Source organism: Acinetobacter legionensis (genome assembly GCF_057165765.1).
In genome coordinates, this window is the sequence record NZ_CM169896.1 from 2,422,202 (window position 1) to 2,537,544 (window position 115,343).

Here is a 115,343-nt window from a genome sequence, read left to right on the forward strand (position 1 = left end):
CCATTTAAGTTGTTAATATTCAACTGATTGGTTAAATCGGTATGCGCTAAAGCAGTATATTGACCTTGCGGAATATTTTTACCACTGATATCAGTATTGATATCTAGGTTTAGGCCTTTAACATCACCATGGAATTTTGCCAAACCATTTTTAGAAAGTAATTCTTGTTCCTGTAACAGCGGCCAGTGATAATCTTTAAACACCAAAGCACCATTCATTGGAACATCGTGACGCATTGGGTGAATTACTGCCCAACCTGTTAAAAGATCGGGAGTTTTGGTTGCAACGCCAGCTTTAATAGTGTCGAGTGAGCCGCGCGCATGTACATAAATATCTTCAACATTTAAACTTTTTAAACTTGGGATTTTTAAAATAGCTTTAGCATTAAGCGGATAATCTCCTTGTTTAAAGTCCATATTACCTGTTGCGTCTTTTACAGATAGATAGCCCATGTCCATTTTAGAGTTTTCAAATTTAAGCTCTGTACCAGACCACAATGCGTTTTCTAAATGAATATCCTTAAAATCAATTTTTGTAGATGATGTTTGAAACTGCATGTGATCTACATTTGCCTCATCTAAACGTAAAACAAAAGGTAGTTTGATTTCGCTAAATTTAAATGGCTCATCACTTGGAGGGGTTTTACTGATAATTCTTAAATTATTGACATCGGCATGGCTGAGATGAATTTCTTTGTCTAATATTGCTCTCCAACCTAATGAAATATCTGCACGATCAATTTTGACATCAACCGAACTCAAGGTAACCAAAACATTTTTTAGAATAATCCCTTGAAGTAGATTTCCACTTTCATATTGATAATCAATAATTTTCTGACTTGAAGCTACCCGATCCAATAAAAACTTACTGCCTTTATCGGTACTAAACATCACAGCCAATGCAGCAATCAATAAAATAATGACCAAAAGCAATGACATCAGAATATTACGTAATATATTACGCTTCTTCGGAGCTTGCTCTTGCTTTAGTTGATCATTTTGCTGTTCATTTTGAACATCTTGATGTTCTTCATCAGCCATAATATTTCCAGTATTTCTCTTATATTTTTAGTTAATTAAAGTTGTGAACCAATAAAGAAGTGCAGTCGAATTGGATGTGCAGGATCTGAAACACCTGATGCAACATCAATACGAATCGGACCAATTGGTGACTTCCAACGTATTCCTAAGCCTAAGCTATATTGGGTATCGTTACTAAATGATTTATCGTAAGCATTACCAAAATCGCTGAATATAGCTCCACGCCAACCCTCTTTAAATTGGTAATTGTATTCCAATGACCCAACAGCCAAACCTTGACCACCCACTTTATAGCCATATTCTGTTGGGGAGAGGCTCTTATAGTCAAAACCTCGTAAACTTTGATCGCCACCAGCAAAGTATCTTAAATTATAAGGAACTTTTTCAAAATCCTTAGCAAAAATATAACCAACATTTAAGCCACCTACAAACTGATGATTATCATTTTCACCGAACGAATATAAGCCTTTCCAATCCGCGCTCGTAATTGCCATATCAGTATCTGAAAGTAAGGATTGACTTCCAAGCTGAATTTTATAACTTTGTTTATATCCTCGTGTTGGATTGATACGATTATCACTGGTTGTTTTGGTTGCTTCATAACCCAATAACAATGACTGTTGTTCTTGATTAGAGCCAGGAATTAAAAAAGCGTCAGGAATATTGGCAATATCTACAGGGCCATTTTGAGTGACACGGTCTAAACGGTAACGCACACCTAGAATATGTTGCCACTCTTTTCTTGAACCTTTAATAATACGGTCAACCCCAGCAACAGCAGACTCGATGACCAAGTCCATGTCATTACCAATACCATCACGAGTTTCGCGTTCATAACCTGCAACTAGACTAAAGTAATCATTTAATGGATGTTTATAAGGAATGTTATAACGAGCATCAATAGCTTGGCGGATTTCTGACAATTCCATATTGGCATCAAAAGAATGTCCCAGATGATTGACAATCGCACGTCTATATTGACCACGTAAACGGACGCCCGTATCCGTCCCATAACCAATACCCGTTTCTAAGCTGTTTAAGCGGTCCGCATTTAAGGTCACGATCACTGGGATCTTTTTATTCTCACGAGCCTGATCTTTGAGTAGATCTTCATCTGATTCTTTTTCTTTCTGTTGCGCTTGAAGCTGCTTTAAGTTTGGATTGACTTCTTCCCCTTGCGTCCCCGCAAACTGATTTTCATTGACCACATTTTGAGTCACTTCTTTATCTGACAAATGTGCTTTATCTGCATTGGTTTGAGCAGACAATGTAGTTTCAGTAATTTTCTGCTGGTCCACTAAGGCTTGCAGGTCTGCGGGAAGTTCAAGTGGTTTTACAATTGCATCCGGCTTAACCGCATCAACCAAGGTATAGTTAAAATAACGCGAGTTGGTTAAGTTGTTGGCCAAACCATTGACACGCCATGCGGTATAATCCGCTCCATCTTCCCATGGTGCTAAGGTTTTTAGTATTTTTAAATCAATCGGGAGTGGCTTAGAAGGATCACTCATTCTAAACTCCACATCTTGCAATTTATAACGATCACCCGTTTCGTATTTTAAATCAATTTTGGCTTTGTTTTGCGGTTGCTCAACTTTGACATCATGTAAACGCCAATAACCATCAAAAAACCCGTTATTTGAGGCTGCATCCACAATTCGGCTTTTTGTAGATTCATAGGCGCCGTGATTGAGAATATCACCTTCTTCTAAATCAGGAAGTACGCCAATAACTTGGAACTGTGCCAGTTTAGAACCTGCCCCAGTAAACTCAATATTTTGTTCAGCCACTTTGACTGGATCATGTGGCGTGACTTTAACGCCTAAATGAGTATCATCAATTTTGCTAAATTTGAATTCCGCATTGTAATAGCCCACCGCTTGGGCAGCCTGTACAGCGAGTGTTCTCAACTGTGGTACTGAACCGTTAAAATCAGAATATGCTTCTTGGGTAAAGGTGCCTAACTTTGCTTTTAAATTAGTTGCAAGAACCGCAGGCGCACCCGTCACTGAGACACCGATTTTTGGAATTGGTACACCGTTGTCTTGTGGTCCACGAATTTTATTGACTAAACTTTTAAAGAAGCCAGGTTTAGCCTTTTCTTCATCAGTATTACTCTGTGTATTATCAACCAAAGTTTTACCCGATTGATTTTCTTCTACAGAAATTTTGTTGTCTGCACGAATAGTTTGTATAAGTTCATCAACATTGACCGGCGCTTGCGTAATTTCATTCAATTCTTGTTGGGTCGCATTAGCCACTTCAATTTGAGGTTCTTTGATCACACCATTACGAAAATTCTGTGCATCTGTTTTCGCTTCTTCTGCAACTTTATAAATTTCATTTGCCAACGATTGATCCACCGCGACAGCAGGTAGCTCTTCAAGATCTTCAAATTGGATCGGCTTAAAATCCTCTTGCACCCCCATATTTTTTTCTTGTTGTTCAAGCATTTTAACACTATCAACTTGATCAGTTTGTTGAGCTTGTTGAATTTTTTGATCTAACTGGTCGATCTTTTCGTTTGATACACCTTGCTGAATGGCCGCCAATTCTAATTGTTCTTGAGTATTGCTGATTTTTTCAGAATTTGTGCTGATAGTTTCAGAACTTGATGTCAAATTCTGATTGCTTTGTATTTGATCGGCATAACTGACAGGGATTGCAAAAACACTTAAAAAAACACTTGAACATATCAGTTTATTGATATGATAACGGTCAAAGTGTAAATGTACACTATGTGAAAGCACAGATTTTTTAAAATTAATTTTTGCTGGCATACCAAGCTCGAATGACCTAAATTTATTTGTAGAAAGATCAATTATTAAAAATCTTTCAAATACCCAAACCAATTGGTTTTACACATGATTTAAGTTAAAAACATGATACATGATTTTGAGAGATAGTTACCATTTCAACACATTTCTTATATATAACTAAATGAAGTCGTCTACAATGGAAAAAAATGAGCATATTTTAGGGACACGACGTTTTTTACCGATGTTCCTTACCCAGTTTTTTGGCGCCCTGAATGATAATGTTTATAAACAATCATTATTACTCGTCATCACCTATGGTTGGATTCATCATCAGTCTGCCAATATCAGCACACTCAACAATCTCGCTGCATTACTGTTTATTCTACCCTATTTCATCTTCTCTGCGACCGCAGGTCAAATTGCAGATAAATACGAACGCTCATTTTTAGTCCGAAGTATTAAAATTTTAGAAATCATTATCATGCTGATTGCCTCAGCGGGTTTTTTATTGGGCAATCTTTGGATTTTACTCTTCGCTTTATTTTTAATGGGTACGCATAGTACTTTTTTTGGACCAATCAAATATGCGATTTTGCCTGAAATCTTAAAACCGAATGAACTGATGTCTGGTAATGCCTTGTTTCAGTCAGGCACATCCATTGCGATTCTAATTGGGATGATTTTAGGAGGTGCAGTCATTTCGCTATCACAAGGCAATATGATCTGGATTTGCTTAACCATCGTATCTATTGCAGTGGTGGGTTATTTATCCAGTCGTTTTATCCTTACACAATCTATGTCAAATGAAGACTTTGAAATCGATTGGAATTTCTTTCGAACCAGTTTCCAAACCATTCGTTATGCTAAAAGTTTACCGTTAATTTTTATCGTACTTTTAGGTAATTCTTGGTACTGGTTTTATGGTGCAACATACCTCACACAAATTCCTCAGTTAACACAGCAAAATCTGCATGCCAATGAAAATGTCGTCAGTTTATTGCTTACATTTTTTTCTGTCGGAATTGGTGTAGGTTCATTGTTGTGTCGTAAAATTGGTGGTGCAGAAGTAAATATCAAAATGGTACCGCTTGGTGCAATTGGCTTAACGGTATTTGCGCTTTATTTGGCAGGTAGTTTGGCCTTTGTTCCAGAACGAACTGGTGATCTGATTGCGATTTCTGATATGTTTAACTCAGGGGCAATTTATTATCATGTGATGTTTGCAGTCACTTTATTGGGTATAAGTGGAGGTTTTTATATCGTTCCACTTTATGCGATGATGCAAGCCTATGCCCCTAAATCACACCGTGCACGTGTGGTTGCGGCAAATAATATCTTTAATGCAATATTTATGGTTTCATCTGCAATTTTTTCTATTCTCATCTTAAGTATTTTGAAAATAGACATTAAAATATTATTCTGTATCACAGCTGTGCTGAGTGCTATTTTTAGTACTTGGTTATTAATTCGTTTAAAACCATTAATAGCGACAACTCAGGTTTCTTTGGAGGACTAATTATGCGTCAATTTACTGGCATCGATAAATTGATCAATTCTTTTGACCAAGCTTTAAGAAGTTTAGTACCTGGTGCAACTTCAGCACAAAGAAGCAATCCATCCAATGCAGTCGAAACCAAACTAGCTGTCAGCGAAGCACGTCATGTTGCAGGTTTAATGCGCGTTAACCATAGTGGTGAAGTTTGTGCACAAGCACTTTATCATGGGCAAGCATTAACAGCCAAACTTCCAAATGTACGTCGTGAAATGGAATTTGCAGCGATTGAAGAACAAGATCATTTGGCTTGGTGTGAAGATCGCCTAAAAGAACTCGACAGTCATACCAGTTTGCTTAACCCTGTATGGTATGGTCTTTCTTTTGGTATGGGTGCACTTGCGGGCATTGCAGGTGATAAATATAGTTTAGGATTTGTGGCTGAAACTGAACGCCAAGTCAGTTTACATTTACAACACCATATCAGTCAGCTTCCAGCTCAAGACGAGCGCTCACGTAAAATATTGGTGCAGATGAATGAAGATGAACTGCATCATCGTGATACAGCATTAACTGCTGGTGGTGTCGAGCTGCCTATTCCAGTGAAGATCACCATGACTGCAATTTCCAAACTGATGACCAAGACCAGTTATTTTATCTAACAACATGATTTAACTGATTTAAAAGTCTAGTTTCTGGGCTTTTTTAGCATTTTTATTCGCATCACTTTTACAGCAAAGAAGTCAAAATAATTTTAATGCAAGGATTCCGTGTAACCCACATTTTGATATAAAGATGTGGGTTACACATAAAAAATTAGTCAGCAACACCCAAAAGAAATTTAGCTGTATTGGGTGCTAACTTTACTGTAGCGACTGGCAATAAAGATGGATTTAACGGATATTGAGTTCCATCAAACTTCAACATAACTTGCCCATGCTTTCGGCTATAGACCAGTAATTGCTTCCATCCATTATGTATATATGTTGTAGAGTAAACTGGCGTATTCACCAAGGTTGTCTTATTTAAAAAGTCAAACTGCTGATTAGGTTTGCCTTGAAAGATCAGCATTGTACAACCACCAGACCCACACCAATCTAACCCTTTTAAAAGCACGATGGCTTCATCTTGCCCATCTTGATTGAGATCATCAAAAGCCACATCAAATAAAGTTTGATCTTGTGTAAAGGCATGTACTTTTTGCTTCAGGTTGTTATCCCGCTGCTGCAAGGTTTGCACTTCACTTACAGCTTGTGCTGGTGTAACGGATTGTTTAGGTAAATGGCGACATGCACTGAATAAAAGCACACAACTGAATAATGCCAAGGGCTTAAAATACATTGTTTTTAACCTAGTTATTTTAAAAACTATAAAATGATAACTGGAAATTGATCTGTGGAATGTGTGAATAATGCATCTTCCCAAAGATCAGACATCGGTACTTTAACATCTAACGCCAATGGTAGTTTCTTTGGATTAAATTGCATTGCAGTTAAATGAGATCCCCATGCAATGAGATCAATATCCAAGGAAATTTGATGTGATGGACGTACACGACCTGAGTCTGCTTCCATCTTTTTTAATAGAGACAGCATTTCATCTACAGACAGCTGACTTTGAACCAAACATGCAGCATTCCAATAATCTGCACCAATTCCATCACGGCATGGAATTAAATAGATTGGAGAAAATGACACCATTCCCAAATGGGCAATCTGAGCAAATGCTTTTTGAAAATTTTGTTGTGGATCGCGATTACTCGCTAGAGCTAGGGCGAATATCATTTCGGTGTCGTTCAAGACGAATTCCTACAGAATTTGCTTGCGGGATAATGGCAGGCTTACGGATCGTAATCATAATCGATTCAATAGGCAGAAAGGTAGAGAAAAGCGTATTCAACACCAATTTGGCCGCATGTTCGATCAATTTTGGTGCAGCATCCTGAATCACTTTGGCAGAAATTTCACAAATTTCAGCATAGTTCAACGTATCGACTAATTCATCTGAGTTAGAAGCTTGTTCTAAACTGGTTTGAATATGGAGATCCAACATTAAAGGTTGGATAATTTGCCGTTCCCAATTGAAGCAGCCAATCACAGTCTCAACTTTTAACCCTTCAATGATAATTGCATCCATGACGTTTATAAATTCTCAATTTAAATAAAAAATACCCTTTTAAAAAAAGGGCCAAGCAAGATTATACAATCAGACCTAGCCACTTTTCCACAAGGAGAAAACATCTATATCAATGTTTTAACAGTGACACAGGATCAATATTTTGCACCATCTGTAAACGTTGATCAGCATAAATATCGGTATATGGCGCAAGAACACGCATAAAACGATCAAAATATAGCATTTGCTTAAATAATAACGCGAAGTCTCGTGGGAAACGAATACCATGACGCTCGCCTACACCCACCATATCCATCATGATGTCATTTAAATCTGATGGATTAGACGTCATAATTTTTTGTGGATCTGCAAGTAGTACCCCACTAAATAGACGCTCTAAATCTTCTGCCAAAACCTGAGTATCGACTTGAGTACTGGTCATACCCATACCCAACATATTTTCAGCCATCAACGTGTAATCTGTCTTTTGCAAAGCATCCATAAATGCCATACATGCTTGCCAAACTTCAGGTTTTAACTGTCCTACGATACCAAAATCAATAAAACCAATACGGCCATCTTCAAGTAACATAAGATTACCCGCATGCAAATCGGCATGGAAAGACTGGCATAACATTAAACTACCAAACCAAGTATTCATGGCGGTAATCAGCACTTGAGATGGATCTTTCGCGACTTTTCTGACTACATCAAAATCAGTCAGTGGCACACCATACAAGCGTTGCATGGTGAGTACACGGCGTGTTGAAAATTGATGATAGACCTTTGGAGCTGTTGCTGCCGTGTTTTGAGATACATTGAGATAATTCACAAAATCATCCAAATTTTGTGCTTCTTCAATGAAATCAACTTCACGCACCATACGTGTTTTAATTTCATCAACAATATCTGCCAATGAAGCAAATTTTACTTTTGGAATCGCTTTTTCCAAAACCTTGGTTGCCCAGTGCAATACATTTAAATCGGTATAAAGAATAGTTTCTACACCAGGTTTTTGCACTTTAATTACAACATCTTCACCAGTCACCAATTTGGCAGCATGAACCTGGGCAATAGATGCTGAAGCAAGAGGCTTTTCATCGATAGATGCAAAGATTTCACTTAAATTACGCCCAGCAAATTCTTGTTCCAACACGCCCTGAACATAGCTAAAAGGTAAATAAGGCGTTTGGTCTAAACAGCCTTGAAACTCTTCAACATATTCACGAGGAAATAAAGATGGCGTACTGGCAATAAATTGACCCAATTTAATATAAGTTGAGCCTAATGATTCAAAGGTTTCACGCATCAGTTTGGCATTACTTGGTTTTTCAGTGGCATATTTAATACCTGCTTTGGCCGCGATAACAGCAGTTTCCCCAACTCGGGCAACTGAACGTAGACCATCTAAAAAGATATTATTTTTCATAATGTCAACATTAAATTGAATTTGTATAAGTGTAGCAAATTAATCAGCATTTGCAGTATGGCTTGCCTGACAGTTTGTACAATCTCTATCTTTTTCAAAGGCTAAAATTCGTTGTTTCATTGTTAACCCATCCCATAGCAACAGTTTTTGCTTCAATGGGGTTTTCGCTAAACCTAAAAATAGAAGAGCATGATGTGCCTGTAAACTTGCCATGACATTGGGTGTGGTGGCTAATACACCTGAGTCAGCACAGCGAAGACTTTCATTATGCTGTTGCGCTTTGGGAAATAAGCATTCATAACAAGCTGAGCCACCTTCAACCATAAAAAGCTGACCTTGAAAACCAATCGCAGAAGCGCTAATCAATGGAACATGCAGCTGGGTACAAATGTGGTTCACCAGATAACGGGTGGTAAAGTTATCACAACCATCTAAAACTAAATCCTGCTGAGCAATCAAAGCTTGCGCATTATTTTCATCCAATTTACTGATATAACTTTCTACTTGGATAAAAGGATTAATTGTTTGCAATCTCTTGGCCAATATCTCTGCTTTATAAAATCCTACATCTTGCTCAACATAAGCAATTTGTCTTTGTAAATTACTCATTTCAATTGTATCAGCATCAATCAGACTAATTTTCCCAATACCTGCACGTGCCAACAATTCGGCAGTGGTACACCCTATTCCACCGCAACCAACAATCAGTACATTGGCGAGTTTTAATTTTTCCTGTGCCTCAATATCCCAACCATCAAGTAAAATTTGACGAGAATAGAGATGCATTTCAGATTCGGTAAGTTCTAGATCATGTTCAAGCATTGGTGGATAAACTTTTCAATTTTAAACAGTATAAAGTAAAAACTTTATAGATGAGAAATAACTAAAAATAAGCTTCAATCCTTGTGATTAAGCTTTATCAATTAGCTCAATGTTTTCAACAGCCCATTCGCAAGTGCATTAGGATATGGACCAACCCAGAATACTTTCAGAATTAAACTGATTCATTTTCTATAAATTATATTTTTATGATATTTATTCTCAAAATTCATTCAAATATTGAAAAAATATAAAAATCAATCTACATTAATACAGAAAATTTTTTCAAGCTGGATAAAAATATGGAATTGGATCGTTACGACAAACAAATTTTAGAAATTTTAACTCATGAAGACATCAATCTAAATGAATTGTCAGAACGTATTAACCTATCTGTAAGTTCTGTTCATCGTCGTATCAAACACTTGATCGAAACCGATATCATGACCAATCTAAAGCGTGATATTAATTTTGAAAAGTTAGGCTTTAAATTACATGTCATTTTACAAATTTCCCTAAGTAAACATGACACAGATACCTTTGCTAAATTTTTAGAAGAACTCGAAAACATCCCTGAAGTGATTAACGCCTTTTTAGTGACTGGGCAAACCGCCGATTTCCTTGTCGAAGTGATCGCAAAAGATATGGAGAATTACAGTGAAATTTTACTCAAGCGAATTGGTAAAATTGAGCATGTGGTTGCACTACATTCAAGCTTCGTGATTAAAGAATATAAACATGTGTTTAATTGTACTGGCCTACTCAATCGAATTTAAATTTTGTATTGAACCAGTTTAGCTTTTGCATGGTGCATCCAACCAAATTAAAACCAATAAAGTAAAGCTACTCTCATTGGTCTTAAACATTTATTTTATGATGTTTTAGAAAGGTAGAATTTAGAATCAAAGATATCACATTGTATTTGAATGGATCTTTTTATGAGATTTTATTTAGCTGAAGAATATCAACCCCAATGTAATGCACGGTTTGCGTATTATAAAACTCAAATCAATGCACTTTTAATCAATGCAAAAATTGAGCACATTGGTGCCTCTTCGATTCCCAATGCAATCTCTAAAGGAGATTTAGACATTTATATTGCAGTGGATCAATCTGAATTTAATGATGCAATTCAAAAACTTTATCGATTAAATTTTCAAGAGAAATTAGAAACACTGAGAACAGATCAATTGTGTATGTTGGAATCGCTCAATGGTGATGATGTCGCCTTTCAACTTGTTGTTAATGGTTCTGAATTTGAGTCATTTATTAAATTTAGAGATACACTCAGGCAGTCCTCTAAACTGGTGCAAACTTACAATGATCTAAAAAAGCGTTGTGAAAATTTAGATATGATCGATTACCGGATTGAAAAAAATAAATTTATTTCCTCTGTTTTAAATCAGCAATAAATTTTCTCTCAATAAAAACGCACCCCAAGGTGCGTTTTATCTACTTAAATCAGACTTAACTGTCTAATTCAGCCAATACTTCATCTGTGAATTCAACGTTGGTATATACGTTTTGAACATCATCAAGATCTTCAAACATATCAATCATTTTAACAATGAGTTTTGCTTGATCCACATCAGCGATCAATGCTTTTGTAGATGGACTCATAACCACTTCTGCATTATCTGATTTTAACCCAGCAGCAGTTAATGCATCTTGTACATCACCAAAACTTTCAGGTGTAGTGATTACTAAGATTTCATCTTCGTTCACTTCGATATCTTCAGCTCCAGCTTCCAAAGCCACATCCATGATTTTGTCTTCTAAAGAAACATCTTCAAAAGTAATCTCACCACGTTTGGTAAACAAATATGCCACTGAGCCTGCTGTACCTAAGTTACCATTGGTTTTAGAAAAACAATGACGAACATCAGGCACAGTACGATTAAGGTTATCTGTCATGGTTTCTACAATCACCGCAACACCACCAACACCATAACCTTCATAAGTGACTTCTTTTAAGTCATCGTTGTCTTCACCACCAGCACCACGTTGAATAGCACGGTTGATCGTGTCGCGTGTCATATTCACTGAAAGTGCTTTTTCGACAACAGCACGTAGACGAGGGTTACTTCCCACATCAGGACCGCCAAGTCTTGCTGCTGTGGTTAATTCACGAATATATTTGGTAAAAACTTTACCACGACTTGCATCTTGTTTTGCTTTGCGATGCTTAATATTGGCCCACTTGGAATGACCCGCCATGCGAAATATGCTCCTGTAGATTGGCTTTATGCCATATCAAATTGCGACAATTCTACCATAAGCACTTTTTTATGAGAAAGTGCTTATTTTTTAGATTTAATGCAAATTAAGAATTTTTTGCCTCAGGAATCATAATATCGAGTCCTGTATGTTCTTTATATAGACGTTTAATTTCTGCTAAGTCTTGATCTAGATCTGTTGGGTAAATCTTTCCAAAGATTCCACCTTGTTTTGTTTTTGAGTTTGCATACATCAAAACAATAGGAACACCAGCTGCTTTTGCGATATGCCAAAAACCAGTCCGAATCGGTTTACGAGCTTGCCCACGTTCTGCACGAGTCGCTTCTGGCGCAATCACCAAATTAAATTCGTCATTACTCTGAAATAGATCAACCATTTGTGAAACGACGTCTTTGTTTGACTTACGATCTACAGGAATGCCACCAATTTTTTCTAAAAATGGTTTCAATGGACCTTTAAATAATTCTTTTTTAATTAAAGTATGGATTTTAAGGTCATGAATTTGAAAAATTGCCAATGACAATACTGCATCCATCATGGAGGTATGTTCAAAACCGATGATCACTTGTTTTTTTTCTAATACACTTTGATTAACTTCATAGGACCAACCTGAGAGCTTAAAAGTAAGTTCTCCCAACAACTTTTTCATAACTACCTAACATAATAAAATCAGAATTTGCGAATTGTCCAAGTAAAAGCTTAAAAAGACAATCTCTATTGTGCTTATTTTTTACATTTATATATTTATTTTTGTCATTTTAAACACTTGTTTTGCACACAAAAATAGTCAGTTAAAAATGTAAAATTGTTAAACGCCTTACAGTACATTTAACTCAATTCAAATTCTAAATTAACAATAAAAAATAAATAAATTTAATTTGTATAAAAATTTAATTGATTTTTTCTATCTTGATTAAATCATTTCAACTCCTCTAATCCTAATTACACCCCCAGACGGAAGAGTTTTCAGGTAAAATAATTGCAAAATTTTTATGCTCCTTTTTCGCATAATTGCCTTATTTTTTATTTTGATTTACAGGTGAAAAGCATTTAAATTTATTTAGAAAAGCGATAAAAATAACTCCTTATTAATCATGCTCGATATTCACAAATTTAAATGTATCATCTTATACCGCAATCATCTAAGCAATATTGATGAAGATGGGAATCTTAAACCACGTAAAAATATTTTACTCTAAAAGAATTACAAGTCACCTTAAATAGATATACTTATTTAAATACATCTTAAGCATACCAATAAATGAGTACCTATGAATAATTTACTGCATATCTATGCATTTTGTGTAATCTTACTTTTTCTTAAAATGCTTGCAATCTCTTGTTATCAAGGATTTCACCGTATTAAGAATAAAGCGTTTAAAAATACCGAAGACGCTAATTTTGTCAGTGTAAAAGTTAGGCCAGAAGACTTGCCGCTGGTAGTTAGAGCGAGTCAAGCTTGGGCAAATGATTTAGAAAATATTCCCGTGTTTTGGGTGCTTGGAGCGCTTTGTATTGCATTAAACCTAAACAGTGATTTTATTGTCTGGGTATTTTGTATTTTTACGATTGCAAGATTCACACATACAGTCACCTATCTCAGTGCAATTCAACCATGGCGCAGTATTTCTTATGCTGTTGGAATAATCTGCCTCATTCTTTTGGCAATTAAAATCGTGATGAGATGTATTGGATTTTAAATAAATGCAAATCAATAGGCATTTATTTATCATTTTCTATTTTAGTTTAAGTTGTATTTTAGATCTTGAAAAATAATAAAATTTATATCGACAATTAATTAAAAAGATTTCATGAATAATAATTAAATTTAGATTTTCTAATTTATCCTGTAATTTTTTTAATATAATTAAGAGTAAAGTAAATTTATCAAAAAGTAAAACTATGTCACTATTTTGTAATACTTTATTTATATAAAAAATATACCTACAAATAAATTGTTTTTAAACAACTCTATGATTTTATGTTTTTTATAATACTTTTCAACCATTATTTATTAGCTTTTAAGTCTTAATGCTATTTCTAAATTAGAGTTTTTACTCTACTTATTGATTGTTTTATGTAATTTTAATAGTCTCATTTGTCAAGAAGACAGTGATTGTATTTAAAAAGGATGAATTCAAGTGAAAACAAAAAAGATCTTTCAAAAAGTCATAGTTACAACCTCACTATTTTGTATTGCGGGAATCAGCCAAGCTGAAGATTTTAAACGCTTCTCGGTTTCTTCAGGTTGGTTGCATATGTCATCAATGGGGAAAGCACAACCTTTTAGAATCAATACTTCTGTAGGTGATGGTACTAAAGCTTCCGTAGGTGTAATTTCAGGGAAAACCATTTTAGATAATGTTGATCAATCTCGCATTGATGCGATGGACCCCAACCTAATTAGCTTACTCAATGCACCCAGTAATGAAGAAGGACGCTATTTATTTGATGACCTGCTAGATGTAATCATGGCAGAAGATCCAACCTTAATAGACCAATTAACAGGAATTGCTGAAATCGATGGAATTGCCCACTGGTCTGCAGATGCTGGTTTGGAAGTTGAAGATGTAGACACGCTAGGTATGATGTTTACTTATAATGTCACAGACAATGTTGCCGTTCAATTGATTGCTGGGATTCCCCCAAAAGTTGACTTAAAAGGTAAAGGAACTGTCTATGCACCTTTTTCAGCGACTTCACAACCACTTCAGGGCCTAGTGGGCGATTTATATTTAAAAAACAATCTTTTAATTACAGACTTGGATAGTTATGACACTGCCGCATCTGCTAGAGCTTGGACGCCTGCAATACAAGCACAGTACTATTTTGGTAAATCTGGTGTCAATAAGTTTAGACCATTTGTAGGTGCTGGTTTAATGTATGCCTACTTCAACGATATCGAAATCAATTCAGGAATTGAAAATGATTTGATACGTGCTGGACATATGATTCAAAATATTCATGATGGTAAAGCTGGGGCTTCTTTGGAGGGAAAACCATCGAGCGGCAATATGAAAGTTAAAGTAGATGCTACTGATACCATTGCGCCCATTGTTACAGCTGGTTTTACCTATGACTTTAAACAAAACTGGTTTGCAACTGCCTCTATTTCTTATGCGAAGTTAGACAATACGGCAACCATTACTGTCCTTAATACCAATAACAATGCCAAGCTTATTCAGGCTAAAACTAAAATTGAGATCGATCCACTGATCACTTACCTTGGTGTAGGTTATCGTTTCTAAGCCTATCTGTTAGAACTTGAAGCCATTACAGCAACTTAAAATATGTAATGGCTTCATTTATAATTAATTTCAAAAATTACCATGTATAAAATTTAATTCATTAAGTAATTATTTTGACTGTCTTGTAGCCTTTTCATTTCAGACCAAGACTCACCCAAATATTTCATATAAGGTAAATATTCAAATCACATTTCAATAGGAAAGTATCAAATGACTTCTATCAATGTTGAAAGTATTAAGAATCATGCCGATGTTATTGCGTCTTGTGGAACCAAAGTTGGTGAGGTAGATCACCTTGTTGGTGCAGAGCAAATCAAGCTAACCAAACATGGAGATGGACATCATCATCTTATACCAACATCTTGGGTTGGTGAGATAAAAGGCGAAAAAGTTATCTTAACTAAAGATTCTCAAGAGGTCAAAGACACTTGGCTAGAAGTATAGATTTGGCCGATTACAACTGAGTTATATTCAATTTTATATGTGTTTCATTGTACAGTAGATTGAAACTTATTTGATATAAAACGCTCAATGAATTTCATCGAGCGTTTTATATTTGATTAAACCTTATTTTAAGACTTTCGTGTCCTCATCCAATCTCAATTGGCGCTGTCTTTCATCTTCATTGATAAGGTCAAGCCGGTTCTCCAAGTATTGAATTTCCTATTGATATTTTGCAAAAATGCAAAAAACATAAAGTTTAGAGCTGAACCTAAAACAATTTTATCTACTTGACCTGTGAATTTCTGATAGATCGCCATGCCGAGCGCACAAAAGGTTAAAACCATAAACATAGAGAAGCTAAATTTTAAAAAATTATCGAAGCTTTTTCCTTTAAACATAATCAAGAATACATATCATTATCATTTTTTAGCTTGTTATAGGAGATAGAAACTAATTTTCAAGTGATCCGTATTAATTTTAAACTAATAACAAGCAGCTATATTTCTGACTTAGAATCTTCTTCAATCATTGTATTTAGATCCGCATGCAGGTCTAAGTATTTACTTTTACATCTGTCTAAGTCAATTATACTTAATATTTGCCCTGTTTACATTTTGATATATTTTCCATTTTAGAAATTATGAGTAGCAATTGATAATGACTAACGGCTTAATATTTAAAAAAAATACCCATAAATAATCCTATATAAGTTTTAAAAAACATCTTTATAACTCTATTATTTAATTTTTCAAAGTTAGCAGTTTATCTAACAAATAAAAAAATCCACCGAAGTGGATTTAAGCAGTTAAGAGTGGCGGGATTTTCTCCCACCTCCATCCTGCTTATTTACGGTCGCCCAAGCAATACGTTCCGCATCTTCATCCGAACGACCTTGTTTTTTTTCACTTTCATAAATATGTTGGGCTTGTCTTTTCTGCTTTGCAGTATATGCAGATTTATCTCCTACAGGCATAATCACTTCTCCATATAACGATAAATAATAGATATAAACATAGTTTTTATAGCATGGATTATTTTATTCGCTGTTTAGTGTTGTAAGTACTTGTGAATTTAAGTCGTGCTTATTTATTTTTAATCAATATAGAATATCAATTAACACTATGTTTTTTATTTTTAAAATAACTAGCCCTTATTTTAAAGTATCATTTCATTCAATACTTAAAATTTCATTCAATCCACACTGCTCACTTTTTAACAACATTTATTCACACAGTAGTACTGAGATTAGTCCACCATATAAATTAATCACTTGATAAATCTTAGAGGTTAATATGCAACATGATAACAACCCATCAACCGCTCAAGAAAGGTCAGAAAAAGCACAAGAAAAGCGTAGGATCCCTAAATATATTTTACTCTTGGTGGGTCTATTTTTGCTTGCGATTGCGATCTATATGCTTGCGAGTTGGCAAGGCTAAGTTAGCGTAATTTTTAGCTATTTTTATAAGCTTAGCATTTTAGAAGTGCTTAAATTAAACTAAGAAAAGCAAGGTGTTTCCTTGCTTTTCTAATAGTGAATTAATTGAAATACTATTAAAATAAAAAATCTTTAATTAAGATGCTAATCACAATTTCAATACCACACTTTTTAAAACGTTCTATTTTTGAATGTATAACCCATGATTGATTTTGATTTAAGAAACTTTAAATTGGAGTAATTTATAAAAGCTTCGTTTGCTGTAGCAACTGTAGACTTTTCCTCTCGATATTTATAAGTTTTATAGTTGGTATTCACACCTACAACAAAGTCAATCAACTCATTGACTCGATAAATCGTATAACTAGGCTCCGATTGATCAATAAATGTCTTTGTCAGCTTTACTCTTGGTGTTGACCTATATAGAATCACTAGCTGTCGCAATGCTAAATACTATATCAAGCTATTCTCTACAGTCTAATTGTAAAAAAAACTTGATAAACTCTAAAATCTTAGATAGTATTGCTGACGTTCCAAGTAGTTGATAATTAATCAATTCACTTGATAAAGGGCCTGTAGCTCAGTTGGTTAGAGCAGCGGACTCATAATCCGTTGGTCCCCAGTTCAAGTCTGGGCGGGCCCACCAAATAAGACAACCACTTAGGTGCATTAATCCTAAGTGGTTTTTTAATATATAAACTAACCTTACTACTACATAAAACAATTTGTTAGATTTTATCAATGAGAATGTGATGGTTAAGCTAAGTGGTCAGTTGATCTGTGTTTCTGAACAAGAATTAAATATTATAATTAAGTTTCTTCCAGAACATATCAAATTAACCAGACAAGAAGAAGGTTGCGTTTCTTTTGAGGTCAAACAAACTCCAAATCCCTTAATTTGGGATGTTCATGAAGTTTTTGAGAATCGACAAAGTTTTGAAAAACATCAACGTAGAATATCAGGTTCTGTGTGGGGAATTAAAACCCAAAATATTCAAAGATTATATGAAATAACCCTCGATTAAAGGGCTATCTCAAAAGTTTAAACTTTGCTTAGCCTGCTCTATTCACTTATTCCAACTCTTTTAATATCGCCTCATTAAAGGCAGGAATATCATCTGGACTACGCGATGTAATGAGTACCCATCCACCAGTATTACAACGATGAACTTCTTCATCTATCCAGTTTGCACCTGCATTCTCTAGATCGATACGAATACTTTTATATGAAGTCAAATTTTTCTCTTTAATTCTTTCTGCATTGATTAAAGCCCATGGTCCATGACATATGGCAGCAATCGGTTTCTTATGGTCAGTAAAGGATTGAATGATTTTCTTAGCATTCTCATCAATTCTCAATTGATCGGCATTGACCGTTCCCCCTGGAATAACCAGCAAATCATAATCACTTGGATCTACTTTTTCCAAAATCGCATGCGGACTATATGACACCGATTTTTCATCATCATGAACAACGGTTCGTACATCGTTTAATTCAATTGCAGCGTGTATGCTTTCTATGCCTTTGCTCGTCAAAAAGTCCAAAGGTTTTTTAAGCTCATCATGCTCAACGCCAGAATTGGAAGTGATGAATAGTACTTTTTTAGTCATTTTCTTACTCCAACAATACGGTATATTTCAAGCTAACAAAAAATGCGATTGTACATGTACAAGTTTTAGCTTCTTATTGTTAAATGTTTTAGGATATTGTTTTAAGGCTTGTTATATATCCTTTTTATTTTTTTTAATCTATAAATAATCGAAAACCGCATTAAGCAGTCTATGTATCAAAAGATCAAATATCGCAATAACAAAAACCACAGCAAAAACCAAAAATTATTCATTCAAAAATGGCATAACTATTGCTTTTTCAAGTGACCTTTTATTTATGAATCTCCTCAATGAAGCTTATTAAACGCTCTTTATTTTTACAAGTAATGATTGCATTGGTGATTGGTTGTTTATTTGGTTACTTTTTGCCTGATATTGCGATCAATTTTCAAGTGCTTGGTAATGGCTTTGTCAAACTTGTCAAAATGCTGATTGCACCGCTTATATTCTGCGTCATTGTTTTAGGAATTTATGGTGCAGGAGACTTAAAAAAAGCTGGGAAAGTGGGAATAAAAACGCTGATTTATTTTGAAATCATGACCACTATCGCTTTAATTTTAGGATTAGCCGCAGCCTACATATTTAAACCTGGACATGGAATGCACGTGGATATTTCGACTTTAGATGCGTCCCAAATGACCAAGTACAATGAAAATATCCATGCAGTTACAGGTGTATCTGATTTCTTTTTAAATATGATTCCTCAGACTGCGGTAGGTGCATTCACAGGGAATGATATTCTGCAAGTGGTTGTCTTTTCAATTTTATTTGGCGTTGCATTATCTATGCTGTCTAAAGATGTCAGTGATCCTGTCGCCTCTTTTATTGACAAAATATCTCAAGTTATTTTTAAAATCATGTCCATCATCATCAAACTGGCCCCTATAGGCGTTTTTGGTGCAATTTCTTTTACCGTGGCAAAATTTGGAATAGAAACTTTACTTAATTTGGGCTATTTGGTCTTAATTTATTATGCAACTGTGATTTTCTTTGTGATCGTCATACTTGGTCTGGTATTAAGACTCTTAGGTTTCAATATTTTTAAGCTCATTCGCTATTTTAGAGAGGAAATCACCATTGTATGTGGCACATCATCTTCTGATTCGGTATTACCGCAAGTGATGTATAAACTAAAAAAATTAGGGATAAAAGACTCCACTGTAAGCCTAGTCATTCCGTCGGGTTACTCTTTTAACTTAGATGGCTTTTCAATTTATCTCACCCTTGCTGTTGTATTTATCGCGCAAGCGACAGGGGTTCACCTCACAATTTCAGACCTCATCATGATTCTTTTAATCACCTTATTTACCTCAAAAGGAGCACATGGCATTCCTGCATCAGCGATCGTTGTACTTGCTGCGACTTTATCCAGCTTTCCTGTTATCCCGGCGATTGGCTTGGTATTGATCCTTTCAGTGGATTGGCTGATTGGTATTTTAAGAGCAGTAAGCAACTTGATTGGTAATTGTGTCGCAACTTTAGTGATTGGTGTATGGGAAAATGATGTTGATAAGAAACGTGTACATCAAATGTTAGATGATCCGAACTGGGCAAAAAATGAATTGGGAAATTAAAACGCAATTAACACATAGTGGGGAAAAATTAGAGTTTTATTCTGTAGCAAAACCAATGCACTACATAACCAACGCACTATTAGCAACACAATACGCTTTAGATAAAATCCTTTAACGCTATCTTAAGCACACATATTTCATCATAAGCCATTTCAGCATTGAGTCACTGAAATGGTTTTTTATGAATCATGCATTTCCTTAAATTAAAGTCCTCAATCAAAGACCATTCCAGAAAACATAAGGAAATGAATCATTCGCATTATTTGGGCTGATGGTGAAAACCATAATAAAGGACTCAAGTCTGGAAGAGCTGCACTAAACCTTTTACTCCGAGGATTAGTGATTAAAGTAAATCAATAAAAATTCTGATTGCCATGCGTACAAGGATTAAATTGAAACTCGATATTCAGAATAAAGTCAGAAAACTAGGATCGATATCCCTATTGATGACTTCAATTTAAGATCGTTTTTAGCTTAAACCTATCCTGATTTTAACCATGTACCTTTTGTCTTCTATGCGATAAATTAACCCTAATTCACAATTTTCGAGGTTCTTTTGAACTGGAATAATATAGAGATTCATTTTTCTCAAGTTGTTTTAAAACCATTTACACCTTTAGATGCTGATGAGGTATTTCAGTATATTACTCCCACCTTGACACGATATATGACTTGGGATCCACCGCAAAGCCGTCAAGAGTTTGATGAGATCTGGCATAAATGGCTAGAGAATATTAAAGATGGGAATGAGTTAATTTTCGTTGTCAGACACATTGTTAATCATGAGTTTCTTGGCCTGGCAGGACTGCATCAAATACAAACGGAAACACCTGAATTAGGCATTTGGATTCGAGAAGATCGACATAAGTCAGGATTTGGTAAAGATGCGGTAACAAGCATGGTTCATTGGGCTTCTGTTAACTTGAGTTTTAAAAATTTTATTTATCCTGTAGCTGTCGAAAATTATGCCAGTCGCCATATCGCGGAATCTTTAGGTGGGATTATTTCTGAGTATAAAAAGAAACCTAAATATGATTCTGTAAGTTATGCTATTCCTCCTCATACTCAATAATACCAATGGATAGCTTGAATTGTTTATGATTTATTGATGCAGGATGCCGAGCATCTTTGCAGTTTTATAGTCAACTCTCGCGGTAATGGTGGCATTTTCAAGTAAAAGCCGATACGATAATGAGAATTATTGTTATTTATATGGAATAAATCATGGCGCTGAATGCACATCGCACTTTTATTCAAGTGAAAGAGAAAATATATCTAGGTCCAAACTATATCCGTATTATTTTTGACTGTGCAGATGTAGAGAAATTCAAACACACCTGTATTGGTGATAACAATAAAATTTTTATTCCAAGGCATGATCAAACCACAATAGAAATTCCCGATTTTGATTTTGATCAGCGTAAATGGATCGTCAATAATCCTGAGATGATGCCAGAAATTCGGACTTATACCCATCGCGATATTGATTTAGTCAATAAAACCCTAACCATCGAGTTTGCAATGCATGGTACAGATACGGTGGCTTGTCACTGGGCAGATCGTGCCCAACCAGGGGATCAAATTGGTATAACCATGTCTACTGCCGCTAAAAATTCAATCCCTACAGGACTGAATCATTATCTCATTATTACTGATGGGACTGGGCTTGCAGTCACTCAAGCGATCTTAGAGAAATTAACAGTTGATGCCAAAGTATATGTCATTGCCGAAGTGGCAACTGTAGAAGATCAAATCGAACTGCATACACAAGCTAATTTAGAGCAAATATGGCTGTTCAATCCGCAGCCGCTTCAGCAAAGTTTATTGGCTGACGAGTTGCTACGCCATCCTGAATTTATTAATCTACCAGCAAGCCGTTTTGCACATATTACCGCTGAACTACAAGCTGTTCGCGCATGTCGTAACATCTTAAGAAAGCAAAGTGATTGGGGCAAAGAAGATTGTTATGCTTGTTCTTATTGGCAGATTGGGAAAGCAGATAATGAGCGACAGTCTAAAGTGATAGATGATTAAGCTCAAAGTGAATAAATGATCAATCTCAATATATAATTGGTATTATTTCAGGTAAAACTTCTAAAACCTTATAAACTAGTATTTATAAGGTTTTTAATTCCGAAAAAACTCAATTGAAAAGAACACGAGTCTTTGAAATATAGAATAATTAGAGAATCTGGTCATGTCTCTAAAAACTAAAGAAATTTCAAATTCCTTCATGAATGTAATGGAGAAAGCCAGTAAAACATCGAGACCAAACTCGTATTATCTAGGCCACAATACAGTTCATATTGTTGATTTAAAAACATTTAAATCGTTTTCTCATTCATATAACGCCAATATCGCTTTGGTACATATTGAATATGCAGTTTAATGTTTTTCCGCGCTGAAATATTTACACTGTTAAAATAATCTTTCCAAAGCTGATCATATAGAACCTCTTGATGATCTAATTCAACACTAAACTCCTGACTAGAGCCTTGACGAATATTTTGATCAATGTCTAAGACATTCATATTGACATGGTGAACCTGTTTTAAATCATAGTAGATACCAAAATTTCGTTTTTCATCATAAATAAGCCAGCGCTGGTCTTGATATCTGGATTTAAAATGCTTTTCGATCAAAGGCAAAACATTGAAATCTGGCTTAACCAAGCTTAAAAATAATTCATCTTTACATTTTTTAAAGCGAACAAAAGCTTCCATACGGTGCTTTTCTCTTCCCACTTGTTTGGCCCACTTTGACAGTGCCAAAACATCTGGATGACCATAATCACGGTCAATCGCTTTTTGAGCGAAGAATGCATAAACACTAAAATTAAACAGATGTTGAAAAGCATCTTCCTGTTCAGATAAAAAAGTATAGTAAAAATTACGTAAACCACTTGCTGAAACTTTTAACTTTAGGCCTTGCCAAACTCTATTGGCTTGGTCGTCATTAGATTCAACAAAAATCGTTTCATCAAATAAAGCCGATTGAGTGTTGTTTTCACTTGAGACAAAGACATCAAACTCTTTGAATTGAAATGCACGAAATACACAACACAAAATCCCGGTCATGGTCCCATCAAAAATATATTTAGCCATTTAGAATAATAAATCCAACTGGGGTGAAAGTTGTTGAGTATATTTTGAATGCCCTGTTTGTAATATTTTCTGGCGAATTTGGCTGGGTAATTGATCTTTTAAAAATGGCGGGGTATCTGCACAACGAATAAAATGCATTGCCCTATTATAAGCAATACCCAATTTTTTGATTTGATCAATATGAATTTTACCAAAGCGACGTGCTTGAACAATTTTTTTAGCTGAACGCACCCCAATTCCTGGGACTCTTAAGATCATTCGATAATCAGCTTGATTGATATCGATAGGAAATTGTTCAGGATGACGTAGCGCCCAACTTAGTTTGGGGTCGATATCTAAGTCTAAATTTGGATGCTGTGCATTAACAATTTCAGTCGCTTCAAAGCCATAAAATCGCATTAACCAATCAGATTGATACAATCTATTTTCACGCAGCAATGGCGGTGCTGAACCCACCGAAGGCAATGCTTTTTCTTCATCATTAATCGGAATATAGCCCGAAAAATATACCCGTTTTAGTTTAAATTCTTTGTAGTGACGATCAGCCATTAAGATAATATCCTGATCCGTTTCATTATGTGCGCCCACCACCATTTGAGTTGTTTGCCCTGCTGGGACAAACTTCGGCACAGTTTTTATAATCTTTCTTTCATCTTTAAATTGAATCAAGCGATCGCGAATAATACCCAAATCTTTTTGCACTTCATCATGGGTTTTTTCAGGGGCAAACTTTTTAAGACCTTCAGCAGTAGGCATTTCTAAATTGATACTCATCCGATCTACATAAAGCCCAGCCTCATGGATAATCTCCTGTGAAGCACCTGGAATTGTTTTCAAATGAATATAGCCATTAAAGTTTTCTTCTAATCGTAGCTTTTTAACGACTTGTAGCATGCGCTCCATGGTATAGTCTGCTGACTTAAAAATTCCTGAACTGAGAAACAGCCCTTCGATATAATTTCTTCTATAAAAATTAATGGTTAAATCAACAACTTCTTGTACCGTAAAAGCAGCTCGTTTGACATCGTTAGAACGGCGAGAAACACAATATGAGCAATCAAAAATACACACATTGGAAAATAAGATTTTAAGCAGCGACACACATCGACCATCTTCGGTATAACTATGGCAAATTCCAGCTCCCGTATTGCCTAGCCCACTGTCTTTGTTTTTACGGTTACTGCCACTGGATGAACATGACACATCATACTTCGCAGCATCTGCTAAAATTTGCAGTTTTTCTCTAATACGCTCTGTCATCACTCACACCTAATTTTCCGAATGAACTCTAGTGATTATATAAATTATGAGCGTTCAGCAATGGCTATTTCTTTATTGTTGCGACACCAGCTGTCGTATAAATTTAAAGCGTTAAATAGAAATTATTGGGCTAGAAAAAACCTGAGTTATTTGCCCATTCAATTGAATGGCCAAATAACTTAAGCAGAAACAACTACATTTTTAAGCTTGAGCTGAAAGTGGAACACCAAATAATCGATCAAAAGACCAATTAAAAATAAAGGTATAAATTGGAATGATAACAATTAAAGCCGCATCTAATAAAAATGCATCTAGAAAACTAATATTCATCCACCATGCAATCAATGGAATAAGAAAAACCACTAAGGTTAATTGAAATCCAATCGCATGAGCTACACGGCGTTTTACTGTACGTTGACGTAAAGTTTGGCGTTTTTCCCATGCTTCAAAAATTAAGTTATAAATAAAGTTCCAGCTCACAGCAATCGTGGTAATCAGGAAAGCCAAAGGCCCCGTATGGGTTAATTGTGTACCCGAAAGTAGTGCCAGCCCTAAAGAAGAAATACCTAATCCAATGATTTCATAGGTACTTACATAAATTACTCTACGTTTAAGACCTTGCATAAACTTACCCAAACAAATTTTCAAAAAAGCTATTTTAATTTCAGTTATAATAATAGATAAAGACAATAGCTTTCAGTTTGACTGATACCAATTATGAATTTCACCAGCGAAAATATAGAATTATTTGTAAAAGTACTGGATACAGGCTCTTTTTCTGCTGCGGCTCGTGCCTTAAATCGAGTACCATCAGCCGTCAGTATGGGCATCGCAAATATCGAAGCAGAATTAGGCTTACAGCTGTTTGAAAGAACACCCCGCAAAGTGATTCCAACAGCTTCAGCACTTGCCTTAGCCCCACAAGCAAGAATCATCTCAGAACAATTAAAACAATTGAGTAAGCATGCTTATGAACTGTCCTTAGGTTTGGAGAGTACTTTAAAAATAGGTGTTGTATCGGATGTAAACAATCAGAAACTTTTACAATCTATTGATAAACTTGCATTAAAATATCCGCTGCTCAATATCGAAATTATTACTGCACCACAAGATGATATTTTGCATTTACTGTATTCAGAACAAATCACAATTTGTTTAGCGGGTTCAGGGCAACATATCAAAATGCAAGAACATTTGCAGTTGGTCAGCATGGAGGTTGTTGTTGCAACGATATCTGCAAATCATGCCTTGATGAATCAAGCAGTTCATCCTATTTATATCGAGGATTTGGTTAATGTTCGGCAAATTGTTGTCGCGAGTAGTGCGCTTGATATTGCAGATTTGAGATCGGTAATTGCTGCATCTTACTGGCGAACCAATGATCTACAAACGGCGATTGATATGGTTGAGATCGGCTTAGGATGGGGAAATTTTCCATATTCATTGGTTAAGTCACATATTGATGCTGGGCGTTTAATCCAAATTGATTTTAAAAATACCTACAATCAACTTTCTGTTCCGATTTATCTGATTTGGTTAAAAGATAAAGCACTACCTAAAGCATCGCGCGAATTAATCGAGTTAATTAGACAAAGTCTAAATGAACATAACGACTCTTTGAGTAACAGCAATACTCTCTGACTCAGCGCTCGATAGTGATTTTATTTTATCCAGTTTTCATTGTGAATTTATTAGAATTGAATGAAATTCTATAAAAAATTTGACTTGCGAAGCTCAGCACTTACAATACGCCTTTTAGATTTCTAGTATTACCTAAAACATGTCAAACGATCAAATTGAAGCACAAATTGTAGAATTAGACAATTTGCAAGAACACCGTGAAATTGTGACATTTATGCGTAGATCGTCACCGCTCAATACTTCACAACGTACTGCGCTTGAACAACATCGTGATTTAATTTTGGAATACCCTGTCGGCGATTTACGTCAACACTTTGAACATCCTGAACGCCCACTTACGGTAGAAATTGGTTTTGGTATGGGCCGCTCTTTGGTCCTGATGGCAAAAGCCAATCCTGAACGTAATTTTGTTGGAATCGAAGTGCATGTACCTGGTATTGCGCAATGTGTTTATGAAGCAGGAATGGCGGAAGTTAAAAACCTACGTGTTTTAGATGCAGATGCAATTCAAGTTTTACGAGAAATGCCTGACAATAGTATCAATACGGTTCAACTTTATTTCCCTGATCCTTGGCAGAAAAAACGACATTTTAAACGCCGTTTTGTTTCTCATGATCGTATGCCATTGGTTGAAGAAAAACTTGAAATCGGTGGTACATTCCATGCTGCAACAGACTGGGAACCGTACGCTGAATGGATGCTTGATGTTTTAGACAATCGCCCTCGTTTAGAAAACTTAGCAGGCAAAGGCAATAGCTATCCTCGTCCGGACTGGCGTCCACAAACCAAGTTTGAACGTCGTGGTATTGAGGCAGGCCATAAGATTAATGACTTTATTTTTAAGAAAATAAATTAATGATCTAAGAAAACTAGACTGAGTCTACAATTAAATATTATAGGGTTAAATATTAATTATTTAACCCTATTTTTACATCTAAATTTAGGTAATTATTCGAGTTAATTCTTGTTCTAAAAATAATTAATTCAAACAATCAAAACATAAATATAAGACCTCATACGAGCCATAGTATCTACTCAGCGCAAAATTCAGCCGGATAAGAATCAAGAGAACAAATCAGGGCTAAAGGTCAATTAAATAATGGTCATTTTTTGATATTCAAACAAATATTGATAATTGTCAGATCAAAGTCTGAACGACTACAAATTGAAACCGGTTCTAAAACAACATTCTCTACTTGCATGTAATTTTACATCAAGCTCTTTGACTAATACTTTCAGCATTCACTCAGCGTGACTATTATTTTATATGTTGTAATTTAATGACGATAGTTGGTTCATTTTAAAAGATTATTCAGTAAGGATTCTTTTTATACATATAAAGCTACCTTTGGCGCCCTGCTCTTTAACTCCATTAAAAATCGTATTTTGGTTGATTTTAAAAACAAACAAAAATAAACTACCTACCGTTAGGTAGTTTTAATTATACAAACTTGGGTGAAATTTATGCAAGGTCACTTACAGACTCACAAAATGAGTACTTCATTTATCATATTACTCTCACTATTAACTGCTTTAGATGCCTTAGCAATTGATATTTATGTGCCCGCATTTCCAGTGATAGCGACCTCATTACAGGTATCTACCAGTCAAATCCAACAAACATTATCAATTTTTTTAGTAGGTTTAGCTGTTGGCCAAGGCTTATATGGACCATTTCTTGATCGTTTTGGTCGAAGAATTCCATTATTAATTGGTTTAATTATTTTTATTTTGGGTTCTCTGCTCGCAGCAGTCGCAACTTCACTTGAACTATTATTGTTCGCACGCTTTCTTCAAGCCATTGGTGCTGCATCTGGTCTGGTCACACCTAGAGCAATTATTAGCGATATTTGTAATGAGCAAGATGCAGCTCGCCATTTTTCTGTGTTAATGCAAGTCATGATGGTCATTCCAATCATTGCCCCTTTGGTTGGAAGTCAACTTTTGAACTACGGCACATGGCATATTATTTTTTATACATTAGCCTTACTATCTTTTATGTTATTGGTGTGGAGTAGTATATCTGTTCCAGAAACATTAGCTCTTTCGAATAGACAACCCTTAAATCTAAAAAATATTTTCAAAAATTACTATCTTCTATGTAGAAATAAAAGCTATTTCAGTTTTACCCTTGCTGGAGGCTTTCTACTCGGTGGGTTCTTCTTCTACATTAGCAATTCACCCTATATTTTTATTCAACATTACTCAGTCAGCCCTGAACATTATAGTTATCTCTTTGCACTCAATGCACTGTGTTTCATCATCTTTGGTCAGCTTTCAATTTGGTTATTGAATAGAGGATGGTCTGCTTACCAAGTTTTAAAGCTAGGCTCTATTATTTTAATGTTTTTTACACTTATGCTTAGCCTAGTAACGTTACTGTATACACCAAGTTTATGGGCTTACACCCTATTACTGACTGTGGTTATTAGTTCTACAGGGCTTTTATTTGGTAATCTTACAGCACTGACCATGCAACAGGTACAACATCACTTAGCAGGAATCGCTTCAGCTTTAATTGGCTTACTTCAATATAGTTTCGGAGCAGTTATTGGTTTTATTGCCAGTCTTGCAACAGAAAATATCCTCGTCCTTCCTGTAACTTTACTTATATGTGCTTTTTGTATGATTATATTAAATACAATTGCTCATAAAAATGCTTAAAAATAGATAGTGCTAAATATCTAATATTAGATATTTAGCACCTTTTAACCGATTAACACCTCAAGTGCTTTTAAGATCGCATCTAATCTTTTTTTATATTTATCTTTACCACCATAAATGAGCTCACTTTGCAAAGCATCTACAAAACACATGCACAGTCGAGCCAAAGTTGTTGAATCAAACTTCTTGTTTTCTATATTTTCAGGGAATACGTTTTTAAAGATATTCTCCAAATCATCCATAAATATATGCATCGGATCAATCACTTGATCATAAATATGCTGTGGTGGGTTAATGAGCGCATTCATCCAAAATTGTACATCATATGAAGCATCAAATCGTTCACCTATGCTGCAGAAATACGCACAAAGTTGTTGATGAAAATTTTCTCCACCAGTTAATGTATTTTTTGCATAAGTCAGTTCATGATTAATCATAATCGGAATTAGACTCAAATATAAATCATCTTTATTTTTGAAATGTGCATAAATAGAGGGTTTTTTAATGCCAACGTCTTCGGCTATTTCATTCATTGATGTTGCAGTAAAGCCTTGTTTTGCGAATCGCTGCAATGCAATACTTTGAATTTTTTGTGCTGTCACAAATGAAACCTAACAAAAATTTTGCCTATTATATTAAAATTATCATCATTAAAGAAGAATTTAAGCTAAAGTCACCTGACTTCATTTTATAAAGCCATCACTAAAGATATATTCAATAATATATTTTTAATGGAGAGGCTAATTACTTATACATTTTTTGTGCGTAACTGATTGGCTTTAATATTCCACAATTTTGATCAAGCACATGTTCATTACCTCCTAATCTAATAATGGTTTAAAATTCATATACCTAGTTAGATAAGTTAAATGAATGTTAATCAAACCAAATTTTAGTTTGTTTGTTAATTGATCATTCTCATTTTAATCACCCTTTTTAATTAAACTTATAGGCTTGGTCCGAAAGTACTTATCAATACGAAAACCAGCATGTGTATTTTTGATATTTTTTACTTGAAGTAATCAGAATGTGATCATCAATTATTTAAATAAATGATTTTATAATCAAATTTCTACCTATGCTTTAAAAGCACATCATCTTAAAAATTTGACTACAAGGTATAATCTTTACTTTTAAAAACTATAAATATTTCTTTTTTATTCATAAAGATAACATCTATTTTATATATAACTATTCCATTTTTTCATATTTTTATTAATTTAAAATTCTCATTAAGATCGGAGAAATTTCAAAAACACTGGAAAGAAAAATGTTGAATACAACAGGTTTTCATTTTAAAAATTTGGCTTTGTCCCTCGGTATTCTCAGTTTTACACTTTTAGTTGGTTGTGGAAATAAATCGCCACAAAACAATGAACCCAAAGCTGAAGCGTCACAAACAGCAGAACAACCACAAGAGGTCCGTTTTGCTTGGGGTGGTGGTCCCCGTGTCTGGGTCCTAGGTAAAGCCGACGGAGATTTTGAAAAAGCTTTAGGCACCAAAATTAAGTGGGTTGAATTTGCATCGGGAGCAGATGTGATTAATTACTTTGCTGCCAATGAAATTGATATCGCCCGTTTTGGTTCAAGTCCTGCTGTTGCAGGGATCACTCGCGGATTACCCATTGAAGTCATTGGCTTAGAGGGTCTAATTTCAAGTGCAGAGCGTTTGATTGTTCGACCTGAAATTAAAACTCTACAAGACTTAGTGGGTAAAAAAGTTGCTTTCCCTGCAAACTCAACTGCACAATATGCATTAGAACAAGCACTTACATTAAATAAAATTGATAAATCAAAAATCAAATTATTACCACTTAAACCTGCTGAAATTGTTTCTGCATGGACTCGTGGCGATATTGATGCTGCCTATGTTTGGGGCCCATTTACACAACAATTAGAAAAACAAGGTGGCAAAGAGATTTATCGTACAACGACACTAAATGAACAAGGCATTTTGGTTTATAACAACTTCGCTGTCCGCAAAGAGTTTGCAGAAAAACACCCCGATCTTGTGATTAAGTTTTTAAAAGCATACCAAGAACAAGTTGATGAATATAAAAAAGATCCGAAATTAGCTTCTGAAAAAATTTCTAAATACTTAAACCTTCCATACGAGCAAGTTGAAACTACATTGGCAGGTATTGATTACATTCCTTTGAAAGATCAAGCATCTGAAAAGTACCTAGGTACAACATCAAACGATGAAAACTCAGGCTTGGCAAAAGCAACTCAAGATATTGCTAAATTTTTAGTCGGTATCGGCGAGCTAAAACAGTCTGATGTTCCAAAAAGTTATGCGCCCAATATCGACAGTAAATACCTTATCGAAGCAACTAAATAAGGTTATAGAATGAGTCAGTTGAACCCGTTTAAAGCAAAAGTAATTAGTGCATTATCACTAATCACTTTTGTTGTTATTTGGCAGCTTGTGTGTACCTTTAAACTTGTGTCACCCATTTTATTGCCATCCCCCTTACAAATAGTAGATACAGTTTTAGATTTATTTCAAAACGGTTATCGAGATGCTCCATTTTATCAACACATTTTAGTGAGTACGGCACGTGCATTTTTTGCATTTTTCATTGCCATTATTATTGGTGTTCCTTTGGGGTTATTAATGGGCCGTAGTCCTGTACTCAATGCCATTTTAGATCCATTCGTACAATTTTTACGCCCTATTCCTAAAATTGCTTTAATCCCATTAGTTGTTGTGTGGTTGGGGATTGGTGAGGCATCAAAATTTTTCCTAATCTTTATTGCTACTTTACTTAGTGTAATTGTTGGCGCAACTGCAGCAAGCCAAAACGTTCCACAGGGTTTAATTCAAGCTGCACAAACAATGGGACTAGGAAAAGCATCAATCTTATTTCGTGTCATTTTACCCTCTTCACTTCCTGAAATTTTCACCACGATTCGCTTATCGATTGGTATTGGTTGGACCTCATTAATTGCGGCTGAGATGGTTGCTGCAACGTCAGGTTTAGGATGGATGATCATTAACGCGGGCTCATACTTACGTACTGATGTTGTGATTGTCGGTATTATTTTACTTGGAACAATTGGCTTTATTTTAGATTGGCTCATTGTAAAAGCACAGCAAAAATGGGCACCTTGGACAGGAAAAGTATAATGACTCAAACATTTATTCAGCTAAATAATCTTCAAAAAACATTCAAGCAAAACAAATCTGAAAATACGGTTCTAAAAGACATTAACTTAGAAATTTCTGAGGGTCAGTTCGTTTGTTTACTTGGTCCATCTGGCTGCGGTAAATCAACTATTTTGAACTTACTTGCAGGTTTTGAAAAACCTAGCTCTGGTAACATTTATGTAGATGGTCAACCTATTTCAGCACCAGGCATTGATCGAGCTGTTGTATTCCAACAAGCACAATTATTCCCTTGGCTTACAGTGAAAGAAAATATTTATTTTCCCCTTAAGCAATTAAAGGGAGAGCCTAAATACATTACCGAACAAACTGAATATTACTTAGAAAAAACAGGTTTAAAAAAATTTGAAAATCATCGCGTTTGGCAAATTTCAGGGGGGATGAAACAACGTGTTGCACTTGCCCGTGCTTGGGTCATGAAACCAAAAATTTTACTCATGGATGAACCCTTTGGTGCTTTGGATGCTCAAACACGTATTTTGATGCAGGAAACATTAACTAAGCTTTGGCAAGATAACAAAACGACCGTTTTATTTGTCACTCATGATATAGACGAATCTTTACTTTTAGCAGATCGCATTATCTTAATGGCAGGACATCCTGGGCGTATTGCAGAAGATATTCAAGTCAATTTACCCCATACACGTACGATTGAAAATATTGCTCCACAGCCAGAATTCATTGAAGCCAAAAAACATATTTTAGAAATTATGCGCAAAGAAGTTAACCGCATGATTGATTACATACACTAAATCTACAGGACACTTTTATGTTATTAAGTCATTTACCCCGCGTTAAACTTGTTCATGCACCTACTCCTCTTGAGTTTTTACCTAACTTAACCAAAGCATTAAACGGTCCTGAAATTTATATCAAACGCGATGATGCAACAGGTCTTGCTACTGGTGGAAATAAAACCCGTAAATTAGAATTTCTAATAGGCGATGCAATTGCAAAAGGCGCAACACATGTGATTACTCAAGGTGCAACTCAATCTAACCATGTTCGTCAAACCATTGCTGCAGCAAATAAATTCGGCTTAAAAGCATCTGTTTTACTTGAACAACGCGTCAGTGATGCTGCAGATGAATATTACAACAATGGGAACTTATTGCTGGACGAAATTTTAGGTGCCATATCAATTGAAGTTGTTCCTGGCGGTACAGACATGGCTGCTGCTTTAGAAGCAAAAGCAAAAGAATTAGAAGCACAAGGTGAACGCCCTTATATTATTCCAGGTGGAGGCTCAAACGCTATTGGTGCTTTAGGTTATGTATCTACTGCAATTGAATTAATTAACCAACTCAACCAGATCCAACTTGCCCCAACTCATCTTGTACATGCAACAGGGAGTACTGGAACTCAAGCAGGTCTTTTAGCGGGTATTGTTGCAACAAATTCTAACTTACCTGTGTTAGGTATCAGCGTTCGTGCTGAAAAATCTAAACAAGAAGAAAACGTCTATAAACTTACTCGCTCAACTTTAGAACATCTTGGTTTGAGTGCTGATCTTATCGCACGTGAAAAAGTTGTGGCAAATAGTGACTATGTTGGCGATGGTTACGGTATCCCAACAGACAGCATGGTTGAAGCTGTTGAACTCCTTGCCAGAACTGAAGGTATTTTGCTTGACCCAGTTTACTCAGGTAAAGGTTTTGCAGGTTTAGTAGGCCTAATTCGCCAAGGTTATTTCACTAAAAACGATAAAGTGATCTTTCTGCATACTGGTGGTGCTGTAGGCTTATTTGGGTACCGTAAAGCATTCTCTCACAAAGACGCATACCGCTTGTAAAATGATTGATTTTTCAGAATTTCCTACGCTCGGAATCCTAGGTGGCATGGGGCCAGGTGCTGCAGTTGATTTTCAACAGCGCCTGCTCGATGCAAGCCCTGCAACTAAAGATCAGGAACATATTCCAACTATTGTTTGGAATCATGGTGGAATTCCTGACCGACAACTTGCACTTAAAAACTTAGGTGAAAGTCCTTTCAAAGCCATGTTACATGGTTTAAAAATTTTAGAACGTAGTGGTGTTGCTAAAGTGGCAATTCCATGTAACACCGCACATTTTTGGCATGCTGACTTACAACAACAGACCAATATTGAAATCTTAAATATGATTGAAATTACTGTACAACAGATTTTGGATCATTATAAATATGGTGATAAAGTTGGAATTTTAGCAACCAAAGGCGCCCTTTCTACCGAGTTATATCAACGTGAATTAAGTAAATATAACATCCCTTATGTAATGAATTCTGAAGAAGAAATTGAAAAAAAATTTATGCCTGCAGTTTATGCTGTAAAACGGAATGAATCAGAAAAAGCAGGTATCATTTTTCAAGAACTCAGTCAACGGCTTATAGATGTAGGTGCAGGTTCAATTATTTTAGCCTGTACAGAAATTCCCTTGGGCTTACACGCCATTCAATCTCCAATTTTAAATGTAAGCTTCGATACTACGCAACTTTTAGCAGATGCTTGTGTAAGGTGGTTTTACTAAAAATAAATCAGTCTTCATTTTCTATTTAAGAGAATACTTTGAATTATTTTCGGCTTTTTATTGCCTTATATTATATGGCATAAGCATGGATCAAGCAGTATATAAACCCATCTATAATCAATATAGATAAATACCTAGTGTTCGTAACATCAGTATGCATTGATAAAATTTAATTAACTATTCTTGATTCTAAAAGTTAAGCTTTGTCCCCAATGCCAAGACCCAAGCATTGTTGATATCATGTGTTGCACTAGGATGAACAATATATTGCAGGCTTGGACGTAACATCAGCCATTTTGTTGGATAATAACTATAATTTAATTCAATATTATATTCGGCATCAGCATTAAATTGTTTCTTATCATCTGCAAAACGATTATTGATATGAATACGATTAAGCGCAAAACCCAAATTATCCTCAGCTCGGCTGGTTATCACCCCATAATACTTTAGACCGATCTGTTGAGACTGATCCACCTTGTTGGTGGTACGGCTATGGAATGTAAAATTTGCAAAACTGTGTAAGCCCTGCTTTCCTACACCAACTGAAGTAAGTTGCTGGTCAAAATTAAACCAAGCGCCATAGGTATGATTTTGTTGCTGCCCCGTCCGTATATCCTTTTGATTTTTAGTTTCATCTGCAGTGTTATACATAGCCCCTACACGATAAGTTCCTGCTAATGCATTGATCAATGATTTCGGTCGCCAGATCATCTCTATGGGAATAGTGATACCATCAGCTTGATGGGTACTCAGATTCCAGCCATGCCGTTCTAAAGCATTTTGAGGGTTATATTCATAAACACCGATTTGTAAGGCGAGTTCTGGGTGAAATTGATATTTTAAACGAACACCCCATTGAGAAATTGGAGAGTTATACCAAATTCCGCTTTGCCATTTTCCCATTTGCGCAGCACAAAATGAATTATTTTGAAATTCACAAGACATCACATTGAAATCTGTACCCATTCCCAAACGCCCTAATTTAATACTGAGCCCCTGTTCTTTAAAGTTTTTCTCCAAAGAAAACTCGGTCAATCGACTTTTACTGTTGCCACGACCATAATTTGCTTGAACATTGGCAAGCTGTGGTGCGGATGGATCAGAAATATCTTCTGAAGATAAACTTTGTCCTTGTCTTGCTGTGATTGTTGCTCTTAATGTCATCCCTTCCCAATTTGCCAGCTTTTCTAAATCTAAAGTTGAACCAATTAAAAATTGACTGGCATATTTAGGATCACTCCCCGGATTGTAGCCACCATCAACTAAATAAGCGCTGTCTACAATCAAGTTTGCATCTAATTTAATGCCTTGCTTTAAAAGTTCAGTCCGCATCCCCTGCCAATCACCAAACAAATAAGGGCTATTTTTGTCTAAGCTGTATTGAGCAGCATGTAACTGTATACTGAGCAATGAAACAAGAGAAATTGTAAATTTTATCAAATTTGACATAGGTTTACCTTAATTTTGCAAAGTCCATAATTTAAATAAATGACAGATGCTGGTTTTGCTATTCGACAAAACATGGTTTAATTTTTGGATTTCTCAAAAATGTGAATGATGAATGCGAGTTAAATCAATCAAGGCTTGATTTAACTAAAAGACGATTGTTCCAATAAATATTTTAGGGAATTTTTAAGCACCTACGTGGTCACAATAATTATGACAAAACTCCATCAAGCATGATTACTCATTGACGTTTATTCATCATTGAGTCACTGGCTTGGTTGGACAAATCTTTGCTGGGCTGCGAGATAAGACAGATACAACACGGGTGCCACAAAGAAAGCGACACTCCAGAAATCTAGATACACATATAAAAAAGCACCTAAAAATGCGCCAATCACAAAACCCACCACAATGCTGAAACTGTGCTGTAATTTTTGCATATTGCTATGGTTCCGATCTCTTAAATAATTAGAAATATCTATACCTAACTGTGTTGTATTTCCCGTCATCATGGTGCTCGGACTAATATGTTTAATTAAGGTTTTACTTGAAGTGTTACGAATAGCTAAGGCGATCAGCCCTAAACCACCTGTAATTGCGACAGTGACACTATTGGCATCTTTAAACGGTTCAAAATATAAACCCGCAAGCATAAACCCAATTAAAAAAATTGCTTCCCCCAAAAATAAATAACTTAAGGTGGTATGTTTTTGTACACTACGATCAATCCAATATTTGGTGATGGCAACAGTCAGAATAAATAAGGGAATTGCCCCAAGCTTAATCCAAATCCCAGGCCCACCTTTGACCCAAGCAGCACCAGCTAAGACTAAGTTTCCTGTGACATGCGCAGTAAAAAAACCAAACAGTGCGATAAAGCCAATGGTATCAATTGCGCCACCCACAATTGTCAATAACAAAGGATCTCGACATGTTTTCCAAAACCCACTCGGCGGCGTCGTTTGTATATTTTCCATGTTCTACTCGTCATTCAATAATTAATTAGAATTAGGACCTGTCAAAACCTAAGCTTTTTTATAGTTATCCCGATTGATGTAAATCATCAGCAATAAAACTGGGGGAAGCAAAAATAACCACAGTAGTGCAAATTTATATACGATTGCGGCAACTGCGCATCCCAGTGCAAAACTCAACATGGTTGGAAAAATTGCAACAATACTCTGTCGAATTTGCAGTCTTTTTTCCTGAGAAGGTTTGGAAAAAAGCTCAGCAATATTTAACATCAATTGTGTTGTAGCACCCGTCATCACGGTTGTTGGTGATTCTTTCGTCCAATGGATACGGTGCATCGCGTTTTGAATCGCCATAGCCGCCACCAACAACATGCCTACAGTGAAACTCATGATGGTATCGTATTTCGGAAAAGGCAAATAAAAGTAGGAACATACGGCGACTATACTAAAAAGCAAAAACATCAGTTTTAGAAAAAACGCATATGAACTGTTTTGATGTCGGATAAACTTTTGATCCAACAATTTGACCGATAAAACTGTAATACAGAACATCGGTAGTGCTGCCAATTTAGCCCAAGCACCTGTTTGACTCTCGGAGACTAAAGCCGCGCCTAATGTTACAAAATTACCTGTCACGTGGGCAGAAAATAAGCCATGCAATGCGAGAAAGCTTGCAGTATCGACATAGCCTGCATTGAAGCTCAATAACTTACTTAGTCTGAATTGCATCATTTGCCCCTTTCTCCTGTTATTGCATCACCCTATCGTTAGGATAATAAGTTTTTAATCATTGGCATGAGTTGTTCGCCAATAACCATCCCCAATAAACCGCATAGGGCCACAAAAGGAGGGGCTGGAGATTTCACATTTAATAGGTAATACAACACGCCAACCAACAACCCAACGGCCAAAGAGATCAGATAGATTTTCATAAATTTCTCCCCCAATAAAATTCCACCTAGTTCCAGATGGAATTTTTTAGGTTGGTTTTAAAAAGCAAAACAAGAACAGCCTAATGCGCCCCAAAATGATTTTTTATCCTGATCATTGATAGGAACATCAAGCATCCATGCATGCGAATGTCCATGCATGCCACAGCTGCTAGAACATGCACACACTGCTGAATCTTTTTGTAAGGGTTGTAAGGAAGGCGCATTACGATTTTCAGAGTGGCGCCACTGCCCGCCAAATCGCTTGACTGGTGACCAATCAGGCGATGCGGGTGGAATCGGTGGATCTTGTTGCTTAAATTCGGCACCCGCATAGACCACTTTACCGTCCATCACCGTCATGACTGATTCAATAAATTGAATTTCATCGCCCTCAACAGTGAGATAGTCATCTGAGAGTACAACTAGGTCCGCATGTTCCCCTGCGACTAAAGCGCCTTTATGGTTTTGCTCGCCTGAAAACCAAGCAGATCCTTTGGTCCATAGTCTTAACGCTGTTTGACGATCAAGTAAGTCTTTCTCATCATATAAAGTAAAACCACCCACGGTTTTACCTGTGGTTAACCATGCCAAACAGACCCAAGGATTGTATGATGCAACACGCGTCGCATCTGTTCCAGCGCCCACTGGTACACCCAACTCAAGCATTTTTTTTACCGGAGGCGTGTCTTTGGCTGCATCGGCACCATAACGCTGAACAAAGATTTCGCCTTGATACGCCATACGGTGTTGAATGGCAATTCCTCCACCGAGGGCACCAATCCGTTCTATGTTTTTTTCTGAAACCGTCTCTGCATGGTCAATAATAAAACGGGTTTCAAATGGCTTTTTACCATTGACACGTTCAAAAACATTGAGCAATCGACTAATGCTTTCATCATAGGTGGCGTGAATTCGAAACGGCCATTTCTTCTCAGACAAATGTTCAACAATAGCTTCTAATTCAGTTTCCATTTTTTCTGGAAGATCTGGGCGAGGATCATAAAAATCCTCAAAATCACCAGCTGACCAAGTCAGGTTTTCACCCGCACCATTCATCATCAATAATGCATCACCATCGCCAGGAAACGTCATTTCTGTCCATCGTTGATAATCTTCTAACTCTTCACCAGCTTTTTGTGCAAAGAGGTTATAAGCAATACGAACGGTCATTTGATCTTTTTCATGCAATTGATTGATCACTGCATAATCATCTGGATAGTTTTGCCCACCCCCTCCGGCATCTATCGCAGAAGTGACACCGAGCCGATTTAACTCACGCATAAAATGTCGGGTAGAATTCACTTGATCTTCGACGGGTAATTTGGGTGCCTTGCCCAGTGTTGAATACAAAATTGCAGCAGAAGGCGTTGCCAATAATAAACCTGTTGGCTCGCCTTTTTCGTTGCGTTCTATTCTGCCCCCGGGTGGATCAGGAGTATCTTTATTAAAACCTAAGACATCTAATGCTGCTCTGTTCAGCATTGCACTTGCATATAAATGCAGAATAAAAACTGGGGTATCAGGTGCAGCTTTATTGATTTCAGCTAAAGTTGGTAAACGCTTTTCTGCGAATTGGAATTCAGTCCACCCACCGACAACACGTACCCACTGTGGTGCTGGCGTATTTTCTGCCTGCTCTTTGAGTAAGCTTAAAGCATCTTTAACAGTCGGAACCCCTTCCCAACGCAACTCCATATTATAGTTAAGCCCGCCACGGATAATATGGAGATGGCTGTCATTTAAACCGGGAATAACGCGACGACCATTTAAATCAATCACTTTTGTCGAGTCGTTGGCCAACTTCATGATACTATTTTCATCACCTGTGGCAAACATTTTTCCGTCAGCAATCGCAATTGCATCCACTTCAGGCTGTTTCGGGTCAAGCGTGGTAATTTTGCCGTTCTTAAGAATTAACTGTACATCTGTCATGATCATCTCCATGTAGATGAATATTTATATCCATAAGGTTTATTTTGCTGACACAGGTGCAATAACTTCATGTTGCGTTGTGGTTCTTTCTGGCGCTTTATGTACCATAGTATATGCATAATCTACGCCCATACCGTATGCACCCGAATGTTCACGCACAATGTCCATCACTGCATCATAAGTTTCACGATGTGCCCAATCACGTTGCCACTCAAGTAAAACTTGTTGCCAGGTTACAGGAACCACGCCTGCTTGAATCATCCGTTGCATCGCATAATCATGTGCTTCTTTTGAAGTTCCACCTGAAGCATCGGCAACCATATAAATTTCATAATCACCTTCCAGCATTGCACCAAAAGCGAATGTAATATTGCAAACTTCAGTCCATAAACCCGATACGATAATTTTTTTACGATGATTGGCTGCCAATGCATCACGAACCTTTTGGTCATCCCATGAGTTCATAGAGGTTCTTTCGAGTAAAGGGGCTTCAGGGAACACATTTAATAATTCTGGAAAAGTGTGCCCTGAAAAACTTTCTGTTTCTACTGTTGTAATGGTGGTTGGAATATTAAAAACCTGAGCGGCTTTAGCCAATCCCACCACATTATTTTTTAAAGTTTGACGATCAATTGACTGTACGCCAAAAGCCATTTGTGGTTGTTGATCAATAAAGATGATTTGACAGTTTTGAGGTGTAAGTTGTTCTAAAAATGCTTTATTCATTTTGATTCGCAACACATTTATAAAGGAATTTATATAAAAGCAAAAATACACGTAAACCACTAGACACTATTTTAAATACAAACTGTATCCTAAAAAGATACAATGATTGATCAGCATAGGATGATGCGTTACTTTAATCATTCAAGTGAAGAGTACTTTAAAATTAAATGGATAAATTAGACTGTATCAATACTTTTATTAGTGTCGTTGAATATGGAAATTTCAGCAGTGCATCACGTCACTTAAACATTACTAGAGATCAAGTTGCGAAAAGAATTTGCCATTTGGAAACTATTTTTAATACGGTCCTGTTCATCCGCAATACCCGCAAAATGGATTTAACTCATTCAGGTGAAAAATTTTATCAACACTCTAAAGTCATTATGAGTGAGTTTGAATGGGCAACCAGTGACTTTACCCACGACCAGAAATATCCCGAGGGTAAACTCAGAATCAATGCACCTCATTCATTTAGACATGCGCATCTTACCGAGATCATTTCTAAATTTATGACACAGTATCCCAACATCAAAATAGACTTGTTTCTTTCAGATAAGTTTTTAAATATCAGTGAAGATCAATATGATATTGTTCTCAGAATCAGTCAAGATATTGATCAGCGTAATGCCCACCTGTTTAGTACCTATCATCGACATTTTTATGCAACTACAGCTTATTTTGCAAAATTTGGCGTACCCAATACAATCGATGAGTTAAAACAGCACAGTCTATTGTTGTATTCACAAACCGATTCAAGTACTAAAATTGTGCTGAATAAGAATAAAAAAGAAGAAACTATTTACTGTACGCCGAAATTGACATGCAATAGTGGCGATTTCCTTTTAGATTTTTGTAAACAAGATCAAGGCATTATATTTTTACCCGATTTTTTAGCAAAAAAAGATCAAGATGCTGGAAAAATTGTTCGTTGTTTAGAAGACTATCATTCAAAGCAACTTTATTTTTATGCAATTACGCCATCTCAACAAAAGATTCCAAAAAAAGTGAAGCTCTTTTTAGATCATCTCAAAAAACACTTATCTGATCGCTAAAATATAAAGCTTTGGACCAGACTTTTACCTAAGAACTAAGTATTCACGGCTCATGTTGTATCTTTATACAATACATAAAGCACTTCAATAAAGCGTTGTGTATGCAAATACTCAGCATCTAAGCTTGCAAACTTGACACAGATTTGAATTTTGGACTAAACACATTGTTCTGTAATCGGGTCTGCATATATTCAGCATAAACCGATAGTTTTTCATAAATATGCTCAGAATAAAACATATCTTCGACTAGGTTTTGCGCTTGTACTAGATCATAAAGACCTGATAAATTTAAAATTTTAGCATTCATTTCTGAAAATTTACGACATAAAGCTACATTAAAATCATCTTTATATTTAAACAAAAGCTTCTGCATATTTAATTTATTATCATGATGATCTAATTGCAGATTTAGACCATCTTGCTCATTTTCGGGATTTACCAAGAAAATTCGAACCTTAAAAAAACATTCTATTTCAAACAAATAATCTGGATTGATCGGTTGATCTGTAATTAAAAAGATACGATAAACTTCTGCCTGAGTCAGTGCTTTGAACAACTGAAAATAAACAAATTCCTGTGCATCCCATGTTTGATCTTGTAGATCTAAAAAGAGATTTAAACTTTCTAGAACGACATCATCCTTGGTCAAGTTCATGGTTTTTTCAACCTGATAATAAGGTTTTAAAATATCTTGAACCTGTGCCGTAAAAAGTGTTGAGTAAAGCACTGTTTGATTTAAATTCGCCAAAATAAACGGTGAAAACAAATAAGCCAGACTTAAATCATTTGAAGCAATTGCAGATTGGATAATCGCTGTACTTTTCTTTTTTGAAAATTCACGTAAGACTTTGGCACGCAACAATGTTGCTTCTAAGTTTACAAATCTTTGATTGAGTTGTTCTATCACCTTTTCAGAGCAACCATGCTCAAATAAAACTTGTGTGAGCACATTCAACTGAGTCGTAACAAACATATCCCTGCCTCATTCTATACAGCATCGCGTGCGACTATTTTGAAAAGAAATCAAAAAGAAATATAGCCACAAAATTTTAGAAAAAATATATAACAGATAGAGCTGTACTGATTGCGTCTGTTATAGTTATTTTAAATACTCACTTGCATTGACCTATGTATAAATCTGAACAACTGACCCATAGCCTAAAATTATTGATTGAAAATGGGACGTGGAAAGCACATGAAAAATTACCCTCACTACGCCAACAGGTTCAACAATCAGGGTTAAGTCTAATTACGGTGATGAATGCTTATCAAGAGCTCGAAGCGCAAGGCCTGATTTATTCAAAAGAAAAGTCAGGGTATTTTGTGGTAGAACAAAGTTCAGATCATCCCACCACATTACATGTGATTAATGAAACAGTTGAAATTAACTCAATTGTTTTCAAATATTTGAAATCTACACAGTCTGAACACATTATCCCTTTAGGTTCTGCCTTTCCCAATAGCCAGTTGCTCTACTCCGCTAAACTGATACAAACGCTTGGACAACTTGCTCGACAACGGCGTAGCTATGAACAAACTCCAAGTCTCCCGCCCGGAAATTATCAACTTAGAAAAATTATTGCACAGAAATATGCGATGCAAGGCATCCCCACTGATCCATCTGATATTGTGATTACCTCTGGAGGTTTGGATGCATTAAATCTTTCATTGCAAGCACTTACGCAAGCTGGGGACTATATTTTATTACAACAGACGATTTTTTATGGTGCATGGCAAGCGGCTGAACGACTTGGATTAAAAGTAATTACTATTCCAGAGCACCCTGAACATGGCATTGATTTAGATGCATTCGAACACGCAATTTTAAAATATCCAATTAAAGTGTGTTTGATGATGTTAAATGGTCAGAATCCAATTGGCTTTACTGTGAGTGATGAAATTAAATTAAAATTGGCTAAGTTACTCAACCAATATCAGATTTATTTGATTGAAGATGATGTCTATGAAGAACTTTACTATGATCAAAAAAAACCCCTCTCGATGAAGTACTTTGATCAACAAAATTGGGTGCTACATTGTTCTTCTTTTTCAAAAACATTAGGTGCAGGTTTTCGTATCGGTTGGGTCTATGCAGGGAAATTCTCTGAACATATTCAGCACACTCAACTTATGAGTACCCTTTCAGTCAACTCATTTATCCAAAATGCCTTGGTTGAATATCTCTCTCATCGTCATTATGAAAAACATTTAAAAACTTTACGTTCCACCTTACAACGCTATAAAAAACAATATTTTAATTATTTAAAAACCCATTTACCTGAGCAATGCCATGTCAATTATTATCCTTCCGGGTACTTTTTATGGATTGAATTGCCTGAACAGGTCGATAGTAATGACATCTATCAACACATGTTAGAACACGGTGTCAGTGTCGCACCGAGCAGCTTATTTAATATTAGCAATCAACAAAATCACTTTATTCGGATGAATTGTTCATTTGAAATGAATGAAAAGATTCAAAATGCATTAAATGAATTGATTCATATTATTGGTAAATCAGTCGCAACATAAGCTGAATTTTTATAACAGATTCATCATTGCTTACTTATCTGTTATAGTTTTTTTCTAATTTTTTGTATCTACAGTGTGAATTCGTTTCTATCCATAATGAATCTATATTAAGCAGAAAGAGATTTTGCGATGAATGATGACAAAAGCCCTAAAAAACCACAATATGCTGATAGCTCGATTTCAGACAAAGCCTTTAAACGCATGATCATCTGGTTTTTTATCTACTGTAGCCTGTTTTGTATTGGTGTTATTGTCACAATCGGTGCAGATCACGCTGCTTTAAACTAAATCTCAATTGATTTCAAAAGATATGATTGATAAAACACTCACTTAATCAATTGAGTGTTTTTTCTGTATCTGTTGGCTTAAAAGTGTATAGGCATCTTTAAGATCTTCCCGTCCCATATCCTGTAACATGCGCTGATGCATATTTAAAATATTCACATCTCCACGCCTTGCAGGACCCGTCTGCATTGTTTCAGGATCATTTTGAGTGGCTTTTTTTGCTGTTTCCAAAATTAATGGATACAGTAAATTAAAATCGACCTGCTGTGCATCGACCACTTGTTTAGCCATGTCATAACAATAATTTGTAAAATTACAAGCAAATACCCCTGCCAGATGTAAGCTCAGCCGCTGCGCTGAATTATAGGGATAAACCTGATTACTTAGACTATTTGCTAACGTCGTTAAAATAGACAAATCTTCTTGCAAAACCGTTTCAATAAACAAAGGGGTATTCTGCCAATCCACTTCACGTTCAAAGCTAAAAGTCTGTAAGGGATAAAAAACCCCAGATTTTACATGGTGTTCAGTCAATATATTGAGATTGGTACTGCCAGAAGTATGAACAATCAAAACATCCGAAAGTTGCGAATGAATCGTTTGAATGACTTGAGCAATGGCTTGGTCACTCACCGCAATAATCAATAAATCAATTTTAGGTTCTATACAATGCACAACATCAATTGCCTGAGCATTCACCAGCTGGGCTAAGCGTTGTGCATTGTTTAAATCACGACTATAAATCTGAACAATATGATGTTGTTTTGACAATGCTTTTGCAAAATGTGTAGCAACACGACCTGAACCAACAATACTAATACGCATATCAACATCTAAAACTTTAAATATAGTTACAGCATGCCAATAAAAAAGGGATGAATCAATTCATCCCTCTCAGATCATTTTGATAACTACATCAATTTAATGCATTGTTTAAATAAATAATTCGCTCAGCGGTACGTTTATTAAAACACTTGGTATATTGCATCTCTTTGTTTTGCTGAGACATCGCATCATCCCAATATTGACGTTGTTGCTGATAGGTTTCAATTTCGCTATCTGGAATATCGCCAAAACTTTTCTGTGAAATGACTTTACAATCAACATCACGTTTTTCAAACCATTCTGCTTGATCTTGCTTAAACTGTTCTTTTTGTTCATCACTCAAACTATCCCAAGTCTGGTTTAAACGATCGACTTGTTTGAGTTTTTCTTCATCTAGCTCTTTTTTACGGATATCCATGGCTTTTTGTGCAAGCGCTGTTTGCTCTGCATTTTCAATTTGGTTGACCTGCTCGCGTTCACGCATATCTTTATTTTCTTTCATATAGGCTGCGTATTGCACTGCTTTTACCGTAACAAAAGTTACCCCTTGAATAACTGCATCCTGATTAAGCACATCAAGGGTTAAGCCATCTTTGTCTGTTTTCACAACATTATAATTAAACTTGCCTTTCAACTGATCATTGGCTAGTACCAATTTAGATTCACCAGCTTCGATATATTCACGTATGCTGCGATACCCATCACCTTCACATTCATCCTCACAATCTTGCCCAAATTCTGCATATGAATTTTCAGCACGCTGTTGTAAGCCTTTCGGGAATTGAACCACTAACTGACTTTCACATTCCAACTGATTGGTTTTAGAAGAGTCTTCAGTGATCGTACGAACATTCTTCACTTCAAACTTTAAAGCATTGTTAATTTTCTGAAGTAGTGCTTGGTCAGCTTCATAACCAGAATTTTTAATATTGTCTGCGACTTCACGCAAATACTCATCTTTCAAATATTTTTGAATTTGATTGATATTATCTTGATTGGTACAGCTCCACTCTGCAAGTTCAGCATTACCTTCATCTTTTTTCTTTTTGAAGTAATCACAGCCTGACAGCATCAAGGTAGTAGAAATCGCAGCAATCATAAATAATGGGTTTAATGATTTATTCATTGTTTATCCGATCATATTTTTATGTGGATCATTTAACCAAATAATTTAAGAATTTTCGAGTAAAAAATAAAAAGCTTCTGGATATTCAGAAGCTTTTTATACAATTTATGCCTGTTTTAGCACCGAACATACCACTTTAAAAGATTATGGTGTCGTTGCACCAAGTACTTCAAACTCAATACGACGGTTTTTAAATTGCCCTTCTTTGGTTGAATTATCTGCAATTGGATTGTCTTGACCATGTCCTTCAGCAGTTAACTGTGAGGTATGTACGCCCTTTTCAACCAAATATGCCACAACCGATTTTGCACGTTTTTCAGATAATTTTTTGTTTGAATCCGCATTCCCAACATTATCGGTATAGCCTTTAACCACGAGTTTTGCATCTGGTAGTTGTTTTAACAAATTCGCTGCTTTATCCAAAATCGCTTTATTGGCTTCTGGAATACCAGAAGAACCTGTCGCAAAATTAATCACCTGTAAATTCAATGCAGCGGCAATATCATTTACATTGGCTTTATCTGCCTGAATGCTTGAAAGTGCTTGGTCTGCTTGTGAATTACTTGTATCTACATTTGCAGCACTGCTTGTTGCAGCTGCATTTGCATCGGCTGTTTGCTCTACAGAAATATGTAGATTAGGAGCAATAGCTTTTAACTCATCTGCCAATTTTTGTGCTTGCGCTAAATTTGGTGTTTGAATGGTAAGTTGATCACCGATCCAAGCCAGTGAAATATTTGGAATACCTTTAATTTTAGCCAACACCTGATCTACAGCATTTTGATCTGGCAAATCAGCGGCATAAGCACTGCTGGCTGTAACTTGACAATGATCGGTTTGACCAAACACTGAGGCAATACTGGTTTTTAAGCTGTCTAATAAAGATTGACTACTCGATTGTGCCTGACAACTTGCTAATTTACCTTCAACATCTGTAGAAATTTGCAGTTCAGCAGCTTGCAAATCAGCAACAGCTTGTGAAGCTCCACTGCTTACTGGATCTCCCCCAGCAGGCGGTTTGCTACTGCATTGTTTAAATAACAATGCGGCCAATCCTGCAATCACCAACAAAGCAATAATTGGCAATAACCAATTGGATTTTTTAGGTTCATCTTGGATCGAATTTGTTGTGATTGTAGACGTATCAAGGGGTACTGGTGTTGGAGATACACTTTGTATAGGTGTGGGTGCCACAGGCTCTACAGGGGGGATAACAGCCTCAGCCACGGGAGCAGCTTGAGTAGTGCCTGCGAAACCAAGACCACCTACACTTAAGCCTAATGTTGCAAATAATCCTGTTGCCCAAGCGGGCAAAGCATCCTGAATATTGTTCCATTGTGCTTTGATAAAATCAAAAATTTCATGTTTACTATCTGAGCCTGCTTGATCTGCAAGCAATGATAAAGTTGGAGCAATAGAATGGTTTAATGTGGTTTCAATGTCTTGAGTTGGTGCATTGCCCGCAACCAAGCCTAAAAAATGCGCGACCGTTTCTGGTTGATGACTGAAAATATCGCTTAAGCGAGGATTTAGATTTTGCTGCAGTGTGTCAATGAGTTCAGGTTTTGATTTTAAAACAGAAAGGAGAATGGGGTAAAAGGCACTTAAAGCACCGATTTTTTCGTCTTGAAACTGAAGATCACCCTGTAAAACTTTTGTGGTCACCCGTTCTTTTAAAAGCTCAATAATATTCATAATTTTGGACACTCCGATTTCATTGTTGTATTTGTCACTTTAATAATCATTTTATTGATCGTTTTTTATTCTAGTGATTAAATTCTAATAGTTATAATAGCTTTTTGTAGCGCAATGTGTTCAATATCTATTTGAAAAGCCAGCTTATGCTGGCTTTTTGTTTACTTTTTTAGGCTTATGTAAAATTTACATCTTAGCCAATAAAAGTATGGAGCACTTTACCAATCATTTTTTGATCGATTAATGGCGTATTTTTTCCATGAGATAAAATACTGTCATTGTTAACAACCCATTCCAAATCTGGATCAACCAAAGCCCAACCCGATTCTTTTACCCAACGATCCGTCATATTGGCCACTTTTGCAGGAGCGAGCGTGACTTTTTCAACCCATTCTAAAGGCTCAAACAAACCTTCACGGACCAATTGAACCCCAAAAGAGACATAAGTATCAAATGCGCTAATACCGGGTAAAGTCTCGGCAAAAGGCGCTAATTTCGCAGAACCACTCAAAGGTTCATGATGCGTACAAATCGCATCAATCACACCGTCTTTGACGCCTTGGCGCAGTAATTCTTTATCTTTTTCAGCACGTAATGGTGGGCGCACATGTGCCAAAGAGTTAAAACCATCAATTAAGTGTTCTGTTAAATGCAATTGATGCATTGCAACATCTGCTGTCACTGGCAAACCTTTGTTTTTTGCAATTTTAATCAACTCTACAGATGCACCACTTGAAAGCAAACCAAAGTGCGCTTTGACGCTTGTCGCTTCAATCATCAATAGGTATTTCGCAATAGCAACTGTTTCAGCCAGTGCTGGAATCATTGGTAATCCCTGACGTGAGGCAATAAACCCCTCATGTACACAACCATCTTTTGCGATCTGGTGCTCTTCTGGATAAAACACTACAGTCATGTCTAAACCAGCCGCATATTCCAAGGTACGCAGAACCACATCATCGTCTTTAAAAGTAGCATAGGCATTTGAAACAGCAGTACACCCCCCCTTTTTTAAACCTGCCATATTTGCGGGTTGTTTACCATTTAAACCTTGGGTTTGTGCACCAATCACTTGTAAATGAATACCACCATCTAACATGGCCTTTTCTACCAGTCCATGAATCAAAGCACCATTATCTTGCACGATCGGCTTTGAATCAGGTGGGGTAAATACATGCAAAATACCATTTTCACGTGCGGCTTTACCTTCTGACTTCAAGGTACCATGCTGTTGCTGACCTGGCTCGCGTAACCGTGCACACAAATCCACCATGGTGGGTATCAACCATTTGCCTTGTCCGTCAATTGTATCTACAACATTGGCAGATGATTCGACTATTTTTCCATGTTCAACATAAACCGTTTGTACAGTGTCAGTTTTTTTTATTGGGTCTAAGACACGTACATTTTCAATTTTTACACTACTCATGACTTTATCCTTCACCTTAAACCGCAATTGCTTCTAACAAACCTTTCTCTTGCAACTGACCTTGCATTGCCAAAGCCAAAACAGCCATTCGCACTGCAATACCATTGGTCACTTGATGCAAAATTACCGACTGTGCACCATCAGCAATACTAGAATCAATCTCTACACCGCGGTTCATCGGTCCCGGATGCATAACAATACAATCGGGTTTAGCCATGGCAAGACGATCTTTATTTAAACCATACATTTTGTAAAATTCAGCTTGTGACGACAAAGCTGGTGAATCAATACGTTCATTTTGAATACGTAAAGTAATGATCACATCACAGTCTTTAATGCCTTCATCCATTTTATTGAACAAGCGAACACCTTCACCATATTCGTCAAAACCACACGGAAGCAAAGTATTTGGTGCAATTACACGGATATCTTTGCAACCTAAAGTCTGCAAAGCTGCGATATCTGAACGTGCAACACGCGAATGCTTAATATCACCAATAATCGCCAGACTAATGTCTTCAAAATTCTTTTTCGTTTCACGGCGAATGGTTAACATATCTAACATTGCTTGAGTTGGATGAGCATGACGCCCATCTCCAGCATTGATGATTGCAACATGCGGACAAACTGTTTCAGCAATAAAATGCGCTGCGCCTGATGAAGAGTGGCGTACAACAAAAATATCTGCTGCCATCGCTTCGAGGTTCCATAGCGTATCGCGCAATGTTTCCCCTTTTGAAGTACTTGATCGTGCAATATCAATGTTCAATACATTTGCAGATAACCGTTTTGCAGCCGCTTCAAAAGTAGTTCGTGTACGTGTCGAATTTTCAAAGAATAAGTTCATCACTGTACGACCTTCTAAAAGTGGTGTCGTTATCAGTTGATTTTGATCATTTATAAAGGAATGGGCTGTATCTAGAATTTTGGTGAGGGTTGCTTTAGAAAGACCTTCGATGGTGAGGAAATGCTTTAAGTTTCCGTCATTATTGAGTTGAATCTGACTCGGTGTATGCAATGCCGCCAAGTGCATGAGAGATTCCTTAGAGGTTAAGTTAACGTATTATACAGATTTTCTTTTTCTTTGGCAGTTGAAGTTTTGGACAAATAGTCATAAAAGTCAGCGATCAAATTTTAAATTTGATCTGCTTTAAGTCTGCCAGTTTGAGCGTTAAGTTCATTAATTTTTCTCGAAGTTGCTGAATTATATTGATGTAATCAATATCTGATTGATCTTTTAAAAGCTTGATATAAGCATCTATTCTCAGCAAGGATTGATTACGCCATTTAAGTAATTCTGCTATTGGATGGTAAATTTGTGGATCAAAATCATGCAATTGATATTCCAATATTTTTATATTGCTTAATGTCACATCATATTCTTTTACACGTTTTAAGCACCTTAAGGTATCTTCTAAACGAAAGCGGATCTCATGTTCACAAAGAAATTTTAAATGTGGCAAATCCTGTTGAGCAGCAAAATATTGTGCCAATGGCAGAGTAAAATCCTCATAAGGATACCAACGCCCATGCGCACAAGAGATCAATTCTTTATATTTTTTCTGTTCAATCCACAGGTTAAACACAGCAGCCTTTGCTTGATCATAGTGTCTTAATCGCAGTTCAGTTTGTTGTTCCGACTCATCAGCGGTACCCACGTAAATCATTTGGTTGTTTTTTAAATATTTGCTAATTTCTGCATTTAATTTCGTATAACTCAAGAGATTGTCTCACAGCTTATCCTCAGCTTAAAAAATACTATATATGAGTTTTAATTTTTAATCACACTGTATCAATCAAGCTCTAACCCAATAGTTAGAGCTTAATGCCCGACTTATCTCAATGCACCAATATAGTGATGTGAAACTTGTGCTTGATAAATTTCTTCTTCTGTTGCACCAGAAACATATGCTTCCTCGCTTTGTTCAACTTGCGTTGTGGTTAGCGTATTCACAGAAGAAACTGGTTGTTCCTGTTCTAATAAATGCTGTAAGCGCAAGGCATGCCGATTTAATTCTGGATCTTGAGTCGCCAATGACATATCAATCACATACTGTGCATAGCTTTTATTATCCACTAAATACATTACATCAATAACGCGCCCTGTCACACGTCTTAATCGCGTTAAGATTAATGCCCCAATGGAAAACGCATCTGCATGTGCAATAAATCTGCTGTTGTTAAGATCTTGCATAGAAATCCCCGTATTTATTAATTCATTAAAAATTCAATTAAATTTCTGAGCCAATACGATGGATAATTAAGCAAATTGTGTACCAAAATCACGCCATAAAATGAATTAATAATGCATACACATTATTCTCTATTTAAAAGTTTACCGACTAGAACTCGCCCTACACATTGCGGAGCGTCAGATAGATCTAGAAATTACTCCGTTATGAAATTTGCTCTCATCATCATAAATAAAGAATACACGTGTGCTTTATTCATAGATGATTCATCTATATAAATTGTAATACTGCATGCAAATTTTTCTTGTTCTTAAATGATTTCAGTAATAAAAGAATTTTAAATCAAATTTTAATGATAAAAATAGCGCCAACACATTTCCAATGAAATCAAAATCAATAACAATCCCATCACGATATTAAAAAGACGTGCTCGATTTCCTATATTTAAAAAGCTTGCTAACTTTTCACCAGCAATCCCCCATAGCAATAAAGATAGATAACAGACGACAAAATAAATCACTACAAAAACCAATAAAACAGCATGAATATGCCCCGTTGAAAATAGCCCTGTACCCGCCACTGCGGCAATCCATGCTTTGGGATTTAGCCATTGCATTAACGCACCTTGTATAAAGGTCGGTATTTTTGCTTCATCTTGGGATTGACTAGAGATAAATGTCCCTTTTGCACGTAGAATATTCAGTCCAATCCACAACAATAAAACTGTACCTAAAATCGTGATCACATCAAGAAGTACAGGATAAACCACAATCATTTGATATAAACCAAAACAGACCGATGCCAATAACAAGGTAAAACCAATGGTCGCCCCTGAGATAAATGCAAAAGTTGCTTTTACACCATAATTCATACTGCTGGTTAAAATAGTTAAATTCACAGGTCCTGGTGAAATCGACATAGACAGCGAAAAAATAAACATTGAAACAATAAGACTAAGCATTTTTTAAATTCTTTATTCGATCTTATCTACATATTGATATTTGAATATATTTCAAGCAAAAAAACCAAATTTTTAACTGAATTTAGTACTTTTTATAAAATTTCGGACTTAAAAGACCATTCTATAAGTTTTCGTCATTAAAATACGCTAAAATACGCGATTGCTTTTTTAATGTCTTTGGAAATATTCATGAATTCGAAACCACGTCTTTCTACATATTGGGTTACCTGTGCAGATGGACTAGAAACCTTACTGCAAGAAGAAATTCAAGGTTTAGGGATTCAAGATATTGAAAAATTTCCTGGGCGTTTAATTTTTAAAGGCAAACTCGAAGATGCATACCGTGTTTGTATGTGGTCACGTTTGGCTTCTCGTGTACTGACACCGATTCATGTTCATGAGCTTGAGTTTACCCATGATGCACGTGACGTTGCAGAAGAACTTTATGAAGGTGCGATCAATTTTGATTGGTCACTTATTTTTGCACCACAAAGTACTTTCGCGATTCGTCTTCATGTAGAACGTGATATTAAAGTCAATACACAGTTTGCGACTTTACGTGTCAAAGATGGTGTGGTTGATTCCTTCATGGAAGCTGTAGGTAAACGTCCAAGTATCGACATTAAACAGCCTGAAATTACACTATATGTACTTGCTGGAAAAACTGAACACACCTATTGTTTAGATTTATCTGGGGATTCTTTACATAAGCGTGGCTATCGTCGTTTTATGACAGATGCCCCAATAAAAGAAAACCTAGCAGCTGCTATCTTACAAAAAGCACAGCTTAAACAACGTAATCCAGAAATTATTCTCGACCCAATGTGTGGTTCAGGAACCTTTATTATTGAATCATTGATGATCCTGACTGATCGTGCACCTGGTTTAGTACGCCGTTTTGGCTTTAATGGCTGGAATGGACATGACCATGAGTTATGGATGTCGATTAAAGCTGAAGCAGCTGAACGTCATAAAGTTGCCTTAGAACAACCTTTGCCTAAATTCTATGCCTATGACGCAGATTGGGAAGCAGTAAAAGCAACCAAACAAAATATTATTGCTGCTGGATTTGAGCAACAACTGGATCAAATTCAAATTGAAGAGCGAACTTTAGCCGATTGGCCTGATTTCCAAGCAGAAGGAAAAACTTCATTTATTGTCACCAACCCACCATATGGTGAGCGTTTAGGGGAAAAGGCTTCTAACCGAGCTTTGTATCTGGGCCTATCCGCGCTTCTACAAAAGAATTTCCCCAATCAGCATGCTGCGGTTATCGCAGCTGCTGTTGAACAAGCAGATGTATTGGCGTTTAACAATCCACAAATTTTACGTTTAATGAATGGTAAATTACCAATTTACATTCGTTTTGGTGATATTAAGCCTGCTGCAGTGGTTAAACCTTTCCTTGCAGACTGGCAACCTCAACAATTTGAAAAAATTGAAGGTGCAGAAGACTTTACCAATCGCTTGCAAAAAAATATGCAAGCTTTAAAGAAATGGGCTGTAAAAGAAAATATTTACTGTTTACGTCTCTATGATGCAGATTTACCAGACTTCAATGTCGCTGTAGATTTGTATGGTGATCGTTTACATGTTCAAGAATATGCACCACCAAAAACCATTGACCCAGAAAAAGCCAAAAAACGTTTTAACCTTGCTTTGGCTTCAATACGTGCTGTAACAGGTTTAGGTCGTGATGCGATCTTTATTAAAACCCGTGCCCGTCAAGAAGGTAAAACCCAATATGCAAAACAAAGTACAGCATCTAAACGTTTTATTGTTCAAGAAGGTAAAGCCAAGATTTTAATCAATTTGACTGATTATTTGGATACTGGATTGTTCCTAGATCACCGTCAAATGCGTCTGCGCATTGCAGCTGAAGCTAAAGGAAAACATTTCCTTAACCTATATAGTTATACCTCTACAGCAAGCCTACACGCTGCTTTAGGCGGTGCTGCAAGTACCACAAGTGTTGACTTATCCAATACTTATTTAAACTGGTCTAAAGAAAACTTTGTCTTGAATGGCTTAACGGTTGATCATCCTGATGAACAGCATCAATTTTTCTCAAGCGATTGTTTTGAATGGTTAAAAGAAGGTCATGAACAATATGACATGATTTTTATTGATCCACCAACCTTCTCAAACTCAAAGAAATTCTACGGTACTTTTGACGTGCAACGTGACCATATTTCTTTACTTAAACGTGCAATGAACCGTCTAACTACAGAGGGAACTTTGTATTTCTCAAATAACTACCGTGGTTTTGAGATGGATGAAGAAATCGATGCAATGTTCGATGTACAGGAGATCACCAATGAAACGATTGGCTTAGATTTCAAACGTAATCAAAAAATTCATAGAGCCTGGAAAATTAAACACTTTCCTGTTTAATTATGTTAGACCTCGGACTTATTTATAAGTCACGGGGTCAATTTCATGTCCTATATAAAGTGTAACGCGATCTTGGGTTGTAATTCGGACATCATGGCGTTGATATGGATTATAACCAACTTCGCTTATTCTATATTTTTCAAGTGGTTTTAAATATTTATCCCCAGGTTGATTTGGATCTGGGTCTTTTTTCTGCCACTCGAAATCAGTTAAAACTGTAGAATAAATTTCATCTTTTTTAGCATCATCTGACCTTTCCTGAGCAACTTGTTTATGCAAATTATTTTGCTCTTCTACAGGTTGTTGTGCATTTTCCTTTACAGCTTTAATAATAATAGGTGACAGTTTAACCACACCTACAGATTGCTCTGCAAGATCTTGATCATCTAATTTATCTGCCAATACCTCTACCGAACTGAATGCCATCAAGAGAAAACCGAATATTTTTAAATAATCAGATTTATCCTTATCTTTGATCCTCATGATCAACGTTTCCTTTCTTATTATTCCTCACTGAAAAAACTATCAATTTTTGACCGTTTTTTCAATAAATTCATGAAAAACCCGATAATAGGTAAAACCTAAATCAATACACATAAATATTTGATGATTAAAATAATATGATGAAAAGACTAGGCTATGCCGATTAGTGGTTTAGGATGGTTTATAAATCTATGCATTCCTATAGCTCTGGATGCTTGATTGGGGGATTAAACAGGCTTTAAACCTTTGCATCAATTCTACGATGTGTAGTGTTTTCCCTATTATGCGGAAAGTCTTAATGTGGCATTCTACTGCTCAATCAACCTCATCTCCCCTTCACAAGTGCTATCCATTAAGATTACTTACCTTTTGATCCAATGCTTACACTTATGTAGAACGCTAAAAAGTCCTAAAGCTTGCAATACCATACCTTATATTCAAAGTTTAAATACCTTTGCGTAGGCTATGTCTCACTTTTCGTAAGGGTTGCCAAACCTTACACTGTAAACAAAGCAGTGCTTTGTTTTTGCTCATGGACGGGGGTACGTCCTATACCCCCGCCCAACTGTGACATCCATGTCGCCCCATGATTAAAACAACCATCTATGATTCAAAAGTACAAAAAATGAATTGTTAACCAATAATTTCTAAAAGTTCATTTAGAAACATAAGCTTCATTTATGATCAATGACTTGATGGAAACCACTTGTATGAGTAACTAGCTGGTTTGACTATATAACACGTAAAAATATAAATACTTCTCTACTAAAAAAGCCAACTACCTTGCGGTAGTTGGCTTTGGTTATACAGCTAGATAAATTAACTTAATTTTAATTTACCAAAATTAAGTTGACCATGTTCAGCACTGATTAAAATGGTATCACCTGCTGTAAATTGACCAGCAAGAATTTGCTGAGCCAATGGATTTTCAACCTGTTGTTGAATCGCACGTTTGAGTGGACGTGCACCATATACAGGATCAAAACCAGCATCAATCAGAATATCAAAGGCCTGATCATCGACTTTCAACCCAATATCTCGTTCAGATAAACGTGAACGTAAGCGATTCAATTGAATATCTGCTATGCCACGAATTTGTGATTTTTTCAACGAGTGGAATACCACCAACTCATCGATACGGTTAATAAACTCAGGACGGAAATGTTGTGATACGGCATTCATCACCGTTATACGAACATCCTCATCACTAGCACCTTCACCGAGCTCACGTACATCACTTGAACCTAAATTCGATGTCATCACAATCACGGTGTTTTTAAAATCAATCAGACGGCCTTGTGAATCAGTTAATCGTCCATCATCCAACACTTGTAATAAAATGTTGAATACATCTGGATGGGCTTTTTCAACTTCATCAAATAACACCACACTATATGGTTTACGGCGTACTGCTTCAGTTAAAACACCACCTTCTTCGTAACCAACATAACCCGGAGGTGCACCCACCAATCGACTAACCGAATGCTTTTCCATAAACTCTGACATATCGATACGAATAATTGCATCATCACTGTCAAATAAGAAATTACCTAAAGCCTTGGTTAACTCAGTTTTACCCACCCCTGTTGGTCCAAGGAATAAGAACGAACCACTTGGGCGATTTGGATCAGATAAGCCCGCACGTGAACGACGAACTGCATTTGAGACAGCAACCACAGCTTCATCCTGTCCTACCACACGGTTGTGTAAAAAATCTTCCATATGGAGTAATTTTTCACGCTCGCCTTGTAGCATTTTTGATACAGGAATACCAGTTGCAGCACTAACTACTTCTGCAATTTCATTTTCAGTCACTTTGGTACGAATCAGTTTCGGTTCTTCATTGACTTCCGCTACCTCTTCCTCACTCAAGCGTTTTTGCAATTCTGGAATCACCCCATATTGCAAACGACTTGCTTCAGCCAAATCACCCTCACGTTGCGCTTTTTCAAATGCAGTACGGGCTTTATCAAGTTCGATTTGCGCCTGATTTGTACCATCCACTAAACGCTTTTCAGCAATCCAAATTTCTTCCAAATCACTATATTCTTTTTCGACATCTGCAATTTGTTTTTCCAAATGCTCAACTTCAGCTTTGCTGACTGAATCTGCATCTTTTTTTACCGCCTCCAATTGCATTTTTAACTGGATTAAACGGCGGTCTAAACGGTCAAGTGGCTCAGGTTTAGAGTCAATCTCCATTTTAATACGTGATGCTGCTTCATCAATCAAATCAATCGCCTTATCTGGCAATTGGCGATCTGTAATATAGCGATGTGACATTTTCGCCGCTGCAATAATTGCAGAGTCGAGAATTTGCACACCATGATGTGTTGCATATTTGTCTTTGAGACCACGCAAAATTGCAATGGTATCTTCAACACTTGGCTCATCTACCAAAACTTTTTGGAAACGGCGTTCCAAAGCTGCATCTTTTTCAATGAATTGACGATACTCATCCAGTGTCGTTGCACCCACACAACGTAATTCACCACGTGCCAATGCAGGTTTTAACATATTACCTGCATCCATCGCACCATCACCCTTACCTGCACCAACAAGCGTATGTAGCTCATCAATAAAGAGAATGATTTCACCATCAAACTTCGCTAGATCCTTGAGTACTGCTTTTAAACGTTCTTCAAACTCACCACGGTATTTTGCACCAGCCAGCAACGAACCTAAGTCTAGCGATAAAACACGCTTACCTTTTAAGCCTTCAGGCACTTCACCATTGATAATACGTTGTGCCAGACCTTCAACAATCGCCGTTTTACCTACCCCAGGTTCACCAATCAATACAGGATTATTTTTAGTACGACGCGACAACACTTGAATAGTCCGACGAATTTCTTCATCACGGCCAATCACAGGATCGAGTTTACCTTCCGCAGCACGTGCTGTTAAATCTATGGTATATTTATTAAGTGAATCTCGTTGATCTTCATGGTTATTTGCCATAACTTGTTCGCCACCTCGAATATTTTCAATTGCTTTGCGTAGTTTGTCAGTCGTGACACCTACGCTTGTTAACAATGTTTTGGTAGCACCTGTTTCAGCAAGTGCCAAGATTACCCAATCAGTAGATAAAAATTCATCTCCTGCTTTTTGAGCAAAGCTATCTGCCAAATTAAGCGCACGTACAGCTTCTGGATTTAAATTAATATCTCCAGTTGGTGTTCCAATTTTGGGCGCATCTGTTAAGGCTTTTTGCAATTTTGTTTTTAACTCAGGTAGATTGGCGCCTGACTGTTGCAAAAGACTAAGATTAGATGGTTCTTCCAATAAAGCGGAAAGAATATGAATACCCTCAATTGCGGTATTATCATTACCCATTGCCTGAGATTGTGCATCAGATAAGGCTTGCTGCAGGCGGTTCGTAAATTTTTCAAATCGCATTCTTGTTATTCCTCACAACAAATTTTGTACTTGAATAATAAATGGGAACGTTTTTTTCGATTTCAATAGCAATAATGAATTAATTTATATATTTTTCAAAAACTTACCAAAATACTTAGAATGGATTTCAGTATTAATATCTGTGCTGAAACGTTATTTTTCAAGTAAGCTTATGGAAAAATATAGAGAATTAGTTTTTTAAACGTTTGTATTTTCAACGATATGCTTTAGAGTAAGGAGTATTGAGAGATTTTAGTATAATAACAATGTTGACTTTCGGTAAATCATTATCTGTATTAATTGCAGTATCTGCACTGTATGCCTGTGGCTACAAATCGCCAAATAGTGAAGAATTTCCCCACAAACATATCCAGCAATTAACACCGAATATATCAGGCATAGAATTCACATGGTTTAAAACGCCTGATGACATGAATAGAAAAGCCCTCAATGAAAATTTTATTGTTTACAATTGCCCTGAAAGTCATATAAAACAAAATCCTGTAAAGAATTTTAAATTATGTACTTACGATCTAAATCATGATCAACAGATTCAGCCTCATTTCATTGCTGCACAAACAAATCAATTGATCGATCAAATTGTCGCCTTAAATCACAATCACTTTCTCATCACTATAAAAACCTTTCAATCTGGTGTGAATAATCCAATGCAAGCTTATTTATTCAATGCACAGACACAAAATTTAACGGCCATGACTTCGTTTTCCTATGCTGCATTTTCTCAGACAATTTTAGAGCAAATGGTGCAAGAGAAAACATATCAAAAGAAAGTCTTAGAATATGACACAACAGTTTATTTTGATCCTCAATATATTTCGGCCAAAGCAGCCGCAGAAGCTCAAAAAGAACATAAACAACAGCAGCAATCTGTAATCAAAAATTTCAAAGATATTTTTAGAGACAAGCCTGAACAACCAAAACGTGATTTTTCACCAGATGATTATCCTGCTCAACCTGCCGAACCTTTTAATTTAAAACTCATTCAACAATTAAGGCTCTATCTACAACAGCACCAAGCAGAATGTTATTTAATTCTTGATCACGAAACACGGCTCTTAAAAACACCTCAAAGTTATCTCTATAGTCGCGATTTTTCCAAATTTCTGCCACAGTTGAAAGATGAGATAAGACTGCCTGAATGCAAAAAGCCAGTAGAGTTACCCACTGTAAATGCCAAATATCTAAAATATCAAAGTATTGATGATGTTCAAGGTTCAGGAAATCATTATATATTCTGGTTTACACCTATTGGCTATGACGTATTTGAAATCAAACAACATGGGCAAAATAAACAATTTAAGCTGCCCATTGACACTGCTTGGATATATCAAATTAGAAATAAACTGATCATCTCGGTTGATCAAACTTACTACATCATTCCACTTTCTTAATGAAGCATTTTAACCTCATAAAATTTTAAGCTACACAACCTATTAAGCTTTTAATGCACTTACACTTCCGACTTGGTTGCAGAACTTTGAGAAACTGCGCTATTCGCTGCGACATTTTGGGTAATCCATACATTTCCACCGATTACAGCACCCTGACCAATGGTAATACGCCCAAGAATAGTTGCACCTGCATAGATCACCACATTGTCTTCTACGATTGGGTGACGTGCATATTCTTTCTGTAAACGCCCAGAATCATCGATTTCAAAACGTTTAGCGCCAAGCGTTACGGCTTGGTAAATTCGCACATTTTTACCAATAATACAGGTTTCACCAATCACCACACCTGTACCATGATCAATAAAGAAACCTTGATCGACTTGTGCACCTGGATGTATATCAATGCCAGTTTTTGAATGTGCAATCTCAGCAATTAAACGTGCCAACAGTGACAAGTCTTTTTTATAAAACTCATGTGCAATTCGGTGGTAAATAATTGCCAAAATACCCGGATAACACAATAAAACTTCATCGACACTTCGTGCAGCTGGATCACCATCATAGGCTGCAATCACATCTGTATCTAAAATTCGGCGTAGATCTGGTAATTTTTGTGCAAATTCACTGACGATACTTTGTGCCAATACCTCAATTACGTCGGCATTTTCGTTGTGCTTTTTATATTTATAATCATAAGTTAGATTAAGTTTGACTTGCTCCAATAATGAGTGCAAAGTTTTCTCAAGTGCATGTGCAATATAAAAATTTTCACTTTGTTGGCGTAGATCAGGTGGCCCTAGTCGCATAGGGAACAAGATACCACACAGATCATTCATGATTTTCTTAATTTCATCTTTTGAAGGTAATTCCCTACCGCCAAAGTCTTTTAAGCTTTTACGTTGAGTACGCCATTCATTACGAGCTTGTTGTAGCTCATCCACAATATTGGGGATATTCCATTGGGTCATATATTTACCTACTGAAATGACTTTTCACAATCCATGCGCTTAACATGAAATTTTATTATTCACTTTGAATATGTAAATACTATTTTATTAGCAATCTTGTAGATAAACATTCTTCGTATAAAGATATCTTTAAAAATCATTTAAATCTTATTTCAAAATAAGAATAAGCAATTCAATTTTTATTAATTTATTGAATATATAAAATCATTATAGTTGTTATCAATACATCTGATACATCAAGACTTAGATGTAATTCTAAGTTTGAAGAAAGGCAACTGAAATGACGAGTTTAAATCAACAACACTTTACCGAATTAACAACGGCTCAAATTGAAAATATCTTTGAACAAGCAAAACAACGTGTTGAAGATCATTATTTAGAATTTACGGGAACAATTTTACCTCATGAAGCATGGGCATTGTTTAAAGCGGGTCATGTGGTGATTGTCGACGTACGCACCAACGAAGAACGTAAATTTGTCGGCTATGTAGAAGATACTATTCATATTCCTTGGGCGACAGGAACTGCGCTGAACCGCAATCCACGCTTTGCCAAAGAACTTGAAACTAAAATTGGAAAAGACAAGATCATTCTACTGCTTTGTCGTAGTGGCAAACGTTCCGCAGCTGCTGCAAATGTGGCTTTTAATGCGGGTTTTGAAAATATTTACAATATCGAACAAGGCTTTGAAGGTGACCTTGACGAAAATGATCATCGTGGTTCTTTCAATGGATGGCGTTTCCACAACTTACCTTGGCGTCAGGAATAAGGCTCTTGCTTTATTCCTCTTATGAATTTTTATAAGCAGTTGATAATGATTAAAAACGCTCTTAATTAGAATCAAATTAATGCAATAAATACCGGTCACAATTAAACACCAATAGCAAAATTCTTACTTTATTGGAGATGATAAAAACAGCATTTTTAAATCAGATGAGTAATCAATAAATTAATTTCCAATACCACCAAGGATTAAAACATGGCTAAGAACCAAGAAGTCACACGCCAAGCGCTAAATGATCAAGCAGCCCGTCAACTTGCCAATGCGACAAAAACAGTACCGCAACTCTCCACCATTACGCCACGTTGGCTAACACATTTATTGCAATGGACCCCTGTTGAAGCAGGTATCTATCGGGTCAATAAAGTCAGCAATACCGATGATATTCAGGTGGCTTGTACACAACGTGATGAAGCAACACTTCCACAAACTTTTGTCGACTATGAAGTTAATCCACGTGAATACTTTTTAAATGGTGTTTCCACAGTTCTGGATATTCATACTCGTGTTTCTGACTTATATAGTAGTCCTCACGATCAAATCAAAGAACAGTTACGCTTAACCATCGAAACCATTAAAGAACGTCAAGAAAGTGAATTAATCAATAATCCTGAATACGGCTTATTGGCAAGTGTTGCAGATGAGCAACGTATTTCCACTTTGACAGGTGCACCCACACCAGATGATTTTGATGATTTACTACGTAAAGTTTGGAAAGAGCCAGGCTTCTTCTTAGCACATCCCGATGCGATTGCAGCTTTTGGACGTGAATGTACCCGTCGTGGTGTTCCACCACCCACCGTAAGCCTATTTGGTTCACAGTTCATCACTTGGCGTGGTATTCCACTGATTCCTTCAAATAAAATTCCAGTTGAAGATGGCAAAACCAAAATCATCTTGTTACGCGTTGGTGAAAAGCGTCAAGGTGTTGTTGGCTTATTCCAACCAGGTCTTGCTGGTGAACAGGCACCTGGCCTATCTGTACGCTTTATGGGCATCAATCGTAATGCAATCGCCTCTTACTTAATCTCCTTATATTGTTCTCTTGCTGTGTTAACAGATGATGCACTCGCTGTGCTCGAAGATGTGGAGGTAGACAAGTACCATGACTATCCAACAACTTACAAGTAATCAACCTACTCCAGATATTTCTTCTGATCATATTGCTGATGCGCCCATCAGTGAATCTGTCATTGCACAATTGGCTGCTGAATTTTTTTCGGCTTTACCCAAGCAAAACCCACAAGGTTTTAACTTTGATATACCCGATCAACGATCTCAAGGTATTAGTCACCAACCACAGCCTAAAGACCCGATTACTGCATTGTCTGGGCGCATACCTGCCATTGTACAACAGGCAAATTTAAACCCGGATTCTACACATCACTATGTAGAACCGACCGCCGACCATCCCGAGCGTAGAATTCTATCTTCTTCGCCCATTGTTGGTGGTGCAAATACTCCTGATCCATTTGCTGTCGGACAAAAGCTAGATTTGTCTTTGAATCCTACACCAATCACACAACAGACTGCACCATCAAACCTAACAACGACTGCGCCACATCAAGCTCAATCGAGTTATTACTTTTTGGATCTGCCTCACCCTGAAGTTGCTAGCGCCCAAACAGTCAATACCAATACGGCTCAAACTGATGTGCTTAAAAATCCATATGCGTTTGATCATTATCATGTGACAGATGACCAGCAATTAAAAAGTGTATTACAAGATCGTAATGACAAACCTACAACAGCAGCGTCTGGTTATTATTTTCTTCAATCACCTACCATTGAAGCTGTTCGTCCGCATTCAGATGTGCAAATACCAGCGAATGCTCAGAACTATCAACCCATTGATATTTTGCAAATCCGTCGGGATTTTCCCATCCTACAAGAGCGTGTAAATGGTAAGCAATTGGTTTGGTTGGATAATGCAGCCACCACCCATAAACCTCAGGCGGTCATCGATCGAATTTCATATTTCTATCAACATGAAAATTCGAATATTCACCGTGCAGCACATGAACTTGCAGCACGTGCCAGTGATGCTTATGAGCATGCACGTGATGTTGTTGCTCGCTTTATTGGGGCCGCTTCAGCAAAAAATATCGTCTTTGTTCGAGGTACAACAGAAGGCATCAACTTAATCGCAAAATCGTGGGGTAAGCAGAATATTCAAGCGGGAGACGAAATTATTGTGTCCCATCTTGAGCATCATGCCAATATTGTGCCTTGGTACCAACTCAGTAAAGAAACTGGTGCAAAACTCCGTGTAATTCCTGTAGATGATACTGGTCAGATTCAGATTGAGGAATTTGTAAAATTGCTCAATCCTAGAACCAAACTGGTTTCGATTACACAGGTTTCTAATGCCTTGGGTACTGTAACGCCTACTCAAGAAATTATTGCATTGGCGCATGCAGCAGGTGTTCGAGTTTTGATTGATGGTGCTCAGTCTGTTTCGCACATGCCCACCAATGTTACTGCCTTAGATGCCGATTTCTTTGTGTTTTCTGGGCATAAAGTTTTTGGCCCAACGGGTATTGGCGCTGTTTATGCCAAGTCTGAATTACTTGATAGCATGCCTGTATGGGAAGGCGGCGGAAATATGATTCAGGATGTGACGTTTGAGAATGTGGTCTATCAACCTGCACCAAATAAATTTGAAGCAGGTACGGGGAATATTGCAGATGCTGTTGGCTTAGGTGCTGCTTTAGAATACGTAGAAAGTATTGGAATCCATAACATTGCACGTTATGAACATGACTTGCTTGAATATGGTCAACATGCACTACAAAGCGTTTCTGGACTACGCCTGATTGGTACTGCATTAAATAAAGCCAGTGTGATGTCTTTTACACTGGCAGGCTATGAAACGGAAGAGGTCGGGAAAGTACTCAATCAATATGGTATCGCCGTGCGTACTGGGCATCATTGTGCCCAACCGATCTTACGCCGTTTCGGTGTTGAACGTACTGTACGCCCTTCTCTTGCGTTTTATAATACCACTGAGGAAATTGATTTATTGGTTTCAGTATTGCATCAACTCCGCCGTGCTAAACCTTATAAATCCTAATTTTAAACTTTAGCTTTTAAAGCTTAGTTTTTAAGTTTTAGTTTTCAAAGACTTTATTGATCGATCATAATCACATGCTTAATTAATTAGGCATGTGATTTTTCGAGGTGACGATTGTATGATCTATTTTTGAATGGGGATGCGTAATTCATCCAATTAGTGAAAATATCCCCTCAATTCGATAAAACGATACACTACAACAAAAAAATTAAGCCGCTATTTAGTTTAAATCAGGTTGATTTACCATTATTTTTATCAACCTATTTTTGCAACATTTTTAAGACTATATTACTCATAACTTTAAAAGTAAATATATCGGCTGTACCTGTTAGTAAGGACAGTAATTTTTAACGGACGTATCATTCCCAAATTTTTTACTAATATGCTGAGCCCATATAGCGCGCTTTTTATCCAGCCATTGCAATGTTTCAACATCTACTAAAGAAGGCTTGGGTGCAAAGGATTTATAATCATTGATGAATTTTCCCATCCAACAATAGCCAAAGAAGTTTTCAGACATCATCTTGTCTTCGAGATTGTAAATAGGGAATAGCTCTTTCTCATAACTTTTTAAAAAATAAAGCTTGGCTAATGATGATTTATAAATTGCGTCAGCCATCGCATTTTTCTTAGTCGTGTCAGCTAATCTATAAATAGGTGTATCAATATTGATAAATACATCACTTGTTTCTACGTATTTTTGAATGTCTTTTTTTGTTATTTCATTAGCAGAACATCCTATCGATACCAGTGGTATTAATATTAGAGTTAAAAATTTAAATTTCATAATTACCCACTTCCTTTATTGTCAAACTGCTTCAAGTCTACAACAGAACCTTCCCCCTTATACGTTCCATCTCCTGTTAACTGTTTTAACATTCCCGAATGATAATCTTCATTAAATATATTTTTAAATGTGGATCTGTTTACATATAGAGGACAATGATTATTTTCAGCCAATTGCCGAAGATGTACTATGGTTTCTGGAACAGTAATATTTTTTGCAATTCCTATTACTGCCAATACATCAAAAAAACTAAATCCTGTTTTAAGTCTGATTGAAAAGGTTTGTTTTTGAAATTGAGCAACTAATTTACTGGCTTCATGCATTGAGTGTTTCCGTACATACTGTTGAAACTTTACATACATCATAGTGTTGAAGGAAAGCTTATTAATCATTCCATCACCAAATTTGTTTATGTCATATTCCATACCAAAACGTAAAGCCAGTAGAAACTCTACTTTATTTGTGCGTTCCAGCCTTTGCCAATGATCTTCGTCAAAGAAAAAATTGTAAGGCGCAGCAATGTAGTAATTACCAACTTTAAACGCTGGATTACACGTTACAGAGGGATAGTTACAAACTTCAACATCCCTAGGAAACATACCCTTATCAGTTACAATAACGTCAGCCATAATTTTTTACCCTAAGTCATCATCTAGTGGAGGCATTGGTTTAGAAAGGTCATAAATTATTAGCTCTACCTGTTCCTCTTGATCACCTGAATCAATATGAACTGTATTTCCATCTTCATCAGTTTTCCCCTCAATAACTTCACCGTTTGCACGTTTCAATTGGTATGGAAAATCAACTAACGGTTTCTGAGTAGCTTTATCTAACAATTGGTGTTGCAAACCAAAATTTGTTGAGATTACTTTATCTATAAAGCTATTTTGTAAAGGCTCTTTTGAGCTTGAAGAACTTCTATAATTCTCACCTTGGCTTGTTCCAACAACATGATCTTGTTTAGGTAAAATTTTAGCTCCACAAGTCAATAAGTCATCAACATAAGCAACAGCTTTGCCATCCATAATAATATGATCATGGCTTTTAACAATTTCAGACCAACATTTGCACTTAGGGCAAAAGTGACCATCTCCAGCACGTAGAAATAGATTTCCCATTTGAGATGTTCGTTGTTGTGTTGCTTGAATGATGCCTCCATGATTTGTCATAGAGTTATGAATTGCAAAACCTTTAGTCATGATTAAAACCATCTTGGCACAAAAAGCCTTCAGGGGCCTTATCACCGATAAAGATATTTATAGCTACAGAGTTATTAGGGCTATCGACAATCTCATCACCATTCTCTAAGTGGCTTCCTACCAATGCAGCGGACTGACCATTTATAAGACAACCCTTGCCAGCACCTGAAATGATTTTAGAAATTGTCCCATCTGCGTAAATAGCATCGTCACCAACTAAAGCAATAGGCAATCCACCTATTCGGCTTTGCAATGCAGTCGCTTTAACTAACCCACCATTTTTGGTTTTAGCCCCATTTACCGCAAGGTAATAGATCTTTTTGGGTCTGCGTCGAAAATAAAGCTGCTCTGCTTTTATTGTTTGCTTTATGTCTTCTTGAGACATCTGCTTTAACTGCTCAATTGGTAATTCATGTAAAAATTTAGGTTTCGTCATACTGAGGCCAATTATTGTTATTGAATGAAGAACATAGCAATTGAAACATAAAACCAACCATTAAGACAAATTTAATAGAATTATTAAATAATTTTAATAATTTAAATTGATCAATATCTTTACACTATTCATATTTCAATCAACTCGCTTATCAAGCCTATTGACCAATGTTCTCAATTAGATCTCTTGAATCTTTCTTAACAAATCAGATATTCAAATAATTGGGTAATATTCATTGCCCTACAGTATTTTGAATAGTCATCAAGAACACTCTACTTACAATTTAACAATCACATGCTTGAGCATCTGAATAAAAAAGCGAGATACTACAAAAAATTAAACCTTGTATGTTATTTATGCCTTCAATCAAAAAACTTTTCCTACTATCTAGCTTAATTATAGCAACACAAGCTTTTGCCTTACCTCAAGACTCACGTCGTGCAGGTGGCATAGCGGTTATTCCTGTTGCTAAAACCGTGTTAAATGTCACTTATCAAGACAAACCTGTCTTGATCGTGGATGGTGAAAATGCAGTAAACCATATTGTTTTTGGTATTCCGCTTTCAGCGCCACTGGGTACACTGCAATTACAAAGCTCTAAAGGCCCAATTAATATTGAAGTGAAGCCATTTAAATACGCTGAGCAGCGCCTCAATGTAAAAAATCAGGACTACGTCAATCCGAATCAAGAACAACTTGATCGTTATAGCCAAGAAGCGAAAGAACAAAACAGTGTTTATAGCTCTTTTAGCCCTGCACAATGGAAAGACTTTCCAACATTTATCCGTCCTACAGCAGGAAAATTTAGTAATTCATTTGGTCGTAAACGCTTTTTTAATGGTGAAGAACGTGCTCCACATTCTGGTTTAGATATCCCTGCCCCCATCGGACAAAAAGTGGTTGCGCCTGCCGCAGGAACAGTGGTTGCCACAGGCAATTATTTCTTTAATGGAAATACCGTTATGATTGATCACGGACAAGGTCTGATCAGCATGTTTTGCCACCTCAGTAAAATCAATGTAGAAAAAGGGCAAATCTTGAAACAAGGTGAATTATTGGGATTGGTGGGTAAAACAGGACGAGTAACAGGTCCACATCTACACTGGGGAATGAGCTTAAATAATGCCCGAGTTGATCCACAATTATTTTTATCACTTTAATTTTGCAAGCAAAATGCAAAGAAAACTTTGAACATTTGTTTCAAAAATGGTCCTTTTAAAGAAATACACATTTTGTAATAATTTATTTTTTAAAAAATTGTTAGCATGAGTCATGAATTTAAAAAGTTAGAGCACATAAAAAAAAGCCAATCTAAGGATTGGCTTTTTAGAATAATAATTTAATTATTCAGCTAAAATTATTTCAAAATCATGGGTGATTTCAACACCACCATCGGATAGCATTTTACTTGCTGAGCAATACTTTTCGGCTGATAATTCAACAGCTTTCGCTACTTGCTTCTCTTTTACATCATGCCCTGTTACCACAAAATGTAAATGTATCTTCGTAAATACAGCTGGAATCGTGTCTGCTCGATCCGCTTTGAGCTGACAAACAACATTTGTTACATTTTGCCTAGATTTCTTTAAAATGGTCACAATATCGAATGAAGCACACCCACCAAGTCCCATTAATATGAGTTCCATAGGACGTGGGCCACGGTTTTCACCACCATATTCAGCAGAACCATCCATCACAATTTGATGACCACTTTCTGATTTTGCTTCGAAAGCAACATTCTCTAACCAATGAACGCTAGTTTGCATTGCAACTACCTAAAAAAAGCTATAAATTTACGGGGTACCTGTACACTAGCATAAAATGAGTTGATAAGGAATTTCATCTCTACTGCTTCTACGTGACGAGTTCAATTTAGATCAACAGATCTAGTTATTATCCAATTCGGAATTTTTAAGCATGTCTTCTAATTTTGCACAACTTAGTACAGATGCTTTGTCTCCTGGTCAACTACCTGAGTCAGTCAAAGCTTTGCTCAAAAGAGCCCACATCAATCGTTTTCCAAAACGCTCAACGATTATTGATGCAGGTTCAGAGTCAAAATCACTGTATTTAATTTTAAAAGGTTCAGTTTCAATTATTTTACGTGAAGATGATGAACGTGAAATTGTTGTTGCATATTTGAACCCTGGGGACTTTTTTGGGGAAATGGGATTATTTGAGCAGAATCCACAACGTACTGCGGAAGTAAGAACCCGTGACGTATGTGAAATTGCTGAAATTTCATATGACAATTTCCACGAAATTAGTAAACAATATCCTGACTTAAGTTATGCCGTATTTGCACAACTTGTTCGTCGTTTAAAAAATACAACACGCAAAGTAACTGACCTTGCATTTATTGATGTATCTGGTCGTATTGCACGTTGTTTAATTGATCTTTCAGCACAGCCTGAAGCGATGATCTTGCCAAACGGCCGCCAAATCCGCATTACTCGCCAAGAAATTGGTCGTATTGTGGGCTGTTCCCGTGAAATGGTTGGTCGTGTTCTAAAAACACTTGAAGAACAAGGCATGATCGAAACCGACGGTAAAGCCATCCTTATATTTGATGTATCTTTAGAAGAATCTAATTTTTCTGAAGACGAACTAAGCACAGATGATGAATAAAACTTGAGAACAAATTTGAGAATTTATTTCCTTAAAGAATTATGTTGAATGGGGTAAATATCAAATATTGTCAAAAAGTTGAAATATAGTTTAAAAGCAAACTCCCGAGTTTGCTTTTTTCATGTTGCTAGAACTACACAGTGAATGGCTGTGAGCTGGTCTCATGACCATGCTATAAAACTAGACCAAGCTAAAATGAGCATTTTATAAAAGAATCAGATAACTTTATCTTATTTTGATAATTAGAAACATTTTTTCACTTAGTTATCAAATTTAAATTACGCTATTATTCTCACAAGATACTGAATATTAGTTTTGAAGGACATAAAATGAAGTCAAATCGTTTAGGGCATTCTGATCTTGTGGTCCCTGAAATTTGTTTAGGTACCATGACCTTTGGTGAACAAAATAATCAGAATGAAGCATTTGAACAACTTGCTTATGCAATCGATCAAAATATCCATTTCTGGGATACTGCTGAAATGTATCCGGTACCCCCTAAACCAGAGACACAGGGATCGACTGAAAGCATCATAGGGAATTGGATTGCTCAAAACGGTCAGCGTGACAAACTTATCATTGCCACAAAAATTGCAGGCCCCCAACAAGGTGGCAGTCAAATTCGTGATGGGCATACCAAGTTTATAGAAGCAGAGATCAGTAGTGCTATTGATAGCTCGCTCAAGCGCTTACAAACAGACTATATAGATCTTTATCAACTGCACTGGCCACAACGCCCTGTTAACTTCTTTGGCACGCTGGGTTACAGCAATCAGCTTGCGGCACGTACACAAGACATCACCCCGCTTGCTGAAACCTTAGAAGCACTCTCGAAAGAAGTTAAAAAAGGGCGTATTCGTCATATTGGCTTATCCAATGAGACACCTTGGGGTACCTTAAAGTTTTTACATTTAGCTGAACAATTGGGCTTAGAAAAAATTGTGAGTGTACAAAACCCTTATAGTTTGCTCAATCGTACTTATGAAATTGGGATGTCTGAGATCGCACAACACGAGGGCGTTGGCTTACTCGCTTACTCACCCTTAGCCTTTGGTTACTTAACTGGCAAGTATCGCCACGGCGCACGCCCTGAAAAAGGACGTATTACACTATTTTCTCGCTTTAGCCGCTATAGCAATCCACAGAGCGATTGGGCGACAGAACAATATGCACAGCTTGCAGAAAAACATGGTTTAAGCCTTACCCAATTGGCTTTAGCATTTATTAAACAACAATTTTTTGTGAGTAGTACCATTATTGGTGCGACTACGCTCGAGCAACTAAAAGAGAATATTCAGGCCTTTGATACCCAATTGTCTGAAGAAATCTTATTGGAAATAGATGCGATTCATCAGCAGCAGCCAAACCCTGCACCTTAAGCACAATTTTTGAAACGCTCATTGTTCTACGTTGTTTTCAATAAAAAAGGATGCATAAGCATCCTTTTTTATTCGATAGGTTTTATCAAAAAACTTATCTTCCGCCTCGCGCAGTATAAACTGCCATTGCAGCAGGTAAATTCTTTTTCATTGCATTGATACGATTAACATCAGATGGATGTGTTGACAGTAATGCAGAACCTTTTCCTCCACCCTGTTTCGCCATTTTTTCCCACAAGCTAATTGCTGCTTGAGGATTATAGCCAGCTTTTGCCATCATCATTAAGCCGCCCTCATCTGCACGGCTCTCTAAACTACGTGAGTATGGTAAACCCACTCCAACTTGGCTTCCCAAATCGAGAGCAGCATTACCTAATTCACCAATTTGGCTACCTGCATACGATTTACCAATTCCTACTGCAAGATTGGTCAACGCTTGCGCACCTAATTTTTGTTTAGAATGTTCTTCTAAAGCATGGGTCATTTCATGTCCCATTACTGCAGCAACTTCAGCTTCAGATAGATTGAGTCGATTTACAATCCCTGTGTAAAAAACTACTTTACCACCGGGTGCGACATAAGCATTGATTTCGTCTGACTTAAGAACAGCCAACTGCCAATCAAATCTTTGACCCGTTTGGTTCATTTGATCTGCAAAAGGTTTTAATCGGATAAATGCTGCGTTCACTTTTTTATAAGTTGCAGAAGTTGTATCTAGAGTCTTATTCAAACGTGCTTCTTGCACCGTTTTATTAAAGCCTTGTGTTGCGTTTAAATTAAGCGTTGCAGAATCAGCACCTGCCATATCCGCAATAGTTGAGCACCCTGAAATTGAAATGGCAGTCGCCGCACAAAGACTAAGCATTAATTTATTGTTCATTATAATCAACTCCATGGAGAACAATGAAAAGCACTGTGGATTATATGCAAATGTTACATAAGGTTAAATCAATAAGATCCATTAATTCATATTAATTATGTAAGTGAAATTTTACAAAAATTGAATCGCCAACCAATAGATGAGACAAATCACATTAAGCATCAAATATATGTTTTTCAATGGAATAATTTTTGTCTCTAACAATTGGTCGTTTCTTTTGATAAATAAAAATGCATTTTGGATCAAAATAACAGGAACCAGCACACATGCAACCATTACACTCAGACCTAACAATGCATTATTGATAATATTCAGATCAGTGGTTTGAGCCTGAATAATCAGCATTGCAATCGTTGGAGCACCGCCCATTGCGAAAATCAGAGAGTAAAATATTGTGCTCGATATATTCTTTTGCATCCTACAAACTCAATGTGTTATATAAAAGGACATTTTAACAAGCTAAGCTTGAAAACCTAGCCTGATTGATATCGACTTTAGTCTTTTTTAGCTTTAAATAAAAAGCCCGATTTACATCGGGCTGAACACTCTGCGATCAAATTACTTTTTAACAACAGATTGATAGATTTGCTTTGCTTCAACCATGTTTTTGTTTAAATCTGATATACGGTCGTTATTTGATGGATGTGTTGAAGTGAACTTCTGTACACCATTATTACTGCCGCCATCAATCTTGTTCATTTTTTGCCAAACACTGATTGCCGCTTCAGGATTATAGCCAGCTTTCGCCATAAGCATTAATCCACCACGGTCAGCAGATGATTCTAAACTACGTGAATATGGCAGACCTACACCATATTTACTCCCGATGTCTAAAGCTTGAGTGCCGACTGAACCCAATTTATCGCCTGCATAGGTTTTGCCCATTTTCACAGCAAAGTCAGTAATTGCCGTTGCACCAGCACCACGTTTAGAATGCTCCTCTAAGGCATGGGTCATTTCATGTCCCATAATGGCAGCAATTTCAGCATCAGTCAGTTTCAATTGATTGACAATACCTGTAAAGAATACAACCTTACCGCCAGGCATTACAAATGCATTGAGTTCATTTGATTTAAGTACACTCAATTGCCAGTCAAATTTTTGACCAGTTTGATTTGCTTGATCAGCAAAAGGTTTCATCTTTAAGAAAACAGCATTGACTCGTTTATATGTTGCAGATGTTGTATCAAGTGCTTTTTGTGCCCTTGCATCATCTACAAGAAGTTTATAATCTGCTGCTGCATTGAGGTTTAGCGTCGCAGAATCATTACCCGTTAATTCAGCAACAGTTGTACAACCTGTTAAGCCTATAGCCAACCCTAATCCAAGTAATAGTTTCTTGTTAATCATTATTTTCACCAAATTTCATAGATCTTATTGCAAGCTTCAAAACGAAGCTCAGCTCTTAGCGGCTGAATTATGTTGTATTTTACAAAAAAAATCAAAATATAATCACACTTTATTTAAAACACCTAAAAACAATAACAATAAAAAAAGCTCCCGTAGGAGCTTTTTAAAGATTGAATCAATTAAGCATCAAATGGATGACGCATCACAATTGTTTCATCACGATCTGGACCCGTTGAAATGATGTCGATAGGACATTCAATCAACTGTTCAATACGTTTTACATAATTAATTGCGTTTTGTGGCAATTGATCCAATGATTTGGCACCAAACGTAGACTCAGACCAACCAGGCATAGTTTCATAAATTGGTTTTAATGTTTCAAATGCAAGCGCATCTGTAGAACCCACACAACCTGAATCTGCAGCTTCATAACCGATACAGATTTTCACTTCTTCCAAACCATCTAAAACATCAAGTTTAGTTAAGCAAATACCTGATAATGAGTTTACATCTACAGAACGACGTAAGATTTCAGCATCAAACCAACCACAACGACGCTGACGACCAGTCGACGCACCGAATTCTGAACCCACAGTACCCAAATGTTTACCAACTGCATCACCAACATCATTGGCAGCATCATAAACAAGCTCAGTTGGGAATGGACCTGCACCTACACGAGTTGTATAGGCTTTGGTAATTCCCAAAACATAGTCAAGATGCAATGGACCAAGACCTGAACCTGAACTTACCCCACCAGCGGTAGTATTCGATGAAGTTACATATGGGTATGTACCATGATCGACATCAAGAAGTGAGCCTTGCGCACCTTCAAACATGATGTTTGCACCATCTTTACGATAGTCATGCAATGTTGTAATCACATCTAAAACTAATGGCTTAACCACTTCGCGCCATTGATCACAAAGTGCCAATACATCTTCAACTTTAACTGCTTCAACACCGAAGAATTGAGTCAATTGGAAGTTATGATATTCAAGAAGCTCTTCAAGCTGTGCTTTAAGATGTTCGCCACCACGAACTAAATCCGCAACACGGATCGCACGACGGGCTACTTTATCTTCATAAGCAGGACCAATACCACGACCCGTTGTACCGATTTTGGCATTACCACGTTTCTTCTCACGCGCTTGATCAAGTGCAATATGGTGAGGAAGAATCAACGGACAGTTTGGAGAAATACGCAGACGTTCACGAACGGGTACGCCTTCTTTCTCAAGAATATCCATCTCTTTGATCAATGCTTCAGGTGAAAGTACAACACCATTGCCAATTAAGCAAAGTACGTTTTCACGTAAAATACCTGATGGAATGAGGTGAAGAACTGTTTTCTTACCACCAACGACGAGCGTATGCCCTGCGTTATGTCCGCCTTGATAACGTACTACCGCAGCTGCTTGATCTGTGAGCAGGTCAACGATTTTACCTTTACCTTCGTCGCCCCATTGGGTACCGAGTACCACAACACTTTTGCCCATAATAGCCTCATTACATCATGCTGTTAAAATAGAAAACCAAATCGAATGACATGAACATTCAATCTGATACTTAAATTGTTTCGATTTTCCACTCACCGGCAACATTCACCATCTGGTGGGTTGCATTTGGAACTGAGTTTAAATCGTCATTACCCAATAACTGAATTACACTTAAACCTTGTTGACGTGCTACGGCAATCGCATCCAGCAAAGTGGATTCGGTACCTTTCGGTGCAACCACTTTTTCAATCTGTTGACGTTGACCCGCACTTAAGGAATACAAGTCACAAGAAAAGCCTGTTGCAGGACGCGCGCGTCCAAAGTGTTCACCAATACCATCATAACGACCACCTTGTGCCAACGGTGCAGCACGGTTTGGTGCATACACGGCATACATTAACCCAGTGTGGTAATGGTACGAACGAAGCTCTACAACATCGATACCAATATTGAGTTTTGGCCAACGTGCTTGAATTTCTGTATATGTTGTTTTAAGTACCTCAAAAGCATTTTTAAATGCTTCATCAGCAAAAATTTCTGCGCTAATATTCGCTTGCAATGCATCCAGATCACTTGCATAACGACCTAAAGCATAAAAATCAGAACCAAATTCTAAATTTTGAGTGAATTCAGCAAGTTCTGGTAGTGCTTTGCGCTGATACAAATCAGATAAATGGCTTTCTGTTGATTTGTTTAAACCCACATGTTTTACCAGACTTCTAAACAGTCCTACATGCCCTAAATCAAGATGGATACCATCAGCTAAACCCGCGGTATTAAGCAGATTGAGCATCACATCGATCATTTCAACGTCTGCGTCAATACTGTCTGAACCAAATAACTCTGCACCTAACTGAAGTGGTGCACGCGTGGTATTAAAACCTTGTGGTTTAGTATGAAGTACAGTTCCTGCATAGCAGTAACGCGCCACACCTTGTACTTGATGTACATGGGCATCAATACGAGCCACTTGTGGTGTCATATCGGCACGCACACCAAGTAAACGACCTGAAAGTTGGTCGATGACTTTAAAAGTGGCTAAGTCTAAATCTTGATTCGATTCGGAGAGAGAAGAAAGAGATTCGATGTATTCGATGAATGGCGTATACACCAGCTGATAACCTCGTGATGCGAGGAAATCTAAAGCTTTACGGCGCAATTTTTCAATTACTTGCGCTTGCTCTGGTAATACATCAGCTACACCATCAGGTAATAACCATGTCTCTGAAATGGGCATGTTGTAAACCTAAATCCTGTCAGCGCGGAAGTAATCCGCATAAAAAAATCGGGAACACACCCGATTTCTCTTATTTTAGCACGATCATCTGCGCCATGCATTAATAAAATAACTTTTGATGCCTAGATAATTTGACCACTTATGCATAATTTAGGCAAAAAACTATCTATTACACATTACCCCACTTCAATTCTTTGTATTTATTTAACTTTTCACACAAGTGTTGATTGCTATTTGCGTTGTTGAAAATATAATTTATTCGTTTAGAAAAACAGCATCTATTTAAAGCAACTGAAATACTAAAAACTGGGGAAGTATGGAACTACATAGCAACTTATATTACACGCATCCAAATACGGAAATCATGCAAAAGCTAGGCCGTTTATTTCAAGAGCATCGCGGTGAACAAGACAAATTTATTGCTGTTGCAGTTGAGCTCAATTCACAATTGGGGCAAGAACTTGCAGAAGATCTTTTAAATACAGTTGACAATATTGAGTTTGATTTGGGTCCTGAATCATTACACACTATTGCAGGCTATTCAGTTGCCCATTTTGTGCATGGTTCTTCGGGTGATGAGTTTATCGAAGCAATCCTACTTTTCTTAAAAGCATTACTCCCTGAAATTCACACTCTGGCTTGGGGTTGTGGGGATGATGACCCGTGGGAATTCTGGTTTAAATTTGAAGGCGATGAGTTGATTCGTGAAGATGATGAACCTTTCAATGATCCTGAACAAGATGACGAAATAAAATCTTCCATTTATACATGGTGGCATACAGGTTTACCTGAAAAAATCAAAGAAGGTTTCTTAAACCAAGCATAAATTTTTATTCAGATTTAAAGGGAAGTACAAAATCGAATCGCTGTACTTCCCTGTTATTTTGACTCTTTCAGCTATTTTAAATAGTCCTCGATACTGACTACTTGTGAAAACATTTGAAAGGCTGACAAACAGGCTGTTTGTACATCTTCTGCTTCAACTGTTCTGCCTGAATAGCTCAATTGATGCGTCGCTGTAGCGTCTGCAATGATCGTCGGTTGATAAGCAAATTCTGCCGCTGCACGTGACGTCGCATCAACACACATATGCGTCATCATGCCACTAATCACCAATTTATCAACATTCAGTCGCTCTAATTCTGCTTTTAAAGTGGTTTGAAAAAAGCTATTGGGATAATGTTTTTCAATCACAATTGAATCGATCTTAACACGTAAACCCGAATGTAGTGCTACACCCTGCGTTCCTGCTTCAAAAAATGTAGCATTGGGTTGATTGGCAATATGCTGAATATAAATAATCGGCTGCTCACGCTTTATAAATAGATCTTCCAATCGATTGATATGTTTTAAAGCCTGTTCCGCACAGAACAACTCCATCTTCCCTTGAGGAAAATAATCGTTTTGTACATCTATCACTAATAATGCTGTTTGACTCATGGTGTTTCCCTAACCCTTGTGTTGATGTTTTTATAAGATTAATCAAAACAACTGGCGATTTGCAGTCACTCATGAAAGAATAATCGATTAGAAACTTTCAAACTGAAAATTTGTTCAATTCACTATGTTGCCAAATGACCCAATTGACCTCAAAATTTTAAAAATACTAAAAACTGATTCTCGGTTAAGCAATAAAGAGATCGGAAAATTAGTACACCGTACAGGCCAAGCTGTAGGAAGTCGCATTGCGCGAATGCAAGATGAAGGCACAATTCAGAAATATACGATTACGCTACAGCATCAATCTACACAATTTATACGTGTGATGATGCAGACTAATGAATTTGAACAGTTTGAAGCATTTATCGCTCAATTTGAGTCAATTGAAAGTTGCTATAAAGTCTGTGGTTCCGCTTGCTATATGCTGGTTGCGCATTTTGATAGTCATGCAATCAATCTATTTATCGAGCAACTCTCTGAATGGGGACAATATTCAGTAGATAGTGTCGTAAGAGCAATTGAAACTCAGCCTTAATTTTATATCCAAACCCATATCATGTAAGAATAACAAATGAAATCTTCAGAAAAAACATTACGCGAACATAGTAAATTTCTAAGTTTAGTACTTCGACATCAACCAGAAACCATTGCAATCCAACTCGATTCTGAAGGCTGGACGGATGTACACATCCTTTTACAGCAAATGATCAAACACAGAAGACCACTTAAACTCGTAGAGTTGATTGAGGTCGTTGAAAGCAGTGATAAAAAACGCTTCCAACTTTCACCTGATCAAAACAAAATCCGCGCAGTACAAGGTCACTCTAGTGCTCAGGTTCAACGTGAGTATGTTGCTATTACGCCACCCGATACACTTTTTCATGGAACAGCAACTCGCTTTGTCGACAGTATTTTAGAAAAAGGCTTAATTTCAGGTGAACGTCATCACGTGCATTTATCTGCTGATTTAGTCACAGCCCAGAAAGTGGGACAACGACATGGCAAAGTCATCATTTTCATCCTAGACACCAAACAGATGCATCAAGATGGTTTCCAATTTTATTGTGCTGAAAATGGGGTTTGGTTGACTGAACAAGTGCCGATAAAATATTTAAAGTTATTCGAAAGCGAATCAAAAAAACTAATCCAGCGGTAAGGCTGTGGTCTGTTTAATCTTCTGTAAAGGGATTTCAGTTTTGACATTCTGGATCCCTGGAATTTTATTTAAATGATTAATTTGAAATTTACGATATGCCTCTAAATCAGAAACCACAATACGTAAGAAAAAATCACAATCTCCTGCCATAAGTTGACATTCAACAATTTCAGAAATATTCATAATGCTTTCGATAAATCGATTGACCGCTTGTTCATCCTGACTCTTTAACCAAATTCGTGCAAAGACTGTCAAACTAAGATCTACTTTGTGTGGATTGACCAATGCAACATATTGGTCAATGATCCCCTCATCCTCCAGTTGCTTTACTCGTCTTAAACAAGGTGAAGCGGATAAACCTATCTGTTCTGCCAATTCATTATTTTGTAGTTTTCCATTACGTTGTAATGCACACAGAATACGCCGATCTATCTGATCCAATTTCATAAAATTATTTCTAGTAGATAAAACCAAAAAATAACATATTCCAGCAATAATATTGCAAAAATTATTTTACAGGCAGCAATTTTAGCGAAATATAGCGAATCAACTGGCATAAAATAAAAATCATCTTGTTTTACCGACCATTGAGCGACTCATGTTAAGTTTTAAGAACGCTACGACTGAACTGACCTATTCAATTGAATTTAGAGAGTTTGTACGTGGGCTTAAAACCTCTATTCCAATGCTACTGGGTATTATCCCTTTTGCACTGGTTTTAGGAACGCAAGCAGCGCAAAAAGGATTTTCTGCCTTAGAAGTTCCATTGTTAACAGGACTCAATTTTGCTGGTGGTTCTGAGTTCGCCATTATTGAAGTCTGGACGCAGCCACCTCAATTGTTGTTTTTAATTCTGATCACTTTTCTGGTCAACAGCCGCCATATTTTAATGGGTGCAAGTTTAGCACCCTATATTCGACATTTGCCCAATCGTAAAGCCCTTCCATTATTATTTTTTATGTGTGATGAGAGTTGGGCCCTTAGCATTACGGATTCACACAAACAAAACCCTCGCAATCCCTATGCAGGATTTAGTGTGTTTTTTTATATCGGCCTTTGTTTTGCGTTATATGTTATGTGGGTGGTTTTTACCACTATGGGAGTCGGCATTGGTTCTTTCCTTGGTGATGTCACAAAGTTTGGTTTTGACATGGCATTCCCCGCAGTTTTTCTGGTGCTTTTACGCGGAATGTGGAAAGGCTTTAAACCCGCACTGCCTTGGTTGATTAGTCTGATTGCCGCTGCACTGGCCTATTATTATCTACCCAAAGGCTGGTATGTATTGATTGGTTCTATTTCAGGAATTATCGCTGCTTTTTTACTGATTGGAGATGAAGAATGATTCATATGACGACATTCATCGCCATTGTTTGTGTGGGATTAACAACCTACTTAACTCGAATTTTAGGCTATTTACTGTTAAAGAATAGACATCTCAGCAAAAGAACCACGCGAATTTTACAGGTTATCCCCGGCTGTGTTTTGATATCAGTGATTGCACCCTACTTTGTTACAGATCAACCAGCCAACTTGATTGCAATTATCATCACACTATTCGCAGCTTGTTATTTTTCATTATTACCCACTGTACTGATCAGTATCATTGCAACAGGGATTTTGAGATACTTTATGCTTTAAACGTTCTCAATAGCCTGTCACTCCTGACTTGATGCAATTCAAAACCTCAATTAAGGTTTTGAATTTTGCTGTAATATTTTAATTAATTCAGCATTTTGAAACTCAACTTGAGTCAAACGTGTTGAGGTATTGTCTAAAACTTCCTGCTGTACATGCATTTTTTTAGCCAAATCTTGCATAATTTGTAAGGTTTGTTTGAGATGTTGCTCTTGTGCATGGATCTGTTGCTCATGATTCTGCACATGCTTAAGCCATTCAAGGTTTTCTTTCTTTAACTTTCCCATTTGCCAAATCACAAACATCATGGCCAGATAAAGAATCACAATAACCAAATATATGAAAAACATCATTCCCCCCCAACAAAACATGTCAATCTTCGTCTTGATTAAACTCAAGTCATTAAAGTTATTTTTAAGTGATAAATATTAGATTAATAAAATGATTCACACAAATCTAACAAGCGATTTGCATAGCCCCATTCGTTATCATACCAAGCAAACACTTTCGCCTGTTGACCCACGACCATAGTTTGAGTCAGATCAACAATCAGTGAATAAGGTGAATGATTAAAGTCACTTGAAACCAATTGCTCATCTGTAACAGACATAATCTCAGCATAATCATATTTTGCTGCTTGAATTAAGGTTTGGTTAATTAAATGAGCTGTTACAGGCGCTTTAGCAATAAATGTTAAATCAATGGCGGCAACATTAATTGTTGGTACACGGATTGAAAAACCATCAATACGGTTTTCCATTTTGGGCATGACTTGTTTTAATGCACCCAAAGCAGAAGATGTAGTTGGAATAATATTTTGTCCTGAGGCACGTGCGCGGCGTAAATCTCGATGTGCATGATCCAGTACAGATTGATCTGCTGTGACCGCATGAATTTCAGTCATTAATGCGCTGTCAATTCCAAATGCATCATCAATAATTTTGACCAAAGGGACTAAAGCTTGTGTGGTACATGACACACCCGAAATAATTTGATCACTAGCTTTAACATCATGATGATTTACCCCATAAACAATGGCAGCATCAACAGTATCAAAAGGTGCAGCACCGATAATGACGCGTTTTGCACCAGCTGTTATATGTTGTGTTGCAGCGGCTCTTGAACGAAACAGCCCTGTACATTCTAAAACAACATCAATGTTAAGCGCTTCCCAAGGCAATAATTCAGGATTGGCTTGTCTTAAAATTTGAACTTTCTGTTTAATTTGCCGTGCGTCAATCAACATATAAAGCTGTCCATTTTCTTGAACGATATTCACCGCACCGTCAAAGCGACCATGTGTAGTATCATATTTAAATAAATGAACCAGCGTTTCAACATCTGCAATATCGTTAATGGCAACAATTTCAAAATGGAAGTTTTTCGGATTTTCAAACCAAGCGCGTAATACATTCCGTCCAATTCGCCCGAATCCGTTTATTGCCACACGTTGCATCAGTTGTCCTTTTACAGCCAAATTACCATAATCAGTTATATGGTATAAGATTTATGATCACTACTGTTAATATATAGCTGACTTTAGCAAGAAAAAATTCGAAAACAATAGAATTTAAAACATCATTGGCTAAAAAAATGTATTCATCTTTGCTCACAATGACATTTATGCGGCGCCTATTTTATTTTTGCTGTATTGCGATATGTATTTTTATATTTCTTCCTTTCAGTTATGCCCAACAGAAGAATATTCAAAATAATTATTCACGATGCAGCGAAACACAGACTCTGCAATTGATTGATAAACTTAAATTGATTTCCCCTGAACAGAGAGATACACGCTATCCAACATTTGAGCGCTGTATAAAGCTGGATCAAAATCGGCAATTGATCGCAATTAGTCAACCACTTCATATGCCGTCTGGGTATGCAGATTACGACTTAAATCTTTATTTGATTGACAACGCATCTGAAAAAATTCTAAATCACTATCATTATCCCATGAAGATTTCTTCAGATAACCATCAGTTTGAAAATTTAAAATTTGATATCAATCCTTACTCTAAAACTCCCCATACTCATGTTATTGGATTGGCCTTAACCTATGGGCATTTAGGTAGAATTGACTATACAATAAGTGAAATAAAGTTATTCAAAATCAGCAATCAACAAATGCAATTGGTTTTAGATAAATTTATGACGAATTACTCAGCTGGCGAAAGACCGTCTCTATGTGAAAATAATGCACAAACTGAGACTCAAATTTTACTTCACCCCTTAAAACAGAACAGTCATGGTTTAGCAGATATTCAATTAACGGAAAAAACAGAGCGTATAACACTTAACGAAAAAAACTGTAGTACCCAGCGTATTGTCAAAAAGCAACGCCATATCATGAAATTTGATGGGAAAAAATATCATTTTGAACATGTTAATTTTTTAGACTTTGGAATTTAATTGTATTTTGAACTTTTTAGAGATGAGCGCATGAAAACATTACAAATTGTATTGAACGCTGCACTGCTTTTGATTACTGGAAATAGTTTTGCAGCACCTTATCAAGCTTGTTCAGAACAATTACAAGATTCTTTAATTCAAAAATTTAAACTAACCAACCCAAGTTTTGCAAAGACTGAAGCTAAAACATATAAAAGCTGTATCAATTTGGACAGTACACAAAGAATTCAATTGGTTGCCATTAGCCAACCGATTAATTATAAATCTTATGATGATATGGAGCATGATCTAAATTTATATTTAATTGACTCTTCTCAGCATAAAATTCTGCAAAAGTATAAAGCCCCAGAAACTTTTTATTCAGATGCAGATCATTATGATGGAGCAAAACTCCACAACACAAGATTTTCAACCTTGCCGAATACAGATGTGATCGGCTTAGAGACCTCATCCTCACATGAAGGTGGTTTTACCTATAGCCATAATAATCTTGCTTTATTTAAAGTTAATCCTCGCCAACCAATTAAACAAGTTTTTGCGGGTATTGGAACAAATGATAGTGGCTATGAAAGAATTGGAAATTGTATAGGAAATAATACCAGTTCAGATGTAAGACGTATTTTAGTGCTTTCCAACAAAACCACACATGGTTTACAAGATATTGTATTAAAAGAAATCAAAGACCAAACGAAAACCAACTATCAGACATGCAAATCTGTAAAAAAACAATATAAACAACAACAGACCATTAAATTTAATGGTCAAGAATATAAATTACAGCATAATGATCTACTGGGAATTGACCCTTTTTAAGCAAGCTTAAATACGATAATGGTAAAGTGGCTAAGTTTTAAATTTATACAACCAAAATTTACTCCAGACGAAAGTTGAAAATGTATAGAAATACCAATAATTCACCTTAAAATCATTGGTGGACACTACATTTTCCGTTATACTTTGGCGTTTTTAAAAATAAGCCCGTGTGGTGACTGAGCGCAAAAATCAGACTCAGCAACGCACTTTTAGCCAATACGAAAATTAAGGAGTGACTTGGTTGTGAGTACTCGTTTTATGACAACTGCTGAAATACGTGAAGCATTTTTGCGCTACTTTGAATCGCAAGGACATACACGTGTCGCGTCAAGTTCACTTGTACCTGCCAATGACCCTACTCTGCTTTTTACCAACGCAGGGATGAACCAGTTTAAGGACTGTTTCCTTGGATTAGAAAAACGTGACTATGTTCGCGCAACGACGTCGCAAAAATGTGTCCGTGCAGGCGGTAAGCACAACGACTTAGATAATGTCGGTTATACAGCACGTCACCATACATTCTTTGAAATGTTAGGTAACTTCTCTTTTGGTGATTACTTTAAGCGTGACGCGATTCGTTTCGCTTGGGATTTCCTTACGGGTGAAGAATGGTTGGCACTACCTAAAGATAAATTATATGCCACTGTTTATCATACAGATGATGAAGCTTTTGACATTTGGAACAAGGAAATTGGCTTAGCTGCAGATCGTATTATCCGTATTGGTGACAATAAAGGCGAAAAATACGCTTCTGATAACTTTTGGGCAATGGGTGATACTGGTCCGTGTGGTCCTTGTTCTGAAATTTTCTTTGACCATGGCGATCATATTTGGGGTGGCTTACCGGGTACACCTGAGGAAGATGGTGACCGTTTCATTGAAATCTGGAACAACGTTTTCATGCAGTTTAACCGTACTGCTGATGGCGTACTGCATAATCTTCCTGCACCATCTGTAGATACAGGCATGGGCTTGGAACGTATTTCTGCTGTTTTACAGCATGTCAATTCAAACTATGAAATTGACCTGTTCCAAAATTTATTAAAATCTGCTGCTGAAATTATTGGTGTTGATACATCTGAAGCGGTTGCAACTGCACAAGCAAACAATAAACCAATTGAATACCCTGCTTCACTTAAAGTAGTTGCAGACCATGCCCGTTCATGTTGCTTCCTGATCGCAGATGGCGTTAATCCTTCAAATGAAGGTCGTGGTTATGTATTGCGTCGTATTATCCGTCGTGCAGTACGTCACGGTAATAAAATGGGCGCAACGGGTACATTCTTCTACAAAATGTTACAACCATTAATCGATGCCATGGGCACTGCTTATCCTGAGCTTGAACAACGTCGTAATGTGATTGAAGCTGCTTTGGTTCGTGAAGAAGAATTGTTTGCGAAAACGCTTGAACAAGGATTAAAACTGCTTGAAGGTGAATTAGCCAATCTTAAGGGTAAAACCATTCCAGGCGAAACAGTCTTTAAACTTTACGACACTTATGGCTTCCCTGCTGATTTAACTGCAGATATCGCACGTGAACGCGAACTGGAAATTGACGAAGCAGGTTTTGAAGTTGAAATGGCAGCACAACGCCAACGTGCACGTGATGCAGGCAAGTTTGCTGTTGACTATAACAGTATTGTGAAAGTAGATAGCGATACTCAATTTGATGGCTATGAAGCAACTCAAGGTCAAGGTCAAATTATTGCGATCTACAAAGATGGCGTACAAGTTGATGAAATTGCTGAAGGCGACGAAGCACTGATCGTATTGAACCAAACACCATTCTATGCAGAAAGCGGTGGTCAAATTGGTGATACAGGTGTGTTCAAAAACGATACGGGTATTTTTGAAGTTCAAGATACTAAAAAATCTGGCGGCGCGTTTGTCCACCAAGGCATCGTGACAATGGGAAGCTTAAAAGCGACTCAAAATGTTGAAGCAATTGTAAAAGCCGATCTTCGTGAAGCTACTGCACGCAACCACTCTGCAACTCACCTTTTACATGCCGCTTTACGTCAAGTATTGGGCGAGCACGTACAACAAAAAGGTTCGTTGGTCGCTTCTGACATTTTACGTTTTGATTTTGCCAATGACCAACCTGTGACATTTGAACAAATTCAACAGGTTGAACGTATTGTAAACCGTGAAGTGATTGCAAACACCGCCGTTTCTACTGAACTTTTAGACATCGATGCCGCTAAAGAAAAAGGCGCAATGATGTTGTTCGGTGAAAAATATGGTGATGAAGTTCGTGTACTTTCTATGGGCTCAATCAAAGATGAGAAAAATTTCTCTATCGAACTTTGTGGTGGTATCCATGTTAAACGCACTGGCGATATTGGTCTGTTTAAAATCACCTCTGAAAGTGGTGTTGCAGCAGGTGTTCGTCGTATTGAAGCTGTCACAGGTACCAAAGCGCTTGAAATTGTTCAAAAATTTGATGCAGACATTTTGCATATCAATGACTTATTAAAAGCACAGAAAGATCAAACAGTTGAAAAAGTTCAATCAACTCTAGAAACAGCACATCAATTGCAAAAACATATCGAGCAATTGAATCAAAAATTGGCGAACTTCCAAGCCTCTGATTTAATCAATCAAGTGACAGAAATTTCAGGTCGCCAAACACTTATTGCCACAGTTCAGGGACAAGATGCGAAGTCTGTTCGCCATCTTCATGACAGTGTCAAATCAAAATTAGATAATGCAGTGATTGTGCTTGCAGCTGTAGAGGGTGAAAAAGTTAGCCTTATCGCTTCTGTAGCTAAAGATTTTACTGCAAATCTAAAAGCGGGTGACATCATCAAACACTTAGCTACTGAGTTGGGTGGTAAAGGTGGTGGTAAACCTGACTTAGCACAAGGTGGCGCGCCACTAAACGAGAAGTTTGAACAAGTAATGGCAGATTTAACTGCTTGGCTTGCTCAAAAATAATACTTCACCTTTTGTGTAACTGACCCTAATGCCGATTAGGGTCATGGCTTATATGGAACAACTATGGCATTAATCGTTCAAAAATATGGCGGTACTTCTATGGGTACTCCCGAGCGCATTTTAAATGTTGCTCGTCGTGTAAAGCGTTGGCATGACCACGGCCACAAGGTCGTAGTGGTTGTATCCGCAATGAGTGGTGAAACAAACCGCTTATTGGCTTTAGCGAAAGCCATTACCGAAACCCCTGATCCTCGTGAACTAGACCAAATGGTTTCTACGGGTGAACAGGTAACGATTTCAATGTTAGCAATGGCGCTCAATTCAATTGATGTTGAAGCTAAGTCACTCACAGGTCGCCAAGTTGGTATCAAAACTGACAGCGCGTTTACCAAAGCCCGTATCGAATCTATTGATACAGATGTGATGACAAATCATTTGGATGCAGGTCGTGTCATTGTTGTTGCAGGCTTCCAAGGTTTCGACATTGATGGTAATACAACAACTTTAGGCCGTGGCGGTTCTGATACTTCTGGTGTTGCACTTGCTGCGGCATTAAAAGCAGATGAATGTCAGATTTACACAGATGTGGATGGGGTTTATACCACTGATCCTCGTGTTGCACCTAAAGCGAAAAAAGTTGATCGTATTTCATTTGAAGAAATGCTTGAAATGGCATCTCTCGGTTCTAAAGTATTGCAGATTCGTTCTGTTGAATTTGCAGGAAAATACCAAGTGCCTTTACGCGTATTATCAAGTTTTGATAATGACAATGATGGCGCATTCGACGAAGATTTCAAAAACAATGTCGGAACACTAATCACTACTGAAGCGGAAGACAATATGGAACAGCCAATTATTTCTGGTATCGCATTTAACCGTGACGAAGCTAAATTAACAATTTTAGGTGTACCTGATGAACCAGGTATTGCGTCTAAAATCTTATCACCTATTGGTTCTGCAAACGTTGAAGTGGATATGATCATCCAAAACGTTGAAGAAGACGGTACTACTGACTTTACCTTTACAGTGAATCGTAGTGAGCTTAAAAAAGCCAAAGCAATCTTAGAAGAAACTGCTACAGCGATTGGTGCACGTGAAGTTGCTACACGTGATGATATTGTCAAAGTTTCGATTGTCGGTGTAGGTATGCGTTCTCATGCAGGTGTTGCAAGTAAAATGTTTACTGCACTTGCAGATGAAGGTATCAATATCTTAATGATCTCAACTTCGGAAATTAAAATTTCTGTGATTATTGAAGAAAATTACTTAGAACTTGCTGTTCGTTCACTACACACAGCTTTCGGTTTAGATCGTGAACATGGCGAATCGAGTGCGCGTGCGTAATTTTTGATCAAATATAGCAACTTATTCGCTGTTTTGACCAAGAAAAAATCAGAGCCACTATAGTGTTTTCTATAGTGGCTCTGTTATATTAGTTTTGAGGTTTTAGAGAAATTTCAATAGAGCTATGTGAAAATGAAAAACTTGTCACATTATTCTGTTAAAATTATCGGTGCTATTTAAAGTTGTGTTTTCTATTTTTTAGAAATTCATCGCAGGTTTAGCGTTTAAGCAAGGAGATAAACATGCTGATTCTGACCCGCCGTGTCGGAGAAACTTTGATGATTGGGGATCAAGTCAGTGTTACTGTGCTTGGTGTTAAAGGCAACCAAGTTCGTATTGGTGTAAATGCCCCCAAAGAAGTTTCTGTACATCGCGAAGAAATTTATCAACGTATTCAACATGAGCGTGCTATGCACGAGCATTTGCAACATATTGATCAAGATTATCAACCTTCTTTTGAAGATGATAATTCGCAAAACACCTATAATCGTTAAGATTATAGTGGTTTTGGAAACTAAAGCGGCTTTTAAGCCGCTTTAAATTTTTATTGATCAGTAAAAAACATCATCCGTTTTATTCAAGACCCAGTGCTTTTTTGACTGGCGAATAGCTACGGCGATGCTGATCAATCACCCCATGCGCAGCAATGGCTTCAAAGTGTGCTTTGGTTGGATAGCCTTTATGTTTTGCAAAACCAAATTGTGGATATTGCTTGTCTAACTCAACCATTTCATGATCACGTGTTACTTTGGCTAAAATACTTGCCGCACTGATCTCAGCATGTAGAGCATCCCCTCCTACGACCGCATCACAGCTCATGCTTAAGCCTTTAGGAACTTTATTTCCATCCACAAGCACATGTTCAGGTATGGTTTTAAGGGTCTCTACTGCACGTCTCATTGCCAATAATGAAGCTTGCAAGATATTCAGCTCATCAATTTCTTGATGTGTTGCTTCAGCAATTGCCCAAGCAATCGCTTTTTCTTGAATTTCAACAAACAACTTTTCACGTTTTTTTTCAGTTAATTTTTTAGAGTCATTTAACCCTTGAATTGGATTGTTTGGATCTAAAATAACAGCAGCTGCAACCACAGAGCCAACCAAAGGACCTCGTCCTGCTTCATCTACACCAGCAACTAACATTTTCTTTCCTATCATAAAAGAAGCTCAATAGATTTTATCTGAGTTCTTACATCATCACCTTGAGATGATGACAGATTTTAGACCTTTTTCTTTCTACATAAATTCAATGGACTGAGCAAAATTTAAAATACTTTGCTTAGAGTGAATGACTTAATTTTAAGAAAAGAGCATCAACCCTAAGACCATGAATTTATTAAAATACAAAAATCTATATCAATAAATTCATATATCTTTGGTTTTAATGCAATTATTTCATTGCTTCAGCAACGCATGCATTGATTGTTTTTGTCACAACGTTTGAAACAATCGTTGCACGTGCTTGAGGGTCTAAAGCAGCCGTTGCCAAATCTACAGTATTGACACTTTGTGGTGCTTTTTCACTGACACAACCACAAATTTCACTTTGTACATTGTTTTTCTGATCTGTAGTCATGACTTTTGTTGCAGTCTTCCAAGCAGGTAAATTATTCAGTTCAGTTGTACATTTCGCATTTATCGCGATTTTAAGCGCAACACCCCCTAACTGCTGAGTTGTTGACGCTGCTGCAGCACCTGTTGGGTCATTGGTCGCGCAAGCCGTTAGAGCTAAAGCGATTGAAGCAAGCAAGACAACACGATTTTTCACAATTTTTTCCTTTTTATGAGATAAAGCTAGGGTATTTTGCCTAAACTTATACTTGTATTAAACTAATTATTTCAATAATCAACTCATTAGATGCTAAATGGATAAATATTTCACAATTATTGCTTTAAGCGTTGCAAATTTAAAACAATACGTTGAGTTTTTAGAAATGATTTCTTTAAATAAAATCCATATCATAAGCACTAAATTAAACTGGAATCTGTGTCATGCAACAAAAATCACAATACTATACAAGGACAGCACAATGGTTGCATTGGATTATGGCAATCATCTTTATTACCGCTTGGGTCATTGGTTTTTATAGTGGCAATTTTTTAAGCTATGATGTCGATGGGCCGTTTAAAGGTGATGTCATCACCTTACATAAAAATATTGCATCGGTAATTATCTTTTTAGTCATTATCCGTATCTTTTGGCGATATACCCACCCTGTGCCTGAACTACCTGAAACAATGTCACCATTAATGAAAACTTTGGCTCATTTAGGACATTTAGGTTTATATTTCATGTTATTGGCATTGCCAATCACTGGATGTTTATTTAGCTGGAGTGCTGGTCATCCCGTGCCTGTACTGTACTTATTTGAGATTCCAAGACTTGTACAAGATAATCCCGATTTAACAGCGATTGTGAAACCTTTACATATTTATATTTCATGGGCTGCTGGCCTACTTCTTGTCGGACATGTTCTCGCTGCGCTCAAACATCACTTTATTGATAAAGACAATGTGTTGAAAAGTATGACACGACAAGGCTAGTCAAATACAAATTAAAAGCACATCAAACGGTGTGCTTTTTTATATTTTTATTATGTTTTAAATTCTAGATCTTTACTTTAATGCTTCTTTTGCACAACCTTTTAAACTATTTATCACCGCCTGTTGAATCAGCTTATTTTTTGTAGCTTCATTAAAAGTTGCCATAACCAGCTGTTTAGCAGGGATATCATTGAAAGCATTCTCACTGACACAGCCACAAACTTTTTGCTGTGCATGTTGCTGCTGTGTAGCAGTCCATAAAAATGAAGATGCTTGCCAAATTTTTGAAGCTTTCAATTCACTGGCGCACTGCTGTTCGATTAATGGTTTTAACATCTTATGCGTAATCGTTTCTGTACTTGAGTCTGCACATGCAACAGTCACAGGTAAAATAATGAATAAGGTTAAACTTGTTGTTAAAAATTTCATTCTATTTTCCTTATGAAAAAAAGCAGTGTTCACACACTGCTTTTATAGGCTTAAAGAATATAGCTTGATTTAAGCCAATTGATCAATTTGATTGTTCCATTTTTGCTTTTCTTCATTTGAAATAAATGACGCTTCAAATGAATTTTTTGCCAATTGCTTTAACTCTGTATTGGAAAGATCTAGTGCTTCAGCAATCGAAATAAAATTATCATTCATATAGCCACCGAAATAAGATGGGTCATCTGAATTAACAGTCACATGCACTCCTTTTTGCAATAAACGATGAATATTATGTTGTGCCATATTATCCACCACACACAATTTTAAATTGCTCAGTGGGCAAACAGTCAAAGGCATCTTTTCTGCAATTAAACGTTGCATCAGGGCTGGGTCTTCTTCTGAACGTACCCCGTGATCAATACGGTTTACTTTTAATAAATCTAAAGCTTCCCATACATATTCAGCAGGACCTTCTTCTCCCGCATGCGCAACCACCAAGAAACCCTCTTTACGTGCTTGAGCAAAAACTCGTTCAAACTTAGCTGGTGGATGTCCAACTTCGCTTGAATCTAAGCCTACAGCAATAATTTGATCTTTATAAGGCAAGGCTTGCTTTAATGTTTCAAATGCTGCTTCTTCACTTAAGTGACGTAGGAAACACATGATTAAATGAGAGCTTATACCCAACTTTGTTTGGGCATCATCACACGCGCGCTGTAAACCATTGATTACCGTTTCAAATGCTACACCACGGTCGGTATGTGTTTGCGGATCAAAGAACATTTCAGTATGTACAACTTTATCTTCTGCACATTTTTCAAAATATGCCCAAGCTAAATCATAAAAGTCTTGTTCATTGATCAGTACATTTGCACCTGCATAATAAATATCAAGGAAAGACTGTAGGTTATGAAAGTTATATGCTTGTTTGACTTCTTCTACAGATTTATACGGGATATCAATTTGATTACGTTGAGCTATCGCAAACATCAGCTCAGGCTCAAACGTGCCTTCGATATGTACATGGAGTTCTGCCTTAGGTAAGGCACGAATAAGTTCTAATCTATTCACGTTTTTCCTCAAACTTATTAAATTAAATTTCAATCATCCAAATCGCTTGGATTCATTTCAATCTGATTAAAACAAAAAAGGGTGCAAACTTGAGTTTACACCCTTTCCTTATTTAAATTTATTAACCACCAAATGCAACGAATTTAATCACCCAGAGCACAGCAATGATCCAAACCATATATGGAACAGTTTTTGCTTTACCTGTAAATAATTTAACCAATGCATAACTGATAAAGCCCATTGCAATACCGTCTGCAATTGAATAAGCAAATGGCATAAATACAATGGTTAAAAATGCTGGAACTGCTTCAGTAATATCATCCCATTCAATATTGATGATGCCTTGAATCATCAACACCCCAACAAATAATAATGCTGGAGCGGTCGCAAATCCAGGAACAGATTGAGCCAGTGGTGCTAAAAATAAACACGCTAGAAATAAAATACCGACAACAACTGCAGTTAAACCTGTACGACCGCCTGCAGCAACACCCGCAGATGACTCAATATAAGGTGTTGTTGATGATGTACCCAAAGCAGCACCAGCAACAATTGCTGTTGAATCAGCAAACAGCGCTTTTTTCAAACGTGGTAATTTACCATCTTTCAATAAACCCGCACGATGTGAAACCCCGACCAATGTTCCGGTTGAGTCAAATAAATCAACCAAGAAGAATACGAAAATCACGCCTACCAAACTTACTGTAAATAAGTTTTCAAAATTCATTTGCATGAAAGTCGGTGCAATAGAAGGAATCGAACCAACAACTCCTTTAAATTCGTTTAAGCCTAAAGCTGTTGCAATACCAGTGATCGCTAAAATACTGATAATAATTGCGCCACGAATTTTATAGTGGTGCATAATCACAATCAGGAAAAAACCCAATAAAGTCAGTAAAACTGTAGGTTGCTTTAAATCACCCAAACCCACCAAAGTTGCTTGATTTGCAACAATAATGCCTGAATTTTTCAATGCAACCAGTGCAAGGAATAATCCAATACCACCACCGATTGCAAATTTCAATGACATTGGAATTGCATTGACAATGGCTTCACGAATTTTAAACATGCTAATTGCGATGAAAACGAGTCCGGAAACAAATACAGCAGCCAAAGCGGTTTGCCATTCAACGCCCATACCTAAACAAACGGAATAAGTAAAATAAGCATTCAGCCCCATACCCGGTGCAAGTGCAATCGGATAGTTTGCAACCACCCCCATGACCAAACAACCAATCGCAGCGGCCAAACACGTTGCCACAAATACGGCGCCATGATCCATACCTGTTTCTGAAAGAATCAATGGGTTAACAATAATGATGTAACACATCGTTAAAAATGTCGTTAAACCTGCCAGTATTTCGGTTCTAAACGTTGTTTTATTTTCGCTCAGTTTAAATAAGCGTTCGAGCAAACCCGCTGAAGGATTTGGATTCGTCATTGTTGAGCCCCTGTTAAGTTTGAGCTATTCGTTGATAAAATCGAGTTCATTTAAAAAAATGCTAAATGCCTTCAATTTAGGCCATAATTCAGCATTCAATAAACATACCAAAATGACATTTCCGATAAAAAACTTGAATTAAAAAAGCTGCAGATTAGCAGCTTTCATTTTCTAGAAGGTTTAACGGTCGTTATCGATTACATATTACAAATTATAACATACAGTTTAAATAATTTTATCAATCTGACTCTTTTAGTCATCCAATTCATGTGAACTCAGAAGTTTAGTGCTTTAAGGATATACAGCACATAAATCAAATCACGGTATTACTTACTTTTAGATGATTGTGATTATTAGGATTAGACTCAATTTTCCGAATGGTTAAATTCGCATCTTTAATAATATTTTGCATTTCTTCATATTTTCTTTGTTGAGAATCCACATAAGAGAAATAGCCTAGAAATATCACACTACTTAACACGAAAAAAGTTACAAGCTTTACCATTTCAAAATCAGATCGAGGTATAAATTCCCACAATTATACACATAAATGTGACATAAATAACATTTTAACAATAAAATTGTTTAATTAATCACTAATCTAAACTTGCACTTTCATAGTGCATACAAAACGTTGAATTGAGTCATACATATAAAGTACTGCTAATTATCAAAATTGTGATTTAAAACATCGAATTAAATAACAATATGAAAAAACACAATAGCCCTATTCGGTGCACTCGCTAGCTAAAATATTGTTTTAGCAAAATACGCATTGTTCTCACATGAAGCACAGCAACCTTTTTATAAAATGATCATTCTCATTGCTTAAATCGAATTCAATAATAATCTTTGAAAGCATAAAATAGTCACCAATAAGGGTTTTCACACTTTAGATTACACACCTTAAAAATAACATAAGATATTGAATTAATTAAATTTAAGTTATAAACCCAGTGGTTTAATTGCTTTTTAGAACCTTAACTTATATTACCACCTAAGGCGGCAATCAGTTGAGCTGTGTTTTTTAACTGTAATTGCTTAAGTTGTAAAGTTGCCTGTTCTGCCTGTAATCTTAAATTCTGTGCAGTGATGACTTCTAAATAGCTGACTAAGCCTGCATTATAACGTCGAGTCACGACTTGTTCATTTTCCAAAGCAATCTTAAACAATTCAAATTGTTCAGATTGTTGTTGTTTAAAACTGGATGACTGAATAAGTGCGTCCTCTACCTCTTTCCAACCCGTTAAAACAGCCTGTCTATAAGCCGCTGCTTTTTCAGTATAACTCGCTTGTGCTTGTGCAATCTCAGCCTTACGTTTTCCACCATCAAATATCAATGCCGTTGTTTGTAATCCAGTCGACCACAAGTACTGTGGTGCTTGAAACAGTTGACTCAATACGAGACTATTTAATTCACCCGTTAGGCCAATACTGAGATCGGGTAACCATGCTGTTTGAGCCAAGCCCAATTGGGCATGTGTTGCAGCCAATTCACGTTCAGCACGTATCACATCAGGACGCTGGATAAGCATCCGACTTGGTAGCTGACTTGGTAATATTGGAACTTGAAAGTACTGTTTTTGTTTGGGCAATTGAAATTGAGCAACCGTTTTACCTTGTACCACAGCTAAAATATTTTCTTGTAAATCACGTTCTCGTTGGGTTTCTATCTGCTGGATTTGCACTTGCTTGAGTTGTGTTTCAGCCTGTATCACATCCGCTCGCGCGCTCATCCCGGCAACATATTGGTTATTTAAAATTTTGACGGAACGTTGATAGCTGTGTTGAGTTTGTTGTAAAACATCCAACTGCGCATCCAGTACTCGGATATTCCAATAGGTTTCTGTGCCCAATAATTGCTGATTAAGTTTAACTGCGGCTAAGTCAGCCTGTGAAGCATCTAAATTTGCTTGTTGCCCTTCAATCGCTTTGGCGACTCTGCCCCATAAATCAGGAATCCAACTGACTTGAACACCCGCCGTAAATCGGTTGCTTGGTGTACTACCCATTGTTCCACTACGTTGTGCAGAACCATTTAACTTTAAACTTGGCAAACGGTTTGCGTGTTGCTGCTCAAGTAAGGCATTGGCTTGTTGATATCGTGCTTCTGCCTGTTTCAGACTCAAATTTTCTTGATTCAATTGTTGCATCAATTGACTGAGAATAGGATCTTGAAAGATTTCCCACCAAGTGTTGGCATTGACTTCTATGTTTGAGGTTTTTTTCCAATTTAAAACAGCATATTTATAATGATCATCCGTTTGAAGGATAGGCACTTTATATTCAGGCGGATGCAACACAACAGTAGAATTGCATGCAGTTAACATCAATAGAACACTAAGGCACATGACATTTTTAACGATTAAACTCTGCATTATATTTTCCTATTTACCTTAATGAAGTGCGTATTTACTTTTAAATTTCAAACAAGATTCAGCACATTTTTCCAACACCAAATACAAGACTGGCGTTGTATACAACGTCAATAATTGACCCAAAGCTAAACCACCCACAATGACAACACCTAGAGGCTGACGTAGCTCTGCCCCTTCTCCCCAGCTAAGTGCCAGTGGAATTGCACCCAGCAACGCTGCGGTATTAGTCATCAGAATTGGACGAAAACGAAGTGCTGCGGCAGACAAAATAGCCTGATATGCAGTCTTGCCTGCTCTTCTTTCCAATAAAGTAAAATCAATTAAAAGAATGGCATTTTTTACAACAATTCCAATCAATAAAAACATGCCCAAGAGTGCAATTAAGGTAAATTGGAAATTAAATAACCATAAGGTTAGCAAAGCCCCCAAAGCCACAGCGGGTACTGTCGATAAAATCGTCAATGGATGAACCAGACTTTCATAGGTAACCCCGAGAACAATATAAATAAGTAAGATCACCACACAGACAAGTAAAGGGGTCGATAAACCAGTCTGCAAACTTTCTGCCTCTACATCTTTATCTGTCATGATAAAAATTTCATTGGGTAACATGACTTCGGGTAAAACACTCCGAATAGCTACATCCGCTTGTTCATAGCTATAGCCTTGTTTAACCACATAACCAATCCCCATTGCGGCATATTGGTTGCGTCGATAAACCCGATCATTGGTGATGCCATAAGACCATGTGGCAAAATTACTCAAAGGCACTGCAATACCTTGTTGATTTGGAATACGTACATTTGCCAGCGCTTCAGGGTGTTCAGTAAAGTGTTTATCAACTTCCATCACCACATAAAACTGTTGGGTTTGATCATAAATAGTCGAAATTTGGCGCTGCGAAAATGAGTTATTGAGTACGCTTGAAATATTGTCTATATCCACCCCCAAACGACGTGCAGCTTCACGGTCAATGTCTAAAGTCACATGCTGAGCACCTTCATCGCCCATGGTTTCAACTTCTTCTAACTCTGGAAGTTTCTGCATTGCCTGAGCGACTTTAGGCACCCACTGACGTAATAACGCAACATTATCAGATTGCAGTAACAACAAATAATCTTGCCCACTTCCACTTGAAAATGGATCATCTAATTCTAGTTCCTGTTTGACTTGTGCAGAGAAAATCGCACCTGCCAACCATGGGGCATTTTTTTTAATTCTGTCTACAATTTCATGTGAAGATTTGCCATCTCGCTCTGCTTTAGGTTTTAAACTCACCATTAAAAATGAATTGGTGATTCCGCCAGCACCACCAGACGTACCAATCACATCTTTGACTGCGGGATCCTTTAATACATTTTCACTAAAGGTGGCGATTTTGGGTTGCATAATTTGAAAGGAGAAGCCATCATCCCCTCGAATAAAAGCTTCAACCCGTCCGGTATCTTGCTCAGGTAATACACGTTTGGGTAATGTTTGATACACATATACAGAGGCAGCAATTGCACCGCCCCATAGCAAAATGACCAAATAACCGTGTTTAATCATCCATTTTAGTGAATGCAAATAGAGCCGACTCAAACCTTGCATACAGCGATGGCTATAGCGATACAAAGCCTGATGTTGATAACGCTCCAATGGTTTTAAACAGCGTGCGGATAAACTTGGCGTAAGGACCAGAGAGACAAATACAGATAGAATAATGATAAAAATCAAGGTTAAAGAAAATTCTCTAAACAGTCTCTCGATTACACCACCCATAAATAGCACGGAAATAAAGATCACTACCAAAGCTAAATTCATTGCTAACAAGGTCAAACCGACTTCTTGAATACCCTTTAAGGCAGCTTGTACAGGTTGTTCACCCTGTTCTATATGGCGTTCAATATTTTCCAAAACCACAATTGCATCATCAACTACAAGTCCAATCGCAACAATGACTGCCATAATTGACAAGTTATTCAGTGAAAATCCCGCGAGATAAACCAAACTGCATGCGCCAATCAAAGTCACAATCAAGGCAATACTTGGAACAAGAGCACTTTGCATACGACCTAACATCAGAGCGACCACAATAATCACCAAAAGCATGGAAAATAATAAAGTATCTCTTGCCTCATTTAAGCCTGCCCGAATAATTTCCGATCCATCCATCACTGTGGTCAGTTGTGAATCTGCTGGAATTAATGTGCTTAACTCAGGTAGTTTTTCTTTGATCTTTTCGATTGTGGCAACGGTGTTTGCATTGGGCTGACGGCTGATTTTAATAATCACCGCTGGTTTGCCATTGTGGAAACCACTTACATATCGGTTTTCGACAGAATCCTGTACCTCAGCCACATCTTTTAAACGAACAACTGTCTGACCATTTTGATGCACGATCAAATTGGCAAAATCATCCGCTTTTTTTAAATGATTTGGAAGCTCAACTTGCCAACGTAACTGTTCAGTCTCAATTACCCCTAAGGCTTGTACTGTATTACTTTTTACAATCGCTTCACGAACTTGCTCCAAAGACACCCCTTGTGAAATCAAGGCATTTGGATTGAGTTGAATTCGCACAGCTGGCATAGATGCCCCGTCAATGACAACTTCACCAACCCCATTAATTTGCGCAAGATTTGGCTGGAGCTGATTGCTGGCAATTTCATAGAGTTTGCCCGCAGAAAGATGTTCCGAACTCAATGCCAAATAAAAAATTGGACTCTGGCTTGGATTGATCTTGAAATATTCAGGGGGGCTTGGCATTCCAGAAGGCAACTGTGACATCGCAACATTGATTGTAGCTTGGACCTCTCTGGCGGCTTCATTGATGTCAGTCTTTAAATCAAAATGCAAAACCACTTGGGTTGCGCTTTGATTACTTGAAGAATTAATCGCTTTTACCCCTGAAACGCCCATCATGGCACGCTCTAACGGCGTCGCCACAGTGGCAGACATGCTTTCAGGACTTGCACCAGGTAAACTTGCTCGCACCACAATCGTTGGAATATCTGCCTGTGGTAAAGCGGCTACAGGTAAGCGAAAATAGGCCAATATACCCAATAATACAATTGCGATCCCAAGTAAAATACTGGCAACAGGTCGATGAATAAAGGTCGAGAGAAAGGTCAAAACTCTCTCCTTGTCGTATCATGATCTGGGGGGAAATCATCTACAGTTAAATCTGAATTGGTGTGTTGTAATGAATATTGCAGACGATCAAAAAACAAATAAACTACTGGTGTGGTAAATAACGTGAGGACTTGACTTAAAATCAGACCACCCACCATGACGACCCCGAGAGGCTGACGTAATTCTGCGCCTGAACCTGACGCAAGCATCAATGGGATTGCCCCAACCAACGCCGCGAGTGTGGTCATTAAAATTGGGCGAAAACGCATCAATGCGGCTTGATAAATCGCTTGCTGTGGTGACAATCCTTCATGACGTTGTGCAGCCAAAGCAAAATCCACCATCATGATGCCATTTTTCTTGACCAGACCAATCAATAAAATGATCCCAATCAAGGCAATCATGTCCAATGGCCGATTGACCAAAAACAATGCCAACAAAGCACCAATTGCAGCAGAAGGCAAAGTAGAAAGAATAGTTATCGGATGAATAAAACTTTCGTACAGAATGCCTAACACAATGTACATGGTCACTATTGCTGCAATCACCAACCAGAAAGTATGTTGTTGTGAGTTCTCATAAGCAGCGGCTGCACCTTGTAGTTTCACCTTTACTTCTGTTGGTAGATTTAGACGCTGTTGTACGCGATCAATCGCTTTGATCGCATCCCCGAGCGCGACCCCTGATGCAAGATTAAAAGATACCCCACTGGCTGGAAATTGTGATTGCTGTTGCAGAATAATAGGCACGCGTTTTTGCACAATATTGGCAACAGAACTGAGTAATATCGGCTCTCCACTTTTATTATGAATATAGGTTTGCCCTAGAGCATCTATACCTTGAGTGAATGTTGGGTCAAGTTCCAAAACAATACGATATTGATTGGATTGCGTGTATAAAGTCGCAATCTGGCGCTGCGCAAATAAATTTTGTAAAGCTAAACTGATATCTTCAATGTTTAAACCTAAACGTGCTGCGGCATCTCGATTGACATCAATAAATGCCTGTAAGCATTGCCCACCGTCTTCACTGGTCACCTCTGCAAATTCAGGTTGTTGCCGTAAAGCATCAACAAATACAGGAGTCCATTGTGCTAAATCTGTCGTTTTAGCAGCGCTTATACTGAGTTGATATTGAGTTCGACTGATTTTATCTTCAATGCTCAGCTCTTGTACGGGTTGCATCCAACCTTGAATCCCTTTAACTTGAGCGAACTGTTCTCGTAGACGTGCCATGATCTGATCTACACGGTCTCTTTCAGCATGCGGCTTCAAATTAATTAAAATACGCCCATTACTTAGTTTTGGGTTATTGGTATCTATACCGATAAATGAAGACAAACTTTCCACAGCAGGATCTTTTAGGATCTGACCTGCAAGTGCTTGTTGACGCTCACTCATAGCGTGGAATGAAATATCATCGGGTGCTTGAGTGACCACTTGTATGACACCGCTGTCCTGTACAGGGAAAAAACCTTTTGGAATCATCCAATACAACAGCCCAGCTAAAATGACGGTACTCAACATCACCGAAAGTGTCAGCACTTGATGCCGAAAAACCCACTGTAAAGCTTTACCATAATACTGAATAACGCGATCTAGACTCCAGCGACTGTGTGAACTTGAATGTTTGGTACTTTTTAATAAATATGCACACATCATCGGGGTCAATGTGAGTGACACCACCAATGAAATTGCGATTGCAGCTGCTAAAGTGACAGCAAATTCGTGGAACAGTCTTCCAACAACATCGCCCATAAACAGTAATGGGATTAATACAGCAATTAGAGAAATCGTCAGGGAAATCAAAGTAAAAGCTATTTCCTTAGACCCTTTGAGTGCTGCTTGTAATAAACTTTCTCCTGCCTCACGATGTCGTGCAATATTTTCCAACATCACAATTGCGTCATCGACTACAAATCCTGTCGCAATGGTGAGCGCCATTAAGGTCAAATTGTTGACCGAGAAGCCTAAAAAATACATCACAACAAAGGTACCAACAATCGACAGTGGCACTGCAATACTTGGAATTACGGTTGCAGATAAATTTCTTAAAAAGAGAAAAGTGACCATCACCACCAAACATACGGCAAAAACCAATTCTTTTTGCACATCATCAATGGAACTACGAATACTCTCTGTTCGATCTGTTAACACCCGAATTTCGACATTTTCAGGCAGATTCTTTTGTAGTTCAGGCAATATCTGTTTAATCTGATCTGCAACTTGAATCACATTGGCATTTGGTTGACGCTGCACATTGACTAAGATTGCGGATTGACTATCTGCCCATGCAGCCATATAGCGGTCTTCACTACCTTCGATGACTTTTGCCACATCTTTCAGACGTATCGGAGCACCATTGTTCCAGCGTAAGATTAAATTTTCATAATCTGCAATCGAACGAATCTGATCATTGGCATCCAACATTGTGGTGCGATATGGACCATCAAAGCTTCCTTTGGGTTGATTCGCATTGGCAGAATTAATTGCGGAGCGTACATCCTCAGCACTCATTTTATAAGCAGCAAGTGCCATAGCATTCATTTGCACGCGTATTGCTGGACGTTGCCCCCCTGCAAGGCTCACCATCCCGACACCTGAAAGCTGAGAAAGCTTTTGTGCAACTCGGGTATCCACCATGTCGTAGACAGTGGTTAAAGGTAAAGTTTCTGAGCTGATGGCAAGGGTAATCACAGGAACATCAGCAGGATTTACTTTACGGTAAACCGGTGGTGCTGGTAGATCATTGGGTAATTTACTGCTGGCGGTACTGAGTGCTGACTGTACTTCTTGTTCAACGACACCAAGCTCTGCGCTCAGTTCAAACTGCAAGGTAATGACGGATGCCCCCACTGAACTACTGGAAGACATTTGTTTTAAACCCGCAATTTTGCCCATTTCTCGTTCGAGTGGTGCGGTGATTGTACGTTGTACTGTATCGGGATTGGCGCCAGGTTGAAAAGTATAGACTTGAATAATTGGATAATCGACCTGTGGCAAAGCAGAGACAGGTAACAATCGCCAAACCAAGAAGCCACTTAACAATAGTGCTAACATCAATAATGTGGTTGCGACTGGACGTAAAATAAAGAACCGTGAAATATTCATGATTTATCCAGCAGTTGGCTTGGCCGTAGAAATTGGCTGTTGATTCTCTACAACAATTTGAACTTCTTTGCCTTCCGAAAGACGATCAATTCCTTCAAGTACGACCTTTTCGCTACCCTTTAATCCGTCTAAAACTTCAATTTGACCATTCGAGGTCATGCCCAGTTTTAGCATCCGAATTTCGGCTTTGTTTTGCGGATTGATGATATAAACATAGCTGCCTTTTGCGCCATGTTGTACAGCATCATTAGGGATGCTGAGTGCATTTTGAATGGTTTGAGTATTTAAATGCACATTGACAAACTGATTTGGAAATAAAACATCATCATAATTATCAAAAATTGCTTTTATTTTTAAAGTCCCTGTACTGACATCAATCTGGTTATCTATTGCTTGTACATGGCCCAGCGCAAGTTGTTTTTGTTCTGTTTTATCCCAAGCACTTACCAGCACCTTGTCTCCCTTTTTTAAGGATTGACGCAGTTTTGCTAAGTAGTTTTCTGCCACGGCAAATTGCACAAAAATTGGATGAACTTGAGCAATACTAACTAAACCAGCACTTTCATTGGCTTGAATCAGGTTACCAGCATCTTTTTGTCTAAATCCAACCCGCCCATCAATAGGTGAATAAATTTTAGTATAAGACAACTGTAGTTTTGCGGCATCCACTTGCGCCTTGTTCGCTTGTATCTGTCCTTTGAGTTGATTGACCAGAGCGAGTTGTTGTTCTACTTGTTGTTTCGCAATTGAATCTTGTTTAAACAATAATTGATAACGTTTCAACTCTGTTTCAGCATTTTGCAATTGTGCTAAGTTCTGTTGTCGTGTTCCTTCTGCCTGTGCAAGCACGACTTGGAATGGTGCGGGATCAATTTGTGCAAGGAGCTGACCCTTTTTTACGGTTTGCCCTTCTTTAAAATAAATCTGCTGTAAAACCCCAGAAACCTGACTTTGTACATTCACAATATGTGTAGGAATGACTGTACCAATTGCTTTGATGTCAACCTGTAAATCTTGTCGTTGTACTGGCACAGTTCGCACGGGTACAGGTTTACTCCATTGGCTATATTCCTCTGCGGGTTTGGATGAGGTTTTTTTCCAATAGAAGCCTGCTAGTCCGAAAATAATCAGCAGCATAAATCCAATTAAATATTTAAATTTACGGCCAATAAAACTTTTTTTGAGGTTTACATTTACAGATGGTTTACTCATAAGAACTCTTATTCATACATTCGTAGAACGATTAAAATTTACAATTACGAACCAAATAAAGTGAAATCTCACATTTATTAATTATTCATCTCATTAATAATTAAGGTGAAAGAAGGTTCAAAACAACTCAATTATTCATGTTGCATTTTGTAAGTTTTATTATTGCATTTAATAATCATTATCACTATCATTATTTTCAACACTTTCCCCACCTTAGCATAACTGTGTGTTGTTCGCTTCTTAAACAGGCAAATCTAATGAATTTGAACGTACAAAAGCAACAGTGGTTTGATCATATTTATCAAGACCATCAAAATACTTTACTTCTGTGGTTCAAACATAAACTTCACAACCATCACCACTCTGAAGATCTAAGTCAGGAAGTTTTTTATCGTGCATTAAAAAGTAACTATAGTTTTGAAAATATTAAAGAACCCAAAGCATGGTTATTGGGGATTGCCAAACACGTGATTATTGATCATTGGCGCCATCAGCAAATTGAGCGCTTATATTTAGATGCACTAATACATACACCTCAGGATAGTCACCCATCTGTAGAACATACAATATGTATTCAGGAAAGTTTATACCAAGTTCATCAAACGCTAGAAATGCTCCCCGACCGGGTTGCACAGGTTTTTTTATTATCACAGATGGAAGATATGACTTACCGATCTATTGGCGAAAAACTTAATATTTCTGAAGCCACCGTTAAAAGAGATATTAAACAAGCTTTTCACGCCTGCTCTAGTATCTATAGTACAACATTTAATTAATCATCATTTTTACGTATAAAACAATTTAGTAAATTAAAATTAAATCTATAAATTCAATAAAGTATATTGCAATACTTACCCCAAACTTTTGAAATCCCTCTATTGATAAAACAAAGAGTTAAAAAATATTTGCTCTTTTAATACTCTCTATCTTATTCACTCCTGTTATCTACTGTTGTTGCAACTAAATACATATCCAGTATTTAAATAATAAAAAAATGAGCTTTTTTTAAGACAAAAACGACTAAGTACATGAATATTACTCATACGAGAATCTAATGAAGGAACATCAAACTAAAGATGCTTTAGCGATTGCAATTCGTACAGCACTCTGGGGCGGATCTATTTTTCTAGTAAATGGATCTGTATTCTCAGCAATAAGTACATCTGATGGTCAAGAACAAAATTCTACTCAGCTCCCTACCATCACTGTATCTGTCAATAATACAAATAGCCTGACAACTGAAGACTCAGGTTTATATACCGCAAAAGCCACCACAGCATCAACAGGCTTAGCACTCAGCCTAAAAGAAACACCTCAATTGGTCAGTGTAATCTCACGCCAGCAAATGGAGGATCAAAACTTAACACAATTAACAGATGTCGTAACGCAAGCTGCTGGATTAACAATCAATCAAGGTGGAAATATTGGCTCAGATAACTCACCAATTTATGCACGAGGTCAAACTGTAGACAACTATTTATTAGATGGTGTGAAATTACTGAATTCATATTCCAGCATTTTTCAAAGTCAAGATACTGCACTTTTTGACAGAATTGAGATTGTTCGGGGTGCTAATGGTTTGATGACTGGTGCTGGTTCAGCCAGTGCTAGTATTAATATGGTTCGAAAAAAACCATTACAAGACTTTAAAGCTTCTATAAGCTCTAGTGCTGGATCGTGGGATACCTATAGAACAGATATCGATGTTTCATCACCACTGAATCAGTCTGGGAATATCCGTGGTCGTGCCGTACTAGCTTATCAAGATGGCGACTCTTATATAGATCGTTATGCGGAAGAACGTAAAGTTGCATATGGCGTACTTGAAGCTGATTTAACAGATCGAACCAAAGCAAGTCTTGGAATTAGCTATCAAAAAATTGATATTTCAGGCATTGCTCGTGGAGGTTTACCTTCATATTATACGGATGGTTCACTGATTGAATGGTCACGCTCTGATTCAGCAGCTGCAGGTTGGACGTATTCAGACCGATCAACGACTGGTTATTTTGCAGATATTGAACATAAATTTAACGATAACTGGAAAATCAAAGGGACGTTATCTCGAACTGAGACGTCGTCTGACGAAGTGGTCGGTTATGCATATAATAGTTCAGGAATAGATAAACAAACTGGAAAAGGTGCTTTAATTTATGCGACACGCTGGGATTATGAACCAACACAAAACTTATTTAATTTAACGCTGAATGGTTCTTTTAATCTATTCAATCAAACCCATGAAGTTGTTTTAGGTACAACCTATACCAAAAGTGAAAATCAACGTCCTACCTACTCGGGTTGGAATAATGGAATGTCTTGGAATGGAAAATTAGACAATATTTTCACTTGGGATGGTCATACACCAAGTCGACCTGAAACGATAATTGACGGCTGGTATAGTGGAAATGATAGTAGTCGTTCTATATTTGGTGCAGTTCGTTTAAAGCCATCAGACAAGGCAGCGATTATTTTAGGTACGCGCGTTGAAGACTGGAAACGTGTTGCTGTAAATCATGATAATGCTAAAAATACAACAGATATCAAAACTCATAAAGAGACTGGTGAAGTCATCCCGTATGTAGGGCTTAGCTATGATTTAACTGACAATTGGACAACATATGCCAGTTATACCAATATTTTTTCTCCTCAGGATAAAAAGACAGTTAAGGGAGATTATTTAGACCCACTTGTCGGCAACAGTACAGAAGTAGGCATTAAAGGTGAATTTTTCGATAATCAATTGAATATAGGTGCTGCTGTTTATCAAACTAAAGAAGATAATTTTGCAGTCGCTGTCCCTGAACAAGCAGATAACTCTCACATAGCTCCTGATGGATCTCAAGCATATACAGCAGAATCGGGAACAAAGAGCCGCGGTCTTGAAGTAGAAGCCACAGGAAAACTCAATGAGTTATGGCAAGTTTCAGGAAGTTTTACTCGAAATTTGTCGAAAAACAGTCAAGGTAATAGTATAAACACCAACATTCCAAATAATACTGCTAAATTATTTACCACCTATACTCTGCCTTACTTTGATAAGGCTCTGACAATAGGTGGCGGTCTACGTTGGCAAAGTGATATTTATTCAGATATAACCCTCCCTGTAAAGACTCGTTTTACCCAGAACAGTTATACTTTAGTTGATTTAATGGCACGTTATAAAATCAATGAAAATTTATTGCTGAATCTGAATATCAACAACCTGTTTAATGAAAAATATCATTTAGCGACAACCAATAGCTATTATGGTGCACCGACTAATTTTAGAGTGGGCTTAAAATACGAGTGGTAATACTAAAACCTATTTATAATTGGCTAAATATTGATTTAAATTAAAATAAATTAATAGGTTTAATCAGAGAAAGTTATCGCTAAGGTGGCTTTCTCTACTGATAAAATTATCACTGCTTAAAATATACAAAATAAAATTCTCAATTAACTAGCAGTCAACATCATCTATTGCTCATCTATTGATTTTTAATCTACCTATATGGCAGTGAACACAAGAGTATCAGTTTAATGAGAATCGTAAATTTTCTAAGCTGCCTATATGGCAATGAACCAATGGCAAGCAAATGAAGGCATGACCTTGATTTTCTAAGCTGCCTATATGGCAGTGAACGGCTTTAAAAAACGATCTTTGAAGTCGGTTAATTTCTAAGCTGCCTATATGGCAGTGAACGCCCCAAGCAGCATATGTAGGTAATGCTTTCAATTTCTAAGCTGCCTATATGGCAGTGAACGGAAAGAGCATACAAAACAATGATCGAAGCACATTTCTAAGCTGCCTATATGGCAGTGAACATCTTACCAACACAGGAAGCGCTTAACTCTATTTTCTAAGCTGCCTATATGGCAGTGAACATGTGCAGTAGTAGTTATGCTGAAAAGATAATTTTCTAAGCTGCCTATATGGCAGTGAACGGCCCGATTGTTAAATCTCAATTCTCCCACTTTTTCTAAGCTGCCTATATGGCAGTGAACTTCTCCATTCTTTCAACCGATTTTAAGTACATTTTTCTAAGCTGCCTATATGGCAGTGAACTCAATGGAAAATACCAAGGGTACACACAACAATTTCTAAGCTGCCTATATGGCAGTGAACGCCCGACTGGCTATGTAAGTGGCTCATACAATTTTCTAAGCTGCCTATATGGCAGTGAACACTGCGGCTGAATTGAATCTAGCAGAAGTGAGTTTCTAAGCTGCCTATATGGCAGTGAACGGTGGGTTTTTTAATGCATGGAGATAAAGTATTTTCTAAGCTGCCTATATGGCAGTGAACTTGTTTTGAATTTGACCTGAATTAAGGTTATTTTTCTAAGCTGCCTATATGGCAGTGAACCGGGTTTGCTTGGCTTTTCTGATTTAGCAGCATTTCTAAGCTGCCTATATGGCAGTGAACACCGCATTTATCACCGATTTCAAAAGAACTTTTTTCTAAGCTGCCTATATGGCAGTGAACTGGAAATTAATTCTTGATAATGGCGTTCTTGATTTCTAAGCTGCCTATATGGCAGTGAACAACTAATACTTTGTGACTGCATTTTATATGCTTTTCTAAGCTGCCTATATGGCAGTGAACAGCATCCCATTCGAGCATTTCCAACCTGAGCTTTTCTAAGCTGCCTATATGGCAGTGAACGGAGCCATCTTTTGAATCTTATTCTTTACATTTTTCTAAGCTGCCTATATGGCAGTGAACTAAATACTCACTTGCTGTTATGCCCTTACATTTTTCTAAGCTGCCTATATGGCAGTGAACACTTGGATTGTTGCGTTTGGAATGATCTTTGCTTTCTAAGCTGCCTATATGGCAGTGAACTTACAGGTCGTGGATGTTCAATGGCTTCTGTATTTCTAAGCTGCCTATATGGCAGTGAACCTTTCTTGCTGTGATGTAAAAGGACATGAATTTTTCTAAGCTGCCTATATGGCAGTGAACCTTTTCAATTTCAGAACAGATCCCGATCGCATTTTCTAAGCTGCCTATATGGCAGTGAACCTGTACTTGATTACATGGCCAATCTTGCTTCTTTTCTAAGCTGCCTATATGGCAGTGAACGGTCGTTTTCAGCTTATGGGCGAAAATTGGAATTTCTAAGCTGCCTATATGGCAGTGAACAATAATTTTAAATCAAAAAACACTCTGATAACAGCAAGTTAATTATAAAAATCATAAAATACCAAAGTTTTTTACAATATATATAACCACTTGATTTTATTGAACTATAAGAGTGTAAAAAAAAATTAGGGTAAATTTTTGATATGAATAAAAAACATAGCAAAAAAACCATCCGCAGATGGTTTTTTAACACATGATCTATTATTGAAGTGAAGTCTGTCTTCACTTCAATATAATTGATTAAAATTTAAAGGTTGCACCTACAAATACTTTTTGACGTTCAACGAAGTATGCATCTCTACCATTTGACAACTTTTTATCAAGTAAATTAGTAAAACCGCCACGTACAATAAGCTTATCATTGACTTGATAATTACTTGCTAGATTTACGATCGTATGTGGTTTTTGCATCGTAGGGGTAGCGCCTTTATCGGTCAAATATTGTTTACCCAAATATTGTGCGGACAACTCTAAATTGAGTGGATCTGTTGGCTGCCAATTTAATGCGGAATTCACTGTTAATTTTGAAGTAGTCAGTAAAGTTGCACCAGTATCTTCATTTTTTGCTTTTAAGAAATAGGTAGCATTATTATTCCATTTTAGATTATCTAAAACTGGGAAATTTACAACCATTTCGATACCACGTGTTACCGCTTTTTGAATATTTTCATTACGGGTAAACCAAATACCACCTTCGTGACCTAATGGTGAATAAGCGATTTTATTTTTAAAATCTGTATGGAAAAGTGTCAAACCTAAGTCCGCACCAGAACCAGTATAATTCACACCAATTTCATAGTTTGTGCTTTCTTCAGGTTTTAAGTTGGGATTACCTGTCATATAGCAACCACCGCCTGTATAGGTATCTGGTTTTTGCTTACTGTCATACCAAGTTTTACCTTTTAAACCATTACAGCCATTCCCGCCAGACTGAGTAGCTCCACCAGGAGATGATTCTTTCACTGTTGGTGCTCTAAAGCCTTTTGCGACCCCACCTTTAATTACCAGATCATCTGTTAGACTATAAACTAAATAACCTCGTGGACTATGATGTGCACCGTATTTATCATCATGATCTAAACGATTCCCTACGGTTAATGTCAAATTATCCAACAATGAAATATTGTCTTCAAAAAATAATGCCCAATTCTTATTATTCACTGTAGGATCGGTATAACTTTTCCCATCCCAACTCCCTCCTGGTAGAGTGCCAATCGTGTCAGTATTGGTTAATTCTTGTTTTTTCCATTGACCGCCAACAGTTAAGACTTGCTTAAACATTGCCTCAAATGGCATGGTTAAACTACCTTCAACAATCATTTCATTTGATTTAGTTTTAGAACCAAGCACACTTGAATCATAGTCATTGTAATATGCACTTAATTTAGATTTACCAATTGCCCACTCGCCATCATGCGATATGCTATATGAGTTATGTTCTAATTTATTTGCGCCCCAACTGGTCTCCTGCTCAGCACCTGTTGTGGCGTTAATTTGAGAACCCTTTTCATTCTTTTGAATACTATGCCCCGCTTCAAAACTGAGTGAGTGTTTATCTGTTGGCTGATAATGCAACATCGCATTGTAGTTTTGATCTTGAGAACCTGTGGTCCCATTTCCTGCTTTATATTTTTTATCTGCCTCTCGCTCAGTCATCCCTGCTGTCAAGCGCAGACCTAAGGTATCCGTTAATGGGCCAGCAGCCATGATGCCTGTTTGTAAAGATGTACCTAAATCAGAAGAGGTCGTTGGCTGAGTATAATTTAACGTAACATTACCACCCCAAACACTAGGAATTTTCTTGGTAATAATATTAATTACTCCCCCCATTGCATCTGAACCATACAAAGAAGACATTGGACCGCGGACAACTTCAATTCTTTCAATCATATCAGGAGTAATCCAATTTAAATCCTGTCGACCTAAATCTGGACGATAATTTGTATCTCTTGAAGACCCGATGCGTTTGCCATCAACTAAAATCAGCGTGTAATTATCTGGTAAACCACGTAATTTAATCTTAGAACCTTCGCCTGAGGGACTAATTCCACCCGTTACCCCCGGGACTTTACTTAATAATTCTCCAAGACTCCCCACTGGTTGTTTTTCGATATCTTCGCTTGTAATAACACTAATACTTGCTGGTGCTTCTTTAACATCTACAGCTTGACTACTCGCAGTCACCACAATTGTTTTTAATTTTGTCGCATCTTCAGAAGTATCTTTTGCATATGCGGAAATTGACATTGCGGTGAGTATTGAAATTGACAGTGTCTGGAATCTTAATTGTTTATTCATGTTAATACGCAACTTAAATACGGAGGAATTGTGAAAGAATTGTTGCGTATTGTATTTGAGCAAAACTTCAAATGCAATTACTAATAATAATAATTATCATTTATATATTTTTAACTTGAGGTAAATTTATGCAAATACTCTTAATCTAAAATACATGAAAAGTATTTTTTTAAAGACCAAATTCAAGAAGTAGTTTTGTAAAATTGAATTCAAAAATTTCTTTTTAAATGTCCTTTTTATAGCTTTCTTTTTCTACAAAAAAGAAAGCTTACAAGCCATAAAATGCTTGTAAGCTCTCTTTTACTTATTTACTGAATATCATCAAGCTCAAATTGGTCAGATTTAAAGAATCAAATACATTAAAAATTTATAAATATCAGAATCTTCAATAATTAGTGCAACGTTTTTGATCAATTTTACTCAATTTCTTCTAATTCAATATTAATAAGACACACTTTTCCCCAAAAAAGCATAGTCCTATTTATTGATAAAATAGATAAACTAAAATTCTTACTTTTTGGGTAAATTAGGTTTCGTTGCGTAATCTACACCATGCTTTTCTAAATACTCACGAATTAGTTGGCGAACCACTTGTGAAGGCTTTAGATCTTGACGATTGCACAATTCTTCAAAAGCTTCCTTTTTGTTCGGGTCTATCAAAATAGTTAATCTTGCTGTTTTATTTTCCATATCCCCAATCTCTTAATTTATTTAGAAATAGAATTCTAATAACATTTATGAGATTTTCAATGATATTTTTTTTATTTTATAGTATTCATATTTATAACTTTACATTCATAGACTTAAGTCGACTATTTCACTCAAGTTTCAACGTCTTTAGATAACCTATATTCGGGCTGTATTTATATGTTAAATATATTTTCTAATTTCTTAGTATTGATGACTTAAAATGGCTATTACATCGTATCAAATATAATAGCCAATCAATGTTTTAAGAAAAATCTAACTCTTTTTCAAAAATACGAAGCTCATGTCTTGCCATCGCTAAGTTCGATTTTTGGCGATCTAATACCAGATATAAAAATAAATCGCTATTCTTTTCAAGTGGTCGTAATAAATGGTATTGCTTCCCAAGTGTGATCAAAACATCATCAATCGTATCTTGCAAATTTAATGCTTTTGCTGTTTTAATTTTTGCTCTCAAAACTTCCGTATTTCCCGCAGCAGCAAGTTCTAAATCGATCCCCGTTCCTTGAGCGGCAAGTGATAATCCACTGGTATAGTCTACAAGTGCTGCTGCTGTGAATCCATCAATTTCCGCTAATGGATTTAAGTCAATTTTAGCCATTATTTTTAACCCCTTTATTTAATATAAGATGATTTATATAGATTTATAACGCTCTATAACAACATAAAAATATCATAAAATGATAATAAAATATTATATTATTATAATAATATGTAATTTTTTTACTGTTTTTCAGCACCTTTACATACAAAAAACCCTCTTATGAGGGTTTTATCAAATTTTTAAATTTCGTTAGCTTAGCGCTTTACCAACGCTTACACTCTATTTCAGATCACAATATTCCACTTGATCGAATCATATCTAAACCTTTAGCTAAGTTTATAATTTTATCTGCTCTCTTTTGATTGACAAATAGTAGAAGAGAAATCTGAAAAAGACTTCAATTCAAAAATTTACTTTGGATCTTTAACATTCACTCAACGCCGCCATATCATTGTGAAAATAAAATAGCCAGAAGCGCTATTGTTTAAAACCACAAAATTAGTCGTCACTCTGCTTGAATGATATTTTCATTTGTTTAAAAACCAAGCCAGATGCTATAAAACCGAGGCATCCAATAACGATAAACTCAACAATAGCTTCGATTAAACCTAGAACAAAAAAAACTATGGATAAGACTACCGATACAGTAAAAACGATCTTCCCAAACATTAGAATTAAGCCACTTTAAAGATCAATGTAAATTTAACTATAAAATCATAGTATATAAGTTTTATGAAATTAAAAAAGTAACGATAAATTTCTGTGTAATCTTGACTGTACTTAGCTCAACGGCTGTCTATGTTCTCGAATTGTAGTCTTGCTTTAATCCCCGTAATTTTTAGATAAAAGGTCCTGTTTTTTAAAAGAAATCTGAACAAATTATCAACTAATTAAATTTAACTATCCATCAACTATTTTTAAATTAAGTTATGAATTTGGCAGATCTACTCTTTTGGAGATGGAATCCCTAAGTTTATATCGATCAACTGCGATACAAATATTATGCGCAAGCTGAAGATACGCCAAAGTTAGAATACGATATCGGCAATAACTGCAGAATCAAGATAAAAACTCTTTTGTATTTTTAAGAATTTAAATGCACTTTTCATGTAGTACCACATTAATGATCAGGAAATTATTGATCTTGTCATGATAAAATCATTTTTTAAAAAGTAATTCAAAAATCGTTTGGAAGAATTTTTCATGAAACTTATAGTAATTTTATCTACTTTTATGGTTTTACTTTCTGGTTGTGCTGCAATGAGTGTTGAACAATGTAAAACTGCGAATTGGTTTAACGTTGGTGAAAAAGATGGCGCTGCTGGAAATAAATCCCATATAGATAAATACTATTCTTCTTGTAAAAAAGCCAATATTATTCCTAGTCAAAATCTTTATGAAATGGGTTATCTAAAAGGTTTAGGGGCTTACTGCCAACCTGAAAATATCTTTTACGAAGCTTTAGAGGGGCGCGGTAATTTTCGAGTTTGCCCGGCAGAGAAACGCGAATCCTTACGTCATTATTTTCAAGTCGCCAGTAACTTTTACTATGCGAATACAGAATTTAATACTTCACAGAATAATATAGATTACTATCTTGGAAAATTAGACAGTAAAGACCTGTCTAACAAAGATCGTGATGACTATAAAAAGAAATTATCTGACCTCCGAAGCAATAGCAGTCAAGTACGCTCACGTTACCAAGATGCGCTTCGGAATCTAGAACGTTTTAAAGCAGAACATCATCTCTATTAGATTTAAACAAAATCACAGACATATACTCACTGATGATTGCAAACGCCGCTTGGAATAAATCATTCAAATAAAAAAGCCCCACATCACTGTGAGGCTTTCCCCTTAATTTTTGCGCTGATTAAGGATTATTGTATGTTTATCCACTATAATGAATTAACAATCACAGTTTTACTAAATAACGTGAAATGTGTCAATTTAAAACATAAAATAAGCATGTTTTACAGCTATTCACCGTCATTCATTGATACAGACTTGTTTTCTTAATGGACTGTCTTCAGGAAGATCGCCATTAGACGAACCAATACCATGCGTAATACCATTTTCATCATAAAATGACAAATATGTATAGGTTTTATTTTCATCACAGTCTAGATAAGTGATCATTTTCATATATTTAAAAGAATTACCCTGCCTATCCTTAGCAATTCTCAACATAACTGCTTTATATTTAAATTGGTCCAATTCTGGCTCTCTTTTTACAAGAAAAAGGGATTTTTTAATTTTAGATGTATGCTTATCATCTAGCTCTTTTTTAAACTTTTTAATATCTAATTTTTCTTCAAGAAAAGTTGGTTTTATTGGATCAGCAAAGCTAAACTTCGAATTCAATATAAGAAAAGCCAAGAGAAATTTTTTCATCATTGATTTAAATGTCATATGCAAAGAAGTTTAATCTCATAAATTAAAGCCCCAACTTTAGATGGGTGCACTCGCTCAGTAATTTTAAAGATTTATATCAATATCGATGTTATTGGCAATGTCAGAAACAATATCTTTACTCGTATTCACAATCAACTGACCTGCTTCCACAATCAGATCAACAGCATCCAATGGATTGATCGAATTCACGATATCATTCATTACGCTAGAATCTTTTTGCTCTTGTTGAGATTGCTGTTCTAAATTTTCATTTTCTAGATTACTCACTTTCTTCTCTCATAAAAATCATAAATCCTATCGGGTTATCTCATAGATTTCCAGCACGTGATTCAATACAGGTGAAATATGCCCAACTCACTCATAACACCAATCGCTAGCATTTATTAACTGTCTTTATCAAAGATATGTTAAGTTGAAGTTTGATCTTGTATATTTACTTTTGACTAGTATTTAAGCGATATAATAAAACTAAGCTAACTATTTAAATAATTTTCTAATTAAGCCTATCCTGTTTAAAAATCAAATCCTATCAAAAAATAAAATATAAATCGTCAAAATGTTGAAATAAAATTATTCTTATTTTTGGAAGTATAAAAACTCGCAGTTATTTAATTCCAAAAAACAGAAAATATTTTTTCTTCGCCTGTATTTCT

At 36.8% G+C, this 115,343-nt stretch carries 107 protein-coding genes, 1 tRNA gene and 1 CRISPR repeat array (2 of these 109 running past the window's edge); of the genes, 46 read left to right on the forward strand and 62 right to left on the reverse strand.

The genetic code is table 11. The annotated features are described in order from the left end of the window. Positions 1 to 1,040 carry the 5' portion of a translocation/assembly module TamB domain-containing protein gene (locus tag AC2G3J_RS11165; RefSeq protein WP_483769986.1) on the reverse strand. 3,502 nt of this gene lie to the left of the window's left edge, so the window shows 1,040 of its 4,542 coding nt (coding positions 1-1,040); its start codon is at positions 1,038 to 1,040; its stop codon lies off the left edge, out of view. Between the two features lie 35 nt (positions 1,041 to 1,075). After that, complete coding sequence (locus AC2G3J_RS11170) at positions 1,076 to 3,820, reverse strand: autotransporter assembly complex protein TamA (protein WP_483769987.1); 2,745 nt, start codon at positions 3,818 to 3,820, stop codon at positions 1,076 to 1,078. A gap of 175 nt (positions 3,821 to 3,995) precedes the next feature. Between AC2G3J_RS11170 and AC2G3J_RS11175 the strand changes: the two genes are divergently transcribed. Together AC2G3J_RS11175 and coq7 are read left to right on the forward strand one after the other, a co-directional pair. After that, the gene (locus AC2G3J_RS11175) at positions 3,996 to 5,315 is read left to right on the forward strand and encodes an MFS transporter (protein ID WP_483769988.1); all 1,320 of its coding nucleotides are present in this window, start codon (positions 3,996 to 3,998) and stop codon (positions 5,313 to 5,315) included. A gap of 2 nt (positions 5,316 to 5,317) precedes the next feature. Further along, entirely contained in the window at positions 5,318 to 5,953 is a 636-nt protein-coding gene (coq7, locus tag AC2G3J_RS11180) for a 2-polyprenyl-3-methyl-6-methoxy-1,4-benzoquinone monooxygenase (protein ID WP_419820507.1), read from the forward strand. A 154-nt stretch (positions 5,954 to 6,107) separates the two neighbouring features. Here coq7 and AC2G3J_RS11185 read toward each other — a convergent pair whose 3' ends face one another. The 5 genes from AC2G3J_RS11185 to AC2G3J_RS11205 form a co-directional block, all read right to left on the reverse strand. After that, positions 6,108 to 6,632, reverse strand: a complete 525-nt coding sequence (locus AC2G3J_RS11185; RefSeq protein ID WP_483769989.1) for a COG3650 family protein — start codon at positions 6,630 to 6,632, stop codon at positions 6,108 to 6,110. Positions 6,633 to 6,658: 26 nt separating this feature from the next. Then, on the reverse strand, positions 6,659 to 7,090 hold the full coding sequence (locus AC2G3J_RS11190) for a 2-amino-4-hydroxy-6-hydroxymethyldihydropteridine diphosphokinase (RefSeq protein WP_270382165.1): 432 nt from the start codon (positions 7,088 to 7,090) through the stop codon (positions 6,659 to 6,661). Continuing rightward, on the reverse strand, positions 7,047 to 7,427 hold the full coding sequence (gene folB, locus AC2G3J_RS11195) for a dihydroneopterin aldolase (RefSeq protein WP_483769990.1): 381 nt from the start codon (positions 7,425 to 7,427) through the stop codon (positions 7,047 to 7,049). Before folB ends, AC2G3J_RS11190 begins: the two co-directional genes overlap by 44 nt. A 109-nt stretch (positions 7,428 to 7,536) precedes the next feature. Beyond that, positions 7,537 to 8,835 (reverse strand): ABC1 kinase family protein, encoded by a 1,299-nt coding sequence (locus tag AC2G3J_RS11200; RefSeq protein ID WP_336953054.1) that lies wholly within the window; start codon positions 8,833 to 8,835, stop codon positions 7,537 to 7,539. 39 nt (positions 8,836 to 8,874) lie between these two features. Then, positions 8,875 to 9,657 carry a HesA/MoeB/ThiF family protein gene (locus tag AC2G3J_RS11205; RefSeq protein WP_483769991.1) on the reverse strand — a complete coding sequence of 261 codons (783 nt, stop codon included), beginning with the start codon at positions 9,655 to 9,657 and terminating at the stop codon, positions 8,875 to 8,877. A 299-nt stretch (positions 9,658 to 9,956) separates the two neighbouring features. On the opposite strand from AC2G3J_RS11205, the gene AC2G3J_RS11210 reads away from it, so the two are divergent. Both AC2G3J_RS11210 and AC2G3J_RS11215 read left to right on the forward strand, forming a co-directional pair. Continuing rightward, a complete protein-coding gene (locus AC2G3J_RS11210; protein WP_336953058.1) occupies positions 9,957 to 10,430 on the forward strand; it encodes an Lrp/AsnC family transcriptional regulator in 474 nt (157 codons plus the stop codon). 162 nt (positions 10,431 to 10,592) lie between these two features. Beyond that, complete coding sequence (locus tag AC2G3J_RS11215) at positions 10,593 to 11,066, forward strand: GrpB family protein (protein WP_336953060.1); 474 nt, start codon at positions 10,593 to 10,595, stop codon at positions 11,064 to 11,066. A gap of 55 nt (positions 11,067 to 11,121) precedes the next feature. On the opposite strand, the gene AC2G3J_RS11220 is transcribed toward AC2G3J_RS11215, so the two are convergent. Next, complete coding sequence (locus AC2G3J_RS11220; RefSeq protein WP_004821088.1) at positions 11,122 to 11,871, reverse strand: YebC/PmpR family DNA-binding transcriptional regulator; 750 nt, start codon at positions 11,869 to 11,871, stop codon at positions 11,122 to 11,124. A gap of 106 nt (positions 11,872 to 11,977) precedes the next feature. Beyond that, entirely contained in the window at positions 11,978 to 12,541 is a 564-nt protein-coding gene (locus AC2G3J_RS11225; RefSeq protein ID WP_336953062.1) for a 1-acyl-sn-glycerol-3-phosphate acyltransferase, read from the reverse strand. 622 nt (positions 12,542 to 13,163) lie between these two features. Here AC2G3J_RS11225 and AC2G3J_RS11230 point away from each other — a divergent pair. From AC2G3J_RS11230 to AC2G3J_RS11240, 3 genes are all read left to right on the forward strand, one after another. Beyond that, the gene (locus AC2G3J_RS11230) at positions 13,164 to 13,592 is read left to right on the forward strand and encodes an MAPEG family protein (protein ID WP_419359284.1); all 429 of its coding nucleotides are present in this window, start codon (positions 13,164 to 13,166) and stop codon (positions 13,590 to 13,592) included. A 441-nt stretch (positions 13,593 to 14,033) separates the two neighbouring features. Further along, the gene (locus tag AC2G3J_RS11235; RefSeq protein WP_419327406.1) at positions 14,034 to 15,140 is read left to right on the forward strand and encodes an OmpW/AlkL family protein; all 1,107 of its coding nucleotides are present in this window, start codon (positions 14,034 to 14,036) and stop codon (positions 15,138 to 15,140) included. Between the two features lie 210 nt (positions 15,141 to 15,350). Beyond that, on the forward strand, positions 15,351 to 15,584 hold the full coding sequence (locus AC2G3J_RS11240; protein ID WP_336953068.1) for a DUF2171 domain-containing protein: 234 nt from the start codon (positions 15,351 to 15,353) through the stop codon (positions 15,582 to 15,584). Positions 15,585 to 16,389: 805 nt separating this feature from the next. Here AC2G3J_RS11240 and AC2G3J_RS11245 read toward each other — a convergent pair. Further along, the gene (locus AC2G3J_RS11245; protein ID WP_336953070.1) at positions 16,390 to 16,557 is read right to left on the reverse strand and encodes a hypothetical protein; all 168 of its coding nucleotides are present in this window, start codon (positions 16,555 to 16,557) and stop codon (positions 16,390 to 16,392) included. A gap of 319 nt (positions 16,558 to 16,876) precedes the next feature. Between AC2G3J_RS11245 and AC2G3J_RS11250 the strand changes: the two genes are divergently transcribed. The 3 genes from AC2G3J_RS11250 to AC2G3J_RS11260 all read left to right on the forward strand — a co-directional run bounded on the left by AC2G3J_RS11250 (position 16,877) and on the right by AC2G3J_RS11260 (position 18,047). Continuing rightward, positions 16,877 to 17,023, forward strand: coding sequence for a hypothetical protein (locus AC2G3J_RS11250; RefSeq protein WP_336953072.1), 147 nt, complete (start codon positions 16,877 to 16,879; stop codon positions 17,021 to 17,023). Positions 17,024 to 17,591: 568 nt separating this feature from the next. Then, a tRNA-Ile gene (locus AC2G3J_RS11255) sits at positions 17,592 to 17,668 on the forward strand. A 106-nt stretch (positions 17,669 to 17,774) separates the two neighbouring features. Next, complete coding sequence (locus AC2G3J_RS11260) at positions 17,775 to 18,047, forward strand: putative quinol monooxygenase (protein ID WP_419327403.1); 273 nt, start codon at positions 17,775 to 17,777, stop codon at positions 18,045 to 18,047. 46 nt (positions 18,048 to 18,093) lie between these two features. Here the strand turns inward: AC2G3J_RS11260 and AC2G3J_RS11265 are convergent, their stop codons facing one another. Beyond that, positions 18,094 to 18,633, reverse strand: coding sequence for a type 1 glutamine amidotransferase domain-containing protein (locus AC2G3J_RS11265; RefSeq protein ID WP_336953074.1), 540 nt, complete (start codon positions 18,631 to 18,633; stop codon positions 18,094 to 18,096). A 290-nt stretch (positions 18,634 to 18,923) separates the two neighbouring features. Here AC2G3J_RS11265 and dctA point away from each other — a divergent pair, with 290 nt between their 5' ends. The 3 genes from dctA (at position 18,924) to AC2G3J_RS11280 (ending at position 22,241) form a co-directional block, all read left to right on the forward strand. Beyond that, positions 18,924 to 20,207 (forward strand): C4-dicarboxylate transporter DctA, encoded by a 1,284-nt coding sequence (gene dctA / locus AC2G3J_RS11270; protein ID WP_336953076.1) that lies wholly within the window; start codon positions 18,924 to 18,926, stop codon positions 20,205 to 20,207. A 556-nt stretch (positions 20,208 to 20,763) separates the two neighbouring features. Then, positions 20,764 to 21,279, forward strand: a complete 516-nt coding sequence (locus AC2G3J_RS11275) for a GNAT family N-acetyltransferase (protein ID WP_336953078.1) — start codon at positions 20,764 to 20,766, stop codon at positions 21,277 to 21,279. 152 nt (positions 21,280 to 21,431) lie between these two features. Beyond that, complete coding sequence (locus tag AC2G3J_RS11280; protein WP_483769992.1) at positions 21,432 to 22,241, forward strand: siderophore-interacting protein; 810 nt, start codon at positions 21,432 to 21,434, stop codon at positions 22,239 to 22,241. A gap of 290 nt (positions 22,242 to 22,531) precedes the next feature. Here the strand turns inward: AC2G3J_RS11280 and AC2G3J_RS11285 are convergent, their stop codons facing one another. The 3 genes from AC2G3J_RS11285 to AC2G3J_RS11295 form a co-directional block, all read right to left on the reverse strand. Continuing rightward, positions 22,532 to 23,311, reverse strand: coding sequence for a TIGR03915 family putative DNA repair protein (locus AC2G3J_RS11285; protein ID WP_336953080.1), 780 nt, complete (start codon positions 23,309 to 23,311; stop codon positions 22,532 to 22,534). Continuing rightward, positions 23,312 to 24,571, reverse strand: a complete 1,260-nt coding sequence (locus AC2G3J_RS11290) for a putative DNA modification/repair radical SAM protein (protein WP_336953081.1) — start codon at positions 24,569 to 24,571, stop codon at positions 23,312 to 23,314. 201 nt (positions 24,572 to 24,772) lie between these two features. Beyond that, positions 24,773 to 25,195, reverse strand: a complete 423-nt coding sequence (locus AC2G3J_RS11295; protein ID WP_234623905.1) for a PACE efflux transporter — start codon at positions 25,193 to 25,195, stop codon at positions 24,773 to 24,775. A gap of 93 nt (positions 25,196 to 25,288) precedes the next feature. Between AC2G3J_RS11295 and AC2G3J_RS11300 the strand changes: the two genes are divergently transcribed. From AC2G3J_RS11300 to AC2G3J_RS11310, 3 genes are all read left to right on the forward strand, one after another. Beyond that, positions 25,289 to 26,212, forward strand: a complete 924-nt coding sequence (locus AC2G3J_RS11300) for a LysR family transcriptional regulator (protein ID WP_333665014.1) — start codon at positions 25,289 to 25,291, stop codon at positions 26,210 to 26,212. Between the two features lie 139 nt (positions 26,213 to 26,351). After that, positions 26,352 to 27,068, forward strand: coding sequence for a tRNA (guanosine(46)-N7)-methyltransferase TrmB (gene trmB, locus AC2G3J_RS11305; RefSeq protein WP_105712828.1), 717 nt, complete (start codon positions 26,352 to 26,354; stop codon positions 27,066 to 27,068). Positions 27,069 to 27,676: 608 nt separating this feature from the next. Further along, positions 27,677 to 28,876, forward strand: coding sequence for a multidrug effflux MFS transporter (locus AC2G3J_RS11310; protein WP_224965358.1), 1,200 nt, complete (start codon positions 27,677 to 27,679; stop codon positions 28,874 to 28,876). 44 nt (positions 28,877 to 28,920) lie between these two features. Here the strand turns inward: AC2G3J_RS11310 and AC2G3J_RS11315 are convergent, their stop codons facing one another. Continuing rightward, positions 28,921 to 29,478: a TetR/AcrR family transcriptional regulator gene (locus AC2G3J_RS11315; RefSeq protein WP_056510597.1), complete on the reverse strand. Its 558-nt coding sequence runs from the start codon at positions 29,476 to 29,478 to the stop codon at positions 28,921 to 28,923. 668 nt (positions 29,479 to 30,146) lie between these two features. Between AC2G3J_RS11315 and AC2G3J_RS11320 the strand changes: the two genes are divergently transcribed. The 5 genes from AC2G3J_RS11320 to cuyB are packed head-to-tail and all read left to right on the forward strand — an operon-like array spanning position 30,147 to position 34,549. Then, positions 30,147 to 31,217, forward strand: a complete 1,071-nt coding sequence (locus AC2G3J_RS11320) for a taurine ABC transporter substrate-binding protein (protein WP_056510594.1) — start codon at positions 30,147 to 30,149, stop codon at positions 31,215 to 31,217. Between the two features lie 9 nt (positions 31,218 to 31,226). Beyond that, positions 31,227 to 32,006 carry an ABC transporter permease gene (locus AC2G3J_RS11325; RefSeq protein WP_056510591.1) on the forward strand — a complete coding sequence of 260 codons (780 nt, stop codon included), beginning with the start codon at positions 31,227 to 31,229 and terminating at the stop codon, positions 32,004 to 32,006. Next, positions 32,006 to 32,797 carry an ABC transporter ATP-binding protein gene (locus tag AC2G3J_RS11330; RefSeq protein ID WP_336953085.1) on the forward strand — a complete coding sequence of 264 codons (792 nt, stop codon included), beginning with the start codon at positions 32,006 to 32,008 and terminating at the stop codon, positions 32,795 to 32,797. The genes AC2G3J_RS11325 and AC2G3J_RS11330 overlap by 1 nt, the downstream gene beginning before the upstream one ends. 17 nt (positions 32,798 to 32,814) lie before the next feature. Further along, positions 32,815 to 33,837 carry a D-cysteate sulfo-lyase gene (gene cuyA / locus AC2G3J_RS11335; RefSeq protein ID WP_056510583.1) on the forward strand — a complete coding sequence of 341 codons (1,023 nt, stop codon included), beginning with the start codon at positions 32,815 to 32,817 and terminating at the stop codon, positions 33,835 to 33,837. 1 nt (position 33,838) lies between these two features. After that, entirely contained in the window at positions 33,839 to 34,549 is a 711-nt protein-coding gene (gene cuyB, locus AC2G3J_RS11340; protein ID WP_004721068.1) for a cysteate racemase, read from the forward strand. A gap of 189 nt (positions 34,550 to 34,738) precedes the next feature. Here cuyB and AC2G3J_RS11345 read toward each other — a convergent pair whose 3' ends face one another. The 6 genes from AC2G3J_RS11345 to AC2G3J_RS11370 all read right to left on the reverse strand — a co-directional run bounded on the left by AC2G3J_RS11345 (position 34,739) and on the right by AC2G3J_RS11370 (position 40,562). After that, on the reverse strand, positions 34,739 to 36,001 hold the full coding sequence (locus AC2G3J_RS11345) for a carbohydrate porin (protein WP_335954521.1): 1,263 nt from the start codon (positions 35,999 to 36,001) through the stop codon (positions 34,739 to 34,741). 263 nt (positions 36,002 to 36,264) lie between these two features. Continuing rightward, the gene (locus AC2G3J_RS11350; protein ID WP_333665027.1) at positions 36,265 to 36,975 is read right to left on the reverse strand and encodes a YoaK family protein; all 711 of its coding nucleotides are present in this window, start codon (positions 36,973 to 36,975) and stop codon (positions 36,265 to 36,267) included. Between the two features lie 48 nt (positions 36,976 to 37,023). Next, positions 37,024 to 37,701 (reverse strand): YoaK family protein, encoded by a 678-nt coding sequence (locus AC2G3J_RS11355; protein ID WP_227515068.1) that lies wholly within the window; start codon positions 37,699 to 37,701, stop codon positions 37,024 to 37,026. A gap of 38 nt (positions 37,702 to 37,739) precedes the next feature. Next, positions 37,740 to 37,904 (reverse strand): DUF1427 family protein, encoded by a 165-nt coding sequence (locus AC2G3J_RS11360; RefSeq protein WP_004721074.1) that lies wholly within the window; start codon positions 37,902 to 37,904, stop codon positions 37,740 to 37,742. Positions 37,905 to 37,961: 57 nt separating this feature from the next. Beyond that, positions 37,962 to 39,836: an amidohydrolase gene (locus AC2G3J_RS11365; RefSeq protein ID WP_419359303.1), complete on the reverse strand. Its 1,875-nt coding sequence runs from the start codon at positions 39,834 to 39,836 to the stop codon at positions 37,962 to 37,964. 39 nt (positions 39,837 to 39,875) lie between these two features. Next, a complete protein-coding gene (locus AC2G3J_RS11370) occupies positions 39,876 to 40,562 on the reverse strand; it encodes a hydrolase (protein ID WP_004821006.1) in 687 nt (228 codons plus the stop codon). Positions 40,563 to 40,729: 167 nt separating this feature from the next. Between AC2G3J_RS11370 and AC2G3J_RS11375 the strand changes: the two genes are divergently transcribed. Further along, a complete protein-coding gene (locus tag AC2G3J_RS11375) occupies positions 40,730 to 41,614 on the forward strand; it encodes a LysR family transcriptional regulator (protein WP_336953092.1) in 885 nt (294 codons plus the stop codon). 118 nt (positions 41,615 to 41,732) lie between these two features. Here AC2G3J_RS11375 and AC2G3J_RS11380 read toward each other — a convergent pair whose 3' ends face one another. After that, positions 41,733 to 42,587, reverse strand: a complete 855-nt coding sequence (locus AC2G3J_RS11380; protein ID WP_483769993.1) for a hypothetical protein — start codon at positions 42,585 to 42,587, stop codon at positions 41,733 to 41,735. Between the two features lie 155 nt (positions 42,588 to 42,742). Here AC2G3J_RS11380 and AC2G3J_RS11385 point away from each other — a divergent pair, with 155 nt between their 5' ends. Beyond that, positions 42,743 to 44,146, forward strand: coding sequence for an aminotransferase-like domain-containing protein (locus AC2G3J_RS11385; protein ID WP_483769994.1), 1,404 nt, complete (start codon positions 42,743 to 42,745; stop codon positions 44,144 to 44,146). A 129-nt stretch (positions 44,147 to 44,275) separates the two neighbouring features. Then, the gene (locus AC2G3J_RS11390; RefSeq protein ID WP_004721086.1) at positions 44,276 to 44,434 is read left to right on the forward strand and encodes a hypothetical protein; all 159 of its coding nucleotides are present in this window, start codon (positions 44,276 to 44,278) and stop codon (positions 44,432 to 44,434) included. 42 nt (positions 44,435 to 44,476) lie between these two features. On the opposite strand, the gene AC2G3J_RS11395 is transcribed toward AC2G3J_RS11390, so the two are convergent. The 8 genes from AC2G3J_RS11395 to AC2G3J_RS11430 all read right to left on the reverse strand — a co-directional run bounded on the left by AC2G3J_RS11395 (position 44,477) and on the right by AC2G3J_RS11430 (position 52,659). Further along, on the reverse strand, positions 44,477 to 45,256 hold the full coding sequence (locus AC2G3J_RS11395; protein ID WP_483769995.1) for a Rossmann-like and DUF2520 domain-containing protein: 780 nt from the start codon (positions 45,254 to 45,256) through the stop codon (positions 44,477 to 44,479). Positions 45,257 to 45,347: 91 nt separating this feature from the next. Further along, positions 45,348 to 46,382 (reverse strand): DUF1311 domain-containing protein, encoded by a 1,035-nt coding sequence (locus AC2G3J_RS11400; RefSeq protein ID WP_483769996.1) that lies wholly within the window; start codon positions 46,380 to 46,382, stop codon positions 45,348 to 45,350. A gap of 144 nt (positions 46,383 to 46,526) precedes the next feature. Continuing rightward, positions 46,527 to 48,077: an OmpA family protein gene (locus tag AC2G3J_RS11405; protein WP_336953098.1), complete on the reverse strand. Its 1,551-nt coding sequence runs from the start codon at positions 48,075 to 48,077 to the stop codon at positions 46,527 to 46,529. Positions 48,078 to 48,270: 193 nt separating this feature from the next. Next, the gene (locus tag AC2G3J_RS11410) at positions 48,271 to 49,506 is read right to left on the reverse strand and encodes a dihydroorotase (RefSeq protein WP_336953099.1); all 1,236 of its coding nucleotides are present in this window, start codon (positions 49,504 to 49,506) and stop codon (positions 48,271 to 48,273) included. 16 nt (positions 49,507 to 49,522) lie between these two features. After that, positions 49,523 to 50,539 (reverse strand): aspartate carbamoyltransferase catalytic subunit, encoded by a 1,017-nt coding sequence (locus tag AC2G3J_RS11415; RefSeq protein WP_004721095.1) that lies wholly within the window; start codon positions 50,537 to 50,539, stop codon positions 49,523 to 49,525. Positions 50,540 to 50,633: 94 nt separating this feature from the next. After that, positions 50,634 to 51,227 carry a hypothetical protein gene (locus AC2G3J_RS11420; protein WP_419327393.1) on the reverse strand — a complete coding sequence of 198 codons (594 nt, stop codon included), beginning with the start codon at positions 51,225 to 51,227 and terminating at the stop codon, positions 50,634 to 50,636. A gap of 113 nt (positions 51,228 to 51,340) precedes the next feature. Further along, on the reverse strand, positions 51,341 to 51,700 hold the full coding sequence (locus AC2G3J_RS11425; RefSeq protein WP_419327392.1) for a hypothetical protein: 360 nt from the start codon (positions 51,698 to 51,700) through the stop codon (positions 51,341 to 51,343). 347 nt (positions 51,701 to 52,047) lie between these two features. Continuing rightward, positions 52,048 to 52,659: a LysE family translocator gene (locus tag AC2G3J_RS11430; protein WP_419820519.1), complete on the reverse strand. Its 612-nt coding sequence runs from the start codon at positions 52,657 to 52,659 to the stop codon at positions 52,048 to 52,050. 189 nt (positions 52,660 to 52,848) lie between these two features. On the opposite strand from AC2G3J_RS11430, the gene rlmKL reads away from it, so the two are divergent. Further along, complete coding sequence (gene rlmKL / locus AC2G3J_RS11435; protein ID WP_336953105.1) at positions 52,849 to 55,053, forward strand: bifunctional 23S rRNA (guanine(2069)-N(7))-methyltransferase RlmK/23S rRNA (guanine(2445)-N(2))-methyltransferase RlmL; 2,205 nt, start codon at positions 52,849 to 52,851, stop codon at positions 55,051 to 55,053. Positions 55,054 to 55,071: 18 nt separating this feature from the next. On the opposite strand, the gene AC2G3J_RS11440 is transcribed toward rlmKL, so the two are convergent. Beyond that, positions 55,072 to 55,536: a hypothetical protein gene (locus AC2G3J_RS11440; RefSeq protein WP_336953107.1), complete on the reverse strand. Its 465-nt coding sequence runs from the start codon at positions 55,534 to 55,536 to the stop codon at positions 55,072 to 55,074. Positions 55,537 to 56,355: 819 nt separating this feature from the next. Continuing rightward, positions 56,356 to 58,935, reverse strand: a complete 2,580-nt coding sequence (gene clpB / locus AC2G3J_RS11445) for an ATP-dependent chaperone ClpB (RefSeq protein WP_336953109.1) — start codon at positions 58,933 to 58,935, stop codon at positions 56,356 to 56,358. Between the two features lie 266 nt (positions 58,936 to 59,201). Here clpB and AC2G3J_RS11450 point away from each other — a divergent pair, with 266 nt between their 5' ends. After that, positions 59,202 to 60,347, forward strand: coding sequence for a hypothetical protein (locus AC2G3J_RS11450; RefSeq protein WP_483769997.1), 1,146 nt, complete (start codon positions 59,202 to 59,204; stop codon positions 60,345 to 60,347). A gap of 59 nt (positions 60,348 to 60,406) precedes the next feature. Here the strand turns inward: AC2G3J_RS11450 and epsC are convergent, their stop codons facing one another. Next, on the reverse strand, positions 60,407 to 61,315 hold the full coding sequence (gene epsC, locus AC2G3J_RS11455; protein WP_419327389.1) for a serine O-acetyltransferase EpsC: 909 nt from the start codon (positions 61,313 to 61,315) through the stop codon (positions 60,407 to 60,409). Positions 61,316 to 61,595: 280 nt separating this feature from the next. Here epsC and AC2G3J_RS11460 point away from each other — a divergent pair, with 280 nt between their 5' ends. The 3 genes from AC2G3J_RS11460 (at position 61,596) to AC2G3J_RS11470 (ending at position 65,169) form a co-directional block, all read left to right on the forward strand. Next, a complete protein-coding gene (locus AC2G3J_RS11460; protein WP_004721117.1) occupies positions 61,596 to 62,084 on the forward strand; it encodes a rhodanese-like domain-containing protein in 489 nt (162 codons plus the stop codon). Between the two features lie 210 nt (positions 62,085 to 62,294). After that, positions 62,295 to 63,227 carry a family 2A encapsulin nanocompartment shell protein gene (locus AC2G3J_RS11465; protein WP_004721119.1) on the forward strand — a complete coding sequence of 311 codons (933 nt, stop codon included), beginning with the start codon at positions 62,295 to 62,297 and terminating at the stop codon, positions 63,225 to 63,227. Then, entirely contained in the window at positions 63,202 to 65,169 is a 1,968-nt protein-coding gene (locus tag AC2G3J_RS11470) for a family 2A encapsulin nanocompartment cargo protein cysteine desulfurase (RefSeq protein WP_419820522.1), read from the forward strand. Before AC2G3J_RS11465 ends, AC2G3J_RS11470 begins: the two co-directional genes overlap by 26 nt. 328 nt (positions 65,170 to 65,497) lie before the next feature. Here AC2G3J_RS11470 and AC2G3J_RS11475 read toward each other — a convergent pair whose 3' ends face one another. From AC2G3J_RS11475 to AC2G3J_RS11490, 4 genes are read right to left on the reverse strand one after another with little or no spacing between them, the layout of a single operon-like run. Further along, complete coding sequence (locus AC2G3J_RS11475) at positions 65,498 to 65,956, reverse strand: hypothetical protein (protein WP_333667274.1); 459 nt, start codon at positions 65,954 to 65,956, stop codon at positions 65,498 to 65,500. Positions 65,957 to 65,958: 2 nt separating this feature from the next. Beyond that, entirely contained in the window at positions 65,959 to 66,585 is a 627-nt protein-coding gene (locus AC2G3J_RS11480; RefSeq protein ID WP_335954936.1) for a hypothetical protein, read from the reverse strand. Between the two features lie 6 nt (positions 66,586 to 66,591). Continuing rightward, positions 66,592 to 67,155, reverse strand: a complete 564-nt coding sequence (locus AC2G3J_RS11485; RefSeq protein WP_335954937.1) for a PAAR domain-containing protein — start codon at positions 67,153 to 67,155, stop codon at positions 66,592 to 66,594. After that, positions 67,148 to 67,591, reverse strand: a complete 444-nt coding sequence (locus tag AC2G3J_RS11490; protein WP_419820523.1) for a PAAR domain-containing protein — start codon at positions 67,589 to 67,591, stop codon at positions 67,148 to 67,150. The genes AC2G3J_RS11485 and AC2G3J_RS11490 overlap by 8 nt, the downstream gene beginning before the upstream one ends. Positions 67,592 to 67,947: 356 nt before the next feature. Between AC2G3J_RS11490 and AC2G3J_RS11495 the strand changes: the two genes are divergently transcribed. Then, positions 67,948 to 68,751, forward strand: coding sequence for a M23 family metallopeptidase (locus AC2G3J_RS11495; protein ID WP_419327387.1), 804 nt, complete (start codon positions 67,948 to 67,950; stop codon positions 68,749 to 68,751). A gap of 183 nt (positions 68,752 to 68,934) precedes the next feature. Here AC2G3J_RS11495 and AC2G3J_RS11500 read toward each other — a convergent pair whose 3' ends face one another. Continuing rightward, a complete protein-coding gene (locus AC2G3J_RS11500; protein WP_336953120.1) occupies positions 68,935 to 69,357 on the reverse strand; it encodes an OsmC family protein in 423 nt (140 codons plus the stop codon). 151 nt (positions 69,358 to 69,508) lie between these two features. On the opposite strand from AC2G3J_RS11500, the gene crp reads away from it, so the two are divergent. Then, positions 69,509 to 70,219 carry a cAMP-activated global transcriptional regulator CRP gene (crp, locus tag AC2G3J_RS11505; protein ID WP_004721139.1) on the forward strand — a complete coding sequence of 237 codons (711 nt, stop codon included), beginning with the start codon at positions 69,509 to 69,511 and terminating at the stop codon, positions 70,217 to 70,219. A gap of 329 nt (positions 70,220 to 70,548) precedes the next feature. Further along, entirely contained in the window at positions 70,549 to 71,598 is a 1,050-nt protein-coding gene (locus AC2G3J_RS11510; RefSeq protein ID WP_336953122.1) for an NADP(H)-dependent aldo-keto reductase, read from the forward strand. A 94-nt stretch (positions 71,599 to 71,692) separates the two neighbouring features. Here the strand turns inward: AC2G3J_RS11510 and AC2G3J_RS11515 are convergent, their stop codons facing one another. From AC2G3J_RS11515 to AC2G3J_RS11535, 5 genes are all read right to left on the reverse strand, one after another. Continuing rightward, entirely contained in the window at positions 71,693 to 72,478 is a 786-nt protein-coding gene (locus tag AC2G3J_RS11515) for a M48 family metallopeptidase (protein ID WP_336953123.1), read from the reverse strand. 111 nt (positions 72,479 to 72,589) lie between these two features. After that, the gene (locus AC2G3J_RS11520) at positions 72,590 to 72,895 is read right to left on the reverse strand and encodes a hypothetical protein (protein ID WP_336953124.1); all 306 of its coding nucleotides are present in this window, start codon (positions 72,893 to 72,895) and stop codon (positions 72,590 to 72,592) included. Between the two features lie 141 nt (positions 72,896 to 73,036). After that, entirely contained in the window at positions 73,037 to 73,828 is a 792-nt protein-coding gene (locus AC2G3J_RS11525; protein WP_336953126.1) for a M48 family metallopeptidase, read from the reverse strand. A gap of 179 nt (positions 73,829 to 74,007) precedes the next feature. Next, positions 74,008 to 75,327: an adenylosuccinate synthase gene (locus AC2G3J_RS11530; RefSeq protein ID WP_004721148.1), complete on the reverse strand. Its 1,320-nt coding sequence runs from the start codon at positions 75,325 to 75,327 to the stop codon at positions 74,008 to 74,010. Between the two features lie 70 nt (positions 75,328 to 75,397). Further along, entirely contained in the window at positions 75,398 to 76,564 is a 1,167-nt protein-coding gene (locus tag AC2G3J_RS11535; RefSeq protein WP_483769998.1) for an ATP phosphoribosyltransferase regulatory subunit, read from the reverse strand. 316 nt (positions 76,565 to 76,880) lie between these two features. On the opposite strand from AC2G3J_RS11535, the gene AC2G3J_RS11540 reads away from it, so the two are divergent. Continuing rightward, positions 76,881 to 77,390 (forward strand): hypothetical protein, encoded by a 510-nt coding sequence (locus tag AC2G3J_RS11540; RefSeq protein ID WP_483769999.1) that lies wholly within the window; start codon positions 76,881 to 76,883, stop codon positions 77,388 to 77,390. A gap of 71 nt (positions 77,391 to 77,461) precedes the next feature. On the opposite strand, the gene AC2G3J_RS11545 is transcribed toward AC2G3J_RS11540, so the two are convergent. Further along, positions 77,462 to 78,004, reverse strand: coding sequence for a cysteine hydrolase family protein (locus AC2G3J_RS11545; RefSeq protein ID WP_483770000.1), 543 nt, complete (start codon positions 78,002 to 78,004; stop codon positions 77,462 to 77,464). A 124-nt stretch (positions 78,005 to 78,128) separates the two neighbouring features. Between AC2G3J_RS11545 and AC2G3J_RS11550 the strand changes: the two genes are divergently transcribed. Next, positions 78,129 to 78,539, forward strand: a complete 411-nt coding sequence (locus tag AC2G3J_RS11550) for an Lrp/AsnC family transcriptional regulator (protein ID WP_419333958.1) — start codon at positions 78,129 to 78,131, stop codon at positions 78,537 to 78,539. A gap of 36 nt (positions 78,540 to 78,575) precedes the next feature. Next, positions 78,576 to 79,160, forward strand: a complete 585-nt coding sequence (locus tag AC2G3J_RS11555; protein WP_105712858.1) for an RNA 2'-phosphotransferase — start codon at positions 78,576 to 78,578, stop codon at positions 79,158 to 79,160. Here the strand turns inward: AC2G3J_RS11555 and AC2G3J_RS11560 are convergent. Continuing rightward, a complete protein-coding gene (locus AC2G3J_RS11560; protein ID WP_034614550.1) occupies positions 79,146 to 79,601 on the reverse strand; it encodes an Lrp/AsnC family transcriptional regulator in 456 nt (151 codons plus the stop codon). The two genes, AC2G3J_RS11555 and AC2G3J_RS11560, sit on opposite strands and share 15 nt — an antisense overlap. A 157-nt stretch (positions 79,602 to 79,758) precedes the next feature. Between AC2G3J_RS11560 and AC2G3J_RS11565 the strand changes: the two genes are divergently transcribed. Both AC2G3J_RS11565 and AC2G3J_RS11570 read left to right on the forward strand, forming a co-directional pair. After that, a complete protein-coding gene (locus AC2G3J_RS11565) occupies positions 79,759 to 80,502 on the forward strand; it encodes an AzlC family ABC transporter permease (RefSeq protein WP_004721160.1) in 744 nt (247 codons plus the stop codon). After that, positions 80,499 to 80,798: a branched-chain amino acid transport AzlD family protein gene (locus AC2G3J_RS11570; RefSeq protein WP_262085811.1), complete on the forward strand. Its 300-nt coding sequence runs from the start codon at positions 80,499 to 80,501 to the stop codon at positions 80,796 to 80,798. Before AC2G3J_RS11565 ends, AC2G3J_RS11570 begins: the two co-directional genes overlap by 4 nt. A 50-nt stretch (positions 80,799 to 80,848) precedes the next feature. Here AC2G3J_RS11570 and AC2G3J_RS11575 read toward each other — a convergent pair whose 3' ends face one another. Beyond that, complete coding sequence (locus AC2G3J_RS11575; protein WP_004721164.1) at positions 80,849 to 81,145, reverse strand: hypothetical protein; 297 nt, start codon at positions 81,143 to 81,145, stop codon at positions 80,849 to 80,851. An 83-nt stretch (positions 81,146 to 81,228) separates the two neighbouring features. Continuing rightward, positions 81,229 to 82,251, reverse strand: a complete 1,023-nt coding sequence (locus AC2G3J_RS11580) for a type I glyceraldehyde-3-phosphate dehydrogenase (protein WP_333666862.1) — start codon at positions 82,249 to 82,251, stop codon at positions 81,229 to 81,231. Positions 82,252 to 82,664: 413 nt separating this feature from the next. Between AC2G3J_RS11580 and AC2G3J_RS11585 the strand changes: the two genes are divergently transcribed. The 5 genes from AC2G3J_RS11585 to csrA all read left to right on the forward strand — a co-directional run bounded on the left by AC2G3J_RS11585 (position 82,665) and on the right by csrA (position 88,795). Further along, the gene (locus tag AC2G3J_RS11585) at positions 82,665 to 83,207 is read left to right on the forward strand and encodes a PA3715 family protein (RefSeq protein WP_483771075.1); all 543 of its coding nucleotides are present in this window, start codon (positions 82,665 to 82,667) and stop codon (positions 83,205 to 83,207) included. 30 nt (positions 83,208 to 83,237) lie between these two features. Next, positions 83,238 to 84,020, forward strand: a complete 783-nt coding sequence (locus AC2G3J_RS11590) for a PA3715 family protein (RefSeq protein WP_336953140.1) — start codon at positions 83,238 to 83,240, stop codon at positions 84,018 to 84,020. Positions 84,021 to 84,263: 243 nt separating this feature from the next. Continuing rightward, on the forward strand, positions 84,264 to 86,957 hold the full coding sequence (alaS, locus tag AC2G3J_RS11595) for an alanine--tRNA ligase (protein WP_336953141.1): 2,694 nt from the start codon (positions 84,264 to 84,266) through the stop codon (positions 86,955 to 86,957). A 63-nt stretch (positions 86,958 to 87,020) separates the two neighbouring features. Further along, on the forward strand, positions 87,021 to 88,301 hold the full coding sequence (locus tag AC2G3J_RS11600) for an aspartate kinase (RefSeq protein ID WP_483770001.1): 1,281 nt from the start codon (positions 87,021 to 87,023) through the stop codon (positions 88,299 to 88,301). A gap of 242 nt (positions 88,302 to 88,543) precedes the next feature. After that, positions 88,544 to 88,795, forward strand: coding sequence for a carbon storage regulator CsrA (gene csrA / locus AC2G3J_RS11605; RefSeq protein ID WP_004721174.1), 252 nt, complete (start codon positions 88,544 to 88,546; stop codon positions 88,793 to 88,795). Positions 88,796 to 88,874: 79 nt separating this feature from the next. Here the strand turns inward: csrA and rnhB are convergent, their stop codons facing one another. Continuing rightward, a complete protein-coding gene (gene rnhB, locus AC2G3J_RS11610) occupies positions 88,875 to 89,444 on the reverse strand; it encodes a ribonuclease HII (RefSeq protein WP_483771076.1) in 570 nt (189 codons plus the stop codon). Positions 89,445 to 89,691: 247 nt separating this feature from the next. Next, positions 89,692 to 90,069, reverse strand: a complete 378-nt coding sequence (locus tag AC2G3J_RS11615) for a hypothetical protein (protein ID WP_483770002.1) — start codon at positions 90,067 to 90,069, stop codon at positions 89,692 to 89,694. Positions 90,070 to 90,293: 224 nt separating this feature from the next. Here AC2G3J_RS11615 and AC2G3J_RS11620 point away from each other — a divergent pair, with 224 nt between their 5' ends. Beyond that, the gene (locus AC2G3J_RS11620; RefSeq protein ID WP_419330206.1) at positions 90,294 to 90,845 is read left to right on the forward strand and encodes a cytochrome b; all 552 of its coding nucleotides are present in this window, start codon (positions 90,294 to 90,296) and stop codon (positions 90,843 to 90,845) included. A 72-nt stretch (positions 90,846 to 90,917) separates the two neighbouring features. On the opposite strand, the gene AC2G3J_RS11625 is transcribed toward AC2G3J_RS11620, so the two are convergent. The 7 genes from AC2G3J_RS11625 to AC2G3J_RS11655 form a co-directional block, all read right to left on the reverse strand. Further along, the gene (locus AC2G3J_RS11625; protein ID WP_483770003.1) at positions 90,918 to 91,274 is read right to left on the reverse strand and encodes a hypothetical protein; all 357 of its coding nucleotides are present in this window, start codon (positions 91,272 to 91,274) and stop codon (positions 90,918 to 90,920) included. Between the two features lie 69 nt (positions 91,275 to 91,343). Beyond that, positions 91,344 to 92,345: an adenosine deaminase gene (locus AC2G3J_RS11630; protein WP_336953147.1), complete on the reverse strand. Its 1,002-nt coding sequence runs from the start codon at positions 92,343 to 92,345 to the stop codon at positions 91,344 to 91,346. Positions 92,346 to 92,466: 121 nt separating this feature from the next. Next, positions 92,467 to 93,786 (reverse strand): NCS2 family permease, encoded by a 1,320-nt coding sequence (locus tag AC2G3J_RS11635; protein WP_004721188.1) that lies wholly within the window; start codon positions 93,784 to 93,786, stop codon positions 92,467 to 92,469. A 980-nt stretch (positions 93,787 to 94,766) separates the two neighbouring features. Then, a complete protein-coding gene (locus AC2G3J_RS11640) occupies positions 94,767 to 96,164 on the reverse strand; it encodes an efflux transporter outer membrane subunit (RefSeq protein ID WP_483770004.1) in 1,398 nt (465 codons plus the stop codon). Positions 96,165 to 96,182: 18 nt separating this feature from the next. Next, the gene (locus AC2G3J_RS11645; RefSeq protein ID WP_483770005.1) at positions 96,183 to 99,278 is read right to left on the reverse strand and encodes an efflux RND transporter permease subunit; all 3,096 of its coding nucleotides are present in this window, start codon (positions 99,276 to 99,278) and stop codon (positions 96,183 to 96,185) included. Beyond that, positions 99,275 to 102,388 carry a multidrug efflux RND transporter permease subunit gene (locus AC2G3J_RS11650; protein ID WP_483770006.1) on the reverse strand — a complete coding sequence of 1,038 codons (3,114 nt, stop codon included), beginning with the start codon at positions 102,386 to 102,388 and terminating at the stop codon, positions 99,275 to 99,277. The genes AC2G3J_RS11645 and AC2G3J_RS11650 overlap by 4 nt, the downstream gene beginning before the upstream one ends. Before the next feature lie 3 nt (positions 102,389 to 102,391). Further along, complete coding sequence (locus AC2G3J_RS11655; RefSeq protein ID WP_483770007.1) at positions 102,392 to 103,600, reverse strand: efflux RND transporter periplasmic adaptor subunit; 1,209 nt, start codon at positions 103,598 to 103,600, stop codon at positions 102,392 to 102,394. A 257-nt stretch (positions 103,601 to 103,857) separates the two neighbouring features. On the opposite strand from AC2G3J_RS11655, the gene AC2G3J_RS11660 reads away from it, so the two are divergent. Together AC2G3J_RS11660 and AC2G3J_RS11665 are read left to right on the forward strand one after the other, a co-directional pair. After that, positions 103,858 to 104,376, forward strand: coding sequence for an RNA polymerase sigma factor (locus AC2G3J_RS11660; RefSeq protein ID WP_419820533.1), 519 nt, complete (start codon positions 103,858 to 103,860; stop codon positions 104,374 to 104,376). 278 nt (positions 104,377 to 104,654) lie between these two features. Beyond that, positions 104,655 to 106,892 carry a TonB-dependent siderophore receptor gene (locus AC2G3J_RS11665; RefSeq protein WP_419820534.1) on the forward strand — a complete coding sequence of 746 codons (2,238 nt, stop codon included), beginning with the start codon at positions 104,655 to 104,657 and terminating at the stop codon, positions 106,890 to 106,892. A 182-nt stretch (positions 106,893 to 107,074) separates the two neighbouring features. Continuing rightward, a CRISPR array of direct repeats spans positions 107,075 to 108,725; the repeat unit is 28 nt; unit sequence TTTCTAAGCTGCCTATATGGCAGTGAAC. Positions 108,726 to 108,965: 240 nt separating this feature from the next. Here the strand turns inward: AC2G3J_RS11665 and AC2G3J_RS11670 are convergent. The 3 genes from AC2G3J_RS11670 to AC2G3J_RS11680 form a co-directional block, all read right to left on the reverse strand. Beyond that, positions 108,966 to 111,023: a TonB-dependent receptor domain-containing protein gene (locus AC2G3J_RS11670; RefSeq protein WP_419820535.1), complete on the reverse strand. Its 2,058-nt coding sequence runs from the start codon at positions 111,021 to 111,023 to the stop codon at positions 108,966 to 108,968. A 510-nt stretch (positions 111,024 to 111,533) separates the two neighbouring features. After that, complete coding sequence (locus AC2G3J_RS11675; RefSeq protein ID WP_336953158.1) at positions 111,534 to 111,713, reverse strand: ribbon-helix-helix protein; 180 nt, start codon at positions 111,711 to 111,713, stop codon at positions 111,534 to 111,536. A 262-nt stretch (positions 111,714 to 111,975) separates the two neighbouring features. Then, on the reverse strand, positions 111,976 to 112,332 hold the full coding sequence (locus AC2G3J_RS11680; RefSeq protein ID WP_336953159.1) for a roadblock/LC7 domain-containing protein: 357 nt from the start codon (positions 112,330 to 112,332) through the stop codon (positions 111,976 to 111,978). Positions 112,333 to 113,478: 1,146 nt separating this feature from the next. Here AC2G3J_RS11680 and AC2G3J_RS11685 point away from each other — a divergent pair. Further along, positions 113,479 to 114,030, forward strand: a complete 552-nt coding sequence (locus AC2G3J_RS11685; protein WP_336953161.1) for a DUF2799 domain-containing protein — start codon at positions 113,479 to 113,481, stop codon at positions 114,028 to 114,030. Positions 114,031 to 114,264: 234 nt separating this feature from the next. Here AC2G3J_RS11685 and AC2G3J_RS11690 read toward each other — a convergent pair whose 3' ends face one another. From AC2G3J_RS11690 to AC2G3J_RS11700, 3 genes are all read right to left on the reverse strand, one after another. Continuing rightward, positions 114,265 to 114,672: a hypothetical protein gene (locus AC2G3J_RS11690; RefSeq protein ID WP_483770008.1), complete on the reverse strand. Its 408-nt coding sequence runs from the start codon at positions 114,670 to 114,672 to the stop codon at positions 114,265 to 114,267. 81 nt (positions 114,673 to 114,753) lie between these two features. After that, positions 114,754 to 114,957 carry a hypothetical protein gene (locus tag AC2G3J_RS11695; RefSeq protein ID WP_483770009.1) on the reverse strand — a complete coding sequence of 68 codons (204 nt, stop codon included), beginning with the start codon at positions 114,955 to 114,957 and terminating at the stop codon, positions 114,754 to 114,756. A gap of 341 nt (positions 114,958 to 115,298) precedes the next feature. Continuing rightward, positions 115,299 to 115,343 carry the 3' portion of a hypothetical protein gene (locus AC2G3J_RS11700; protein ID WP_336953166.1) on the reverse strand. It continues 216 nt past the right edge of the window, so only the last 45 of its 261 coding nucleotides appear in the window; its start codon lies beyond the right edge, outside the window — the gene reads right to left on this strand; its stop codon occupies positions 115,299 to 115,301.

What these genes read in the sequence shown, in the direction of transcription:
- AC2G3J_RS11170 (WP_483769987.1), bottom strand. Translation starts at nt 3,820, where the DNA reads ATGCCAGCAAAAATTAATTTTAAAAAATCTGTGCTTTCACATAGTGTA.
- AC2G3J_RS11175 (WP_483769988.1), top strand. Translation starts at nt 3,996, where the DNA reads ATGGAAAAAAATGAGCATATTTTAGGGACACGACGTTTTTTACCGATG.
- coq7 (WP_419820507.1), top strand. Translation starts at nt 5,318, where the DNA reads ATGCGTCAATTTACTGGCATCGATAAATTGATCAATTCTTTTGACCAA.
- AC2G3J_RS11185 (WP_483769989.1), bottom strand. Translation starts at nt 6,632, where the DNA reads ATGTATTTTAAGCCCTTGGCATTATTCAGTTGTGTGCTTTTATTCAGT.
- folB (WP_483769990.1), bottom strand. Translation starts at nt 7,427, where the DNA reads ATGGATGCAATTATCATTGAAGGGTTAAAAGTTGAGACTGTGATTGGC.
- AC2G3J_RS11200 (WP_336953054.1), bottom strand. Translation starts at nt 8,835, where the DNA reads ATGAAAAATAATATCTTTTTAGATGGTCTACGTTCAGTTGCCCGAGTT.
- AC2G3J_RS11205 (WP_483769991.1), bottom strand. Translation starts at nt 9,657, where the DNA reads ATGCTTGAACATGATCTAGAACTTACCGAATCTGAAATGCATCTCTAT.
- AC2G3J_RS11210 (WP_336953058.1), top strand. Translation starts at nt 9,957, where the DNA reads ATGGAATTGGATCGTTACGACAAACAAATTTTAGAAATTTTAACTCAT.
- AC2G3J_RS11215 (WP_336953060.1), top strand. Translation starts at nt 10,593, where the DNA reads ATGAGATTTTATTTAGCTGAAGAATATCAACCCCAATGTAATGCACGG.
- AC2G3J_RS11220 (WP_004821088.1), bottom strand. Translation starts at nt 11,871, where the DNA reads ATGGCGGGTCATTCCAAGTGGGCCAATATTAAGCATCGCAAAGCAAAA.
- AC2G3J_RS11225 (WP_336953062.1), bottom strand. Translation starts at nt 12,541, where the DNA reads ATGAAAAAGTTGTTGGGAGAACTTACTTTTAAGCTCTCAGGTTGGTCC.
- AC2G3J_RS11230 (WP_419359284.1), top strand. Translation starts at nt 13,164, where the DNA reads ATGAATAATTTACTGCATATCTATGCATTTTGTGTAATCTTACTTTTT.
- AC2G3J_RS11240 (WP_336953068.1), top strand. Translation starts at nt 15,351, where the DNA reads ATGACTTCTATCAATGTTGAAAGTATTAAGAATCATGCCGATGTTATT.
- AC2G3J_RS11245 (WP_336953070.1), bottom strand. Translation starts at nt 16,557, where the DNA reads ATGCCTGTAGGAGATAAATCTGCATATACTGCAAAGCAGAAAAGACAA.
- AC2G3J_RS11250 (WP_336953072.1), top strand. Translation starts at nt 16,877, where the DNA reads ATGCAACATGATAACAACCCATCAACCGCTCAAGAAAGGTCAGAAAAA.
- AC2G3J_RS11260 (WP_419327403.1), top strand. Translation starts at nt 17,775, where the DNA reads ATGGTTAAGCTAAGTGGTCAGTTGATCTGTGTTTCTGAACAAGAATTA.
- AC2G3J_RS11265 (WP_336953074.1), bottom strand. Translation starts at nt 18,633, where the DNA reads ATGACTAAAAAAGTACTATTCATCACTTCCAATTCTGGCGTTGAGCAT.
- dctA (WP_336953076.1), top strand. Translation starts at nt 18,924, where the DNA reads ATGAAGCTTATTAAACGCTCTTTATTTTTACAAGTAATGATTGCATTG.
- AC2G3J_RS11280 (WP_483769992.1), top strand. Translation starts at nt 21,432, where the DNA reads ATGGCGCTGAATGCACATCGCACTTTTATTCAAGTGAAAGAGAAAATA.
- AC2G3J_RS11285 (WP_336953080.1), bottom strand. Translation starts at nt 23,311, where the DNA reads ATGGCTAAATATATTTTTGATGGGACCATGACCGGGATTTTGTGTTGT.
- AC2G3J_RS11290 (WP_336953081.1), bottom strand. Translation starts at nt 24,571, where the DNA reads ATGACAGAGCGTATTAGAGAAAAACTGCAAATTTTAGCAGATGCTGCG.
- AC2G3J_RS11295 (WP_234623905.1), bottom strand. Translation starts at nt 25,195, where the DNA reads ATGCAAGGTCTTAAACGTAGAGTAATTTATGTAAGTACCTATGAAATC.
- AC2G3J_RS11300 (WP_333665014.1), top strand. Translation starts at nt 25,289, where the DNA reads ATGAATTTCACCAGCGAAAATATAGAATTATTTGTAAAAGTACTGGAT.
- trmB (WP_105712828.1), top strand. Translation starts at nt 26,352, where the DNA reads ATGTCAAACGATCAAATTGAAGCACAAATTGTAGAATTAGACAATTTG.
- AC2G3J_RS11310 (WP_224965358.1), top strand. Translation starts at nt 27,677, where the DNA reads ATGCAAGGTCACTTACAGACTCACAAAATGAGTACTTCATTTATCATA.
- AC2G3J_RS11320 (WP_056510594.1), top strand. Translation starts at nt 30,147, where the DNA reads ATGTTGAATACAACAGGTTTTCATTTTAAAAATTTGGCTTTGTCCCTC.
- AC2G3J_RS11325 (WP_056510591.1), top strand. Translation starts at nt 31,227, where the DNA reads ATGAGTCAGTTGAACCCGTTTAAAGCAAAAGTAATTAGTGCATTATCA.
- AC2G3J_RS11330 (WP_336953085.1), top strand. Translation starts at nt 32,006, where the DNA reads ATGACTCAAACATTTATTCAGCTAAATAATCTTCAAAAAACATTCAAG.
- cuyA (WP_056510583.1), top strand. Translation starts at nt 32,815, where the DNA reads ATGTTATTAAGTCATTTACCCCGCGTTAAACTTGTTCATGCACCTACT.
- cuyB (WP_004721068.1), top strand. Translation starts at nt 33,839, where the DNA reads ATGATTGATTTTTCAGAATTTCCTACGCTCGGAATCCTAGGTGGCATG.
- AC2G3J_RS11345 (WP_335954521.1), bottom strand. Translation starts at nt 36,001, where the DNA reads ATGTCAAATTTGATAAAATTTACAATTTCTCTTGTTTCATTGCTCAGT.
- AC2G3J_RS11350 (WP_333665027.1), bottom strand. Translation starts at nt 36,975, where the DNA reads ATGGAAAATATACAAACGACGCCGCCGAGTGGGTTTTGGAAAACATGT.
- AC2G3J_RS11355 (WP_227515068.1), bottom strand. Translation starts at nt 37,701, where the DNA reads ATGCAATTCAGACTAAGTAAGTTATTGAGCTTCAATGCAGGCTATGTC.
- AC2G3J_RS11360 (WP_004721074.1), bottom strand. Translation starts at nt 37,904, where the DNA reads ATGAAAATCTATCTGATCTCTTTGGCCGTTGGGTTGTTGGTTGGCGTG.
- AC2G3J_RS11365 (WP_419359303.1), bottom strand. Translation starts at nt 39,836, where the DNA reads ATGACAGATGTACAGTTAATTCTTAAGAACGGCAAAATTACCACGCTT.
- AC2G3J_RS11370 (WP_004821006.1), bottom strand. Translation starts at nt 40,562, where the DNA reads ATGAATAAAGCATTTTTAGAACAACTTACACCTCAAAACTGTCAAATC.
- AC2G3J_RS11375 (WP_336953092.1), top strand. Translation starts at nt 40,730, where the DNA reads ATGGATAAATTAGACTGTATCAATACTTTTATTAGTGTCGTTGAATAT.
- AC2G3J_RS11380 (WP_483769993.1), bottom strand. Translation starts at nt 42,587, where the DNA reads ATGTTTGTTACGACTCAGTTGAATGTGCTCACACAAGTTTTATTTGAG.
- AC2G3J_RS11385 (WP_483769994.1), top strand. Translation starts at nt 42,743, where the DNA reads ATGTATAAATCTGAACAACTGACCCATAGCCTAAAATTATTGATTGAA.
- AC2G3J_RS11390 (WP_004721086.1), top strand. Translation starts at nt 44,276, where the DNA reads ATGAATGATGACAAAAGCCCTAAAAAACCACAATATGCTGATAGCTCG.
- AC2G3J_RS11395 (WP_483769995.1), bottom strand. Translation starts at nt 45,256, where the DNA reads ATGCGTATTAGTATTGTTGGTTCAGGTCGTGTTGCTACACATTTTGCA.
- AC2G3J_RS11400 (WP_483769996.1), bottom strand. Translation starts at nt 46,382, where the DNA reads ATGAATAAATCATTAAACCCATTATTTATGATTGCTGCGATTTCTACT.
- AC2G3J_RS11405 (WP_336953098.1), bottom strand. Translation starts at nt 48,077, where the DNA reads ATGAATATTATTGAGCTTTTAAAAGAACGGGTGACCACAAAAGTTTTA.
- AC2G3J_RS11410 (WP_336953099.1), bottom strand. Translation starts at nt 49,506, where the DNA reads ATGAGTAGTGTAAAAATTGAAAATGTACGTGTCTTAGACCCAATAAAA.
- AC2G3J_RS11415 (WP_004721095.1), bottom strand. Translation starts at nt 50,539, where the DNA reads ATGCACTTGGCGGCATTGCATACACCGAGTCAGATTCAACTCAATAAT.
- AC2G3J_RS11425 (WP_419327392.1), bottom strand. Translation starts at nt 51,700, where the DNA reads ATGCAAGATCTTAACAACAGCAGATTTATTGCACATGCAGATGCGTTT.
- AC2G3J_RS11430 (WP_419820519.1), bottom strand. Translation starts at nt 52,659, where the DNA reads ATGCTTAGTCTTATTGTTTCAATGTTTATTTTTTCGCTGTCTATGTCG.
- rlmKL (WP_336953105.1), top strand. Translation starts at nt 52,849, where the DNA reads ATGAATTCGAAACCACGTCTTTCTACATATTGGGTTACCTGTGCAGAT.
- AC2G3J_RS11440 (WP_336953107.1), bottom strand. Translation starts at nt 55,536, where the DNA reads ATGAGGATCAAAGATAAGGATAAATCTGATTATTTAAAAATATTCGGT.
- clpB (WP_336953109.1), bottom strand. Translation starts at nt 58,935, where the DNA reads ATGCGATTTGAAAAATTTACGAACCGCCTGCAGCAAGCCTTATCTGAT.
- AC2G3J_RS11450 (WP_483769997.1), top strand. Translation starts at nt 59,202, where the DNA reads ATGTTGACTTTCGGTAAATCATTATCTGTATTAATTGCAGTATCTGCA.
- epsC (WP_419327389.1), bottom strand. Translation starts at nt 61,315, where the DNA reads ATGACCCAATGGAATATCCCCAATATTGTGGATGAGCTACAACAAGCT.
- AC2G3J_RS11460 (WP_004721117.1), top strand. Translation starts at nt 61,596, where the DNA reads ATGACGAGTTTAAATCAACAACACTTTACCGAATTAACAACGGCTCAA.
- AC2G3J_RS11465 (WP_004721119.1), top strand. Translation starts at nt 62,295, where the DNA reads ATGGCTAAGAACCAAGAAGTCACACGCCAAGCGCTAAATGATCAAGCA.
- AC2G3J_RS11470 (WP_419820522.1), top strand. Translation starts at nt 63,202, where the DNA reads ATGACTATCCAACAACTTACAAGTAATCAACCTACTCCAGATATTTCT.
- AC2G3J_RS11475 (WP_333667274.1), bottom strand. Translation starts at nt 65,956, where the DNA reads ATGAAATTTAAATTTTTAACTCTAATATTAATACCACTGGTATCGATA.
- AC2G3J_RS11480 (WP_335954936.1), bottom strand. Translation starts at nt 66,585, where the DNA reads ATGGCTGACGTTATTGTAACTGATAAGGGTATGTTTCCTAGGGATGTT.
- AC2G3J_RS11485 (WP_335954937.1), bottom strand. Translation starts at nt 67,155, where the DNA reads ATGACTAAAGGTTTTGCAATTCATAACTCTATGACAAATCATGGAGGC.
- AC2G3J_RS11490 (WP_419820523.1), bottom strand. Translation starts at nt 67,591, where the DNA reads ATGACGAAACCTAAATTTTTACATGAATTACCAATTGAGCAGTTAAAG.
- AC2G3J_RS11495 (WP_419327387.1), top strand. Translation starts at nt 67,948, where the DNA reads ATGCCTTCAATCAAAAAACTTTTCCTACTATCTAGCTTAATTATAGCA.
- AC2G3J_RS11500 (WP_336953120.1), bottom strand. Translation starts at nt 69,357, where the DNA reads ATGCAAACTAGCGTTCATTGGTTAGAGAATGTTGCTTTCGAAGCAAAA.
- crp (WP_004721139.1), top strand. Translation starts at nt 69,509, where the DNA reads ATGTCTTCTAATTTTGCACAACTTAGTACAGATGCTTTGTCTCCTGGT.
- AC2G3J_RS11510 (WP_336953122.1), top strand. Translation starts at nt 70,549, where the DNA reads ATGAAGTCAAATCGTTTAGGGCATTCTGATCTTGTGGTCCCTGAAATT.
- AC2G3J_RS11515 (WP_336953123.1), bottom strand. Translation starts at nt 72,478, where the DNA reads ATGAACAATAAATTAATGCTTAGTCTTTGTGCGGCGACTGCCATTTCA.
- AC2G3J_RS11520 (WP_336953124.1), bottom strand. Translation starts at nt 72,895, where the DNA reads ATGCAAAAGAATATATCGAGCACAATATTTTACTCTCTGATTTTCGCA.
- AC2G3J_RS11525 (WP_336953126.1), bottom strand. Translation starts at nt 73,828, where the DNA reads ATGATTAACAAGAAACTATTACTTGGATTAGGGTTGGCTATAGGCTTA.
- AC2G3J_RS11530 (WP_004721148.1), bottom strand. Translation starts at nt 75,327, where the DNA reads ATGGGCAAAAGTGTTGTGGTACTCGGTACCCAATGGGGCGACGAAGGT.
- AC2G3J_RS11535 (WP_483769998.1), bottom strand. Translation starts at nt 76,564, where the DNA reads ATGCCCATTTCAGAGACATGGTTATTACCTGATGGTGTAGCTGATGTA.
- AC2G3J_RS11540 (WP_483769999.1), top strand. Translation starts at nt 76,881, where the DNA reads ATGGAACTACATAGCAACTTATATTACACGCATCCAAATACGGAAATC.
- AC2G3J_RS11545 (WP_483770000.1), bottom strand. Translation starts at nt 78,004, where the DNA reads ATGAGTCAAACAGCATTATTAGTGATAGATGTACAAAACGATTATTTT.
- AC2G3J_RS11550 (WP_419333958.1), top strand. Translation starts at nt 78,129, where the DNA reads ATGTTGCCAAATGACCCAATTGACCTCAAAATTTTAAAAATACTAAAA.
- AC2G3J_RS11555 (WP_105712858.1), top strand. Translation starts at nt 78,576, where the DNA reads ATGAAATCTTCAGAAAAAACATTACGCGAACATAGTAAATTTCTAAGT.
- AC2G3J_RS11565 (WP_004721160.1), top strand. Translation starts at nt 79,759, where the DNA reads ATGTTAAGTTTTAAGAACGCTACGACTGAACTGACCTATTCAATTGAA.
- AC2G3J_RS11570 (WP_262085811.1), top strand. Translation starts at nt 80,499, where the DNA reads ATGATTCATATGACGACATTCATCGCCATTGTTTGTGTGGGATTAACA.
- AC2G3J_RS11575 (WP_004721164.1), bottom strand. Translation starts at nt 81,145, where the DNA reads ATGTTTTTCATATATTTGGTTATTGTGATTCTTTATCTGGCCATGATG.
- AC2G3J_RS11580 (WP_333666862.1), bottom strand. Translation starts at nt 82,251, where the DNA reads ATGCAACGTGTGGCAATAAACGGATTCGGGCGAATTGGACGGAATGTA.
- AC2G3J_RS11585 (WP_483771075.1), top strand. Translation starts at nt 82,665, where the DNA reads ATGCCGTCTGGGTATGCAGATTACGACTTAAATCTTTATTTGATTGAC.
- AC2G3J_RS11590 (WP_336953140.1), top strand. Translation starts at nt 83,238, where the DNA reads ATGAAAACATTACAAATTGTATTGAACGCTGCACTGCTTTTGATTACT.
- AC2G3J_RS11600 (WP_483770001.1), top strand. Translation starts at nt 87,021, where the DNA reads ATGGCATTAATCGTTCAAAAATATGGCGGTACTTCTATGGGTACTCCC.
- csrA (WP_004721174.1), top strand. Translation starts at nt 88,544, where the DNA reads ATGCTGATTCTGACCCGCCGTGTCGGAGAAACTTTGATGATTGGGGAT.
- rnhB (WP_483771076.1), bottom strand. Translation starts at nt 89,444, where the DNA reads ATGTTAGTTGCTGGTGTAGATGAAGCAGGACGAGGTCCTTTGGTTGGC.
- AC2G3J_RS11620 (WP_419330206.1), top strand. Translation starts at nt 90,294, where the DNA reads ATGCAACAAAAATCACAATACTATACAAGGACAGCACAATGGTTGCAT.
- AC2G3J_RS11625 (WP_483770003.1), bottom strand. Translation starts at nt 91,274, where the DNA reads ATGAAATTTTTAACAACAAGTTTAACCTTATTCATTATTTTACCTGTG.
- AC2G3J_RS11635 (WP_004721188.1), bottom strand. Translation starts at nt 93,786, where the DNA reads ATGACGAATCCAAATCCTTCAGCGGGTTTGCTCGAACGCTTATTTAAA.
- AC2G3J_RS11640 (WP_483770004.1), bottom strand. Translation starts at nt 96,164, where the DNA reads ATGCAGAGTTTAATCGTTAAAAATGTCATGTGCCTTAGTGTTCTATTG.
- AC2G3J_RS11650 (WP_483770006.1), bottom strand. Translation starts at nt 102,388, where the DNA reads ATGAATATTTCACGGTTCTTTATTTTACGTCCAGTCGCAACCACATTA.
- AC2G3J_RS11655 (WP_483770007.1), bottom strand. Translation starts at nt 103,600, where the DNA reads ATGAGTAAACCATCTGTAAATGTAAACCTCAAAAAAAGTTTTATTGGC.
- AC2G3J_RS11660 (WP_419820533.1), top strand. Translation starts at nt 103,858, where the DNA reads ATGAATTTGAACGTACAAAAGCAACAGTGGTTTGATCATATTTATCAA.
- AC2G3J_RS11665 (WP_419820534.1), top strand. Translation starts at nt 104,655, where the DNA reads ATGAAGGAACATCAAACTAAAGATGCTTTAGCGATTGCAATTCGTACA.
- AC2G3J_RS11670 (WP_419820535.1), bottom strand. Translation starts at nt 111,023, where the DNA reads ATGAATAAACAATTAAGATTCCAGACACTGTCAATTTCAATACTCACC.
- AC2G3J_RS11675 (WP_336953158.1), bottom strand. Translation starts at nt 111,713, where the DNA reads ATGGAAAATAAAACAGCAAGATTAACTATTTTGATAGACCCGAACAAA.
- AC2G3J_RS11680 (WP_336953159.1), bottom strand. Translation starts at nt 112,332, where the DNA reads ATGGCTAAAATTGACTTAAATCCATTAGCGGAAATTGATGGATTCACA.
- AC2G3J_RS11685 (WP_336953161.1), top strand. Translation starts at nt 113,479, where the DNA reads ATGAAACTTATAGTAATTTTATCTACTTTTATGGTTTTACTTTCTGGT.
- AC2G3J_RS11690 (WP_483770008.1), bottom strand. Translation starts at nt 114,672, where the DNA reads ATGATGAAAAAATTTCTCTTGGCTTTTCTTATATTGAATTCGAAGTTT.